This window comes from Pseudomonas sp. SK3(2021) (assembly GCF_016772375.1).
GTDB lineage: Bacteria > Pseudomonadota > Gammaproteobacteria > Pseudomonadales > Pseudomonadaceae > Aquipseudomonas > Aquipseudomonas chlororaphis_I.
In genome coordinates this window covers 6,246,272-6,357,939 of the sequence record NZ_CP061943.1, presented here as the reverse complement: position 1 = coordinate 6,357,939, position 111,668 = coordinate 6,246,272, and the positions used below count along the sequence as shown (strand labels likewise).

Here is a 111,668-nt window from a genome sequence, read left to right as displayed (position 1 = left end):
AAGCGTCCTCAATCGCGCAGGCTGATCACCGGCCAGCCACGCTGCTGGGCCAGGGCCCGCAGGTTCGGGTCCGGGTCCACGGCGATCGGGTTCGCCACCAGATCCAGCAGCGGCAAGTCATTCATCGAATCGCTATAGAAGTAGCTGTCTTCCAGGCTGTGGCCGGTTTCCTCGAGCCAGCGCGCCAGGCGGGTGACCTTGCCTTCGCGAAAGCACGGGACATCGGTGCTGCGCCCGGTGTAGCGGCCGTCCAACATCTCGCACTCGGTGGCGATCAGGGTTTCCACGCCCAGGCGTTCGGCGATCGGCGCGGTGACGAAGCGGTTGGTGGCGGTGATGATCACCAGCTTATCGCCGGCGGTCTTGTGCTTGGCCAGCAATTGTACAGCCTTGGGCAGCATCAGCGGCTCGATGCAGTCGCGCATGTAGTCGCGGTGCCATTGGTCGAGCACGTCCATCTCGGTGCGGCCGAGAACCTCCAGGCAGAAGTTCAGGTACGCGGCCTGGTCGAGCTTGCCGGCCAGGTAGTCCTGGTAGAACTCGTCGTTACGGGCCTTGTAGGTGACGGCGTCGAGGAAGCCTCGTTCGCACAGGTAATCGCCCCAGGCGTGGTCACTGTCGCCGCCCAGAAGGGTGTTGTCCAAGTCGAATAAAGCCAGGCGCATCACGGTTACTCGCTGATAAGTCTGAAAAAAGGCAACCAGAATACGGTCTTTTCACAAGAGTGCACATAAGGTAGGACGCCTCGTTGCTGCTTTCACAACCTTTGTGGAACAATGCGGCGACATGCGTTTGCGAGGTTGTTGCCGTGATCGACCCCGATGGTTTCCGCCCCAATGTCGGGATCATTCTGACGAATGATGCCGGCCAGGTGCTATGGGCTCGCCGTATCAATCAAGATGCCTGGCAGTTTCCGCAAGGGGGAATCAACCCCGAAGAGACGCCGGAAGACGCTCTTTACCGCGAGTTGAACGAAGAAGTAGGCCTGGAACGCGAAGATGTGCAAATTCTCGCCTGCACCCGGGGCTGGTTGCGCTATCGTTTGCCGCAACGCCTGGTCCGTACCCACAGCCAACCGCTGTGCATCGGCCAGAAACAGAAATGGTTTCTCCTGCGCCTGATCTCCAACGAGCAGCGGGTGCGGATGGATTTGACCGGTAAACCGGAATTCGATGGCTGGCGCTGGGTCAGTTATTGGTATCCGTTGGGCCAGGTGGTGACATTCAAGCGCGAGGTTTATCGCCGCGCTCTCAAAGAGCTTGCCCCGCGCCTTCTAGCGCGCGACTGACGACGGAGTTCGACCCCGAGCCATGCTCAATACGCTGCGCAAGATCGTCCAGGAAGTTAACTCCGCCAAGGATCTCAAGGCGGCGTTGGGGATTATTGTGTTGCGCGTCAAAGAGGCCATGGGCAGCCAGGTCTGCTCGGTCTATCTGCTGGATCCGGAGACCAACCGTTTTGTCCTGATGGCCACCGAGGGCTTGAACAAGCGCTCGATCGGCAAGGTCAGCATGGCACCCAACGAAGGTCTGGTCGGCCTGGTCGGTACGCGCGAAGAACCGCTGAACCTCGAAAACGCCGCCGATCACCCGCGTTACCGCTACTTCGCCGAAACCGGCGAGGAGCGTTATGCCTCCTTCCTTGGCGCGCCGATCATTCACCACCGCCGGGTCGTCGGCGTTCTGGTCATCCAGCAAAAGGAGCGTCGCCAGTTCGACGAGGGCGAAGAAGCCTTCCTGGTGACCATGAGCGCCCAGCTGGCGGGGGTTATCGCCCATGCCGAAGCCACCGGCTCGATCCGTGGCCTGGGGCGCCAGGGCAAGGGCATCCAGGAAGCCAAGTTCATCGGCGTGCCCGGTTCGCCCGGCGCGGCGGTCGGTACCGCGGTGGTCATGCTGCCGCCGGCCGACCTGGACGTGGTGCCTGACAAGAGCATTACCGACATCGACGCCGAGCTGGCGTTGTTCAAGACCGCCATCGAAGGCGTGCGTGCCGACATGCGCACCCTCTCGGAAAAACTCGCCACCCAGCTGCGCCCCGAAGAGCGGGCGCTGTTCGACGTCTACCTGATGATGCTCGACGATGCCTCCCTGGGCAGCGAAGTGACCAGCGTGATCAAGACCGGCCAGTGGGCCCAGGGCGCGTTGCGCCAGGTGGTCACCGATCACGTCAACCGTTTCGAACTGATGGACGATGCCTACCTGCGCGAGCGGGCGTCGGACGTCAAGGACCTGGGGCGGCGCCTGCTGGCCTACCTGCAGGAAGAGCGCCAGCAAACCCTGGTCTACCCCGACAACACCATCCTGGTCAGCGAAGAATTGACGCCGGCCATGCTCGGCGAGGTGCCGGAAGGCAAGCTGGTCGGCCTGGTCTCGGTATTGGGTTCGGGCAACTCTCACGTGGCGATCCTGGCCCGGGCCATGGGCATTCCGACGGTGATGGGCCTGGTCGACCTGCCGTACTCGAAAGTCGACGGCATCCAGATGATCGTCGACGGCTACCACGGCGAGGTCTATACCAACCCCAGCGACGTGCTGCGCAAGCAGTTCGCCGATGTGGTCGAGGAAGAACGGCAACTGGCCCAGGGCCTGGATGCGCTGCGCGACCAGCCGTGCGTGACGCTGGATGGCCACCGCATGCCGCTGTGGGTCAACACCGGCCTGCTGGCGGACGTGGCGCGGGCGCAGAAGCGTGGCGCCGAGGGCGTGGGTCTGTACCGCACCGAAGTGCCGTTCATGATCAACCAACGTTTCCCGAGCGAAAAGGAGCAGCTGGCGATCTATCGCGAGCAACTCGCGGCCTTCCACCCGCAACCGGTGACGATGCGCAGCCTGGACATCGGCGGCGACAAGTCACTGTCGTATTTCCCGATCAAGGAAGACAACCCCTTCCTCGGCTGGCGCGGCATTCGCGTCACCCTCGACCATCCCGAGATTTTCCTCGTCCAGACCCGCGCCATGCTCAAGGCCAGCGAAGGCCTGGACAACCTGCGCATTCTCCTGCCGATGATTTCCGGCACCCATGAGCTGGAAGAAGCACTGCACCTGATCCATCGCGCCTGGGGCGAAGTGCGCGACGAAGGCACCGACGTGCCGATGCCGCCGATCGGGGTGATGATCGAGATCCCGGCCGCGGTGTACCAGACCAAGGAACTGGCGCGCCAGGTGGACTTCCTGTCGGTTGGCTCCAACGACCTGACCCAGTACCTGCTGGCCGTGGACCGCAACAACCCACGGGTGGCGGATCTCTACGACTACCTGCATCCGGCGGTGCTGCAAGCCTTGCAGACCGTAGTGCGCGACGCCCATGCCGAAGGCAAGCCGGTGAGTATCTGCGGCGAGATGGCCGGCGACCCGGCGGCAGCGGTGCTGCTGATGGCGATGGGCTTCGACAGCCTGTCGATGAACGCCACCAACCTGCCGAAAGTGAAGTGGATGCTGCGTCAGATCAATCTCAGCAAGGCCAAGGAACTGCTGGCCGAGTTGATGACCATCGACAACCCGCAAGTTATCCACAGCTCGCTGCAACTGGCGCTGAAGAACCTGGGCCTGGCGCGGATGATCAATCCGGCGTCGGCCAAGACCCTTTAAGAGTTATCGCGAGCCAGCTCGCTTCTACAGAGACGCCGCCAAACCCTGTAGGAGCGAGCTGGCTCGCGATAACGTACTTTCAGACGCCGCTAAACCCTCAGTTCCACTTCCCCCAGATGTCCGCCATAGGGCCCGAAGCTGCGCTCGACTATGTGCCTGGAACCATCGGCCCGGACGATCAGCGCCGTGCTGGCCCGCGTGCCATAACTGGGGCTGGCGATAAACACGCTCGACAGCAGGCTCTCGGTGGCCAGGCCGACCCCGGTATCGGGAAGGTCGGCAAACGGCGCGGTCTGCGCATCGCTGAGCAGGGCGAGCAGAGCCTGGGGCTGCGGGTCGTGCAGTACTTCCTGCAGCGCCGCCTTGGCCTTGAGCAGCTTGGGCCAGGGCGTGTCGAGCCCGGCATTCGACAGACCGTACACGCCAGTGCCCAGTCGCTGCGGCTCCCGGGCCTGGGCGTTGTAGTGCCAGAGCTGGTCAGGCGTACCCACCAGCAGGTTGAAACCGGCATATTCCTGGGATCGGCCGACAACGTCGTTGAAATAGTCGTCTATCGATATCTTGCTGCTGAGAAAACGCGCCACCAGTTCGCCTCGGGAGCGGCGCGCGGGGGGCTGGTGGGGGTTGCGGATATTGGTCAGGGCGGCGAAGCGGCCGTCGGCGCCGAGGCCGAGCCAGGTACCGCCTGCCTCCAGGTCGCGCCCGGCGTAGATATCGGGAGCTTCGGGCCATTGCGCCAGCGGCAGGCTGGGGCGGGCGTAGAACTCGTCACGGTTGGCCGCGACGATCAGGGGCAGGGTGTGGCCTGGCCGCCAGGCGAATACGATCAAGCACATCAGGTCGTCCCTTTTGTGTTTTTTGCCCACTCTACGCACAGATCGACTGGGTATCCATCGCCATCCAGTGGAGCCAAGGGCCATGCATCCGTTACCATGCCGCTCTCTTTTCGGGATGCCTCCATGGAATTTCTGCTCTATCTGCTGCTGGGGGCCTGCGCGGGCATATTGGCCGGCCTGTTTGGCGTGGGTGGCGGCATCATCATCGTTCCCGTGCTGGTGTTCAGCTTCACCCTGCAAGGTTTCGATCCGTCGATCCTGACCCACCTGGCGGTCGGTACGTCGCTGGCGACCATCATCTTCACCTCGGTCAACGCGGTTCGCGAACACCAGCGCAAGGGCGCGGTGCGTTGGCCGATCTTTGCCTGGATGACCCTGGGCATCCTGCTCGGCGCCGGGGTCGGGGCGCTGACGGCCGAAGCGATCTCCGGGCCGAACCTGCAGAAAATCATCGGCGTCTTCGCCCTGGTGGTCGCCCTGCAGATGACCCTGGACCTGCGGCCCAAGGCCAGCCGCGATGTTCCCGGCAAGCTCGGGCTGACCCTAGCCGGCAGTGTGATCGGCTGGGCTTCGGCGATTTTCGGCATCGGCGGCGGCTCGCTGACCGTGCCGTTCCTGACCTGGCGCAGCGTGCCGATGCAGCAGGCGGTGGCCACGTCCTCGGCCTGCGGTTTGCCGATTGCCGTCGCCAGTGCAATAAGTTTCATGATTCTGGGCTGGCATGATCCGCTGCTGCCGGCTCATAGTCTGGGTTTTGTGTATCTGCCGGCGCTGCTGGGCATCGCCCTGACCAGCATGGTCTTTGCCCGGTTCGGCGCGCGGCTGGCCCATCGGCTGTCGCCGCGCCTGTTGAAGCGGCTGTTCGCCGGCCTGCTGTTTGTGGTCGGCCTGACGTTCCTGCTCTGACAGGTTTCGCAATCCTGGCTTAATCCGCGCGTGACATGGTCGCGGCGCAAATCGAGTTTCACTCTAACGAGGAGTCGCAATGCTGCCTTACCCGCAGATCGACCCGGTGGCCCTGGCCATCGGCCCGCTGAAAATTCACTGGTACGGCCTGATGTACCTGATCGGCATCGGTGGCGCCTGGCTGCTGGCGTCGCGCCGGTTGAACCGCTTCGACCCGACCTGGACCAAGGAAAAGCTCTCCGACATGGTGTTCTGGATGTCGATGGGGGTCATTGTCGGCGGGCGCCTGGGGTATGTGCTGTTCTACGACCTGAGTGCCTACCTGGCCAACCCGACGCTGATCTTCGAGGTCTGGAAAGGTGGCATGTCGTTCCACGGCGGTTTTATCGGGGTGATGCTGGCGGCCTTGTGGTTCGGCCAACGCAACAACAAGTCGTTCTTCCAGCTGATGGACTTCGTCGCGCCGATGGTGCCGATCGGCCTGGGCGCCGGGCGCATCGGCAACTTCATCAACGCCGAGCTGTGGGGCAAGCCGACCGACCTGCCGTGGGCGATGATCTTCCCGCCGTTCAGCGACCCGGCCCAGCTGCCGCGCCATCCTTCGCAGCTGTACCAGTTCGCCCTGGAAGGTGTGGCGCTGTTCCTCATCCTCTGGCTGTTCTCGCGCAAACCTCGCCCAACCATGGCGGTTTCCGGGATGTTCGCCCTGTTTTACGGTATTTTCCGTTTTATCGTCGAGTTCGTCCGGGTCCCGGATGCGCAACTGGGTTATCTGGCGTGGAACTGGCTGACCATGGGCCAGGTGCTGTGCCTGCCGATGATCGTCGGCGGCCTGTTCCTGATCTGGCTGGCCTACCACCGCGCTCCGGCGGCACCGGCGGCGAAAGACGCCGCGCTCTAATTCGGATCGCAGGGCGCGAGCCCTGCCTTCAAGGACACAGGTAATACATGAAGCAATATCTCGATCTGGTCGCCCACGTCATCAAGAACGGCACCAAGCAGGCCAACCGCACGGGCGTGAACACCATCAGCTTCCCTGGTGCGATGCTGCGTTACGACCTGAAAGAAGGTTTTCCGGCGATCACCACCCGCAAGATGGCCTTCAAGTCGGCCATCGGCGAGATGTGCGGTTTCCTCCGTGGGGTGAACAACGCCGCCGAATTCCGTGCCCTGGGCTGCAAGGTCTGGGACCAGAACGCCAACGAAAACGCCCAGTGGCTGGCCAACCCTTTCCGCCAGGGCGAGGACGACCTGGGTGAGATCTACGGCGTGCAATGGCGCAAGTGGCCGGCGTACAAGCAGATCCCCCTGAGCAACCCGGCCGCCATCGAGCAGACCCTGGGCCAGGGTTACCGGCAGATCGCCGAAGGCGAGGAAAACGGCCAGGCCTACGTGGTGCTGTACAAGGCCATCGATCAGGTGCGCCAGTGCGTGGACACCATCATCAAGGACCCGGGCAGCCGCCGTATCCTGTTCCACGGCTGGAACTGCGCCCAGCTGGATGAAATGGCCCTGCCGCCGTGCCACCTGCTGTACCAGTTCCACCCGAATGTCGAGACCCGGGAGATTTCCCTGACCCTCTACATCCGCTCCAACGACCTGGGCCTGGGCACGCCGTTCAACCTCACCGAAGGCGCCGCGTTGCTGAGCCTGATCGGCCGCCTGACCGGCTACACCCCGCGCTGGTTCACCTATTTCATCGGTGACGCCCACGTCTACGAAAACCACCTGGACATGCTCAACGAACAGCTCAAGCGCGAGCCGTTCCCGATGCCGAAGCTGGTGATTTCCGAGCGTGTACCGGAGTTCGCCAAGACCGGCGTGTACGCGCCGCAGTGGCTGGAAAAGGTCGAGCCGAGCGACTTCTCGCTGGAAGGCTACGAGCACCACGCGCCGATGACCGCGCCAATGGCGGTCTGATCCGTCCCCTGTAGGAGCGAGCTTGCTCGCGATCAGCCGTCAGGCTGAGACCTGCGGTGCTCCCCTTACCGCTATCGCGAGTTCGCTCCTACAAGGTTTGTTTAGTGGCCGTGACTACGGCCCACGTGAGAATCCTCGGCCTCGCTGGGGGCCACCGAGCCGCTGACTTCCAGGCGCTGCAAAATCCCGCACTGATCCAGGTCCGGCCCTTCGCTGCAGCGTTGGCGCAGGTCGAGCAGCTGTGTCTGCAGGGCCAGCAGCCCGTCGATCCGCGCCTTGACGTGGTGGATATGTTCGTCGATCAGCGCATTCACGTTCTGGCACTGGTCCTGCGGGCTGTCGCGCAGGTTCAGCAGGCTGCGGATTTCCTCGAGGGTCATGTCCAGGCTGCGGCAGTTGCGGATGAAGGTCAGGCGTTCGGTGTGGGCTTGGGTGTACAGGCGGTAATTGCCTTCGCTGCGGGCCGGTTCCGGCAACAGGCCTTCGCGCTCGTAGTAACGGATGGTTTCGACCTGACAGTCGGTCAGCTTTGCCAACTCGCCAATTTTCATCGCGACAATCTCCGAAAGGGTGCTTGACCCTATAGTGGCTACAGGGTGTTCACTTGGCAACAGGCACCTTTTCGGACGCGACCTTATGAGCGATTCCCTGCACACCCACGGCAAGCCCGGCGCTGATTCCAAGCATGCTGGCCACGATCACGATCACGACCCTGGCGCAACATTGCAGCCGGTGAAAAAACACGACCATGCTGGCCACGGCGGTTCCTGCTGTTCAGCGCCGTCGTTGATCCCGTTGAGCGAGCCCCAGGCCGCCAGCCATGGCGACGCCTGCTGTTCGTCGGCCGCCGCGCCGTCGCTGGTCAAGCTGGGCACGACGCCGAGCGCCAATGCGCGCCTGAGCAGCTTCCGCATCGACGCCATGGACTGCCCGACCGAGCAGACGCTGATCCAGAACAAGCTGGGCAAGCTGGCGGGTGTGCAGCAGTTGGAGTTCAACCTGATCAACCGGGTGTTGGGCGTGACCCACGACCTGCAGGACGACGCCCCGATCATCGCCGCCATCAAGTCCCTGGGCATGGCAGCCGAGCCCATCGGCCTGAATGGCGAGTCCGCTGCCCCGGCCGCGGCCCCGGTGAAAAAGCACTGGTGGCCGCTGGCGTTATCCGGCATCGGCGCGCTGGCCGCGGAAGTAATCCACTTCACCAGCGCCGCGCCGACCTGGGTGGTGGCGGTGATTGCCCTGGTATCGATCCTCAGCGGCGGCCTCGGCACCTACAAGAAGGGCTGGATCGCCCTGAAAAACCGCAACCTCAACATCAATGCGCTGATGAGCATCGCCGTGACCGGCGCCGTGCTGATCGGCCAGTGGCCGGAAGCGGCGATGGTGATGTTCCTGTTCACCGTGGCCGAGCTGATCGAGGCCCGGTCCCTGGACCGCGCGCGCAATGCCATCAGCGGCCTGATGCAGATGACCCCGGAGCGGGTCACGGTGCAGCAGGCGGACGGCAGCTGGATCGAGCGGGAAGCGAAAAGCATCGAGCTTGGTGCGCGGGTACGGGTGCGTCCGGGTGAGCGCATCGGCCTGGACGGTGAGGTGGTGGCCGGTACCTCGACCATCGATCAGGCGCCGATTACCGGCGAAAGCCTGCCGGTGGAAAAGACCTTGGGCGACAAGGTTTTCGCCGGCACAATCAACCAGGCCGGCTCCCTGGAGTACAGGGTGACCGCCGCGGCCAACAACTCGACCCTGGCGCGGATCATCCATGCCGTGGAGCTGGCCCAGGGCACGCGCGCGCCGACCCAGCGCTTCGTCGACAGGTTCTCGAAAATCTACACGCCCGCAGTGTTTGCCTTCGCCCTGGCCGTGGCGGTGATTGCGCCGCTGTTCATGGGGGCCGCCTGGTTCGACTGGATCTACCGCGCCCTGGTGCTGCTGGTGGTGGCGTGCCCTTGTGCCCTGGTGATTTCCACCCCGGTGACCATCGTCAGCGGCCTGGCCGCGGCGGCACGCAAAGGCATCCTGATCAAGGGCGGGGTTTATCTGGAGGGTGGTTACAAGCTCGACTACCTGGCGCTGGACAAGACCGGCACCATCACCCACGGCAAGCCGGTGCAGACCGATTTCCTGCCCCTCGACCCGCTGGCGGACCGCCGCGCGCCGGCCATCGCCGCCAGCCTGGCATCCCGTTCCGACCACCCAGTGTCCCTGGCCATCGCCAATGCGGCTGTGGATAAGCAACTGGGCCTGCACCTTGTGGATAACTTCGAGGCCCTGGCCGGCCGCGGTGTGCGCGGGGAAATCAACGGCCAGCTCTACCACCTGGGCAATCACCGCCTGGTGGAGGAGCTGGGGCTGTGCTCGCCGGAGCTGGAAGAGCAGCTGTTCGCCTTGGAGAAACAGGGCAAGAGCGTGGTGCTGTTGCTCGACAGCGTCGGCCCCCTGGCCCTGTTCGCCGTGGCGGACACGGTCAAGGAGTCCAGTCGCGAAGCGATCCAGCAGTTGCACGAGCTGGGCATCAAGACCCTGATGCTGACCGGTGACAACCCGCACACCGCCGAGGCCATCGCCGCCCAGGTGGGCATCGATCAGGCCCGCGGCGACCTGCTGCCCACCGACAAGCTGCAAGCCATCGAAGACCTGTACGCCCAGGGGCATCGGGTCGGCATGGTCGGCGACGGTATCAACGACGCCCCGGCCCTGGCCCGCGCGGAGATCGGTTTCGCCATGGCCGCGGCGGGTACCGACACCGCCATCGAGACCGCCGATGTCGCCCTGATGGACGACGATCTGCGCAAGATTCCAGCGTTTATCCGGCTGTCCCGCCAGACCTCGAACATCCTCGTACAAAATATCGCCCTGGCCCTGGTCATCAAGGCGATCTTTCTTGGGGTAACCTTCTTCGGATTGGCCACCATGTGGATGGCCGTGTTCGCCGACATGGGCGTCAGCCTGTTGGTGGTCTTCAACGGTTTGCGCCTGTTGCGCAAGTAAAGGGATAACGAGAGCGTGCAGTGCTGAGTGCCGAGCTGAAGGCGTTTTACATGGTGGCCCGCCTGGGCAGCATTACCCTGGCGGCGAAAAAGCTCGGCCTGAGCCAGCCCACGGTGACCACCCAGATCCGCCATCTGGAAAGCCAGTACGCGGTCGAGCTGTTCTACCGCGGCGGCCGCCGCCTCAGCGTCAGCGAGGAGGGCGCCCGGCTGCTGCCGATGGTCAAGGCACTGTTGCAGCAGGAAGCCGATATCGAGTTTTTCCTGCGCAACAGCGGCCAGCTGCAAGGCACCCTGCGGATCGCCGCCACGGCGCCGTATTACATCCTCGACCTGGTGAAGACTTTCCGGGAGCGCCTGCCCCAGGTGGAGGTGTCAGTGGAAATCGGCAATTCGCAGCAGGTCCTGGAATCGCTGGAGGAGTACCGGGTCGACATCGCCGCGTCCTCGCAGTTGCTGGAAGATTCGCGCTTGATCCGCCGAGTGCTCGGTAGCGACCCGCTGGTGCTGGCGGTGCATCGCAATCATCCGTTGGCGGCCCTCGATCACGTGCCCCTGAACGCCCTGGCCGGGCATACCCTGCTGATGCGCGAGCCGGGTTCCACCACCCGGCGCCTGACCGAGGAATTGCTCGACAGCGCCCGGGTCGGCTGCGGGCCGCTGCTGGAAATCGGCAGTCGCGAGTCGATCCGCGAGGCGGTGCTGCGCAATATCGGCATCAGCATCATTGCCCGCCAGGAAGTGCCCCACGATCCGCAGCTGCGGGTGCTGACCATCGAGAACGCGCCGCAGATCGCCGAGTACCTGTACTGCCTCAAGGAGCGCAAAGGCGCGCGCCTGCCGGCGGCCTTCCTCGGGCTGGCGCAGGAAATGGCGCCGGCCTGAACCCTGCTCCTTGTAGCCGCTGCCGAGCGCAGCGAGGCTGCGAACGGCTGCGCAGCAGCCGCAACCCTGGCAACGCCCCATGACCAGGTAATCGAGGGGCGCCTTTTTGCGGGCGCGGGCGCCCGTTCGCAGCCTCGCTGTGCTCGGCAGCGGCTACAGGGTTACGGGATTGCCGGCAGGGCCAACCCAAATCCACCAATACCACTATCGGCAACTTTTGCCTCATTGCCACAGTAACTACGCATTCGCTCCCTAGGATGGCCTGCATCTGCTTGATGAGGTCCGTCCATGAACAACCCGATCGCAACAGCCCCGAGCAACCCCGGCGCACCGATGAAGGTGCGCGGCATGCAGAAACGCTTTGGTGCTTTCACCGCGCTGGATAACGTTTCCCTGGACGTGGCGGCCGGCGAGCTGGTGTGCCTGCTTGGCCCGTCGGGCTGCGGCAAGACCACCCTGCTGCGCTGCATCGCCGGCCTCGAGCGCCAGGACCGGGGCGAGTTGTACCTGGGCTCCCGTGATGTCTCGCATCTGGCGCCCCAGGCCCGGGACTACGGCATTCTGTTCCAGTCCTATGCGCTGTTCCCCAACCTCAGCGTCGCAGCCAACATCGCCTACGGCCTGGCCGGCAGCGGCCGCGACGAAGTGCGCCGGCGCGTGGCGCAGATGCTGGAACTGGTGGGCCTGACCGGCAGCGAAAAGAAATACCCCAGCCAGCTGTCCGGCGGCCAGCAGCAGCGGGTGGCCCTGGCGCGTGCCCTGGCCCCAGCGCCTTCGTTGCTGCTGCTGGATGAACCGATGTCGGCGCTGGATGCCCGGGTGCGCGAGCATTTGTGCACCGAGCTGCGCCAGCTGCAGCGGCGCCTGGGCATCACCACCCTGATGGTGACCCACAACCAGGACGAGGCCATGTTGATGGCCGACCGTATCGCGGTAATGAACAACGGCAAGGTCGAGCAGTACGCCACGCCACAGGAAATCTACGATCGCCCGGCCACCCCGTTCGTCGCCGAATTCGTCGGCCAGGGCAACTGGCTGCCGTTCCGCCGCAGCAGCGACAGCCACGCCCAGGTCGGCGGGATGAACCTGCGGCTGGCGGCCGACGCCGGCAAGGCGGCCTCGGGCCGGTTGTTCTGCCGCCCGGAGGCGATCAGCGTCAATCCGCCGGTGGACGAGGAAAACCTGTTCCCGGCCAAGGTCCGGGAGATCACCTTCCTCGGCAACCGCTGCCGCATGAGCTTCGAACTCAACGAATTGCCCGGCCATCCGCTGCTGGCCGAGCTGGCCCCGGAAGCCATGCCGCGCCTCGGCGCCCAGGACATCTGGGTCGCCTTGCCACCGCGCAGCCTGCAGGTGTTTACCTGAAATGGCCGTTGACCTGACCCTGCCGCTACCCGCGAAACGGGCGCGCCAGGCCCGTGCGGAAATCGGCGACTGCATCTTCGTGTTCGGCGGCAAGCTGGTGCTGCTGTTGCTGCTGGGCCTGGCGGTGCTGCTGCCGTTGCTGGCGATCTTCTGGCGCGGCTTCAGCGGCGAAGCCGGGCAGGGCGGTGGCCTGGTCGCCGCCCGTGAGCTGGTGAGCAGCGCCAACTTCCACTGGTTGCTGGGCAACAGCCTGAAAGTCTCCCTCAGCGTCGCCGCCATCGTGGTGCCGCTGGCCTACCTGTTCGCCTATGCCCTGCAACGCACGCTGATTCCCGGCAAGGCGATCTGGCGTGGCCTGTCGCTGCTGCCGTTGATGGCGCCGTCGATGCTGCCGGGGATCGCCCTGGTCTACCTGTTCGGCAACCAGGGCCTGCTGCGCGGGCTGCTCTCGGACAATATCTACGGCTTCTGGGGCATTGTCCTCGGCGAGGTGATCTACACCTTTCCCCACGCCCTGATGATCTTGTTGTCGGCCCTGTCCCTGGCCGATGCGCGGCTGTTCGACGCCGCGTCGAGCATGGGCGCCAGCCCGGCCAAGGCTTTTCGCAGCATCACCTGGCCGGCCACCCGGCAGGCGGTGTTCGCCGCGTTCTGCCTGGTGTTCACCCTGACCATCACCGATTTCGGCGTGCCGGTGGTGGTCGGTGGCGACTATCAGGTGCTGGCGCTGGAAGCCTACAAGGCCGTGGTCGGCCAGCAACAGTTCGGCCGTGGCGCCTTGATCGGCATGGTGCTGTTGCTGCCGGCGCTGTTCAGCTTCGGCGTCGATGCCTGGCTGCGCCGTCGTCATGGCGACGCCATGAGCGGCCGGGCCCAGGTGTTCCAGCCGGCGCCTTCCCGGCTGCGGGATGGCTGCTACCTGGCGATCGTCCTGCTGATCTGCGCGGCGCTGCTGCTGGTGTTCGGCATGGCGGTGTTCTCGTCGCTGGTGAAGTTCTGGCCCTATAACCTGTCGCTGTCACTCAATCACTATCAGTTCAACGACACCGCCGGCGGCGGCTGGCTGGCCTACCGCAACAGCCTGAGCATGGCCCTGTGCACGGCGCTGATCGGCAGCGTGCTGATCTTCACCGGCGCCTACCTGATGGAGAAGACCCACGCCCAGCGCGGCCTCAACCTGGCGCTGCGCATGCTCAGCTTCGTGCCGATGGCGGTGCCGGGCCTGGTACTGGGCCTGGGCTATGTCTTCTTCTTCAACCTCAGCGGCAACCCGCTGCATGTGTTCTACGGCAGCATGACCCTGCTGGTGGTGTGCACCATCGCCCACTACCTGACCACCGCGCAGATGACCGCCACCACCGCGCTGCGCCAGCTCGACGCCGAGTTCGAGGCCGCCGCGCTGTCGCTCAAGGCGCCGCTGTACCGCCATTACCTGCGGGTCACCGTGCCGATCTGCCTGCCGGCGTTGCTGGACATCCTGCGCTACCTGTTCGTCTCGGCCATGACCACTGTCTCGGCGGCGATCTTCCTCTACAGCCCCGACACCATCCTCGCGGCGGTGGCGGTGCTGAACATGGATGACGCCGGCAACGTCGGCGGCGCGGCCGCCATGTCGACCCTGATCCTCTTGACCTCGGCGGGCGTGTCCCTGTTCCTGGCCTGGGCTTCGCGCGGCTTGCTGCGCCGCTCCCAGGCCTGGCGGCAGACCGCGCCCAGCCACTGAATCTGTCCAACCCCACTACCACAGAAAGGAACCGCACCATGTTCAAGCCCTTGGCTGTTGCCGCTGCTGTCCTCACTGCTGTCAGCATGAACGCCTTTGCCGCGAAGACTGAACTGACCGTCTATACCGCCCTCGAGGCCGAGCAACTGAAGAGCTACAAGCAGGCCTTCGAAGCCGCCAACCCGGACGTGGAAATCAAATGGGTGCGCGATTCCACCGGGATCATCACCGCCAAGCTGCTGGCGGAAAAAGCCCGGCCGCAGGCGGACGCGGTGTGGGGCCTGGCGGCCTCCAGCCTGGCGATCCTCGATCAGCAGGGCATGCTGCAAGGCTATGCGCCGAAGGACCTGGGCAAGATCGGCGGCAACTACCGCGACGCCGCCAACCCACCGGCCTGGGTCGGCATGGACGTCTGGGCCGCGACCATCTGCTTCAACACCGTCGAGGCCGAAAAGCAGGGCCTGGCCAAGCCGGTAAGCTGGCAGGACCTGACCAAGCCTGAGTACAGGGGCAAGATCGTCATGCCCAACCCGGCTTCGTCCGGCACCGGCTTCCTCGACGTCAGCGCCTGGTTGCAGACCTTCGGCGAGAAGCAGGGCTGGCAGTACATGGACGAGCTGCACCAGAACATCGGCCAGTACGTCCACTCCGGTTCCAAGCCGTGCAAGCTGGCGGCGGCCGGTGAATTCCCGATCGGCATCTCTTTCGAATACCCGGCCGTGCAGCTCAAGCGCCAGGGCGCGCCGCTGGACATCGTGCTGCCGAAGGAAGGCCTGGGCTGGGAAATCGAAGCCACCGCGGTGATCAAGGGCACCCCTCATGAAGACGCCGCGAAGAAGCTCGCCGACTTCTCCGCCAGCCCCGCGGCCATGGAGCTGTACAAGGAAAACTTCGCCGTCCTGGCCCAGCCGGGGATCGCCAAGCCGCAGACCGAACTGCCGGCCGACTACGAGCAGCGCCTGATCAAGAACGACTTCGCCTGGGCCTCGAAGAACCGCGACCAGATCCTCGCCGAATGGCGCAAACGGTATGACGGCAAGTCCGAGAAGGTCGCCGCCCAGTAACCGACAGACCCTGTCGCGGGCCAGCCTCTTTTCTGTAGGCGCGAGGCTGGCCCGCGATTCGACCTCGCCGAGGTCATTGCCCAAGGACCATACACATGAGCAACCACAACGACCTGCTGATCGTCGGCGCCGGCATCCTCGGGCTGTCCCATGCCTATGCCGCGGCCAAGCGCGGTTTGCGGGTCAGGGTTTTCGAGCGCAGCGCCACGCCCCTGGGCGCGTCGGTGCGCAATTTCGGCCAGGCCCTGGTGACCGGCCAGCCGCCTGGGGTGATGCTCGAGCTGGCCAAGGCCAGTCGCGGCATCTGGGGTGACTGGGCCGGACTGGCCGGCCTGCCGCTCAAGCGCAACGGCTCTTACCTGTTCGCCCGCACCGAGGCCGAAGAGCAATTGCTGCAGGCCTTCTGCGCCGGACGCGCCCGGGAACACGGCTACCGCGTCGAACTGCTGCGCGGCGCGGCCTTGAACGATCTGTACGGCGGCCGCTTCCGTCATCATCGCGCGGCGCTGCACGGCCTGGACGACCAGCAGCTGTACTCCCGGGAAGCCATCCCGATGCTGATCGACTACCTGCGCCGCGACCTTAAGGTGGAGTTTCATTTCTCCACCCTGGTGCGCGACATCGAGCCCGGCCAATTGCACAGCACCGCCGGCAGCTTTCGCGCGGCGCAGATCCTGGTCTGTTCCGGGCATGACTACCAGACCCTGTTGGCTGAGCCGATTGCCGCGCTGGCGCCGCAGGTCTGTCGCCTGCAAATGCTCCGCGCCCGGCCCGAGGTGCAACTGGACCTGCAACACGCGCTGCTCACCGGCCTGAGCTGCGTGCATTACGGCGCCTTTGCCGACCTGCCCGAGGCGGCGGCGGTGCGGGCGCAGATCCTGCGGGACGCGCCGCACCTGCACGAAAACGGCATCCACCTGCTGATCAGCCCGACGCCCTATGGCGAGCTGATCATCGGCGACTCCCACCATTACGGCAGCGACCCGTCGCCGTTCAATGCCGAACAGGTGGACAACTGGATGCTCGAACTGGTCGAGCACACCCTGGGCTGCAAGGTGCAGGTGATCGAGCGCTGGCAGGGTGTCTATGGCGCCCGCGGCCCGGCGCCGTTCTCGTTCCTGCGCCCGGCCGCCGGGGTCAGCGCGGCCCTGATGCACAGCGGCGTGGGCATGAGCGTCGGCCCGGCCATGGCCGAGGGCAATATCGCCCGTTTGCTGGAGGAAGCCTGATGCGGCCTGAGCAGCGGATCGCCGAGGTGTTCGGCCTGTACGAGCGTTTTGGCGACAGCGACTACATCGGCGAGCCGGTGTCGCAGATCGAACACATGTCCCAGGCCGCGCAACTGGCCATGGCCGAGGGTTTCGACGACGAAGTGGTGCTGGCGGCGTTCTTCCACGATATCGGGCATATCTGTGCGCAGGATGGCGAGAACATGGGCGGTTTCGGCGTGGTCAGCCATGAACGGCTGGGCGCCGACTACCTGCGCCGCGCCGGTTTCAGTGAGCGCCTGGCGCGGCTGGTGGAATACCACGTGCAGGCCAAGCGTTACCTGACCTTCAAGGAGCCGGGCTACTACGAGCGGCTCAGCCAAGCCAGCCGGCGCACCCTGCAATACCAGGGCGGAGTGATGAGCGCCGAGGAGGCCCGGGCCTTCGAACAGGACCCGCTGTGCGCGGTCAGCCTGCGCCTGCGCCATTGGGACGAACAGGCCAAGGAGCTGTGGGTGCCGGTGATGGATTTGCAGGTGCTCAAGGACAAGGCGGCGCGTTTGCTGAACGCATAATCTGTAGCCGCTGCCGCAGGCTGCGATCGACCGGAACGGTCGCAGGTTTCTCACTGACGCAGGAAGGCCTGACGGCCTTATCGCAGCCTGCGGCAGCGGCTACAGATGGATGACCTAATCCCCGACCACCAGCTTCTGCGCCAACACCTCGATCTGCTCCTGGCGCTCGGCCTGGCTCAGGCGCGGCGCCGGGTTCAGTGACGACCACTGCGGGTGGGCGCGGGCCTTGTTCAGCGCCTCCGGCAGCTTGCCCTCGCGCCAGCTCTGGTCCTGGGGCGTGGCCAGCTGGATGCTGCCCAACGCCGCATGACCGCGTACATTCAGCGCCTGCACCAGTTGCCGCTGGCGCAGGGCCAACAGGCGCAGCACGCTGTCGTCCACGGTCAGCTCGCGCTGGCCCTTGAGCTTGCCCAGCAAGCGGCCGCCGTAGCTGCGGGCGGTTTGCAGCGCGCCACCGGCAATTGCCCCGGCCAGGGCCGCCGCGCCCAGGGTCAGGCCGCCCACCAGCAGGTCGACGCCAGCCCCGGCCGCCGCGCCGGCGGCGATCCCGCCACCGACCCGCACCCCCAATTGCTTGAGGGTTTCCGGGTTGAACAGGTCATCGCCCCAACGCCCGTCGAGCAGCGGCACATCGCTGGCGGCGGCATCCTGCGGGCGGAAGGCGTAGAGCTTGAGCAGCGCCTCGACGCAACGCTGTTCGCGCTGGCGCACGGCCTTGCGCAGTTCGCCGATGGCCTGCTGTTCCTGCTCGGCCTCGCTGACCACGCTGCGCCGGCAGGCGGCGCAATCGATCAGCAGTTCGGCGATCAGCCGCGCGGCGCTCTGCTGGCGGGCCAGGCGTTGCGCCTGCTGGTCGGCGATCAGGCGTTCCAGCTGCGGCCGCGAGCTTTCCAGGAGCAACGCCAGGCTTTCATACAGCCGCCGCTCGCCGTCTTCCGGCGGCGCCACGCTGTCGAACCGCACCAGCGCGTGCAGGCCCAGGCGGGCCAGGGCTTCGCGCCAGTGCGGCTCGCGATGGTCGGCGCTACTGACGAAATTCAGCACCGGCAGCAGCGGCTTGCCGCAGCTGGCGAGGACTGCCAGTTCGTCGCGGTACTTGGCCAGTACCGGCTCGCGGGCGTCGATCACATACAGCCCGGCGTCGGAGTCCAGCAGCTGGCGCAGCACCTTGGCTTCCTGTTCGAAACGCTGGCGCGCCTCGCTGCCTTCGAGAAACCGCGCCAGGCGGGCCGGGCCATCCAGGCGCTCGCCGGGGTGTTCCAGGCGTTCCAGGTAATCGAGCAGGGCGATGGCGTCTTCCAGGCCGGGGGTGTCGTACAGGTCGAGCAGCGGCTCGCCGTCCACCGACAGCCGCGCGCCCTCGACATGGCGGGTGGTGCTGGGGCGATGGGAGACCTCGCCGAAGCCGACGTCCCGGGTCAGGGTGCGCAACAGGGAGGTCTTGCCGACGTTGGTGTGGCCGACCACCGCCAGCTTCAACGGCGGTTTGCGAGGATCAGTCATGCCCGGTCTCCAGCCAGTTCAGCGGCGCGCAGTCGGCGAACGGCAGTTCCAGTTGTTGCAGGGCTACATGCCAGTCACCCAGGCGTTCGGCATCCAGCGCCTGGCCCGGCGGCGCCTGCAATAGCCAGACCCGGGTGGCAGTGGCGCTGCGGGCCAGCTCGGCGATCAGCGCCAGGCTGCCACGGTCCGGCGAGCGCCGTGGATCGCAGGCGATGGCCAGGCGCGCCGGCGGAAAGCGGCTCATCTGTTCCAGCAGCTTGTGCCGGGATTCGCGACTGTCGAGGATGCCGGCGTCTTTCACCGTGGCCGGCAATGGCGGTGGCCAGGGGCGCTGGTCGTCCAGTTCGATGGCCACCAGCAGGGCGCCATCGCTGTCCTGCGCGCTGACGCCGCCTTCGACGCGGTGCAGCAAGTCGGGGGCGGCATCGTTGATCCCCAGGCGTTCGCTGCTGGGCATCAGTGCTTCGCGCAGTTGGCTGTAGCCGGGGAGGTTGAGGTCCAGTTGCAGGCGCGCCTGCCCATGCTTCCAGCGCCAGCGACAGAGCAGCATCAACACCAGGCGCGGCAGCACGCCGTAAATGATCAGCGAACCCACCAGCCAGACGGCCCACATCTGGCGCACCTGTTCAGTGTTGTAAACGTCCCGGGTGCTGGCGTGAATCATCTCTACGGTCGGTACCCCGAAACCGATGGCCCGAGGCAAGGCGCTGAGGGCATTGGTGATGGCCACGAAGGCATCCGCGCCAAGCAGGGTGCTTTCCCAATAGAACCCGTAGCGCCGGGTGATCAGCAGCATCAGCAGGATCGTCACGGCGCTGAGCAGGGCCAGCAGCCACAGGCCGTTGACCAGGGTGCCGATGGCCCAGCGATTGAGTTTGCGCCGTTGCAGCAACAGCAGCAGGGCGGGTGCCAACTGCGCGGCCTTGGCGTCGCGGGCGAGCCTGGCGCTGAGCCACAGCCACAGGCGGCCGAGGCTGGCGCCGTGTTCGCCGGCGAACAGCAGGCCCAGGGCCCAGCTCAGCAGCAGGATCAGGTTGAGGCCGAGCAGGCTGCCCAGGGCCCAGAACACATTGACCGGCGCCTGCCCGTTGCCCAGGGCGGCGAAGGCCAGGCCGGCGCCGCTGACGACGGCCAGCAGCGCCAGCAGCATCAACGCCAGGCGCGCGCCCTGGACCCAGTGGCGCAGCGCGGCGGCCAGGCCGTCGCGTTCGGCCAGCCACAACGCGCGGTATTGGAGGCGGCTCGCCAGGTCGCCGCCAGCGGTGCGCGCCAGGCGATTGGCTTCCTGGTCCTCCAGGGCGCCGGCGTGTTCTTCACGCAGGCGTATGGCTTCGGTGAGCCAGAGTTTTTCCAGTGGGGTCAGTGCTGTCACACGTCATTCCGTTGCTCAAATGAGGGGTGAGCATAACCGCTGTCACGCTGATCGGGGTACGTTGCGGGGCACCGAGCCTCTGGTATCCTCGCCGGCATGAAAAAATCTCTCCCTCTCAGCCTGATCGCGGCCCTCGGTGAAAACCGCGTGATCGGCGTCGACAACAGCATGCCCTGGCACTTGCCGGGGGATTTCAAATACTTCAAGGCCACCACCCTGGGCAAGCCGATCATCATGGGGCGCAAGACCTGGGATTCGCTGGGGCGTCCGCTGCCGGGGCGGCTGAATATAGTGGTCAGTCGCCAGGCCGACCTGCGGCTCGAAGGCGCCGAGGTGTACCCGTCGCTGGAAGCCGCAGTGGCGCGTGCCGAGGAATGGGCACTGGACCAGGGCGTTACCGAGCTGATGCTGATCGGCGGTGCGCAGCTCTATGCCCAGGGCCTGGAGCAGGCCGATCGCCTGTACCTGACACGTGTGGCGTTGAGCCCGGAGGGCGATGCGTGGTTCCCGGAGTTCGATCAGCAGCAGTGGAAACTGGTGTCTGACGTGCCGAACCCGGCGGAAGGCGACAAGCCGGCCTACAGCTTCGAGGTGTGGGAGCGGGTTTAGCCCCGTAGCCCTGTAGCCGCTGCCGAGCTTGCGAGGCTGCGATCGAGGACGAAGTCCTCGCAAAACCCGAACACGCAGTGTTTCAGGAAGAACAGGTTGTCTGGTTTTACGACTGCTTCGCAGTCGATCGCAGCCTCGCGAGCTCGGCAGCGGCTACAGGTCGCAGCCCCGTTCCGGGCGTGAACCCGGAACGGGGCAGGAATCAGGCCTGTGCCAGCTCCGCATGCTCATCGGCCTCGAGCTTTTCTTTATCGGTCTGCTGCATGATCTGGCTGGTGATCGCACCGGCAGTCATCGAACCGCTGACGTTCAGTGCGGTACGGCCCATGTCGATCAGTGGCTCCACGGAAATCAGCAGCGCCACCAGGGACACCGGCAAGCCCATGGCCGGCAGCACGATCAGCGCGGCGAACGTCGCGCCACCGCCCACCCCGGCCACACCGGCCGAACTCAAGGTCACTATCGCCACCAGGGTCGCGATCCACAGCGGGTCCAGCGGGTCGATGCCCACGGTCGGGGCCACCATGACCGCCAGCATCGCCGGGTACAGGCCGGCGCAGCCGTTCTGGCCGATGGTCGCGCCGAACGAGGCGGCGAAGCTGGCGATGGACTGCGGAATGCCCAGGCGGCTGGTCTGTGCCTCGATGCTCAGCGGGATGGTCGCGGCGCTGGAGCGGCTGGTGAAGGCGAAGGTCAGCACCGGCCAGACCTTGCGGAAGAAGCGCAGCGGGTTGATCCCGGCCAGCGACACCAAAAGGCCGTGGACCACGAACATCAGGCCCAGGCCGATGTACGACACCACCACGAAACTGCCGAGCTTGATGATGTCCTGCAAGTTGGAGCTGGCGACCACCTTGGTCATCAGCGCCAGCACGCCGTAGGGGGTCAGCTTCATTACCAGGCGCACCAGGCGGGTGACCCAGGCTTGCAGGGTGTCGATGGCGTTGACCACTTTCTGGCCCTTGTCGGCGTCGTCCTTGAGCAGTTGCAGGGCGGCAATACCGAGGAAGGCGGCGAAGATCACCACGCTGATGATCGAGGTCGGCTTGGCCCGGGCCAGGTCGGCGAAAGGGTTCTGCGGAATGAACGACAGCAGCAGCTGCGGGATATTCAGGTCGGCGACCTTGCCTGCGTAATCGCTCTGGATCACCTGCAGGCGAGCCATTTCCTGGGTGCCGGCCACCAATCCTTCGGCGGTCAGGCCGAACAGGTTGGTCAGGGCGATGCCGATCACCGCGGCGATGGCGGTGGTGAAGAGCAGGGTGCCGATGGTCAGGAAGCTGATCTTGCCCAGGGACGAGGCGTTGTGCAGGCGTGCCACGGCGCTGAGGATCGAGGCGAACACCAGCGGGATCACGATCATCTGCAGCAGCTGCACGTAACCGTTGCCCACCAGGTCGAACCAGCCGATGGAGGTTTTCAGGATGGGGTTGCCGGCACCGTAGAGGCTGTGCAGGGCAACACCGAAGACCACGCCCAGCACCAGCGCCAGCAGGACCTTCTTGGCCAGGCTCCAGGTGGTGTGACGGGTTTGTGCCAGGCCCAGCAGCAAGGCGAGGAATACCAGCAGATTGAGGATCAGCGGCAGGTTCATTGAGGCTCCATAAGACTTGTGCCAATCGCTTGTGGCTGCGATTGCGAACCGGCAAGCCTAACAGCTTGATATCTAATGAATTAATATCAAAAACGCATTGAGACTGTCGTTTTTGGAATAAGCAACTGACGCTCAGACACATGCCGGTGGCGGAATCAGGACGCGGGCGGTCGCCCACAGGCGAGGATTGTCACAACGATTTGTTAGCGTCGATCTCTTTAAATCAGGGAGAAACGCCGATGAAACTCGCTCCGAAATTTCTGGTTGCCGCACTCTGCCTGGGCCTTGCCGGCCAGGTTCTCGCCACCGACTTGAAGCACTGGCCCGCGGACCAGGCCAAGCAACTGGACGCGATGATCGCGGCCAACGCCAACAAGGGTAACTACGCGGTGTTCGACATGGACAACACCAGTTACCGCTACGACCTGGAAGAGTCGCTGCTGCCGTTCATGGAGAACAAGGGCCTGATCACCCGTGAGACCCTCGACCCGTCCCTGAAACTGATGCCGTTCAAGGACACCGCCGAGCACAAGGAAAGCCTGTTCAGCTACTACTATCGCCTCTGTGAAATCGACGACATGGTCTGCTACCCCTGGGTGGCGCAGGTGTTCTCCGGCTTCACCCTCAAGGAGCTCAAGGGCTACGTCGACGAGCTGATGGCCTCCGGCAAACCGGTGCCGGCCACTTATTTCGAAGGCGACGTGGTCAAGAACACCGAGATCAATCCGCCGAAAATCTTCACCGGCCAGAAGGAGCTGTACAACAAGCTGATGGAGAACGGCATCGAGGTCTACGTGATGACCGCCGCCTCCGAGGAACTGGTGCGCATGGTCGCGTCCGATCCGAAGTACGGCTACAACGTCAAGCCGCAGAACGTCATCGGCGTGACCATGCTGCTCAAGGACCGCAAGACTGGCGAGCTGACCACCGCGCGCAAGCAGATCAGCGCCGGCAAATATGACGAGAAGGCCAACCTCGGCCTGGAACTGACCCCTTACCTGTGGACCCCGGCGACCTGGATGGCCGGCAAGCACGCGGCGATCCTGACCTACATCGATGAGTGGAAAAAACCGGTGCTGGTGGGCGGCGACACCCCGACCAGCGACGGCTACATGCTGTTCCACGATGTCGACGTGGCCAAGGGCGGCATCCACCTGTGGGTCAACCGCAAGGACAAGTACATGGCCCAGATCAACGGCATGATGGCCAAGCACGCCGCGGCCCAGGCCAAGGAAGGGCTGCCGGTGACGGCGGACAAGAACTGGGTGATCGTCAAGCCGGAGGATATCCAGTAAGACCGGGTTGAACCTATCGCAGGCAAGCCTCGCCCCTACAGAATCACGCGAAGCCTGTAGGAGCGAGCTTGCTCGCGAAAGGCCTCGCAGAGGCCGCTCTCCCAGGCAAAAAATGCCCCGCTCAAGGCGGGGCATTTTCATTTCAGCAGCTGGCGATCACAGGCCTTCGAGCAGTGCCTTGTTGCGCACCGCGCCCTTGTCGGCGCTGGTGGCCAGCAGGGCGTAGGCTTTCAGGGCGGTGGTCACCTTGCGTGGGCGTTTTTCCACTGGCTTCCAGCCTTTCTTGTCCTGCTCGACCCGGCGCGCGGCCAGTTCTTCGTCGCTGACCAACAGGTTGATCGAGCGGTTCGGAATGTCGATCAGCACCTTGTCGCCGTCCTGGACCAGGCCGATGGCGCCGCCCGCGGCAGCTTCCGGCGAGGCGTGGCCGATGGACAGGCCCGAGGTGCCGCCGGAGAAGCGGCCGTCGGTCAGCAGGGCGCAGGCTTTGCCCAGGCCCTTGGACTTCAGGTAGGAGGTCGGGTAGAGCATTTCCTGCATGCCCGGGCCGCCTTTCGGACCTTCGTAGCGAATGATGACGATGTCGCCTTCCTTCACTTCGTCGGCGAGGATGCCGCGCACCGCGCTGTCCTGGCTTTCGAAGATCTTCGCGTTGCCTTCGAAGACGTGGATCGACTCGTCGACGCCGGCGGTCTTCACCACGCAGCCGTCCAAGGCGATGTTGCCGTACAGCACGGCCAGGCCGCCTTCTTTCGAGTAGGCGTGCTCGACGCTGCGGATGCAGCCGTTTTCACGGTCGTCGTCGAGGCTCGGCCAGCGGGTCGACTGGCTGAACGCGGTCTGGGTCGGGATGCCGGCCGGGCCTGCCTTGAAGAAGTGGTGCACCGCTTCATCCGTGGTCTGGGTGATGTCCCACTTGGCGATGGCTTCTTCCATGCTGCGGCTGTGCACGGTCGGCAGGTCGGTGTGCAGCAGGCCGCCACGGGCCAGCGAACCGAGGATGCTGAAGATGCCGCCGGCGCGGTGCACGTCTTCCATGTGGTACTTCTGGATGTTCGGCGCGACCTTGCACAGTTGCGGCACCTTGCGCGACAGGCGATCGATGTCACGCAGGTCGAAGTCGATCTCGGCTTCCTGGGCGGCGGCCAGCAAGTGCAGGATGGTGTTGGTCGAACCGCCCATGGCGATGTCGAGCATCATGGCGTTCTCGAACGCCTTGAAGTTGGCGATGTTGCGCGGCAGTACCGATTCGTCGTTCTCGCCGTAGTAGCGTTTGCACAGTTCGACGATGGTGCGGCCGGCTTGCAGGAACAGCTGTTCGCGGTCGCTGTGGGTGGCCAGGGTCGAACCGTTGCCCGGCAGGGCCAGCCCCAGGGCTTCGGTCAGGCAGTTCATCGAGTTGGCGGTGAACATGCCGGAGCAGGAACCGCAGGTCGGGCAGGCGCTGCGCTCGTACTCGGCGACCTTCTCGTCAGAAGCGCTGGAGTCGGCGGCGATCACCATGGCGTCGACCAGGTCGAGGCCGTGGGAGGCGAGCTTGGTCTTGCCGGCTTCCATCGGGCCGCCGGAGACGAAGATCACCGGGATGTTCAGGCGCAGGGCGGCCATCAGCATGCCGGGGGTGATCTTGTCGCAGTTGGAGATGCAGACGATGGCGTCGGCGCAGTGGGCGTTGACCATGTATTCCACGGAGTCGGCGATGATCTCGCGGCTCGGCAGCGAATACAGCATGCCGTCGTGGCCCATGGCGATGCCGTCATCCACGGCGATGGTGTTGAATTCCTTGGCCACGCCGCCGGCGCGTTCGATTTCGCGGGCGACCAGCTGGCCCAGGTCCTTGAGGTGCACATGGCCCGGTACGAACTGGGTGAAGGAGTTGGCAATGGCGATGATCGGCTTCTTGAAGTCGTCATCTTTCATCCCCGTGGCGCGCCACAGTGCGCGGGCGCCGGCCATGTTGCGGCCGTGGGTGGATGTTTTCGAGCGGTAATCAGGCATGGAGCACTCCGGGCGGCTAATCAGGTAACAAATGGGGAGTGAGCTTCTATTGACCTCTGGAACACTCAGAAATGGCCGTGTGTCCTGAAGCTGCCGACGACGCCGCGGGATCGCCGCGCGCCTCGGCCTGAGCTCATAAACCCGCCGGGGGATGACTGGCGATGAATCTCGCGATTCTACACCGCTGGCGCCAGGAAGGAATGGTGCGAAATGCTGTGGCAGGACGGGTGACCTGTAGCTGTAGGAGCGAGCTTGCTCGCGAAGGACGTCAACGATGAGGCAGGCAGGATATGTGCGGCGTCCTTGAGTTTTTTCGCGAGCAAGCTCGCTACAGGGGATTCGTGGCTCAGAGCCAGATGGCATCCCACAACGGATAGTCGCCGATGCGCCGGACCAGCCCCGCGCGCAGCGGGTTGGCGATGAGGTAGCGGGCCATGGCTTTCAGGTCTTCGTCGCGACGCAGTGCACGATCGAAATAGCCTTGCTGCCAGACGGGCTCCGAGCTTTCGCGGGTTCGGTTGACGGCTCTGGCGCTACGGGATTTGGTGGCTTGCATCAGTCGCGGCAGATCGCCGTTGTGCAGTTCGACCAGCCAGTGGAAATGGTCGGGCATCACCACCCAGGCCAGGGAGTTTGCCGTGCCCGATTGCTGGGCGCGCCTGAGCTCGTCGACCACCCGGCGGCCTAGATGCCAGTCATGGAAGATTGCCGAGCGGTTGCGGGTGACAGCGGTGAGCAGGTAGATACGACCCGACTCCGAATAACGACCGAGGCGCAGGCGATGGGCGTGGGGCGTGTTGGACATTCCGTTGTCCTCTTCGGTGGATGGAAGAGCAACGGTAGGTGCTGTGAAGAAGGCTGTCGCAGTGACAATGGGACTGGATGTATCTGTAGGAGCGAGCTTGCTCGCGAAAAACGTCAACGATAACGCGCCCGCCCTGCCGGATCGCGGTGCCTGATGTTTTTTCGCGAGCAAGCTCGCTCCTACAGTTTTTTGTGACGCCTTGTGTAGCGATTAGCTGTTAGGCAGCAGGCGGCAGGTGATGCTCTTGATGTAGCGGGTTTCCGGGATGGCCGGGTGTACTGGATGGTCCGGGCCCTGGCCGCCGCGTTCCAGCAGCTGGATATTGCGGTCCAGGTGGCGGGCGCTGGTGAGCAGGATGTTCTGCAGGTCGTCTTCCGGCAGGTGCATCGAGCACGAAGCGCTGACCAGGATGCCGTCCTTGCTCAGCAGGCGCATGGCCTGTTCGTTCAGGCGGCGGTAGGCGCCTTCGCCGTTCTTCAGGTCTTTCTTGCGTTTGATGAAGGCGGGCGGGTCGGCCACGATCACGTCGAAACGCTCTTCGGCGGCCTTGAGTTCTTTCAGGGCCTCGAACACGTCGCCTTCGATGCAGGTGACTTTCTCGGCGATGCCGTTCAATGCGGCATTGCGCTCAACACCATCGAGGGCGAAACCCGAGGCATCGACACAGAACACTTCGCTGGCACCGAAGGCGCCGGCCTGCACGCCCCAGCCGCCGATGTAGCTGAACAGGTCCAGCACGCGCTTGCCCTTGGCGTAAGGCGCCAGGCGGGCGCGGTTCATGCGGTGGTCGTAGAACCAGCCGGTTTTCTGGCCTTCCATCACCGGGGCCTCGAACTTCACGCCGTTCTCTTCCAGGGCGACCCACTCCGGCACCAGGCCGAACACGGTTTCCACGTAGCGGCCCAAGCCTTCGGCATCACGCGCGGCGGAGTCGTTCTTGAACAGGATGCCGCTGGGCTTGAGGACCTGGACCAGGGCGGCGATCACGTCGTCCTTGTGCTGTTCCATGGTTGCCGAAGCCAGTTGCACGACGAGGATGTCGCCGAAACGGTCGACCACCAGGCCCGGCAACAGGTCGGAGTCGCCGTAGACCAGGCGGTAGAACGGCTTGTCGAACAGACGCTCGCGCAGCGACAGGGCCACGTTCAGGCGGTGCACCAGCAGCGACTTGTCCAGCGCCAGCTTGGCGTCGCGCGACAGCAGGCGGGCGCAGATCAGGTTGTTCGGGCTCATGGCGACGACGCCCAGCGGCTTGCCGCCGGCGGCTTCCAGCACTGCCTGGTCGCCTGCCTTGAAGCCGTGGAGTGGGGTGGCGGCTACATCGATTTCGTTGCTGTAGACCCACAGGTGGCCGGCGCGCAGGCGGCGATCGGCGTTGGCTTTGAGGCGCAGGCTTGGCAGGGACATGACGTCGCTCCGGAAAAAAGAGCGGGAGTATAACGTGTTGCGCTCGCCGAGAGGCTGGCGAGTGGATATGCGGTGACAGGGCAGAGCAGCCGTGGATATCCCGCGCCTGGCCCGGCGTTGCCCTGAGGCGCCTGTTGTAAAGTTCCTTGCGGGTGGCCATGGGGGCTGTCTAAAGGGTTAGAATCGCCGCCTAGCCCAGAGTGCGTATCTATGTCCCAAGAGCTTTCCGCCGAACAGATTCAACAGGCCCTGCAAGGCATCAGCGTGCCGCCCCAACCGCAAATCATGGTGGATTTGCAGATGGAGCAGTACATGCCCGACCCTGACCTGGAAGTGATCGCGCGGCTGATCTCCCAGGACCCGGGCCTTTCCGGCGCCCTGCTGAAAATCGTCAACTCGCCGTATTACGGGCTGAGCAACAAGATCGCTTCGATCCAGCGTGCGGTGAACCTGCTGGGCAGCCGTTCGATCATCAACTTGATCAACGCGCAGTCGATCAAGGGCGAGATGAGCGACGAAACCATTGTCACCCTCAACCGCTTCTGGGACACCGCCCAGGATGTGGCGATGACCTGCCTGACCCTGGCCAAGCGCACCGGCTCGCAAGCGGTCGACGAGGCCTATGCCTTGGGGCTGTTCCACGATTGCGGCGTGCCGCTGATGCTCAAGCGCTTCCCCGACTACATGACGGTGCTGGAAGAGGCCTACGCCAGCGCGGACCCCGAGAACCGGGTGGTGGATACGGAAAACCGTGCGTTCAATACCAACCACGCCGTGGTCGGTTACTACACGGCCAAGTCCTGGCGCCTGCCGGAGCACGTGACCAACGCCATCGCCAATCACCACAACGCCCTGGCGATCTTCAGCGACGAGTCGTCGCGCAACAGCCAGCTGAAGAACCTGCTGGCGATCCTGAAAATGGCCGAGCATATCTGCGCGTCCTACCGGGTGCTGGGCAATCAGGTCGATGATCATGAATGGAACAGCATCGGCCATCTGATCCTCGATTACGTCGGCCTGTCCGACTACGACTTCGAGAACCTCAAGGAAACCGTGCGCGAACTGGGCGCGCACTGATTCCCGACCACGTTATAGAGCACACGAGGCGCACATGCCTGAATTACCGGAAGTCGAAACCACCCGGCGCGGTATCGCGCCGCACCTGGAAGGGCAGCGCGTCAGTCGCGTGATCGTGCGCGACCGGCGTCTGCGCTGGCCGATTCCGGAGGACCTCGATGTGCGCCTGTCCGGCCAGCAGATCGTCAAGGTCGAGCGCCGCGCCAAGTACCTGCTGATCAATGCCGAAGTCGGCACCCTGATCAGTCACCTGGGCATGTCGGGCAACTTGCGCCTGGTAGAGGTCGGCCTGCCGGCGGCCAAGCACGAGCACGTCGACATCGAACTGGAGTCCGGCCTGGCCCTGCGCTACACCGACCCGCGGCGCTTTGGCGCGATGCTCTGGAGCCTCGACCCGCTCAATCACGAGCTGCTGGTCCGCCTGGGGCCGGAGCCGCTGACCGACCTGTTCGACGGCGAGCGCTTGTATCAGCTGTCGCGGGGACGTTCGATGGCGGTCAAACCGTTCATCATGGACAACGCGGTGGTGGTGGGGGTGGGCAATATCTACGCGACCGAAGCGCTGTTCGCCGCCGGCATCGACCCACGCCGCGAAGCCAAGGGGATTTCCCGTGCGCGCTACCTGAAGCTGGCAATCGAGATCAAACGCATCCTGGCCGCGGCCATCGAGCGCGGCGGTACCACCTTGCGCGATTTTATCGGTGGCGACGGGCAACCCGGCTATTTCCAGCAGGAACTGTTCGTCTACGGGCGTGGTGGGGAACACTGCAAGGTCTGTGGCACGGGGCTGCGGGAGATCAAGCTGGGGCAACGTGCGAGCGTGTTCTGCCCTAAATGCCAGAGCTGATCGCCTGTAGCCGCTGCCGAAGGCTGCGATAGGTCCGCAGGACCTGTGGCGATCTTACTGGCGTCGCGGCCGTTTCGGTCGATCGCAGCCTTCGGCAGCGGCTACGGTCGCAAGTCTCGATGGCTGTGTTATGCCTTGCCGGTGATCTTCCGGTACTTGGCCATCAACTCTTCTTCGGTTTCCGGGTGGGCCTCGTCCAGCGGGATGCAATCCACCGGGCAGACCTGCTGGCATTGCGGCTCGTCATAGTGGCCGACACATTGGGTGCACAGGTTCGGGTCGATCACGTAGATCTCTTCGCCTTGAGAAATCGCGGCGTTCGGGCACTCGGGTTCGCAGACGTCGCAGTTGATGCAATCGTCGGTGATGATCAGGGACATGGGGCACTCCGGCCAGGGCGGCGGGCCCAGGCATTTGAAAAACCAATGGCGCAATTGTGCCGCATTGGCGAGCGCAGTGCACGCGGGGCTCGATGGGAGGGGCGTTTGCAGGTCGACTGCGCGGGAGCTGGCGCAGGCGGTGCCAGCTCCCGCGGGGTTATTTCTTGAAGCGCTGGGTCAGGGCGTCGGCCACGGCCGGGTGCACGAACTTGCTGATATCGCCACCCAATGCCGCGATTTCCCGGACCAGGGTCGAGGAAATGAACGAATAACGTTCAGACGGCGTGAGGAACAGGCTTTCCACGTCCGGCGCCAGTTGGCGGTTCATGTTGGCCAGCTGGAATTCGTATTCGAAGTCCGAAACCGCCCGCAGCCCCCGCAGGAAGACATTGGCGTTCTGCTCCTTGGCGAAATGCGCCAGCAGCGTGGAAAAACCGACGACTTCAACGTTCGGCAGATGCTTGGTGACCTCGCGAGCCAGCTCCACACGCTGTTCCAGGGGGAAAAGCGGGTTTTTCTTCGGGCTGGCGGCGACGGCGATGATCACATGATCGAACAGGCGCGAGGCGCGTTCGACCAGATCGCCATGGCCCTTGGTAATAGGGTCGAAGGTACCTGGGTACAACACTCGGTTCATCGCGTCGTCCTGGCGGGAGTCCGTTGGGGAGTCGGATGGTATCGCAGCCTTTCCGGTCGGCCAAGTCGCCTGTAACGGAAGAAAGCACTATAGACGACGAAAATAAGCGGCGTTTTCACCCGCTTTTCAGCCGTTCGGCCAGGGCCGTGGCCAGTTGCGCGGTCAGGCCGTAGACCGACAATTGCGGGTTGGCGCCGATGCTGGTGGGGAACAGCGAACCGTCGTGGATCGACAGATTGCTCAACTGGTGATGCCGGCCCAGGCTGTCGGCGACGGCGTTTTTCGGGTCTTCGCCCATGGCGCAACCGCCCATCACATGGGCGCTGCCCAGGCGAGTGCGGTACAGCGCAAGGTTCAGGCCGTCGATCAGCGTCCTGGCCTCGGCCAGGGTCGTCACGTAGCGGGCGTCGCTGTGCATCGGCATGACCGCCTTGGCGCCGCCGGCGAACTGGATCTCCGCCATGCTGTGAAAGGCCCGGCGCACGCCGTCCCAGGCGTAGTCCGAGACCTGGTAGTCGAGCACCGGCGAGCCGTCGCCGCGCAGTTCCACGCTGCCGCCGCTGCTGTCCGGGTGAAAGCCATCGCGCAGCAGCGCGAGCATGGCGTGGGTGTGGGGCAATTGCTGCATGTTCAGGGCGCTCTGCGGGCCGAAGCCGCCGAGCAGGGTGGCGGCCAGCGCCGGTTGCAGCGGCGGCACCTCAAGCTTGTAGGACATCTTGCCGGTGGCGCCGTCCTGCCACTGGAAGTGGTCGCAGTAGATTGATTGCGGCGCGCCGTAGAAGGGGTTGATCACCTGGTCGAACTGCCCGGCGGAGAAGTTCACCAGGTGCAGGAAGGTGCGTTTACCCAGGCGCTTGTGCGGGTCGGCTGCGTCGGAGCGCAGCAGCAGGGCCGGGCTGTTGATACCGCCACCGGCCAGCACGTAGTGCCGGGCCTTGACCTTGATGGTGCGCCCGGTGGGCGCCACGCAGCGCTCGTCCATGGCCAGGCAGAGCAGGCTTTCGACCTGGTCGCCCTTGATCTGCAGGCGCTCGGCGCGGGCCAGGTACAGCAGCTCGCCGCCTTTCTCCAGGGTCGCGGGAATGGTGGTGACCATCATCGACTGCTTGGCGTTGGTCGGGCAGCCCATGCCGCAATACCCAAGGTTCCAGCAGCCGCGCACGTTGCGTGGGATCACGTGCCAGCTGTAGCCGAGTTTCTCGCAGCCGAGCCTGATCACGTCGTTGTTGGCGTTGGGCGGCATGATCCACGGGGCGACCCCCAGGCGCTGCTCCATTTTTTCGAACCAGGGCGCCATCTCGGCCGGGCTGTGGCCCTTGACGCCGTGTTCCTTGGCCCAGTGCTCCAGGGTCGGCTCGGGTGTGCGGAAGCTGGAGGTCCAGTTGATCAAGGTGGTGCCGCCGACCGCGCGGCCCTGCAGGATGGTGATGGCGCCGTCCTTGTTCATGCGGCCGATGCCTTCCTGATAGAGAGTGGCGTAGGCCTGGTCCTCGAGCATCTTGAAGTCGTCGCTGGTCTTGAGCGGGCCTTCTTCGATCAGCAGCACCTTGTAGCCGGCGGCGCTGAGGATCTCGGCGCTGGTGCCGCCGCCCGCGCCGCTGCCGATGATGGCGACATCCGCTTCGAGGCTCAGGTCCTCCTGCAATTGCGAGCCATTGTAGGTTTTCCAGCCTCGGGCCAGGCCTTCGCGAAACAGATCGGGTACGGGCATATCAGGCGCTCTCTTGTTGTTCTGCATTTCTGCAGCCGCTGCCGCGGGCTGCCGATCGGCTGCAAAGCAAGCCCCTGTGGGGCTTATCGCAGCCTGCGGCAGCGGCTGTGGGTATCAGATCCTGGGCGGCCCGGGATAACCGCAATGGGCCCAGGACTCGGGGCGGCTGTACCAGGCCATCATCACCAGTTGCAGCAGGGACGCGTGGCTCATGCGCAGCAGGTTGAGGGAGCTGTTTTCCCAGCGCTTGAGAAAGTGCCGGATATCGTCGGCGCCGGCGTTTTCCCAACTGCCCCAGATGCCGGTCAGGGGGCCGCGGGTGATGCCCATGCCCAGCACGTCGAACAGCTGGCGGGTGAGCTTGAGCATTTCAGGCGACAGGTGGTCGAGGCTGTGATCCAGGCTTTTCAGGGTGGCGTCGAGCGCCGTCGGCAGCTTCTCGGCGGCCACGGCGCCGTCGAGCATGACCGGGATCAGCGCCCGCAGCACCGGCAGGTCGCTGCTGCGCAATGCGGCAAAACCGCTGGCCGCGGTGCCGGACGAGCAGCCGCTGAGGCTGGCACCGAGGCCGGCGGTGGTCAGGAACGCGCTGGCGCACAGGCCGATTCTCAACAGGCCACGGCGCGACAGTGTGGGGGCGGCAGGCAGGCTGGGGGTCATTATTGTTATTACCCGGCAATGGTCTGGTTAACGGATGAACAGCTTCTGGATCAGCTTCTGGATCGGTTTGCCATAGGGCGGGTAGATCAGCCGCGCGGCATTCAGGCGCTGTTTGCTCAGCACGCCCTTGGCCTTGCTGAAGGTCAGGAAGCCTTCGTGACCGTGGTAATGGCCCATGCCTGAGTGGCCGATACCGCCGAACGGCATGTCGTCCTGGGCGACGTGCAGCAAGGTGTCGTTGAGGCAGACTCCGCCCGAGTGGGTTTCGTTGAGCACCCGCTCCTGCTCGGCCTTGTCGTAGCCGAAGTAGTAGAGCGCCAGGGGGCGAGGGCGCTGGTTGATGTAGGCAAAGGCCTGGTCCAGGCCGGTGTAGGGCACGATCGGCAGGATCGGGCCGAAGATCTCGTCCTGCATCACCGTCATGTCGTCGCTGACATTGAGCATCAGGCTGTGGCCCATGCGCCGCTCCTGGTTCTCCTCGAACAGCGGGATCAGCAGCGCGCCCTTGCTGGTGGCGTCGCTGATGTAGCTGTTCAGGCGCGCCAGTTGCCGCGGGTTGATGATCGCGGTGTAGTCGGGGTTGTCGACCAGGGTCGGGAAGAAACCCCGGACCACCTGGCGATAGGCGTCGACAAAGGCGCCGACGCGGTGTTCCGGGACCAGCACGTAGTCCGGGGCAACGCAGGTCTGGCCGGCGTTCATGGTCTTGCCGAAGGCGATGCGTTCGGCGGCGTCCTTGAGCGGCACGTCGTCGGAAACGATGGCCGGGGACTTGCCGCCCAGTTCCAGGGTCACCGGGGTCAGGTTTTCCGCCGCGGCGCGCATCACGTACTTGCCGATGCTGGTGGCGCCGGTGAACAGCAGGTGATCGAAGGGCAGTCGGGAGAAGGCCACGCCGACGTCGGCCTCGCCCAGCACCACGGCGACCAGGTCCTCGGGGAACGCCTTGGCCAGCAGGCGCTTGAGCAGCAGGCCGGTGGCGGGGGTCGATTCGCTGAGCTTGAGCAATACCCGGTTGCCGGCGGCGAGCGCGCCGACCAGCGGCCCTATGGCCAGGAACAGCGGGTAGTTCCACGGCACGATCACCCCGACCACGCCCAGCGGCTGGTAGACGACCTTGGCCGAGGCCGGTTGGAAGGCCACGCCGACTTTGCGCCTGGAAGGTCTCATCCAGCCCTTGAGGTGTTTGCTGGCGTAGTGGATGCCCTGCAGGCTGGGCATGATTTCGGCGAGCAGGGTTTCGTCGGCGCTGCGGTGGCTGAAATCTTCGCTGATGGCCTCGATCAGGGCCTGGCGCTCGCTGTCGAGCAGCTCGCGCAGGCTCTTGAGCCATTGCTGGCGCTGGGCGGCGGGCGGCATGGGGTTGGCCGCGAAGGCCTGGCGCTGGGCGGCGAACAGGCGGTGGAGCTCATCCAGCTGCTGGTGGGCTTCCGGCAAGTAGGCGATTTTGGCAGGCATGGGCGGCTCCGGCTTTTGTGGGTGGGAAATTTTTAGAGCTTATACTCTAAAGTGTCAAATGATATCCCGGGCCAGCTTTGATTTATCCCGTTGGGGATAGGTCGTAAGATGCCGGGCAACGCCTTCTCGATTAAAGCCCACGCTCATGGCCCCACGCATAAAAACCCGCGAACGCATCGTCCAGAACAGCCTGGAACTGTTCAACCAGCAAGGCGAACGCAGTGTCAGCACCAATCACATTGCCGCCCACATGGAGATTTCGCCGGGCAACCTGTATTACCACTTCCCCAACAAGCAGGCGATCATCGCCGTGCTGTTCTGCGAGTACGAAGCCCTGGTCGACAGCTTCCTGCGCCTGCCCCAGGGCCGCAGCGTGACCGTGGAGGACAAGCGCTATTACCTGCAGGAGCTGCTGGCCGCCATGTGGCGCTATCGCTTCCTGCACCGCGACCTGGAACACCTGCTCGACAGCGACGCCGAACTGGCCGCCCGTTACCGGCGTTTCTCCCAGCGCTGCCTGATCCATGGTACGGCGATCTACGAAGGTTTCGTCGAAGCCGGCATCCTGCGGATGGACAAGGTGCAGATCGAGTCCCTGACCCTCAATGCCTGGATCATCCTTACCTCCTGGGTGCGTTTTTTGTGCACCACCCGGGAAAACTCCGCGCACCTGAGCGAAGAAGCCATCAAGCGCGGTGTGTACCAGGTGCTGGTGCTGGAGGCCGGATTCGTCACCGACCACGCCCGGGAGGCGGTCGACGCACTGTATGACGAGTTTTACGTGCCCCTGGCGCAAGCCCTGGAAGAAGTGCAGTAGGATCAGGATCAAGTCATCGTTCAATTACTGGAGCCCGTCATGCCCATCGCGCAACTGATCAGTCCACAGCAATTGGCCGCTCGCCTGGAGCAGCCCGGGCTGGTGATTCTCGATTGTCGTTTTGCCCTGGAAGACCCGGATTACGGCCAGCGCAGTTATGCCGGAGGGCATCTGGCCGGCGCGCATTTTGCCGACTTGGAGCGCGATCTCAGTGGCCGGGTGGTCAAGGGCGTGACCGGGCGCCATCCGCTGCCCGAACCGGCGACGCTGATCGCGCGCCTGCAGGCCTGGGGCATCGACGCCGACAGCGACATCGTGCTTTACGACGACGGCCCAGGTGCCTATGCCGCCCGGGCCTGGTGGCTGCTGGCCTGGCTGGGCAAGCGCGACGGTGTGTTCATTCTCGATGGCGGCTTGAAAGCCTGGCACGCCGCGGGCCTGCCGTTGAGCCTGGATCCGCCGCCCCATGTTCTTGGCCATTTCACGGGCCAGCCCGACAAAAACCTGCTGCTGAGTGCCGAGCAGCTGCAAAAACGCCTCGGCCAGCCGACCCTGACCCTGACCCTGCTCGACGCCCGCGCCCAGCCACGCTTTCGCGGCGAAGTGGAGCCGATCGACCCGGTGGCCGGGCATATCCCCGGCGCGCAATGCGCGGCTTTCACCGACAACCTGGACAGCGACGGTCGTTTCCTGCCGGCCGATCAGCTCAAGAAGCGTTTTGCCGCGAAGCTGGGCGAGCGTGCGCCAACCGAACTGGTGGCGTACTGCGGCTCGGGCGTGACCGCCTGTCACAACCTGTTCGCCCTGTGCCTGGCCGGTTATCCCCTGGGCAGGCTGTATGCCGGCTCTTGGAGCGAATGGATCACCGACCCGCAGCGTGCGGTCGCCACGGGCGACTGAGCCACCCTACCCACTGTAGCAACTGTGTTTCTCACGTGACTTGCGCAGAAGCCTGGAAGGCTTCGCGCATTCGCGCGTTCAGAATTGTGATGAGCTTGCGCATGGCAGCAACCAGCGCCAGCTTCTTTGGTTTGCCCCGACCAACCAGCCCCTCGTAAAACGTTTTGAGCACCGGGTCATAGCGAACCGCACTCAAAGCCGCCATGTAGATCATCGCTCGCGGATTGGCCCGACCACCCCAGGTAATCCGTCGCCCATGGGACCTGCCGCTATCTTTGGCAAGTGGCGCTACACCGTAGAGCTTGGCAATCGCCTTGCGATTCAAGTGGCCTAGCTCAGGCATGTCACAAACAAGAGTCGAGAGAACAACAGGGCCAACACCTTTGATCGCCGAGGCCACCTTGGCCTGTACCGACCCCTTGAGCTGCTCGCTAATGTGCATGTCCAGCTCGTCTCGGTCGGCTTCCAGGCGCTGGATATTGCGTTCAAGCATTAAACGCATGGCCGGTTGCTCAGTCAGACGTCGCCGCTGCTTTTCTGCCGCCAGCATTTGCACCACTTGCTGGCGGCGGCGATGACAAGCGTGCAGAAACTGAGTTTCTTCGTTTGGGGGCTGATAGCGATTGAGCTTGAGGACGCTTGCCATATGGGCAAGGACGCAAGCATCCAGGCGGTCGGTTTTCGCCAACTGGCCTGTTGAACGAGCAAAGTCCCGAGCCTGTCGAGGATTGACTCTGACCATGGGCAAGCCAGCGGCATAGAGCGCCTTCAACGCTTGCAGCTCATAGCCACCGGTTGCTTCCAGGACCACTTGCTGAGGAGCGAATGGCGTTAGCCAAGCAATCACCTGCTGCCATCCTGCCGAATCATTGGAGGTGTGTAGTTGTGGTCCATGTTTGTCCACCTTCACATCCAAAGTGTCCTTGCTCACATCGATACCGGCGCCTATGCAACCCATGATGATCTCCTCTAGTCTTGAGACGTCGAGAGTTCTCCTCGGCAGCCCAGCCTTATCTTCGAGTGTCGGCTCGAGCAACTGTACGGGCGTAGTTGAGGAGAGATCGGCATGGAGACCTTGCTACAGCACGATCGTTTGAATCTAGGAGCTAGCGATCGTCCATGCCGACTCTCGACACCCAATCTGGCAGATCTAGAACAGATAAGGAGCGAGCTTGCTCGCGATCCAGCCTTCCAGGCGCTGCGTTCTTTCTGTTGAAGCGCGTCGTCCGGGCCATTTTTCGCGAGCAAGCTCGCTCCTACAGGAAACAGGCGTTGTTTCAGAGGAACTGGCGGGCGCTGCGATAGGCTGCCGGTCCCACGCCATAGACCTGCTTGAACTGCCGGCTCAGATGGCTCTGGTCGGCGAACCCCAATTGCGTCGCCACCTCCAGCGGCAGGCAGCCGTCGCGCAGCAGCGCCCGGGCCTGGGCGATGCGCTGTTGCATCAGCCAGGTGTGCGGCGGCATGCCGGTGGCGCGACGGAATACCCGGGCGAAATGGAACGGCGAGAGATTGACCGCCGCGGCCAGTTCTTCCAGGGACGGCGGGGCGGCCAGCTGCGCTTGCAGCAACTCCTTGGCCTGGACGATCGCCCGGTGTTCCCGTCCGGGTTCGCCCGGCGCCTTGACCCCGGCGTGACGCCGCAGCAGCAAGAGCATCATTTCCCGCCACAGGGTCTGTTGTTGCAGGGCGGTGGCCGGGCTTTCCAGTAATTGATGCAACTGGCAGAAGCCACTGACCAGATCGGGGTCGCGATACAGCGTGGCGCCGAAGGCCGGCAGGCTGTCGGTGGGCAATTCCAGCTCGCCCAGCATGGCGAGGATCTGCGCGTTGTCCGGATAAAACGCCCGGTACAACCAGCCGTCCTCGGTGCCTTTGTGGCCGGTGTGCAACTCGTCCGGGTTGATCAGCACCAGGGTGCCGCGCCCCGCCAGGTGCTCGGCGCCGCGATAACGGTAGCGCTGGGCGCCGTCCATGATCATGCCGATCACATAGCCGTCATGCACATGGGGCACGAAGCGATGCTCGATATAACGCGCGGCCAGCAACTCCACGCCGGCCAGGGGCGCGGTTTGCCAGAAGCGGATCGACTCGCCCTGGCCGCTGTTCATCGCGGCTCGCTCCCCAGGCCGGACAGCCACTGGGGAATGCGTCGTTCCAGGTAATAACCCGGAGTCTTCAGCGAGCCCTCGACAAAGCCGACGTGCCCACCCTTGGCCTGCAGCTCGAAGTGGGTGCTGCCGGACAGCTCGCGGGCTTCCGGCAGGCTGTGGGGGAACACGAATGGATCGTCCGCGGCCTGGATGATCAGGGTTTGTGTGCGGATTTCCCCAAGGAAATACCGGCTGGAGGCACGCCGGTAATAGTCCTGGGCATCGGCAAAGCCATTCAGCGGCGCGGTGACCCGGCCGTCGAAGTCCCAGAAGGTGCGCATCTTTTCCAGCGGTCCGAGCCGCTCCAGCACGGCCAGGCCCTCATGGCGCCCGTCGTGCTGGAACTGGCGCTGCTTGTCCTTGATGTAGGCGAGCATCTCGCGCATGAAATGCGCCTGGTAGACCTTGGAAAAGCCCTGGCCGATGCGGTCGGCGCACTGGTCCAGGCGAAACGGCACCGACACCGCGACGGCGCCTTGCAGTTGGCTGGCGCTACCGCTTTCCCCCAGGTGCTTGAGCAATACATTGCCGCCCAGCGAGTAGCCCACCGCGAACAGCGGGGCCAGCGGGCGCTTGCTGCGCAGGTGGTCGATGGCGGCGGCCAGGTCTTCGCTGGCGCCCGAGTGGTAGCTGCGCGGCAGCAGGTTGGGCTCGCCCGAGCAGCCGCGCCAGTTCAGCGCCGCGCTGGCCCAGCCCTGGCTCGCCAGGGCCTTTTGCAGGCCAGCCACGTAAGGCGAGTTGGAAGAACCGGTCAGGCCGTGCAGCACCAGTACCAGGGGCGCGGTGGCGGTGTGCGGGCCGTGCCAGTCGAGATCGAGAAAGTCGCCGTCGTCGAGCCACAGGCGTTCGCGCTGGCGGTCGAGGTGAGTGGTCTTGCGCCACAGCGGGCCCCACAGGGTCTGCAGGTGCGGGTTGCCGAGGCCGAAGGCGGGAATGAAGCGATCTGACGGAGTAGGCACGGTGATTCTCGTAGCAGCGGTGCGCATCCCCGGCGGGGCTGCGCACCTTTTCAGGCCAGTGGTTTAACCGGCGATCTCTGCCATACGTTGCCACAAGGCGTAGTACACCTGCCCGGATTTTTGCTCGCGGTGCAGGCGCCAGTTCGCCGGGAGGCCGAGGGTCGACGGCGCGGTTTCACTTTCGGTATAGACCCAGGCGTCGTCGGCCAGCCAGTCGCGTTCTTCCAGCAGGGCACAGGCGGCCGGCAGCAGGTTCTGATGGAACGGCGGGTCGAGGAACACCAGGTCGAAACGGCTGGCCGGCTGGGTTTCCAGATAACGCAGGGCGTCGGCGGTCTGTACCTGACCAACGGTGCAGCGCAGGGTGCCCAGGTGTTCGCGCAGGCGCGACACGGCCAAATTACTGGCATCCAGCGCCTGCCCCATGGCGGCGCCACGGGACAGGGCTTCGAGAAACAGCGCGCCGCTGCCGGCGAACAGGTCGAGCACCTTGGCCCCGGGGACATAGGGCGCCAGCCAGTTGAACAGGGTCTCGCGCACCCGGTCCGGGGTCGGGCGCAGGCCCGGTACATCGGGGAAGCTCAGACGGCGGCTGCGCCACTCGCCGCCGATGATGCGCAGTTGGCCCACACCGTTGTGCTGGTTATGGACGGGTTTCTTGCTGGGACGCGATGGGCTGGCCATTAGTGCTCCGGAACCCCGAGCGGCTGCTCGGCGGGTTTGTCAGTAGGGGCCGGCAACGGCTTTTGCGGCACGGTCGGGCCGGCGGTGACGATGACCATCTTGTCCGCGCTCAGGTGCTTGTTCAGTACGTCCCGGACCTGCTCCACGGTCAGGCTCTGGGACTGCTGCATGAAGTCTTCAAGATAGCTCAGCGGCAGGTTGTAGAAGCCGATGGCGCCCAGTTGGCCGACAATGTCGGCGTTGCTGGCGGTGGACAGCGGGAAGCTGCCGGCCAGCTCGCGCTTGGCGTCGTCGAGTTCCTTCTGGGTCGGGCCGGTCTTGAGGTAGTCGGCGAGCACATCCTGCACCAGCTTGAGGGTGCCGTCGCTCATCTCGGCGCGGGTCTGCAGGTTGATCATGAACGGGCCACGGGCCTGCATCGGGCTGAAGCCGGAATAGACGCCGTAGGTCAGGCCGCGCTTCTCGCGCACTTCGCTCATCAGCCGGGTGCCAAAACCGCCGCCGCCAAGGATCTGGTTGCCCAGGGACAGTGCGGCGTAATCCGGATCGTCACGATCGATGCCCAGTTGCGCCAGCAGCAGGCTGGTCTGGCTGGATGGGTATTCGATATGGCCGATGCTCGCCTGTGGCTCGCTCGGTTGCGGGATTTTCGCCAGCGCCGGGCCTTTGGGCAGGGCGGCGGAGATCTGCGCGGCAATCGCCTCGGCATCGCTGCGCGACAGGTCGCCCACCAGGGCGATCACCACATTGCCGGCGGCATAGGCCTTGGCGTGGAACGCCCGCAGCTGGGCCAGGCTGATCGGCGGCACGCTCTGCGCGGTGCCATCGCTGGAATGGGCATACGGATGGCTGCCGTACAGGCGGTTCATCAGTTCCAGGCTCGCCAGCTTGCCGGGGTTCTGCTTCTGGTATTCGAAGCCGGCGAGCATCTGGTTCTTGATGCGCGCCAGGGAGTCGGCCGGGAAGGTTGGCTTGCCGACGACATCGGCGAACAGTTGCAGGGCTGGCGCGCGCTTGTCCGGCGCGCTCAGGCTGCGCAGGGAAGCGATGGCCATGTCCTTGTAGGCACCGTTGCCGAAATCGGCGCCCAGGCCTTCGAAACCTTCGGCGATCGCGCCGACATCCTTGCCGGCCACGCCTTCGTTGAGCATGGCGTTGGTCAGCATCGCCAGGCCTGGCGCGTCGCCGTCCTGGCTGCTGCCGGCGGCGAACGTCAGGCGCATGTCGAACATCGGCAGCTCATGGGCTTCGACGAACAGCACCTTGGCGCCTTCGGCGGTGCTCCAGGTCTTGATGTCGAGGCTGCGGCGGCTTGGGGCCTTGCCGTCGAGTTCGGCCAGGGATTGCAGCTTCTGGCTGCTCTTGGCCTTGTCCAGCGCCTGGCTGGCGTCGGACGGGGCTGCGCGCAGCAGATAAAGGCCGGCAGCGGCGATCAGGGCCACGAGTGCCAGGCCGAGCAGGACCGGGCTGGCGCTTTTGCGCTTACTCATGAGCGGACTCCTCAGGCAATACGTGGGCAACGCTCAGGCGTTCGCGGGTGAAATAGGTACGAGCGGCCTTCTGGATGTCTTCAGGGGTCACGCTTTGCAGTTCGGCGAGTTCGCTGTCCATGAGCTTCCAGGACAGGCCGACGGTTTCCAGCTGGCCGATGGCGGTGGCCTGGCTGGTGATGGAGTCACGCTCGTAGACCAGGCCGGCGATCACCTGGGCGCGCACGCGCTCCAGTTCTTCGGCGGTCGGCGGGGTGGTTTTCAGCTCTTCGAGCAAACGCCACAACCCGGCTTCGGCCTGGGCGATGGTTTTCTTCTTCTGGCTGTTGGGCATGGCCGAAAGCAGGAACAGGCTGTCGCCGCGGGTGTAGGCGTCGAAGCTCGACGAGCCGCCGGACACCAGCTCTTCGCCGCGCTCCAGGCGGGTCGGGATGCGGGCGCTGTAGCCGCCGTCGAGCAGTGCGGCGATCAGGCGCAGGGCGTGCACCGAATGCTTGTCCTCGGCGGTGGCGATGCTCGGCACGTTGAAGGCCAGCATCACGCTCGGCAGCTGGGTCTTCACCCGCAGGGTGAGCTGCCGCTCGCCGGGCTCGGCCAGTTCCAGGGGAATCTTCGCCGCGGGCACGGCCCGCTTGGGAATGGCGCCGAAATAACGTTGGGCCAGGGTTTTGACTTCGTCCGGGGTCACGTCGCCGACCACCACCAGGGTGGCGTTGTTCGGCACATACCAGGACTCGTACCAGTGGCGCAGTTCCTCGACCTTCATCCGATTGAGGTCGGCCATCCAGCCGATGGTCGGCGTGTGGTAGCCGCTGGCCGGGTAGGCCATCGCCTTGAAGCGTTCGAAGGCCTTGGACATCGGCTTGTCGTCGGTACGCAGGCGGCGCTCTTCCTTGATCACTTCGATCTCGCGGCTGAACTCGTCCGGCGGCAGGCGCAGGCTGGCCATGCGATCGGCTTCCAGCTCGAAGGCCACGCCCAGGCGGTCACGGGCCAGCACCTGGTAATAGGCGGTGAAATCGTCGCTGGTGAAGGCGTTCTCTTCGGCGCCCAGGTCACGCAGGATCAGCGAGGCCTCGCCGGGGCCAACCTTTTCGCTGCCCTTGAACATCATGTGTTCCAGGGCGTGGGACAAGCCGGTCTGACCCGGGGTTTCGTAGCTGGAGCCGACCTTGTACCAGACCTGGGAGACCACGACCGGAGCCCGATGGTCTTCCCGGACCACGACCTTGAGGCCGTTGTCGAGGGTGAATTCGTGGGTGGGTTGTGGATCGGCAGCCAAGGCTGAAAGGGGCAGACAAACCGTACTGAGCAGCAGGCCTGCGGCGCGGCGGGCTAGAGCATTCATTCGTTTTTTAAACCTGTTGGACTGCCCGCTTGGTCTTAGCCTACGGGCGAGAGGTTGGGGCGTGTCATCAATCATTACCAGTACCGCGCCGGAGCCTGCCAGTACGCAGGGCAAGGCGCGAGCAACGCAGCCCTGCACACTGGCAGGCCCGGCCCTCCGGGTGGCGCCTGAAAACGGGCCATGCTGCGTTGCAGTCCTTGGAAAGGAAAACACATTTCCGGCGGACTGCGCCTTGCCTGGCCCGTTTTCAGGCGGCCACGCGGTACTGGTAATGATTGATGACACGCCCTAGGATACTGATCCGTTTTACTGGCGGCCACGCCTATCAGGCCTTTGCAGATCAGAGTGTGCTTGAGCAGGTTGTATGGGTTTCCGGCATGAAGCGCTGTTTTATCGACTAGACTTCGACTTTTCGCCGATTTTGCCGTTTCAGTCCTTTAGTAAAATCGATCCTTGAGATGCCATTGGGTATCTCGACAAAATGTTGCGCGTGAACAAGCCGGCGGAAACGCAGTCTGTTCTGCATTGAATATTTATTTGCCGGTGCGCCTTGATAGCGCGTCGCTACCTTGAGATAGCCGTCCTCCATGTTTGGTTCCAACGACGACAAGAAGACCCCAGCCGCGGCTGGCGAGAAGAAAGGCCTGTTCGGATGGCTGCGCAAAAAACCGCAGGAAACCGTCGTCGAACAGCCACGAGTTCCTGTCGAGCCTGCCCCGGCTCCCGCTCCTGTTATAGATCAAGCCCCGGTTGCCGAAGTCGCCGCTCCTGCGGTGTTGCCGATCGCCGAGCCGATCCCGCAGCCTGCACAACCCGCGCCAGCACCCGAAACTGCTGCCGCGGTGGAGCTGCCGCTGACCCCCGATCCCGAGCACAAGCCCTGGCTGACCCTGCCGGTGGCGGAAGAGCCAGTGGCGCTGGTAGAAGACGAACAGGCGCCGCACATCACCCCGCCGATCCCGGCCGCGACCGATGTGCAGCAGGCCGCCGAACTGTTGGTGGCCGAATTGGCCCACAGCAGCAAGCCAACTGAGGCCCAGGCGCTGATCGAAGAAGAGGACGTGCCACAGCCGGTGATCGCGGCCTTCGTGCAGCCCGAGCCTGTTCGAGCGCCGGAGCCTGCACCTGCTGTCGTTGTTCCAGTTGCTCCAGTCGCGGCGGTCGAAGCGCCCGCTGTCGCCGAGCCGCCCCGTGCCGAGGAAAACAAGGTCGGCTTCTTCGCCCGCCTCAAGCAGGGCCTGTCCAAGACCAGCGCCAGCATCGGCGAAGGCATGGCCAGCCTGTTCCTGGGCAAGAAGACCATCGACGACGAGCTGCTGGAAGATATCGAGACCCGCCTGCTGACCGCCGACGTGGGCGTGGAGGCCACCGCGGTGATCATTCGGAACCTGACCCAGAAGGTCGCGCGCAAACAGCTGACCGACGTCGATGCACTGTACAAGTCGCTGCAGGCCGAGCTGGCGAGCATGCTCAAGCCGGTGGAACAGCCGCTGCGGATCGCTTCGCAAACCAAGCCCTTCGTGATTCTGGTGGTCGGCGTCAATGGCGCCGGCAAGACCACCACCATCGGCAAGCTGGCCAAGAAGCTCCAGCTCGAAGGCAAGAAAGTCATGCTCGCCGCGGGCGACACCTTCCGCGCCGCGGCCGTGGAACAGCTGCAGGTCTGGGGCGAACGCAACAAGATCCCGGTCATCGCCCAGCACACCGGCGCCGACTCGGCCTCGGTGATCTTCGACGCCGTGCAGGCCGCCAAGGCCCGTGGCATCGATGTGCTGATCGCCGACACCGCCGGTCGCCTGCACACCAAAGACAACCTGATGGAAGAGCTGAAGAAGGTTCGCCGGGTAATCGGCAAGCTCGACGCCGACGCGCCGCACGAAGTGCTGCTGGTGCTCGACGCCGGTACCGGCCAGAACGCCATCAACCAGGCCAAGCAATTCAACCAGACGGTCGAGCTGACCGGCCTGGCCCTGACCAAGCTCGATGGCACCGCCAAGGGCGGGGTGATCTTCGCCCTGGCCAAGCAGTTCGGCCTGCCGATCCGCTACATCGGCGTCGGTGAGGGCATCGACGACCTGCGCACCTTTGAAGCCGAACCCTTTGTCCAGGCACTGTTTGCCGAGCGGGAGCGTGCATGATTCGTTTCGAACAGGTCGGTAAGCGTTACTCGAATGGCCATGTCGGCCTGCACGAGCTGAGTTTCCGGGTTCGTCGGGGCGAGTTTCTGTTCGTCACCGGTCATTCTGGCGCCGGCAAGTCCACGCTGCTGCGGTTGCTGCTGGCCATGGAGCGTCCAACCAGTGGCAAGCTGCTGTTGGCCGGTCAGGACCTGAGCACCATCAGCAATGCGCAGATTCCGTTCCTGCGGCGGCAGATCGGCGTGGTGTTCCAGAACCACCAGCTGCTGTTCGATCGCACCGTCTTCAACAACGTCGCCTTGCCGCTGCAGATCCTCGGCCTGTCCAAGGCCGAAATCGCCAAGCGCGTGGACTCGGCCCTGGAGCGCGTGGCGCTCTCGGACAAGACCGATCTCTACCCCGGCGACCTGTCCACCGGTCAGCAGCAGCGTGTCGGCATTGCCCGCGCCATCGTGCACCGCCCGGCCTTGCTGTTGGCGGATGAACCTACAGGCAACCTCGACCCGCGTCTGGCGGCGGAAATCATGGGCGTATTCGAAGATATCAACCGTCTGGGCACCAGCGTGCTGATCGCCAGCCACGACCTGGCGCTGATTGCGCGCATGCGTCATCGCATGCTGACCCTGCAACGCGGCCGATTGATCGGCGACGGGGAGGCTGGCGTATGAGTGCGACCCGCAGCCCCAAAGTGGCCGAACGCGTGGCTCCGAAAGCCCCGGATCAACCGCCGCAGAAAAAAAAGCGCGACGAAGACGACGGCCCGGATTTCAGCACCCTGCTGCATGCGTGGATCGAAAGCCACCGCGCCAGCCTGCTGGACAGCCTGCGTCGCCTGGGCAAGCAGCCGATCGGCAGCTTCTTCACCTGCCTGGTGATGGCCGTGGCCCTGAGCCTGCCGATGGGCTTGTCGTTGTTGCTCAACAACGTCGAGCGCCTGGGCGGTTCCTGGCAGCGCGCGGCGCAGATTTCCCTGTACCTGGAGCTCAACGCCAGCGCCACCGAGGGCGAAAGCCTGAGCGAGCAGATCAAGGCCATGCCGGGCGTGGCGGATGCCGAGTTCATCAGCAAGGACAAGGCCCTGGACGAGTTCCAGCAGCAGTCCGGCCTGGGCGAGGCGCTCAAGGAGTTGCCACAGAACCCGCTGCCGGGCGTGGTCCTGGTCACGCCGAACGAAGTGGACAAGGCGACCCTGGAAGCCCTGCGTCAGCGCCTGGCGGAAATGCCCAAGGTGCAGCAGGCGCAACTGGACCTGGTGTGGGTCGAGCGCCTGGCGGCGATCCTCAAGCTGGGCGACCGGTTTGTCTTTGGCCTGACGGTGTTGTTGGTTTCTGCATTACTTTTGGTGATAGGCAATACCATTCGTCTTCATATTGAAAACCGCCGCACCGAGATAGAAGTGATTAAACTCGTCGGCGGCACGGACAGTTATGTGCGGCGTCCCTTTCTTTATATGGGCGCCTTGTATGGCTTCGGTGCGGGGGTTCTGTCCTGGGGTGTTCTGGCGTTCGGCCTCGACTGGCTGAACGATGCGGTAGTGGGGCTGGCCGGCTTGTACGGCAGTGATTTCGCCCTGGCTGGCGTGCCGGTCGCCGATGGTCTATCACTCTTGCTTGGCGCGGTGTTGTTGGGGTATATCGGTGCGTGGATTGCGGTCGCCCGCCACTTGCGGGAGCTGGCGCCGAAATAGTGTCTTTTTGCTTGTATTGACCTTTTAGTATTTTTGGGAACTTGTTTTGCGGTTCCCGGTCAATTTTCAGCAGTGCTGAATAAGCACGAGTTATGTGAGTCGGAGGTTTTTTCGTATGACCACTTCTTTGCAACCTGCTTATGCCTTGGTCCCGGGTGCGAACCTGGAGGCCTATGTGCACACGGTGAACAGCATTCCATTGCTGACGCCCGAGCAGGAGCGTGAACTGGCCGAGAGTCTCTACTATGAGCAGGATCTTGAGGCGGCTCGGCAGATGGTGCTCGCCCACCTGCGTTTTGTCGTACATATCGCCCGTAGCTATTCCGGCTACGGTCTGGCCCAGGCCGACCTGATTCAGGAAGGCAATGTCGGCCTGATGAAGGCTGTAAAACGCTTCAATCCGGAAATGGGTGTGCGTCTGGTTTCGTTCGCCGTGCATTGGATCAAGGCGGAAATCCACGAGTTCATCCTGCGCAACTGGCGCATTGTGAAAGTCGCGACCACCAAGGCCCAGCGCAAGCTGTTCTTCAACCTGCGCAGCCAGAAGAAGCGCCTGGCCTGGTTGAACAACGAAGAAGTCCATCGTGTGGCGGAAAGCCTCGGTGTGGAGCCGCGCGAAGTGCGTGAGATGGAAAGCCGCCTGACCGGCCATGACATGGCCTTCGACCCAGCCGCCGAAGCGGATGACGACAGCGCCTTCCAATCGCCGGCCAACTACCTGGAAGACCACCGGTACGATCCGGCCCGTCAGCTGGAAGACGCCGACTGGACCGACAACTCCACCAGCAACCTGCACGAGGCGCTGGAAGTGCTGGACGACCGCAGCCGCGACATCCTCTACCAGCGCTGGCTGGCGGAAGAGAAAGCCACGCTGCATGACCTGGCGCAGAAGTACAACGTCTCGGCCGAGCGTATCCGTCAGCTCGAGAAGAGCGCGATGAACAAGCTCAAGTTGTCGATTTCCGCGTAATACGCCACGCAATACAAAACGCCCCGATCCGATCGGGGCGTTTTTGTTTGTGGCGTTGGGGCGGCGGTGTCTGTAAGGGCGCTATCGCGAGCAAGCTTCGCTCCTACGGGGCCGCGCATTTTTCTGTAGGAGCGAAGCTTGCTCGCGATCAGATCTTGAACGTCACTGCGCCCACAGCGCCTTGCGCGAGTCGTTCAGGCCCAGCAGATAGCTGTCGCCGCCCAACTGGCTCATCTGCCGGCGGATCCAGCCGGCCCGTTGCGCCACATAGCTGCTCGGATGGCTGGCGCTCCATACCCGAGGGTTGGGCAGGACTGCGGCCAGCAGGCTGGCCTGTTGCCGCGACAGCGAGCCCGCGCTGACGCCGAAGTGATGCCGCGCCGCGGCCTCGGCGCCAAATACGCCTTCGTCCCACTCGACGCTGTTGAGGTAGACCTCGAGAATCCGTTGCTTGGGCCAGAAAATCTCGATCAGCCCGGTGAACCAAGCCTCTAGCCCTTTACGCAGCCAGCTGCGTCCGGACCACAGGAACAGGTTCTTCGCCACCTGCTGGCTCAGGGTGCTGGCGCCACGAATCGAACCGCCGCGCTCGTTATGGGCGAAGGCGGCCTGGATCGCGCCGAAGTCGAACCCCCAGTGTTCAGGGAATTTCTGGTCTTCGCCGGCGATCACCGCCACCTTCAGATCGTCGGAGATCTCGTCCCAGGGTTTCCAGCTGCGTTGCAGGTCGATGGGTTCGCCGTCGATCCAGGATTCGATCTTGCGTTCAACCATCAAGGCCGTGCCCGGAGGCGGCACGACACGGAACACCAGCACCAGCAAAACGCTGCCGACGGCGAACCAGAGCAAGGCTTTAGAGAAACGACGGAAAAATAAACGCAGCATAGAGATGGCTTGGCCGAACCCGTTGAGCGCGCCATTATACAGGCCCGACCGACGATTCTGACTGGAGTTCCTCATGCTGCGTGGCTTTCTGATGCTGGCCGCCTTTTTCGGCTTTACCGGCGTTGCCCTGGGCGCATTCGCTGCCCATGGCCTGAAAAATCGCCTGAGTGCGGAATACCTGGCGATTTTCCATACCGGCGTCACCTATCAGCTGGTGCACACCCTGGCGCTGCTGGGCGTGGCGCTGCTGGCCACGCAGATCCCCGGCCGCCTGGTGACCTGGGCCGGCGCTTCGTTCGCCATCGGCATCCTGCTGTTTTCCGGCAGCCTCTACCTGCTGACCCTCAGCGGTTTCAGCAAGCTGGGCATCGTCACCCCCTTCGGTGGCCTGGCGTTCCTGATCGGCTGGTTGTGCCTGGGTCTTGCCGCCTGGCGGTTGAGCTGACCGGCAGGTCCATTTCGAGACGAATGGCTTGGGTCGGCCAGACTGATCGGGCTAGAATGCTGGCCCCTAAAAACGATGGCGGCATTCGGCATGCGCATTCAGTTGAACGGCGAATCCTTTGAACTGCCCGACGGCGAAACCGTTGCGGCCCTGCTGACCCGTCTGGACCTGACCGGACGCCGGATCGCGGTCGAACTCAACCTGGATATCGTCCCGCGCAGCCAGCACGCCGAGACCACCCTCAACGAGGGCGATCAGGTCGAAGTGGTACACGCCATCGGCGGCGGCTAGCCAAACACCGTGAAAACTACTGCAGGCTTCGCGCGCAATACTGCGTTAAAAACAGGCTCGGAATGCTCATTTACAACCAGTAAAAGTCGGGTGCGACTCCAACCGTTCCTCGCCTGTTTTGCCTTCGCTCGCTACGTTTTCACGGCGTTTGGTCTAATAAAGAATTCTGCAAGAACCTCACCCCAACAGAGGATTTCCGATGAGCAACGTTCGCAGCGACAAGCCTTTCGTCCTGGCCGGTCGTACTTACCAGTCGCGTTTGCTGGTAGGTACCGGCAAGTACCGTGACATGGAAGAAACCCGCCAGGCCATCGAAGCCTCGGGTGCCGAGATCGTCACCGTCGCCGTGCGCCGGACCAATATCGGGCAGAACCCGGGCGAACCGAACCTGCTGGATATCCTGCCGCCGGATCGCTACACCATCCTGCCGAACACCGCCGGTTGTTATGACGCGGTCGAGGCCGTGCGCACCTGCCGCCTGGCCCGTGAGCTGCTCGACGGCCACAACCTGGTGAAGCTGGAAGTGCTGGCCGACCAGAAAACCCTGTTCCCCAACGTGCTGGAAACCCTCAAGGCCGCCGAAGTGCTGGTCAAGGAAGGTTTCGACGTGATGGTGTACACCAGCGATGACCCGATCATCGCCCGCCAGCTGGCGGAAATGGGCTGCATCGCGGTCATGCCGCTGGCTGGCCTGATCGGTACTGGCCTGGGGATCTGCAACCCGTACAACCTGCAGATCATCCTCGAAGAAGCCAAGGTCCCGGTGCTGGTGGATGCCGGTGTCGGCACTGCCTCCGACGCCACCATCGCCATGGAACTGGGCTGCGAAGCGGTGCTGATGAACTCGGCCATCGCCCATGCGCAACAACCGGTGCTGATGGCCGAAGCCATGAAGCACGCCATTGTGGCAGGCCGCCTGGCGTACCTCGCCGGCCGCATGCCGAAGAAACTCTATGCCAGCGCCTCCTCGCCGCTGGATGGTCTGATCAAGTAAGAGCCATTGATGACTGAATCAAACGACACGCCAATCCAGCCGGAAGCCGGCGACGAGCGCCAACACCGCCGCATCAAGAGTTTCGTGATGCGCGCCGGGCGCATGACCGAAGGCCAGCAGCGCGGCCTGGAGCAGGGCGCGCCGCTGTATGTGCTGCCGCTGGCCGACGCGCCGGTGGATTTCGATCAGGTGTTTGGCCGTTCGGCGCCACGCTCCCTGGAAATCGGCTTCGGCATGGGCCACTCGCTGCTGGAAATGGCCGCGGCCGCGCCGGAGCAGGATTTCATTGGTGTGGAAGTGCACCGTCCGGGTGTCGGTGCGCTGCTCAACGGCGTGCTGACCCAGGGCCTGACCAACTTGCGGGTCTACGATTGCGATGCGATCGAAGTGCTCAACCGCTGCATCGCCGATAACAGCCTGGATCGCCTGATGCTGTTTTTCCCCGATCCGTGGCACAAGAGCCGTCACCACAAGCGTCGTATCGTCCAGGCGTCCTTCGCCGAGCTGGTGCGCAGCAAGCTGAAGGTCGGCGGCATCCTGCATATGGCCACCGACTGGGAGCCTTATGCCGAGTACATGCTGGAAGTGATGAATGTCGCGCCGGGTTATCGCAACCTGGCCGAGGACGGCAAGTGCGTGCCGCGCCCGGCCGAGCGCCCGATCACCAAGTTCGAGCGCCGCGGCGAGCGCCTGGGCCATGGTGTGTGGGACCTGAAGTTCGAAAAGCTGGCCTGAGCCAGTCTGTAGGGGCGAAGCCTGCTCGCGATCGTTGCGCCGCGCTATGTCAGGCAGGCCGCGGCAAGACTGTCGCGGGCAAGTCGGATCGCTGCCCGCTCGCTCCTACAACAAGGCTTCGATAAATCCGACGGGAACCTGATCGGTCAGCCAGACCCCGTTCTCCGCCTGATAGAACTTGAAGCCCTGCGCCTGCATGTCCTGTGCTGCGATCTTGAGTATCACCACCTTCCCGTAACGCTGCCCCACCGCTTCGGCGGTCGCCAGGTCCTGCGACAGGTGCACGTGATGGCGTGCGCCCGGGATCAGGCCTTTCTCGTTGATCGAGTCCATGAACCGCGTGGCGGTACCGTGGTAAAGCACGGCCGGTGGTTGCTGTTCGGCCAGTTGCAGGCGCACGGTCTTGCTGGAGTGACCTTGCACGGCGCGGATGCGCTGGCCGTCCTCGGACAGGGCGAAGCGTTTCTTGTCGTTGCTGGCGACCACTTCGGCGATCAGTTCGGGCGTCAGCTCGCGTCCTTCCCTGGCGGCACCCTCGATCAAGGCATCGACCCCGGCCCAGCCTTCGCTGTCCAGTTGCAGGCCAATCGCCTGCGGCTCATGGCGCAGCACGTAGCTGAGGAACTTGCTGGCTTCTTCGGCGGCTTTTCTGCTCATATTCATCCTTGTGCATAAGTCATGTAGCCGCTGCCGCAGGCTGCGATCGGTTGCGAAGCGACCGCCAAGCCTGTTGATGCGATACGTCAGGTGTAATGCAGTGTCTGGGTTTATGGCTGCTGCGCAGCCAATCGCAGCCTGCGGCAGCGGCTACAGGTCAGCGGCGGTCTGCTACTACGCCGATCAGCACCAGCACCACCAGCAGCACCGGCGCCAGGCTGTAGTTATTGAACTGGCTCAGGCCGCGGACGATCCATGGCGTGGCGTAGATCAGCGCCGCGCCGCTGCCGATCATGCACAGCAGCGCCATCATCGGTACGCGCAGGGCGCCGGCGAGGCCGCCCAGGCGCGCTTCGACCCAGCCTTTGATATCGGCGCCGAACAGCACCAGCAGGCAGCCGACCAGGGCCAGGGAGATTTCTGAAAGGTTGCTGCGACTCCAGCGGGACACGGTAGCGAGCAGGTCGAGTATCAAATCCATTCGTTTTCCCTTAGGGCTGAAATCAGCTCAGAAATTTCTGCAGCAAGTCATTGAGGAAGAGTTGGCCGCGCGGGGTGGCCGCCAGGCGTGACGGTTCGACCTGCAACAGGCCGCTTCGTTCGGCATCACGGCGACCTTCGGCGAGGCTTTCCAGGGGCAGCCCGGTGCGCTCCGGGTACAGCCGGGCCTCGACGCCTTCGGTCAGGCGCAGGGCGTTCATCAGGAACTCGAACGGCAGCTCTTCGTTGCCCAGGTCCTTTTCGCCGGCCTTGAAGTTTTTCGCCGGGTTGAGGTAGTCCTTGGGCAGGCGGGTCTTCCAGGTACGCACGATGCGCCCGTCCGGATGGCTGAGCTTGCCGTGGGCGCCGGCGCCGATGCCGATGAAGTCGCCGAAGCTCCAGTAATTGAGGTTGTGCCGGGCCGCCCGGCCGGGCTGGGCATAGGCCGAGACTTCGTACTGGGCGTAGCCGTGTTCGGCCAGCAGCGCCTGGCCGGCTTCCTGGATGTCCCACAGGGTGTCGTCTTCCGGCAGCGTCGGCGGCTGGTTCCAGAACACCGTATTGGGCTCCAGGGTCAGCTGGTACCAGGACAGGTGGGTCGGCTTCATGGCGATGGCCTGGCGCAGGTCGCCCAGGGCGTCGTCCAGGGACTGGTCGGGCAGGCCGTGCATCAGGTCCAGGTTGAAGTTGTCGAACCCGGCCTGGCGCGCCATGCCGGCGGCACGGACCGCTTCGTCGCCATTGTGGATGCGGCCCAGGGCCTTGAGCTTGTCTTCCTGGAAGCTCTGGATGCCGATCGACAGGCGATTGATGCCCAGGGCGCGATAGGCGGTGAACTTCTCCTGTTCGAAGGTTCCGGGGTTGGCTTCCAGGGTGATCTCGATGTCGTGAGCGAACGGGATGCGTTGCTCCACGCCTTTGAGCAACCGGCCCAGGGCCCGGGCGCTGAACAGGCTCGGCGTGCCGCCGCCGAAGAAGATCGAACTCAGCTCGCGGCCATAGACGGCAGGCAGGTCCTGGTCGAGGTCGCCCAGCAGGGCGTCGACATACTCTTCTTCCGGCAGCACCGGGCTGGCGGCGTGGGAGTTGAAATCGCAGTAAGGGCATTTGCGTACACACCACGGGATGTGGATGTACAGCGCCAGGGGCGGCAACTGGGGCAGGGCCGCCCGGGGCGTTTGCGCACCGCCGAGAATCAGCGGTTGCGCGGACGAATCAATGGTCATTGCAGGCTCAGGCGTTGCCGCAGAAGGGCCATGGCGCGGGCGCGATGGCTGAGTTGGTTCTTTTGGACCGGGTCCAGTTCGGCGCTGGAGCAGTTGCGCTCCGGCACCCAGAACAGCGGGTCGTAGCCGAAGCCGTGCTCACCGCTGGCGGCCGTGAGGATGCGTCCGTGCCACAGGCCTTCGCAGAGGATCGGCAGCGGGTCCTCGGCATGCCGCACCAGCGCCAGCACGCAGACGAACTGCGCGCCGCGCTCGGCCTCGGGGACGTCCTTCAGGGCGTCCAGCAGCTTGGCGTTGTTCGCCGTGTCGCCCTGGCCGTCGGCGTAACGTGCCGAGTAGATGCCCGGCGCGCCGCCGAGGAAGTCCACCGCCAGGCCCGAATCGTCCGCCAGTGCCGGCAGGCCGGAAATGCGCGAGGCGTTGCGGGCCTTGAGGATGGCGTTCTCGACGAACGACAGGCCGGTTTCTTCCGGCTCGACGCTGCTGAACTCGCCGATCGAGCGCAGGCGTACCGAATCGCCGAGCATGGCCTGGAGTTCCTTGAGTTTGCCGGCGTTATGGCTGGCCAGTACGAGTTGGGTAAAAGTCATCATTCGCCGGGGAAAAGCTCTTGGTTGAAATTGATGGTGTTGATCGTGTCGCCGGTCTGCACCTTGATTTCGAAGGTGCGGGTTTCCTGCTGTTCCACCGGGTACTGGGCGATGTAGTAGATCGCACCCTGTTCGGTGACCTGCTTGAATTTCAGCGGCACCGATTGGCTGGTCAGGTCCTTGACGGTCCCGGTGACCTGGGCGACCAGCGGTTTGCCGGCCTTGAGCACCGAAACGTTGATCACGCCCTGGTTCTTGCTGCGCACCAGCTGCGCGGCCTTGGCGATATCCGGCTGCAAGAAGGTGGAGTTGAAGGTGTTGTAGTGCACGGTCACGTCACCGAACACTTCCTGGCGCTCGCCCTTGATGGGCTCGGCGGCCATCGCCGACGCGCCGAGGCACGCGGCCAATAGAAAAGTAACCAAGCGACCCATGATCGTTCTCCTTGCTTTGAAGCTGGTTTATACCGCGATCTGGTGATCCTGCAGGCCGGGGCTGCTGACGCGGTAGATGCCGATCTCACCTAACAGATTAGGCCATAGCTTACTGGCCCACCCGTGCCGGTGCTGTTGATCCACCGCAAGGCGATCGATGACCTTGGCTTCACGTTCGCGGCAAAGCTCTTCGAAGTCCTCGAACGTGCAGAAGTGGATGTTCGGCGTGTTGTACCAGGTGTACGGCAGGAATTCGGAGACCGGCATCCGCCCCTTGCTGGCCAGGTACCAGCGGCAGCGCCAGTGGCCGAAGTTGGGGAAGGTGATGATGCACTGGCGGCCGACCCGCAGCATTTCGTCGAGGATCCGGTCCGGGTAGTGCACGGCCTGCAGGGCCTGGGTCATGACCACGATATCGAAGCTGTTGCTGGCGAAGTTGCCCAGGCCCTTGTCCAGGTCCTGCTCGATGACGTTGATGCCCTTGGCCACGCACTCGGCGATGTTGTCCGGGTCGTTTTCCAGGCCATAGCCGGTGACTTGCTTGTGATCGCGCAGCCAGCTCAGCAGTTCGCCATTGCCGCAACCGAGGTCGAGCACGCGGCTGCCGGCGGGGATCCATTCCTGGATGATTTCCAGATCAGCTCTCATGGCTTGTTCACACCGTAATTCGGTTCATGTAATTACCGAACGCCTGCAAGTAGCGCGGGATCGGAATCAGGAAGGCGTCGTGGCCCTGTGGCGCATCGATTTCCAGGTAGCTGACGTCCTTGCGCGCGGCCATCAGGGCGTCCACCAGCTCCCGCGAGCGGGCCGGGGAGAAGCGCCAGTCGGTGGTGAAGGACATCACGCAGAACTTGGCCTTGGCGCCTTCGAAGGTTTTCGCCAGGTTATCGTCGAAGTTCGCCGCCGGATCGAAGTAATCCAGGGCCTTGGTCATCAGCAGGTAGGTGTTGGCGTCGAACCGCCCGGAGAACTCCTCGCCCTGATAACGCAGGTAGCTTTCGACCTGGAACTCGACGCTGTGGAAGTCGTAGTTGAGCTTTTCGCTCTTCAGGCCACGGCCGAATTTCTCGCCCATGGAGTCGTCGGACAGGTAGGTGATGTGCCCGACCATCCGCGCCAGCATCAGCCCGCGCTTGGGGATCACGCCTTGTTCCTGGAACGAACCGCCGTGGAATTCGGGGTCGGTGAGGATGGCCTGGCGTGCCACTTCGTTGAAGGCGATGTTCTGCGCCGACAGCTTGGGCGCCGAAGCGATGGCCAGGCAATGACGCACCCGGTCCGGGTAGGTGATGGTCCATTGCAGGGCCTGCATGCCGCCCAGGCTGCCACCGATCACGGCGGCCCACTGGTTGATGCCGATCCGGTCGGCCAGGCGCGCCTGGCTGTGCACCCAGTCTTCCACGGTCAGCACCGGGAAATCGGCGCCGAACGGCTTGCCGGTGTCCGGGTTGATGCTGCTCGGGCCGGTGGAGCCATTGCAGCCGCCGAGGTTGTTCAGGCTGACGACGAAGAACTTGTTGGTGTCGATCGGCTTGCCCGGGCCGATACAGCTGTCCCACCAACCCGGCTTGCGGTCGTCGGGGCTGTGGTAGCCGGCGGCGTGGTGGTGGCCGGACAGGGCGTGGCAGATCAGCACGGCGTTGCTCGCCGTGGCGTTCAACTGGCCGTAAGTCTCAAAGATCAGATCATAGGCTGGCAGGGAGCGGCCGCAGGCCAGGGCCAGGGGCTCGCTGAAATGCGCCACTTGCGGCGTCACCAGACCAACGGAATCGGCGGGAAAGGCAGTTGGCATCGACCCTGCTCTCGTTTAAATGAGGCGTAAGTCTAAAGACCGCTGCCCCCAGCGGCAAGCAAAGGCCGGGGCTGATTCTCCCGCGACTTGTGACGAACCTTGTAGCCGCTGCCGCAGGCTGCGATCGGCTCCGCAGGAGACGTGCTCTTGAGGGCCTCGAAGGGCCTTCGGCCCTTATCGCAGCCTTACGGCAGCGGCTACAGAGAGTGATCAGGACGGACGCTGTAATCCGGGCAGATCCGGCAGCTTCTTCGGCGCGTTGATCCGCACCCGTTTCTGCCGGTTCAGCTCGCCGCTGATCAGGCTGACCTGGCTCTTGGACACGCCGAACGCCTTGGCCAGGAACGCCATCAGGTAGGCGTTGGCCTTGCCTTCCACCGGCGGCGCGGTCAGGCGGATCTTCAGGCGCTCGCCATGCAGCCCGGCGAAGTCATCGCTACGGGCCGCAGGTTGCAGGTGACACTCCAGGATCAGGTCGTCGCCGTCCCAGCGAAAGTAGCTCATCACAGGGGCCGGGTCAGATCAGCAGGCGCAGGATTTCCGGCATCATGGTCATCGCCGCCAGGTTGTTGATCACCAGCATGTCGATCAGCTTGAGCACCATGAACGCCAGGATCGGCGAGATATCCAGGCCGCCCATGCTTGGCAGGATGCGGCGGAACGGCGCCAGGACCGGCTCGCAGATCTGGTTGACCAGCTCGGCACCCGGGTTGTGGCTGCCCGGGGCGACCCAGGAAAGGATCACGCTGATGATCAGGGCGAAGAAGAAAATCTTCATGAACAGCGCGGTCACGCCAATGATCGACCAGATCAGCAACTGCACCGGGTTGCCGGTGGTGCCGTAGGTCAGCAGCAGGGTCAGGGCCATCAGCAGCAGTTGCACGACGATCGCCAGGATCAGCGACGACATGTCCAGGCCGAACAGGCTCGGGATGACCCGGCGCATCGGCTTGAGCAGCGGCTGGGTGGCGCGCACGGCGAACTGGCACAGCGGGTTGTAGAAGTCGGCGCGTACCAGTTGCAGCACGAAGCGCAGCAGTACGATCAGCAGGTACAGGCTGCCCAGGGTTTGCAGCACGTACACCGCCGCAGTGTTCAATCCAATCATCATTGGCTCCTTATTGGCCCAGTTGTTCGGCCATCTCGGCCGAGCGGTGCGCGGCGGCACCCAATGCTTTTTCCACCAGGGCTTCGAAGCCGCTGGCCTGGAACGACTTGATCGCAGCTTCCGTGGTACCGGCCGGCGAGGTCACGCGGCGGCGCAGTTCGGCCGCGTCGACGTCGCTGGACACCGCCATGTGCGCCGCGCCCAGCGCGGTCTGCAGGGTCAGTTGCCGGGCGGTTTCCCGTGGCAGGCCGAGCTTTTCGCCGGCGGCGGTCATGGCTTCGATCAGCAGGAAGAAATACGCCGGGCCGCTGCCGGATACCGCGGTCACCGCGTCCAGTTGCTGCTCCTGCTCCAGCCACAGGACGATGCCTACGGCCGACAGCAGCTCTTGCGCCTGCTGGCGTTGCTCCGCGCTCACCGCGGCGGTGGCGTACAGGCCGCTGGCGCCCTGGCGCAGCAGGGCCGGGGTGTTGGGCATGCAACGCACGATCGGTTGCTCGCCGAGCCATTTGTTCATGCTGGCGCAGGTGATGCCGGCGGCGATGGAGACGATCAGCTGGTGCGGCTTCAGGCTGGGGCGCAGGGCTTCGCACACGGCCTTCATGGCCTGTGGCTTGACCGCCAGCACCACCACGTCGACGCCGTCGATGGCTTCGGCGTTGTCGGCGAACAGTTCAATGCCGTGCTCGGCCTGGACCTTGGCGCGGGTTTCGGCGCCCGGGTCGCTGGCGCGGATCTGGCTGGCGTCCAGGCCCTTGGCGCGCAGGCCGCCGATCAGGCTGGCAGCCATGTTGCCGGCGCCGATAAAGGCGATACGAGTCTTGCTCATGACAGGTCCTTATTCAGAGGTGGGGCCGCCACGGTCATGGCTGGCCATAATCGCGAGCGCCAAACAGGGCTGTACCGATACGTACCCAGGTGGCGCCTTGGGCGATGGCCGCTTCGAGGTCGTGGCTCATGCCCATGGAAAGTGTGTCGGTTGGCAGGTCCAGGCTTTCGCGCAGGTTTTCGTTCAGGCGGCGCACGGCCGCGAAGGCGGTGTCCTGGGCGGCACGATCGTCGGTCGGCTCGGGAATCGCCATCAGCCCGCGCAGTTTCAGGCGCGGCAAGGCGCTGATGGCGCTGGCCAGGGCGGGCAGGTCGGCCGGCGTGCAGCCAGACTTGCTGGCCTCGCCGCTGACATTGACTTGAATGCAGATGTTCAACGGCGGCAAGTCGGCCGGGCGTTGCTCGGACAGGCGTTGAGCGATTTTCAAGCGATCCACGGAATGCACCCAGGCGAAGTTCTCGGCGATAGCTCGCGTCTTGTTCGACTGAATGGGGCCGATGAAGTGCCAACTCAAGGGCAGGTCGCCGAGTTCCGCCTGTTTGCCGAGGGCTTCCTGCAGGTAGTTCTCGCCGAAGTCGCGCAGGCCGGCGGCATAGGCTTCACGCAGCGCCGCGGCAGGCTTGGTCTTGCTCACGGCCAGCAGGTGGATGCTGCTTGCGTCACGTTGCGAGGCCTGCGCCGCGGCACGGATCCGGGCGCTAACCAGGGCGATGTTGTCTGCTATCGTGGACATTCGATATACGCCAGCGGGTCTTGGGTTCGCGGCATTCTACTGGAATTGGGGAACGCTATGGATATCACTGAGTTGCTGGCCTTCAGCGTCAAACAGGGCGCTTCGGACCTGCACCTCTCGGCCGGGTTGCCGCCAATGATTCGCATCGACGGCGATATTCGCCGGATCAACCTGCCGGTACTGGAGGCGCAACAGGTGCACGAGCTGATCCTGGCCAGCATGACGGACCCGCAGCGGGCCGAGTTCAAGGCCGCGCTGGAGATCGACTTTTCCTTCGCGGTGTCGGGCCTGGCGCGCTTTCGGGTCAATGCCTTCAACCATCAGCGCGGCGCTGGCGCGGTCTTTCGCAGCATTCCGGCCAAGGTGCCGGGCATGGACGAACTGGGCATGGGCGAGGTGTTTCGCCGCATCAGCAAAGTGCCCCGCGGCCTGGTGCTGGTGACCGGGCCGACCGGTTCGGGCAAGTCGACCACCCTGGCGGCGATGATCGATCACCTGAACCAGAGCCGGCACCAGCACATCCTCACCATCGAGGATCCCATCGAGTTCATCCACGAATCGAAGAAGTGCCTGATCAACCAGCGCGAGGTGCATCGCGACACCCACAGCTTCTCCACGGCGCTGCGTTCGGCCCTGCGCGAAGACCCGGATGTGATCCTGGTCGGCGAGATGCGTGACCTGGAAACCATTCGCCTGGCGCTGACCGCCGCGGAGACCGGGCATCTGGTGTTCGGCACTCTGCACACTACTTCGGCAGCGAAAACCGTGGACCGGGTGGTGGATGTGTTTCCGGCCGAGGAGAAGGCGATGGTCCGCTCCATGCTCTCCGAATCGCTGCAGGCGGTGATTTCCCAGGCGCTGGTGAAGCGGGTCGGCGGAGGCCGGGTAGCGGCTCACGAGATCATGCTGGGCAGCGCGGCGATCCGTAACCTGATCCGCGAGGATAAGGTGGCGCAGATGTACTCGGCGATCCAGGCCGGCGGGGCGCTGGGGATGCAGACCCTGGACATGAGCCTGAAAGCGCTGGTGGATGCGGGGTTGGTCAGTCGGGAGCAGGCCCGGGAAAAGGCGCGGGCGCCGGAGAGTATTTGATCTTGGGCAGCCATGTTGAGGCGGCGGGCCCTATCGCGAGCAAGCTCGCTCCTACAAGAGATTGTGGGAGCGAGCTTGCTCGCGATAGGGATGGCGATCAGCGCTGAACGATGCGCAGGGTGTTCTGCTCTTTGGGCAAGACCCGCTTGGCTACGACGTAGTTCTTGTCCCAGTACGGCTTCTTCAGGGTATCGATGGTCACCGACTTGCCGCGGCGCGGCGCGTGGATGAAGCGATCGTTGCCCAGGTAGATGGCGACATGGTTGACCCGGCGGCTCTTGAGGTTGAAGAACAGCAGGTCGCCAGGCTTGAGGTCCTTGCGCTCGACTTTCTGCCCATGGCCGCTGGCCATGGCATTGGAGGTGCGCGGCAGATCGACGGCGGCGACGTCGTTGAAGGCGTATTTCACCAGGCCGCTGCAGTCGAAACCTTTGCTTGGGCTGCTGCCGCCCCAACGGTAAGGGGTACCCAGTACGTTGACGGCACGGCTGAGCACGGTGCTGCTCTGCTTGGCCGCCATCTGCGGCACCGGCTTGCTGCTGACGCTGCTCAGGTGAGTCGGGCGTTTGACCGACAGCTTGTTCTTGGCGCTGTTCTTGCTGACTTGGGTAACGTGGGCTTTTGGGGTGAAGCCGTTCACGTTGGGAAGACGTTGCTCACGATTGGTGGCGTGGGCGGCCAGTGGCATCAATAGGCAAATGGTTAGCCATGTCTTGAAAAATGGACGCATTAGGCAAGGCTCATATGGGTTGGCGCGCAACTTTATAACAGCTTTTTTGTCACTTCTCAGGCCGTTGGTCGATTCAACCTGGAGGTCAAATTCGCTGAAGAGGCGGCAAATTGACGCAATTGTCCGACAGAAGTCAGGCAGTACAAGGGTTTCACGGCAGCGACCTTAACGTTTGCCACACGTCGGCTGCCTGTAAAAAAGTCACAAAGAATTAAAGAAAATTTATCTATTGCGTGGAACGAGGTACTCAATGAACACCTATCGCCCGGACGGTTCGACCCATGACACCCACAGCAAGGTGATCGGTTACCTGTTGTGGATTTTCGGTTTTACCGGCTCTCACCGCTTCTATTACGGCAAGCCGATTACCGGGACTATCTGGTTTTTCACCCTGGGCTTGCTGGGGATCGGCTGGCTGATCGACCTGTTCCTGATCCCGGCCATGGACCGCGAGGCCGACCTGCGTTTTACCCCGGGACCCATCGAATACAGCGTCGCCTGGATCCTGCTGACCTTTCTCGGGATCTTTGGCGTGCACCGCATGTATCAGGGCAAATGGATCAGCGGCCTGCTGTACCTGCTGACTGGCGGGGTGTTCTTTCTGGGGGTCTTGTACGACTTCTGGACGCTGAACGACCAGGTGTCGTTGCGTAACGCGCAGCGGCGTTGAATGCAGGGGCGCCATCGCGAGCAAGCTCGCTCCTACAGGTACGGCGCAAACCCCATTGGCGCCGCACTTCTTCTGTAGGCGCGAACTTGCTCGCGATCATGGCCATCAGCCCTTGTGGCTGATCCGTCCATCCACCAGGGTGTAGCGTACCGCGCCTGGCAGGCTATGGCCGAGGAACGGGCAGTTCTCGCCTTTCGACAGCCAGTGTTCGCCGGCCACGGTGGACGTGCTCGGGTCGAACAGCACCAGGTCCGCTGGAGCGCCCACCGCCAGCTTGCCGACCGGCAGGCGCAGGGCGTCGGCCGGGCCGCTGCTCAGGCGTGCCAGCAGGGTCGGCAGGTCGAGCAGGCCGTCTTCCACCAGGGTCATGGCCAGCGGCAGCAGCAGCTCGACGCTGCTGATACCCGGCTCGGTAGCCCCGAAAGGCGCCAGCTTGGCATCGCGTTCATGGGGCTGGTGATGGCTGGAAATGGCCTGGACCACCCCGGACTTCACCGCTTCACGCAGGCCTTCGCGGTCGGCGCGCGAGCGCAGCGGTGGCTGTACGTGATAGAGGCTGGAGAAGTCGATCAGTGCGTCGTCGGTGAGGATCAGCTGGTACAGCGCCACATCGGCGGTCACCGGCAGGCCACGGGCCTGGGCCTGGGCGATCAGGGCCACGCCGCGGGCACTGGTCAGCTGGCTGAAGTGGGCGCGCACGCCGCTTTGCTCCACCAGCAGCAGGTCGCGGGCCAGGGCCACGGTTTCCGCGGTTTCCGGAATGCCCGGCAGGCCGAGGAAGCTGGCGGTGGCGCCTTCGTGGGCCAGGCCGCCTTCGGCCAGGTCGCGGTCCTGGGAGTGGAAAATCACCGTCAGGTCGAAGGTCGCCGCGTATTCCAGCGCCCGGCACAGGGTGCGGGCGCTGCGGAAACCCTCCAGGCCGTTGCCGAAGGCCACGCAGCCGGCGTCGCGCAGGGCGATCAGCTCGGCCAGCTGTTCGCCGTCCAGGCCTTTGCTCAGGGCGCCGATCGGGAACACCTTGGTATTGCCGGCTTCGCGGGCGCGATCGAGGATCAGCTCGGCCACCGCCGAGGTGTCCAGCACCGGCTTGGTGCGCGGTGGGCAGCACAGGCTGGTGACGCCACCGGCCGCGGCGGCGCGGGTTTCGCTGGCGATGGTGCCTTTGCGGCTGTAGCCCGGCTCGCGCAGGGAGACGTTCAGGTCCACCAGCCCGGGCGCGGCCACCAGGCCTTTGGCGTCGAGGCTTTCAACCGCGTTGAAAGTGGCGGGCGCGGCGCCGATGGCGACGATCTTGCCGGCTTCCAGATGGATATCGCTGACTTGATCCAGGCCGCTGCTTGGATCGATGACACGGGCGCCGAGAATGCTGAGCTTCACTGGGCGTTCTCCTGCTCGAATTGTCGCTGGGCGGTCTGCCCGCTCATGGCCATGGACAGTACGGCCATGCGTACCGCGATGCCGTAGGTCACCTGGTTGAGGATCACCGAGTGCGGACCGTCGGCCACCGCCGATTCGATCTCCACGCCGCGGTTGATCGGCCCCGGGTGCATGACGATGGCGTCCGGCTTGGCGCCGGCCAGGCGCGCGGTGGTCAGGCCGAACAGGCGGTAGAACTCGCCCTCGCTCGGCAGCAGGCCGCCCTGCATGCGCTCCCGCTGCAGGCGCAGCATGATCACCACGTCGACGTCCTTCAGGCCTTCGGCCATGTCGGTGTAGACCTTCACCCCGTATTGCTCGATGCCGATCGGCAGCAGGGTCTTGGGTGCGATCACGCGGATGTCCGGGCAACCCAGGGTTTTCAGGGCCAGCATGTTCGAGCGTGCGACCCGCGAGTGCAGGATGTCGCCGACGATGGCCACCGAGAGGTTTTCGAAACCGCCCTTGTGCCGACGGATGGTGAGCATGTCGAGCATGCCCTGGGTCGGGTGGGCGTGGCGGCCGTCGCCGCCGTTGATGATCGCCACCTGCGGGCACACATGTTCGGCGATGAAGTGCGCGGCGCCGGAGTCGCCGTGGCGCACGACGAACATGTCGGCGGCCATGGCTTCGAGGTTGCGCAGGGTGTCGAGCAGGGTTTCACCCTTGCTGGCCGAGGAGGTGGACACGTTGAGCGTGATCACGTCCGCCGACAGGCGCTGGGCCGCCAGTTCGAAGGTGGTGCGGGTACGGGTGGAGTTCTCGAAGAACACGTTGCACACGGTCTTGCCGCGCAGCAAAGGGACTTTCTTCACCGCCCGGGCGCCGACTTCGAGGAAGGAGTCGGCGGTGTCGAGGATTTCCGTCAGCAGCTCGCGACGCAGACCGTCGAGCGAGAGGAAGTGGCGCAGCTGGCCCTGATCGTTGAGCTGCAGCGGGCGCTTGGCGTCTAGAGGCGTCATCGCAATGGACTCTTTAGAGGGGCGAATTAAAGGGCGAGGTCTTGAAGCTCGAGTTGAAGCGGCGCAGGACCGGACAATTTTACCCGCTCGTGGGCGGCCAGCGACAGGGTGGCGCCGACCACGTTCGGGCGAATCGGCAGCTCGGCGGCGTCCAGGTCCAGCAGGCAGACCAGGGTCACGCTGGCCGGGCGGCCATAGTCGAACAACTCGTTGAGGGCGGCGCGGATGGTGCGGCCGCTCATCAGCACGTCGTCGATCAGGACCAGGTGCTGGCCCTCGATCTCGAACGGCAGCTCGGAAGGGCGCACCTGCGGGTGCAGGCCGTTCTGGCTGAAGTCGTCACGGTAGAAGGACACATCCAGGGTGCCCAGCGGCGCGTCGCTGCCCAGTTCGGCGAGCAGGGCCTGGGCGACCCAGACGCCGCCGGTACGGATGCCGATATAGCGGGGCTCGCTGATGGCGCGTTGTTCCAGGTGGGCGGTGAGACGCACGGCCATCTGGCTGATCAGTTCGGCGGGATTGGGCAGGCTCATGATTGCTCCTTCGTGGGCCCGCGCCTGGTTGCGTGCAGCAAGGCGCAGGGTCTTACGGCTGGTGTTGTGGCCGGGGGTTGACCACGCATCTTCAGGATTCGGCGTTTCAGTTGTTCAACAGCGCTGCGTTTTCGTCGAGCCAGCCTTGCAGCAGCAGGGCGGCGGCGATGGCGTCGACCGGGTTGTCGCGGTAACTGCCTTTCTGCCCGCCCCGGGCCAGGCGTTCGCCCTTGGCCTCGAAGGTGGTCAGGCGTTCATCATGGGTATAGAAGGGCAGGTTGTAGCGGCCATTGAGGCGCCGGGCGAATTTCTCGGCGCGCACGCACATCTCGCTCGGGGTGCCGTCCATGTTCAATGGCAGGCCGACCACCACCGCATCCGGCTTCCATTCCTTGATCAGGGCTTCGACCTGGTTCCAGTCCGGCACGCCGTTCTGCGCCTTCAGGGTGCACAGCTCGCGGGCCTGGCCGGTGATAGCCTGGCCAACCGCCACGCCAATCTGTTTGGTGCCGTAGTCGAATCCGAGGATCAGTCGCAGGGCCATCAGGCGTGGCCCGCCTGGCTGGTCAGCAGGGCGAGGTTGATGCCCAGGTGCCGGGCCGCCGCTTCCAGGCGCAGTTCGCTGCTGGTGTTGAACAGGATGTCGGCGTCGAACGGGCAGGTCAGCCAGGCATTGTCCGCCAGCTCGGCTTCCAGCTGCCCGGCTTCCCAGCCGGCATAACCGAGGGCGATCAGGCTCTTGGCCGGGCCGACACCGTCGGCGATGGCGAACAGCACGTCCTGGGACGTCGACAGCGACAGGCCGTCCAGCTCGACCGTGGCCTGGAAGGTCGGGCCGCTGGGGTGCAGGACAAAACCGCGATCGGTCTGCACCGGGCCGCCGATGAAGATCGGTACATGCTGGCACAGCGCTGGCGGGTCGATCTCGGGGCGCAGCTGTTCGAGGATGTCGGCGAGGTTCAGGTCTTGCGGACGGTTGACCACCAACCCCATGGCGCCATTGGCATTGTGCTCGACGATGTAGGTCAAGGTGTGCGCAAAGTTCGGGTCGGCCATGTGCGGCATGGCGATCAGGAAGTGATGCTTGAGATAGCTGGGGCTGACGTTTTTCATGAGCGCTAGTGTGGCGGTGGAGGGGCCGGCTGACAAGCTGGGGATGTTTTCATTCCCCGCGAAAAAAGGCAGGGGATCAGTTGCTGGACAACCTGTCGCCGCGGGCGAACTTCCAGGTGCGGATGATCTCCAGCCGGTCGATATCCGACAGGTCGCCGGTAAAGGGCGCGAACGGCGCCGCCAGGCGCACGATGCGCTGGGCCGCCTGGTCCAGCAGCGGCTGGCCGGAGGACTCCAGCACCAGCACCTCGTACAGCGAGCCGTCGCGGTTGATCGAGACCATCAGCCGCAGGTTGCCGTAGATCTGCTTGCGCCGGGCTTCTTCCGGGTAGTTGAGGTTGCCGATGCGCTCGACCTTCTTGCGCCACTCGTCCTTGTACCAGGCGCCCTTGTCGCGCATGGTCGAGGCCGCGCTCAGGCGGTGGATGCGCGGGCGCTTGGCGTACAACTGCCGCTCCTGGGCCAGTTCGGCCTCCAGGCTGGCGATATCGCTGGACAGCTGCTCGCTGTCGAACGTCGGCACGGGAACCTTGGGTTTGGCCTCGGTCTTGACCTCTTCACGCTGGGTGACGGTCTTTTTCGGCTTCGGCGCGGTGGTGGCGACCGCGGCCTTGGGCGCGGCTTCCTTGACTTCGGTCTTGGCCGGAGGCGGCGGGGTGACCTTGTTGACTTTGTTTTCCTGGAACGGCGCCACTTCGGTGGTCTTCGGGATCGCCTTCTTCTCCAGGGTGCCGCTGCCTTGCTGGTTTTCCTGGGCAAGGAAATCGGCCTTCTTCGGCTTGGTCTCGCTCTTGAAGGTGGCCAGGGTGATTTCCAGGGTCTTGCTGATCTGCTTGGGTTCGGCGAAGGAGAAACCCAGGCCGAGAATCAGCGCGATATGCAGCAGGGCGGCCAGGAACAGGGTAAATCCCAGGCGATCGGCCGGGCGCACGCCGCTGTGGGCCAGCTCGGGGGGCAGATCGGAAGGGAGGGCCATCAGCGGTTCACAACAGTCATCAGCGGTTCAACATCATCAAAAACATCACAAGACCAACATCGCGCGTTTCACAGGCGGCGCATGATAACGCAATGTTGGTTCGTGCTTGGCGGTTCTGGATCAACGAGCCTTGAGCTTCTGATCGATGGCATCCATCAGCATTGCGCCGATTTTGGTGCCGAAGGCGTTGTCGATCTCGCGGATGCAGGTCGGGCTGGTGACGTTGATTTCGGTCAGGTGCTCACCGATCACGTCGAGCCCCACGAACAGCAGGCCTTTTTCGCGCAGGGTCGGGCCGACCTGTGCGGCGATCCAGCGATCTTTCTCGGTCAGCGGCCGGGCTTCGCCACGGCCGCCGGCGGCAAGGTTGCCACGGGTTTCGCCATGGGCAGGAATCCGCGCCAGGCAATAATCCACAGGTTCGCCGTCGATCATCAGGATGCGCTTGTCGCCATCGACGATGGCCGGCAGATACTCCTGGATCATGATTTGCTGCTTGCCGTGCTGGGTCAGGGTCTCGAGGATCACCGAGAGGTTCGGGTGGCCGGCGGTGTGACGGAAGATCGACGAGCCGCCCATGCCGTCCAGCGGCTTGAGGATCACATCACCGTGATGGTCGGCGAATTCGCGCAGCACGTCCGGGCGACGGCTGACGATGGTCGGCGGCGTGCACTGCGGGAACAGGGTGGCGAACAGTTTTTCGTTGCAGTCGCGCAGGCTCTGCGGCTTGTTGACCACCAGCACGCCGTCGCGCTCGGCCTGCTCCAGCAGGTAGGTGGAGTAGACGAACTCCATGTCGAACGGCGGGTCCTTGCGCATCAGGATCACGTCCAGTTCGCTCAGGGCGCTGTCGGTCTCGGCCTCCAGTTCGAACCACTTGTGCGGGTCGGCGAACACCTTCAGCGGGCGCATCCGCGCCCGGGCCACGCCACCGGTCGCCTGGTACAGGTCCCGCTGTTCCATATAGAACAGGGTCCAGCCACGCTCCTGGGCGGCCAGCAGCATGGCCAGCGAGCTGTCCTTCTTGTAGGAGATGCTGGCGATAGGGTCCATGACAATCCCGACGCGAACGCTCATGGGCGGTTTCCTCGAAAATTAGTGGGCGCAATGGCTTGGAAAAGTGGCGTCAGAGTGGCGCCCGGGCGGTTCCCGGTCAAGGAAAAACCACCGCGCCGGCCGGCCGATAGATTGCATGGGGAGAGTATGCTAAAAAGGCTCGCATGCCATGCTCAGGCCTTGAACATCAAGGGCTTGAGGCACTGGCCAGCAGTACGGGCAGAAAATCGATTCGCTGTGGCGATGGTAGAGCAGATATGGAACAGCAATCCAGCGCCCTCAAGGTGATGGTGATCGATGATTCGAAGACGATTCGCCGCACGGCCGAAACGCTGTTGAAGAATGTGGGCTGTGAAGTCATCACCGCGGTCGACGGTTTCGAGGCCCTGGCCAAGATCGCCGACAACCACCCGGGCATCATTTTCGTCGACATCATGATGCCGCGGCTCGATGGCTATCAGACCTGCGCACTGATCAAGAACAACAGCGCGTTCAAGTCCACGCCGGTGATTATGCTGTCCTCCAAGGACGGCCTGTTCGACAAGGCCAAGGGTCGCATCGTCGGCTCTGACCAGTTTTTGACCAAGCCTTTCAGCAAGGAAGAGCTGCTGAGCGCGATCAAGGCCCATGTGCCGGGATTCGCCGCAGTAGAACAAGCATATTGAGGTTCGGCCAGCGGGCCGCACGCCTATTCGTATGGGGAAGACCATGGCTCGTATTCTGATCGTCGATGACTCGCCGACTGAAATGTACAAACTGACCGGCATGCTGGAAAAGCACGGTCATGAAGTCCTGAAGGCCGAAAACGGCGCCGACGGCGTGGCCCTGGCGCGCCAGGAAAAACCCGACGCGGTCTTGATGGACATCGTCATGCCCGGCCTCAATGGCTTCCAGGCCACCCGTCAGTTGACCAAGGACGCGGAAACCAGCCATATCCCGGTGATCATCATCACCACCAAGGATCAGGAAACCGACAAGGTCTGGGGCACTCGCCAGGGCGCCAAGGACTACCTGACCAAGCCGGTCGACGAAGACACCCTGATCAAGACCCTGAACAACGTCCTGGCCGGCTGACCGCCCGCGCCATGGCCGAGTCGCAAACCGCCTTCGAACTGCTGCTCGAGATCGACCAGCGCTGCCGCCTGCTGGCGGCCGACCTGCCCTCCCAGGAAACCCGCCAGCACGGCTGGAGCGGGATCGGCTTTCGCATCGGCGAGCATTGGTATGTGGCGCCGATGGGCGAAGTCAGCGAGGTCCTGCACGAACCCCGCTACACCCTGCTGCCTGGGGTCAAGCCCTGGGTCAAGGGCGTGGCCAACCTGCGCGGACGGCTGCTGCCGATCATGGACTTGTGCGGCTTCTTCGGCCATGAGCTGTCGGCACTGCGCAAGCAGCGGCGGGTGCTGGTGGTCGAGCACAAGGAAGTGTTCGCCGGCTTGATGGTGGACGAAGTGGCCGGCATGCAGCATTTCGAGCAGAGCAGCCTGAAGACGGCTGCCAGCGTTAGCGAACAGGGCGCCATCACGCCATACCTGCGCGGGTATTTCCCCTGCGAGCAGGTCTGGTGGGTATTCAGTCCCTTCGCCCTGGCGCAGTCGCCGGGGTTTCTGGATGTGGCGCCGTAGGCGCGAGGCTTGCTTGCGATGAATAGTGCGCGATGAACCTGCAGAGCCGCGCCGCCCATTGCGCGGGCAACAGAACAACCGGAATTCAGGTGTGCAGATGCTAAAAGCCAACCCAGGCAAGCCAATGGAAGGATCGCGCAGCCGCTCGCAGATCATCGTGCTGTTCATCGCCCTGATCGTCTTCATCATGCTGCTGTTCGCCAACTTCGCTTACCTCAACACCCAGGCCACTTACGACAAGCAGTACATCGGCCACGCCGGCGAGCTGCGGGTGCTGTCCCAGCGCATTGCCAAGAACGCCACGGAAGCCGCGGCGGGCAAGGCCGCGGCCTTCAAGCTGCTGGGCGAGGCGCGCAACGATTTCGCCCAGCGCTGGGGCTACCTGAAAAAAGGCGACCCGGCCACCGGGTTGCCCGCCGCGCCGGTGGCGGTGCGTAAGGAAATGCACGCGGTGCAGCAGGACTGGGACAAGCTGCTGCACAACGCCGACGCGATCCTGGCCAGCGAGCAGACCGTGCTGTCCCTGCACCAGGTGGCCGCAACCCTGGCGGAAACCGTGCCGCAGTTGCAGGTCGAGTATGAAAAGGTCGTGGAAATCCTCCTGCAGCGCGGCGCTCCGGCCGCCCAGGTGGCCATGGCGCAACGCCAGTCGCTGCTCGCCGAACGCATTCTCGGTGCGGTGAATACCGTGCTGGCCGGCGACGAGAACGCAGTGCAGGCCGCCGACGCCTTTGGCCGTGACGCGGCGCGCTTCGGCCAGGTGCTGGGCGGCATGCTCCAGGGCAACCCGACCCTGAAGATCAGCCAGGTCGAGGACCGCGATGCGCGGGCGCGCCTGACCGAGATCAGCGAGCTGTTCCAGTTCGTCTCCGGCTCGGTGGACGAAATCCTTGAGACTTCCCCCGAGCTGTTCCAGGTCCGCGAATCGGCGAGCAATATCTTCAGCCTGTCGCAGACCCTGCTCGACGAAGCCTCGCACCTGGCCATCGGCTTCGAGAACCTGGCCGGCGGCCGTACACTGGACACCATCGGCGGTTATGTCCTGGGCCTGGCGGCGCTGGCCTCGATCATCCTGATCGGCCTGGTGATGGTGCGGGAAACCAATCGCCAGCTGCACGAGACCGCCGAGAAGAACGAGCGCAACCAGAACGCGATCATGCGCCTGCTGGACGAGATCGAGGACCTGGCCGACGGCGACCTCACCGTGACCGCCTCGGTGACCGAGGACTTCACCGGCACCATCGCCGATTCGATCAACTACTCCGTGGACCAGCTGCGCGACCTGGTGGCGACCATCAACCTCACCGCCGGCCAGGTCGCCGGCGCGGTGCAGGAAACCCAGGCCACCGCCATGCGACTGGCCGAAGCCTCGGAGCATCAGGCCCAGCAGATTTCCGAAGCCTCCACCGCGATCAACGAAATGGCCCAGTCCATCGACCAGGTGTCGGCCAACGCCGCCGAGTCCTCGGCGGTGGCCGAGCGTTCGGTGGAGATCGCCAACAAGGGCAACGAAGTGGTGCACAACACCATCCACGGCATGGACAACATTCGCGAGCAGATCCAGGACACCGCCAAGCGTATCAAGCGCCTGGGCGAGTCTTCCCAGGAAATTGGCGATATTGTCAGCCTGATCGACGACATTGCCGACCAGACCAATATCCTCGCGCTCAACGCGGCGATCCAGGCCTCCATGGCCGGGGATGCCGGGCGCGGGTTCGCGGTGGTGGCCGATGAAGTGCAGCGACTGGCGGAGCGTTCTTCGGCGGCGACCCGGCAGATCGAGACCCTGGTGCGGGCGATCCAGACCGACACCAACGAGGCGGTGATCTCCATGGAGCAGACCACCTCGGAAGTGGTGCGCGGCGCCCGGCTGGCGCAGGATGCCGGGGTGGCCCTGGAAGAAATCGAAGGTGTCTCCAAGACCCTGGCGGCGCTGATCCAGAGCATCTCCAATGCCGCCCAGCAGCAGACGTCGTCGGCCGGACAGATATCCTTGACCATGAACGTGATCCAGCAGATTACTTCACAGACTTCGTCCGGCTCGACCGCGACGGCCGAAAGCATCGGCAACCTGGCGAAAATGGCCAGCCAGCTGCGGCGCTCGGTGTCCGGTTTCACCTTGCCGGCCAGTCGCGAGCAGACGCCGCGGGAAAACCGCTGAGGCCGGAGCACGACTTTGATGGGAAGGGTAATGGGTGATCGGCACGACTATGTGGCCCTGGAATGGGTCAAGGGCGAAATTGCCGAAACGTTGAAGCAGGCCCACCAGGCGCTCGATCACCTGGTCGACGAGCCGCAGGCGGTGGAGGCCCTCGACCAGTGCCTGGACTGCATCCATCAGGTCCACGGCAGCCTGCAGATGGTCGAGTTCTATGGCGCGGCGCTGCTCGCCGAAGAAATGGAAGCCCTGACCCTGGCCTTGCGCGAGTACCGCGTGGCCCAGCGCGACGAGGCGATCTACCTGCTGCGCCAAGCCATCAGCCAGTTGCCGCAGTACCTCGACCGGGTGCAAAGCGCGCGCCGCGACCTGCCGCTGGTGGTCTTGCCGCTGCTCAACGACCTGCGCAGCGCCCGGGGTGAAAGCCTGCTGAGCGAAACCAGCCTGTTCAGCCCGCAGCTGCCGGACCTGCCGGCGCTGGACGAGGCGACGCTGAACCGCCTGGCGCCCCCCGACCTGACCATCCTGCTGCGCAAGTTGCGGCACATGCTGCAAACCGCGCTGGTCGACCTGCTGCGCGAACAGGATGTGAAAAACAGCCTGGGCTACATGGCCAAGGTCTTCGAACGCCTCCAGGTGTTGTGCCAGAACGCCCCGCTGGGGCCTTTGTGGCAGATCGCCCTGGCCCTGGTGGAAGGCATGGGCAGCGGGGCGATCGCCAACAGCCCGGCGGTGCGCAGCCTGCTCAAGGATGCCGACCGCGAGCTCAAGCGCCTCTATGAACAGGGCATCGCCGGAATCAACCAGCCAGCCCCCGAAGAATTGCTTAAAAGCCTGCTGTTTTACATCGCCAAGGCCCGCTATCCCACCGCGCAGATGCAGACCATGAAAGACACTTACGGACTCGATGACGCTTTGCCCGACAATGCGCTGGTGGACCAGGAACGGGCCCGCATGGCCGGTCCGGACCGCGACGCCATGCGCTCGGTGCTGGCGGCCCTGTGCGAGGAGTTGGTGCGGGTCAAGGAACGCCTGGACCTGTTCGTGCGCAGCGACCGCCAGCACGCGTCGGACCTGGACAGCCTGCTGGCGCCCCTGCGGCAGATCGCCGACACCCTGGCGGTGCTGGGTTTCGGCCAGCCGCGCAAGGTCATCATCGACCAGCTGGCGGTGGTGCTGAGCCTGGCCCAGGGCCAGCGCGAGCCGAATGACGCGGTGCTGATGGATGTGGCCGGGGCCCTGCTGTATGTCGAGGCGACCCTGGCCGGCATGGTCGGCCCGGCCGAACCCGAGAGCCGCGAAGAGAGCCGCTTGCCGACCACCGACCTGACCCAGATCCACCAGCTGGTGATCAAGGAGGCGCGGATCTGCCTGCAGCAGGCCAAGGACCTGATCGTCGACTGCATCGACGCCGGCTGGGACCGCGAACACTTGCAGGCGCTGCCGGAGCTGCTGACCCAGGTGCGTGGCGCCCTGGCGATGATTCCCCTGAGCCGGGCGGCGGGCCTGCTGCAGGCCTGCATCGGCTTTGTGCGCGAGCACCTGCTGCTGGATCCGCGCCAGCCCGGCTGGCAGCAGCTGGACAATCTGGCCGATGTGATCACCAGCATCGAGTATTACCTGGAGCGCCTGAGCGACGATCACCAGGCGCCGGGGGAAAAGATTCTCGACGTGGCCGAGCAGGGCCTGGCCGCGCTGGGCTATGTGCCACAAAAGCAGGCACCGGACGAGTTGCTAGCGAGCGAACAGGTGCCGCTGCTCAGCGATGTGCTCAGCCCCAACGAGGCCCTGGTGATGCAGGACCTGCAGGAGCTGGACAGCCCGGAAGTGGCGCAGTCCCTGGCCGCTGTGCTGGCCAGCCCGGTCTCGGCGCTCAACCCGCCGGCGCTGGACACGCCCGGCAGCCTGTTGCCGCCGCCGGGCGATGAAGCGCCGGTGGACGACGAGCTGCGTGAAGTCTTCCTCGAAGAGACCGACGAAGTGCTCGATGTGCTGCGCGAGTACCTGCCGCGCTGGGCCGCCGACCCTCACGGCAAGGCGACGCTGGGCGAAATCCGCCGGGCCTTCCATACCCTCAAGGGCAGCGGGCGGATGGTCCGCGCGCTGGTGCTGGGCGAGCTGGCCTGGGCCGTGGAAAACCTGCTCAACCGTGTCCTGGAACACAGCGTGGAGCCAGGGCCACAGGTGCGGCAACTGCTCGAGGAGGTATTGCAGCTGCTGCCGGAGCTGGTCGCCGAGTTCGCCGCCCAGGCCCAGCGCCAGCGCGACGATGTCGACCGCCTGGCTGCCCGGGCGCATGCCCTGGCCAAGGGCGACACGGCGTCGGTGGACGGGCTGGAAGACGAGCTTGATCCGCAGTTGCTGGAGATCTTCCGCAACGAGGCCGAAACCCATCTGCAGAGCATCAAGCGTTTTCTCGATCAGGCTGCCGGGCACTTGCCCTTGCAGGCCAGCGACGAATTGCAGCGCGCCTTGCACACCCTCAAGGGCAGCGCCTACATGGCCGGCGTGTTGCCGATCGCCGAGCTGGCCGCGCCCCTGGACCTGCTGGCCCGGGAATACCGTGCGCACCTGATGGCCCTGGACCTGGACGAGGTCGAGCTGCTGCTGGAAGCCGAAGGCCTGTTTCGTCGCGGCCTGCAACAGCTGGGCAGCGATCCGCTGGCGCCCATCGAGGGTGCCGCCGACCTGATCGAGCGGGTCAAGGCGCTGACCGCCGAGCGCCTGGAAACCCTGCTCAACGCACCCAATACCAGGTTGCGGGTCAAGCGCGATGCGCAATTGATCAGCAGCTTCCTGGCCCAGGGCATGGACATCCTGCTGGACGCCGAAAACCTGCTGCGCCGCTGGCAGCAGCATCCGGGCGAGCGCCAGGAGCTCAGCGCCCTGCTGGACGAACTGACCACCCTTGGCGAAGGCGCGCACCTGGCGGACCTGCAGCCGATGGACGAGCTGTGCGAAGCGCTGCTGGACCTGTACGGCGCCGTGGAAGAAAGCAGCCTGGCGGTCGGCGAACGGTTTTTCCATGAGGCGGAAAACGCCCACGAAGCCCTGATCAACATGCTCGACGAACTGGCCGCCGGCCAGGAAATCAGCCCGCAACCGGCTATGGCCCGGGCCTTGCGCGAACTGCTCGAGGAAAGCCTCGACCCATCGGCCATGGGCCTGATCCGCAGCGACGGCAGCCGCACCCTGAGCATCACCGAGCTGGCCAGCGCCACCGCCGAGATGGCGCGGCAAGCGCAGGTCGAGGTGGACGGCCCGGACGATGAAATCGTGGCGATCTTCCTCGAAGAGGCGGTGGATATTCTCGAAAGCGCCGGCCAGGCCTTGCAGCGCTGGCTGGCCGACCCGGACAACGGCGCGCCGCTGTCTTCCCTGCAACGCGACCTGCACACCCTCAAGGGCGGCGCGCGCATGGCCGAAGTCGGCCCGGTGGGCGACCTGGCCCAGGAACTGGAAAGCCTCTACGAAGGCCTGGTGGATCGCCGCTATCAGCATGGCGTAGCCCTGGCCGACCTGCTGCAACGCAGCCATGAGCAACTGGCGCTGCTGTTGCAGCAGTTGCAGGCGCAGCAGGCTCTGAGCGATCCCAAGGCGCTGATCGAGGCGATCCGCGGTTTTCGCCAGCGCAGCGGGATCACCAGCGAGGCGCCGGAGGCCGCGGTGGCCGACGACTCGACGGTGCACGATCCGGAACTGCTGGAGATCTTCCTCGAAGAAGGTTTCGACATCCTCGACAGTTCGGGGGCGGCGCTGACCCGCTGGCAGGCCGAGCCGACGAACCGCCAGGAAGTGGAAACCCTGCTGCGCGACCTGCATACCCTCAAGGGCGGCGCGCGCATGGTGGAAATCGCGCCGATCGGAGACCTGGCCCATGAGCTGGAGTTTCTCTACGAGGGCCTGTCCGCGGGGCTGCTGCAATCCACGCCGGCGCTGTTCGGCCTGTTGCAGAAAAGCCATGACCGCCTGGCACAGATGCTCGACGCCGCCCGCGCCGAACAGCCGATCAAGCCGGCCGACAGCCTGATCGAGGCGATTCGCGGCTTCACCCATCCGACCCAGGCCGAAGCGCCGCCTCTATTGCTGCCCGACCTTGGCCCGCCGAGCAAACCCGAACCGTCAGTGGCACCGGCGGAAGCCGCGGTGGCCGGGGACATGGTCAAGGTCTCGGCCGAGTTGCTGGACGACCTGGTCAACCTGGCCGGGGAGACCTCGATCTTCCGTGGGCGCATCGAGCAGCAGGTCAACGATGCGCGGGTGGCCCTGAGCGAAATGGAAACCACCATCGAGCGTATTCGCGACCAGTTGCGCCGCCTGGACACCGAAACCCAGGGGCGGATTCTCAGTCGCCAGCAGGTCGAGGCCGAGCGCCTGGGCTACGAGGAGTTCGACCCGCTGGAGATGGATCGCCATTCGCAGTTGCAGCAACTGTCGCGGGCCTTGTTCGAGTCGGCGTCCGACCTGCTCGACCTCAAGGAGACCCTGGACCGGCGCAACCAGGACGCGGAAAACCTGTTGCAGCAGCAGGGCCGGGTCAATACCGAGCTGCAGGAAGGCCTGATGCGCACGCGCATGGTGCCGTTCGAACGCCTGGTACCGCGCCTCAAGCGCATCGTCCGCCAGGTGGCCGAGGAACTGGGCAAGGACGTGGCGTTCAGCGTCGGCAATGCCGAGGGCGAGATGGACCGCAACGTGCTGGAGCGCATGGTCGCGCCCCTGGAGCACATGCTGCGCAACGCCGTCGACCATGGCCTGGAGTCCGCCGAGGTGCGCCGCGCCGCGGGCAAGCCGGCGCAGGGGCGGATCACCCTGGACCTGTCCCACGAAGGCGGCGATATCGTCTTCGACATGCGCGACGACGGCGCCGGGGTGCCGCTGGAAGCGGTGCGGCGCAAGGCGATCAAGCGTGGCCTGCTCGCCCCCAATGCCGAGATCAGCGACCGCGACGTGCTGCAGTTCATCATGCAGCCGGGGTTTTCCACGGCGGAGAAGATCACCCAGATTTCCGGGCGCGGGGTCGGCATGGACGTGGTCCATGAAGAAGTGCGCCAGCTCGGCGGCTCGATGACCATCGACTCGATCCCGGGGCAGGGCGTGCATTTTCGCATTCGCCTGCCGTTCACCCTGTCGGTCAACCGCGCGCTGATGGTGCAGTGCCAGGACGAGCAGTACGCGATCCCGTTGAACACCATCGAAGGCATTGTCCGGGTACTGCCCCACGAACTGGAAAGCTACTACCAGCTTGACCCGCCCCATTACCAATACGCCGGCCAGCGTTATGAACTGTGCTACCTCGGCGAGCTGCTGCACACCGTGGCCCGGCCGAAACTGCTGGGGCAGAGCCTGCCGCTGCCGGTGCTGCTGGTGCACTACAACGAACACCGGATCGCCGTGCAGGTGGATGCCATGGCCGGCACCCGGGAGATCGTGGTCAAGAGCCTGGGGCCACAGTTCGCGGCGGTGCAGGGCCTTTCCGGCGCGACCATCCTCGGCGATGGCCGGGTGGTGCTGATTCTCGATCTGTTGGCGCATATCCGCGCCCTGCAAACGCGCTTGCCGCTGCCGCGCATGACGGTCGGCGATGAAGTGATTGCCGAGGTCGAACCACTGCGGCCGAGGCTGGTGCTGGTGGTCGACGACTCGGTGACAGTGCGCAAGGTCACCAGCCGCCTGCTGGAACGCCACGGCATGAACGTGCTGACCGCCAAGGACGGGGTCGACGCCATGGCGCTGCTGCAGGAGCACACCCCGGACCTGATGCTGCTGGACATCGAGATGCCGCGCATGGACGGCTTCGAGGTGGCGATGCAGGTGCGCGCCGACCCGCGCCTGCAACAACTGCCGATCATCATGATCACTTCGCGCACCGGCCAGAAACACCGCGACCGGGCGATGGCCATCGGCGTCAACGACTACCTCGGCAAGCCTTACCAGGAGTCGGTGCTGCTGGAGAGCATTGCCCAGTGGAGCAGACCCCATGCATGACTACCGCGCCAGCTTCCTCACCGGGTTGCTGCTGCCCCTGGCCGACCGCACCCTGATCCTGCCCAACGTCGCGGTGGCCGAGCTGATCGACTACCAGCGCGGAGAACCCGCCAGCGACGCGCCGCCCTGGTACCTGCGCTCCGTGGCCTGGCGCGACCGCCAGTTGCCGCTGATCAGCTTCGAGGCCGCCTGCGGCCAGCCCCTCGCCATCGGCGAACGTGCGCGCATCGTGGTGCTCAACACCCTGGGCGGCCGCGAGCGCCTGAAGTTCATCGCCCTGGTGATCCAGGGCATCCCGCGCTCTTGTCGGCTCGACAGTCAGCTCAGCTATGTCGACGTGCCGTTGGCGCCGCTGGAGAAAGCGGCGGTGCAGGTGGGGGAGCAGGTGGCGAAGGTGCCGGACCTGCTGGCCCTGGAGGAGTTGCTGGTGGGGGCGGGGTTGCGGTAACCCCGGTTTGTAGGAGCGAGGCTTGCCCGCGATGGCGGTGGTGGCTGCGCTGGGGATGTTGGACGGTGTACATATCCGTTGCTGCGGTCACGGCCGCTTGGTGCAGTTCATCCACATGGGTAACAAAATGGTTCAAGCACATGGGGGACAGTGACTGGCGCGGTCGTTGTAGGAGCGAAGCTTGCTCGCGATGGCGTCCGCTCTGACGCTGCACTTTTTGGACGGTGTACATATCCATTCCTGCGGTAACGGCGGCTTATGGTTCCGCCCTGACGGCGGGTCACTTTTTTCAAACGCCAAAAAAAGTAACCAAAAAACGCTTGCCCCTGCGTACGGCCTTCGCTCCGGTGTCCATCAGGGGGCATCGACTCCGGTCGGCTTCGCTTCGACCTCCATACGATGTCCTCGACTGCGTCGAGGGGCGCTGCGCGCCATCCCCCTGATGAACACCGGAACGAAGCCTCCCGATGGGGCGGGTGGATCAAGATCAAAAGCCAAACGCGACCTGCCGGTCGGCGCGAAACCCTGTAGCCGCTGCCGAGCCCGCGAGGCTGCGATCGACCGCGAAGCGGGCGCAGGGATCTCGAAACCGCTGGAGGACCTTCGGTCCTATCGCAGCCTCGCCAGGGCTCGGCAGCGGCTACACGGGGGCTGGGGTGTTAGCAGAGATTTCGGTTGTAGAAAGTGGCAACAGTTTGCCGATTGCCGGGGTGCGCATCAGGCGCCATAGTCCAGGCTGTCGCCGACGCATCGGTGGCCGATCTTAGCCGGTCGAATTTGTTCACGGACCTATAGACGTCTCCGAAGACGGGGCTGTCTTTTCTCACTTACGGTCGTGCACAGACAAGTATGGAACTGCTGTTTAACCTGTTTCTCGACCGGCCAAGGCGCTAGACCCATGACCGAGTTCATCCCGCTACACAGCAATCTCACTACCACCCCGGTGCTCTACCTCAACCCCAACGCCCCGGCATCCGACCTGCACGGCTGTGCCGTCCAGCGCTTCAAGGCCACCCGCGACCTGATGCACAGTCTCAATTGCTTGAGCCTCAAGGGCGTTCACGACCAGGACCTGCAGCACATCGTCAATGCGGCCCACCTGCTGTTGCAGGATGGCTGCGATGCGCTGGATGCGTTGCAGTGGCGGATCGGACACTAAAGGCAAAACCGGCTTCGGGCGCAGGCATCACGGCTTACGCCCGGAGGCGGCTTGGCTATCTTCGGTCGGCGTGATCATCAGGTTGTGTGGGAAGGGAACGAAACGATACCTGTCCCGCTGCCTAATCGACGTACTTCACATGCTTGGCCATCAGATTGGGGCGGCCGAAGGTGTCGATAGCGTCTATGCGTCCCAGCATTTCCTTGACCTTGGCTTTGAAAGTGTCGTCATCCATATCGATCCAGTAGCGCGGTTCGCGACCGGTTTTACGGTCGTGTTCGGCGGTCACCGGATCCAGATGGCGATGAGCTTCGTACATCGGTATGTCGGGTAGTGGGCGACTGATATCCATGAAGTTCTGCAAGAAGTCCCAGAGGGCGCAGGGCTTTTGTGTAGTGTTATCGGGCGTGATCAGGTCGTTGAGGTTGATGCGAATATCGCGATAGCGGTGGATCAGGAACAATCCGTTCATGGCCAGTCCCTGGCGGTCTGTGCTGGTGATGATATAGGCATCAAACTCATAGAAAGGCGCAGTGACTTTTTCAATCGCACCTTCTTTTTTGAAATTTTTGTAATCGAATAGGGTGACCAATCCGGTACGACGGTTGAGTTCCCATAGGGGGGCCTTCGGGGGGGCGAAACCAAAATCTGGGGAAATAGTTAATGATAATTCTGCTAAATATCCAAGGTGCGAGTAATGTTTTAAGTACTAAGATTGTAGTTGAGTAACTTATGAGTTCTTTGATATCAAAATTGCTGGAGTCTAATTCGAAGATTATGTCTGATAGTATTGAAAGTGGGAGAAGAATAATTAACCCCCACTTGCAAAAAATTTTAAGCGATAGCCAAAATTGGGAGCGAAATGGTAGCTTTGCAAAGCGAAAACGCTCGTGGTCATACTTGTGATGCAGATCTATATGCTCAAGCGGACGAGGCACGTACGTGCCGTTTGCTTTCATCTCCGCTTTCTCTTTTTCACTCTGTTCCCAAAAGCGCATGCTCTCAGGTTTTGGGTCTTCCATGATGCTGTCCGGCGCCACCTCCTGGGTGTCACCCCACGGCAAGCGAGTACCTGAGAACTTGCTCAGCCAACCACGCTCCGTAGAAGCAGTTTGCTCGGGAATCCGATCCAAGCGATAGGCCTCGGAGCCGTAATAAGGCTGCACCGGAATGCTCATCAGTCGACGTACTTCACATGCTTGGCCATCAGGTTGGGACGCCCGAAGGTGTCGATAGCGTCAATGCGTCCCAGCATTTCCTTGACCTTGGTTTTGAAAGTGTCGTCATCCATATCGATCCAGTAGCGCGGTTCGCGACCGGTTTTACGGTCGTGTTCGGCGGTCACTGGATCCAGATGGCGATGAACTTCGTACATTGGTATGTCGGGTAGTGGGCGACTGATATCCATGAAGTTTTGCAGGAAGTCCCAGAGGGCGCAGGGCTTTTGTGTGGTGTTATCGGGTGTGATCAGATTGTTGAAGTTGATACGAATGTTGCGATAGCGATGGGCTAAAAGAAGTCCATTCATGGCCAGGCCCTGTCGATCTGGACTGGTGACGATATAGGCATCGAACTCGTAGAAAGGGGCAGAAACCTCATCGATTACACCGTCTTTTTTAAAATGCTTGTAATCGAAAAAAGTGACCAGTCCGGTACGACGATTGAGTTCCCAGAGAGGGCCTTTGGGAGGGCGGAACCAGAATTTTGGAAAATAATTAACGATAATATGACCAATCACTCCGCAAAGGAGTGGAATTCCCAGCATCCACGAGTAGAGGTTAACTAAGAGATCATAGGTAAAATCCCATGGTGTTTCTACTGATGTAGGCATCACTGTAAGATGAGCTAGAGTCGTAATGGGCGCCAAGATAATAAAAGCCCATTTACCTACCCCCTTCATATACAGCCAAAACTGCGAGCGAAAAGGTAGTTGGGCAAAGCGAAAACGCTCGTGGTCATACTTGTAATGCAGATCTATATGTTCAAGCGGACGAGGCACGTACGTACCGTTCGCTTTCATCTCCGCTTTCTCTTTTTCACTCTGTTCCCAAAAGCGCATACTCTTAGGTTTTGGGTCTTCCATGATGTTATCTGGAGTCACATCTTGTGTGTTGCCCCACGGTAACCGGGTTCCAGAAAATTTATGCAATAAGTTGCGTTCCGTAGATGCATTTTGCTCAGGAATCCGATCTGGATGATAGGACTCAATTGCGTAATAAGATGGTGGCTCGACTGCTTTACTCATCATTGGACCTTATGGGTCTGTTCGTCGGCCCAGAACGGTTGATTGGTCTTATTGAAGTCTGCCTTGGCATACGCAGGACCATAGCGGGTAGGGTCTTTTACCCCAGGTGCTGGAAAATAACGTGATTCAGACTGGTTTTTTAGAACGAACTGGGCACGAACTGCCCACAGAAAACCATGGCCGGTTGTTCCGCGGACCACCATCCTGGGCGTGTTCACATACAACTCCAATGCATCAGGGTGTAGGCGCTGGGCCTGAAAGTCGGAGGAAGTATTGGGGACCTTTCTTTCGCCGGGTAAGGGCAGGCCTCTGAAATAGGTAGTCACGACCTCACACAACCGGCAGTCAGCCTGTATACCGAGACTACCGATGCTTCCCAAAAGCCCGGGCAATCTGCTTTCTATTCGAATCACCGTATTGGCAGTGCGTACCGGGAAAGGATATTTGCCGTTAGGGTCCAGTTTTGCGTCGGCTTGGTACAGCGGATTCTTATCAATTTTTATACCTATTCCGGCAAGCAGGCCGATCAGACGATAGAGGGCTTCCTGAGGGTCTAGTAGATGCTGGGCGGCAGAACCACCTTCTGAACCGAAGGGGCCATTCGCGAGCCAATCCTCTAATGGAGTACTACTAAGCCAGAGCACCAGACCGGCGCCTGCACCGATCAGCAGAAGTGCCAGCCAACCCAACGGATGTAAGCCGAGCACCGGTGTTGCCGTGATGAGCCCGGAAGCGACGCCGACCAGCGCACCGCCAGCCATAAGCAGATAGCCATACATCGCATTATCGTTCCACTGCCAGGCATACCAAGCGTCGTAAAGGCTCAGGCCTGCGAAAACGATACCCGAAATAGATTGGGCTATTAGACGGGCTGTAACTGCTTTGGTTATTCGTTCGGCTATTGTTTTGCCCAACCATTTTTCTGCGTTTCTCTCAGAAATTTCAAAGAGTGTTTTTCTTGTCGAGGCGAGTACAGATTGAGTGCCAGCTAGTTTTACCGTAAGGGCCTCCATCGCAATAATCAGATCTATGTATGAGCCTGTTACGCCCACTACTGTCCTAAGGCTTCCTTTTTCTCGAGTGTTCTGTTCTACGCTTTGCGCCTCAGCATTCACATTCCACAACTCCAGCATCAATACCCCCACAGAAAAGGGGCGTGAATTCAAAATTCGGAAGGCGAGGGCATTGCTTCGAGTGCTGTGCTGGTCGAGGGCATCGGCCAAAGCGGTATTGGCTTCGGTCAGTCGGATATTTGCAGCGCTGGCGCCAACTGCCGACTGCTGAGCTGCAGTCAGTTGCTTGTTCATGTTACTGACCAGTTGCGCAGTGCTGTGATTACGCGGAATGACCAAAACCAAATGCTCTGCGGTCTCTACTCCAGTCGCAGGCATACGTGCGCGGTCGGTACTGCCGAGCAGCTGACCACGGCGGTCGAGGAATTCGCCGTAGAAGGTTCTCGGTACCGCCTCGCGTGAAGGGAGGTCCTCCAGGCCAAACAGGTAATAGTTCTGCGTGACCTGGCTACGGCGCATGAAGTAGGCCGGGCCAAAAGTGTTGGGCAGCATGCTGCGTAGCTGTTCGACGCCTTGGGCATGCAACCGCACATTGACGGGACGTGCGCGGGTACCCAGGTTGGCGCGGGATCTTTCTAGACGTTCGCTGGCTTGGGTGCTGGCGTCATTGCTGGTTCTGGCGTCAGTCGCGGCCTGTGCGGCTGCTGTACGCGGTGTGTCGATGGCCGCCAGAGCAGTATCCACTGCACCTTGCAGGGTGTCGTAGATACTGAGGAGCGCGCCGTTGAGGTTTTTGCCGCTGGTGATCAGGAAACTGTTGAAGCTGGCTCCGGCCAGCAGATTGGCAACAATACTGGCGTCCAGGGTGGTCTGTTTTTCGGCAGTGGGCGCCGGTTTGTTTTCACTCTTGGCCAGTTCGGTGGCGCGGAATTGACCATCGCCCTGATTTTCTGCTGCTTTGGTTGGCACCTTGTACGGCGTACAAACGCGTTCCATGTCGCACTCTGGCCAGAGCATGACATGCAGTGGTGCGTTGGCGTCGTTGGCGAGCGAGGCGAGGTACGTCTGTCCGGGACTGGCCTTGGGGCTATACAAACTGACACCGCTGACCGCATCCACCACGTCGCCGCTTGGCGCCAGTGGGTCCAGGCGTGATGGAGGGGCCGCGAGCGCGGCCACGGTCTGGCTGATGACGAAGAGGGCCGAGACATAATCGAAGCCATCCAGGCTCAGGTGATCGGCCAGGGCCTGCTGGGTCATGGTTTGTTGAAAACTCTCGGCCAGCAGGTTCTGGGCGCTGTTCATGTGCTGCCAGACCATGGCCCGTTCCACCGTCGCCGTGCAGCGGTTGATGTCCTGTTTGCCTTTGGTGCCGAGCTTTTCCAGGCTGGCATGCAGGGGGTTGGGTTTGCCCTGAAGGTTGCGTGGCACCACCAACTGTTGCACCAGTAACGCGCTGGCATGGTTGACCTGCTGGGTCGCATGGCGGGCGCAGAGTTTCAGCAGTTCATGGTGGGTTTCCAGGCGCTGTTTCAAGTGCCGCAAGCGATAGCGTGGGTCTTCCAGCAAAATGCCGCAGATTTGCCGTTGCCTGGCTTTGGCCAAGGCGTCGGGAACACTGGCCTGGGCTTGCCACAGGTCGACTTTCTCGGCTGCTGGTTCGGGTTTGCTACCTGGCTCGGCCTTGGGTACAGGGGGGGCAGGCAATGAAGCTTCCAGCGCATCGGCGACGGCGCTTAGCTCCAGCAGCTCGGTGCGTTCTGGCGAGTTGCCTTGGGCGCACTGGGCAAGAAACGCCTTGGCTTGCTGGCTGGCGGTGACAGGAAACTGTCCTGCGAGGTCACACAGGTAACGGCCGGGATGATCGAGCAGCCATTCATAACCGGGCACGCGCGAGCGTTGGGGCGCTGCCACGCTGACTGGAAACGCTCCTAGGTCGAGGTTGCGCCTGACGACGGTGGCTTGAGTCGCTGCGGTCTGGTTGGCGTAGTTGCGCACATCGAAGTTGGAAAAGGCCTGCAGCATGGCCTTGCCATCCGGCTTGTCTTTGTACCGCTCTTTGAAGCGGGCATTCGAGCAGCTCAGGTCGAAACTTTTGCAGCGTTGATCGCGCAGCTTGGCATCTTGCTCCAGGCGTTGCAGGCGAGGGGCGTTGAGTTGTATTTCGCTGAAGCACAGCCGCAGATCATGCACGCGCTGGTTGTTCCAGATGGCGGGCAGCCAGATATCCTCCAGCGGCTGACCGCTGGCCTTGCGTTCACCGGGTTTGAAGCTTTTACCCTGGCGATAATGAGCGACATCGACGTCGTGGTAAGTGGTCTTGCCCTCGGTAATGCGCACTTCCAGCTCGCGCCATAACTTGTTCTGGTAGAACACATAGACATAACCGGCGCGGGCCAGCACCGGAGTGCTGAGGTCATAGGCGCTTTTCGATCCGGGGAGCGCGACGAAGGGCAGGACCGGAACCAGCTGGTTCCATTGGGCATCCGCTTGACGCGGGGTGGTGCGAACGTTGTCGAGCAGCGGCAGGCGGATCGGCTTGCCCTGGGTCGAGGCGATTTCCAGCCAGAGCTGACGCTTGGCTTGGCCTGCGCAATCCCACACATGCAGTACGCTGCTGCACAGGTCTTTCTCCTGCGGTTCAGGTTTGCCTTTCAGCGCTTGGCTGGTGTCGTCGGATAACACGACTTTCTGGCTGGCAGGGTGATCCTTGCCGATCACCTGGACGATCAGCTTTCCGGCTTCGCAAGCCGGGCCAGAGCTCAGGCTCCCAACGGGTGCGCTCATGTCAGGGACTCCTTGTCTTGGTGGTCGTGTTCCAGGTGCTGGCGCAGAAGCGCCAGGCGCTGTTCGCTGTCGCCCTCCAACGGAATGGCTGGCGCGGTGGTGGTCGGGTATTGGGCGCGCAGCGACAGGTAATCGTTCAGCGTTTGGGCGTCGAGGAATCCATCGTCCATGCCTTCATCCAGATACCGGGAGGCGTCGCTGAATGAGACAGCGTTCTGCTTTCGCCACCACTGGTAAATAAAGTGGTCTTTCTGTTGGCGTTGCAGGGCTTGCTCATGCAACGCGTCCAAATGCAGAGATTTCTGTTCGGCAGGGCATTTCCACTGTTGGGCCAGTGGGTTGTCTGCGTTGAACCAGCGCTGGTTGCCGTCTGCCAGGTCCTTCCAGGTGCCGCCATGCCACGTCAGCCGCGATAGGGGCCCCATCCATGCAGCGGCTGACTGGGGATCGTCGACGGTGAAAAAGTAACTGGCTGTCGTGGGGCTCGAATAACGCAAGACACCCCTGCGCTCTTGATCGAAGCGGATAAACAGAATGTGCCGCAGGTGGCTCAGCAGCGTTGGGGTGGGCGCCTGGCTTTCAATGATCAGGCCTGGCCAGTGTTCAGGCTCTTCACGCATCAGCTCAAGCAAGGACGCATTACTGGTTGCTTCCAGCCAGATCGGGCTTTGCTCCGTATAGTCAGCCAGCTCAGTGCCGTCGAACAGGAAGGTTGGATTGGGATCGGGTGAAAGCTGATAGAGCCTTGCCAGCAGATCGTCTGTGCGCTCGAGCAATATCGAAGTTGTCACGCCTGTGCTCCTGCCAGTAAAGCTTTCCTGCATGGGCAATCCGTCAAAGGGCACTGCATCGGGGTACCGCCTTTAGGCTTTTGGCAGAGTTCGACGATTGGAATGTTTTCGCGAAGTCGTTGCTGCAGCAGCAAGCCCGGTTTATCCGCATCTGCCTGCTGCAACAGCCCCGGCAGCAGTGGTGCCGCTCCGCTGCCGCTGCCGGGTGCGCCGCCGGAGTTTACGTTCACCACCGGGCCACTCATGGTCACGCCACCGGCATCGATCTTGACGAAGCTGCCACCGCCCTTGAGGGTCAGTTCACTGCCGGCTTCGAGGACGATTTTCAGCCCGCTGTCGAAATGGATCTCCTGCCCGGCCTCGATGAACTGCCCGGTGCCGATCTTGATGTGCTGGTTGGCGCCGACGGTGAGGTGGTCGCTGGCGCGGGCTTCGACCTTGCGGTCGGCGTGCACGGTGTGGTGTTCCTCGGCCTTGAACTCGCTGTAGCTGTTGGCCTCGACCGTATCGTGGCGTTCGTTGCCGACGCGGATCTTCTGGTCGTGCTCGACGTTCTCGTCCCAGTCGCGCTGGGCGTGCAGGAAGATCTGTTCCTGGCCCTTCTTGTCCTCGATGCGCAGCTCGTTGTAGCCGCCGCCACCCGGGGAGCTGAGGGTCTTGAAGGTGCTGCGGGTCTTGTTCGCCGGCAACTCGTAGGGGACGACGTTTTCCTTGTGGTACAGGCAGCCGCTGATCAGCGGCTGGTCGGGGTCGCCTTCGAGGAAGGTCACCAGCACTTCCATGCCGATCCGCGGGATGGCAATGCCGCCGTACTGCGCGCCGGCCCAGGCCGAGGACACGCGCAGCCAGCAGCTGGTCTTGTCGTCCGACTGGCCTTCGCGGTCCCAGTGGAACTGCACCTTGACCCGGCCGTACGGGTCGCAGTGGATCTCTTCGCCCTTGGGCCCGGTGACCACCGCGCTCTGGCTGCCGAGGATGCGCGGCTTCGGATGCAGCAGCGGCGGGCGGTTGGGCACGTCCCAGGGCGTGGCCTGGAAGCGGTTGCGGTAGCCCTGGTGGAAGTCGTCCTTCAGGGCGGTGGTGTCGCTGGTCACCGACTCTTCCAGCACCTGCGGCTGCTTGCCTTCGTGGACGATCTCGGTGAGCAGCCAGAGGTCGTTCCATTTGGCCTTGGGGTGTGCGGTCAGGGCCAGGAAATGCCCGCTGACCAGCAGCGGCTGGTCGCTCTTGCCTTCGGCCAACTGGTAGTCGCTGCGATGGCGTTCCAGGGCGCGCTTGGCCAGGTGCTTGCCGCGTTCGCGATCGACGAAGCGGCCGGGGTAGTCGTAGTCCTCGAGGTCCGGCTTGAACTCGCTCTTGGCGTCGCTCTCCAGGGTCAGGCGCGGTTTCTCGAAGTCATAGTCGCGGCGCGTGGTGCGGCTGGTGCGGGCTTCCAGGCGCAGGTCGAAGCGCTTGATCACCGGGTCGCTGGCGACCATGCCGGAGTCTTGCTGATAGGCCACCGGCGCCAGTTTCGGGAACACCGTCTGGTCGTCGCCGAAGACGATGGTGTGGCTGTCGGCGCTGTGCTGGAAGTGGTAGTGGATCCCTTCTTCCTCGCACAGGCGCTGGATGAAATGCAGGTCCGATTCGTCGTACTGCACGCAGTAGTTGCGCTCGGGATAGATCGAACCCAGCTGGAATTGGTAGGCGTTACTTTGGATGCCGTGTTCTTCGAGGACCTGGCCGATGATTTTCGGCACCGTGAGGTTCTGGAAGATGCGTTGGTTGATGCGGTGCGCGAGGTAGGCCAGGTGCGGGCGCACGGTCACCGAGTAGCGGGTCAGGCGCTTGCCGGAATCGCCCTGGGCGACGCGGTAGATCTGCCCATGGATGCCGGTGCCGTTCGCTGCCAGCTGCAGGAAGGCCGGCTTGTGCAGCAGGCTTTCCAGGTCCAGGGCGGCCTGGGCGCTGACCAGCTCGACCTCGAAGGCAAAGGGCTGGCTGATGGCTTCCCGTCCGGTGAAGGACAGGACCTGGAGGTCGTTCGAAAGCCCCTCGATGGTCAGGCTGAAGTGAGTCTGATTGGCCGGCGCGAACATCCCTTGTTCCTCGTGCAGTACTGCCGCGTGGGTCGAGCCCGGGGCCGGGCGCCGACGAACGCAAGAAATCCCTTATGGCGTAAACAACATCGACCAGCAGAGCTGGCCGATGTGGGTGTAACGGTCGGCCGGACTTAGCCCGCGACCGGGGAACGCCAGTCGTCGGAACCGGAAGTACCGGAGACTTCGTGGGTCCAGGTGATTTTGCGGTAGGTGAAGTGCACGTCTTCCAGGTGGGTGAAGTGCGAGTTCGATGGGTCCTGGCAGTTGTGCATGTAGTCTTTGATGTCGACGATGATCGCGTCTTCCAGGGTGGTGGTGTAGTAGTGCTCCTGGGTGCCGGCAGCGGAGGTGCGGTACCACTGGATTTCGATCTTGGTCAGGCGCTCACCGGAGGTCAGGGCCGCCAGCAGCAGTGGCGAAGCCTTGTCGAATACTTTGGTGATGACCACAGGTTTGTGCACGCGCTGGCCGGTTGGCTGGCCGGACTGCGGGTCACGCGGGATGATCACTTCGTGCTGGAAGCCCTGAACCATGACCTGGTCTTCGTGGCCTTCCTGGTAGGTGTTGCCAACGGAATCAGCGGTGAAGGCACCGGCGGTGATCAGGCCTTGTTTGGTGCCGGTGATGGACATATACGCTGGTGTAGCCATGGATGCTCTCCTTGCTAAAAAATAAAGGTGCCCGGTGGGACGGATCGCCCGGTGGGTGCCTGAACAGTTATCAAGGTTCGTGCCATAAGCATTTTTAGCTATATATTCCGGTAGTTTAAGAACTTTATGAAATATTTGCTTACAGGTGGTCGGACAAAAGTGCGCAAGAAGTTGCGCACTTTGAGCTGAGGACTGCGCAAGTTCTTGCGCACTTGTCCAAGCGTCTTGGATGACCTGGTCTACAGCGTTGTATCCACAGGCTTATCCACATTTGAGTGCGCAACTTCTTGCGCATAGAGGCTATGAGCTATCACTCGCAAGAGAAGGAGGACTCGATGTCTCCAGGAGCGGTCGCATAATCATTACCCTCACCGTAACGATCCACCACTCTGCTTGATTGATGCCCTGCATCTCCCGCTCCTAAGGTAGCGGCCACGACAGCGAACCCGTGGAGTGAGCATGACAACAACACTATCCCCCGACTCGCGCTGGACGCGGCGGCGCGCGGAAAAGCAGCGGCGTCTCGAGCAGGTGCGGGGTCTCGCCGACGGTGTGGTGTTGCCCACCGACCAGATAGTCGCGGCGCTGGAGGCGTTGATCCTGCCCGGCGACCGGGTGGTGCTGGAGGGCAACAACCAGAAGCAGGCGGACTTCCTGTCCCGCGCCCTGGCCAAGGCCGACCCGGGCCGCTTGCATGACTTGCACATGATCATGCCCAGCGTCGGCCGCTCGGAGCACCTGGACCTGTTCGAGCGCGGCATCGCCCGCAAGCTCGACTTCTCCTTCGCCGGCACCCAGAGCCTGCGCATCAGCCAGCTGCTGGAAGACGGGCTGCTGGAGATCGGCGCGATCCACACCTACATCGAACTCTATGCGCGGCTGGTGGTGGACCTGATCCCCAACGTGGTGCTTTCGGCCGGCTTTATGGCCGACCGCGCGGGCAATATCTACACCGGGCCGAGCACCGAGGACACCCCGGCGCTGATCGAGCCGGCGGCGTTCAGCGATGGCATCGTCATCGTCCAGGTCAACCAGTTGGTGGACGACGTCAGCGAGCTGCCGCGGGTGGATATCCCGGCGTCCTGGGTCGATTTCGTGGTGGTGGCCGACAAGCCGTTCTATATCGAGCCGCTGTTCACCCGCGACCCGCGCCACATCAAGCCGGTGCACGTGCTGATGGCAATGATGGCGATCCGCGGCATCTACGAGAAACACAAGGTCCAGTCGCTGAACCACGGCATCGGTTTCAACACCGCGGCCATCGAGCTGATCCTGCCGACCTACGGCGAATCCCTGGGCCTCAAAGGCAAGATCTGCCGCAACTGGACCCTCAACCCCCATCCGACCCTGATCCCGGCCATCGAAAGCGGTTGGGTGGAAAGCGTGCATTGCTTCGGCACCGAACTGGGCATGGAGAACTACATCGCCGCGCGGCCGGATGTGTTCTTCACCGGGCGCGACGGTTCGTTGCGCTCCAACCGGATGTTCTGCCAGCTGGCCGGGCAATACGCGGTGGACCTGTTTATCGGCGCCACCCTGCAGGTCGATGGCGACGGCCATTCTTCCACCGTGACCCGCGGCCGCCTGGCCGGCTTCGGCGGTGCGCCGAACATGGGCCACGATCCTCGTGGCCGGCGCCACGGCACCCCGGCCTGGCTGGATATGCGCCAGGACCAGAGCGACGCGCCGGCGGCCATGCTCGAACGCGGCAAGAAGCTGGTGGTGCAGATGGTCGAGACCTTCCAGGAAGGCGGCAAACCGACCTTCGTCGAAACCCTCGACGCCGTGGACGTGGCGCGCAAGAGCGGCATGCCCCTGGCGCCGATCATGATCTACGGCGACGACGTCACCCACCTGCTGACCGAGGAGGGCATCGCCTACCTGTACAAGGCCCGTTCCCTGGAAGAGCGCCAGGCGATGATCGCGGCGGTGGCCGGGGTGACCGCCATCGGCCTGCGCCATAACCCGAAAGACACCGCGCGGATGCGCCGCGAAGGCCTGATCGCCTTGCCCGAAGACCTCGGCATCCGCCGCACCGACGCCAGCCGCGAGCTGCTGGCGGCGAAAAGCGTCGCCGATCTGGTGGAGTGGTCGGGTGGCCTGTACAACCCGCCCGCCAAGTTCAGGAGTTGGTAAATGCACGCCTTCAACCTGCAAAGCAAACCCCTGAGCCTGGCCGAGCACCTGGCGGACCTGGCGGTGGACGCGCTGATCGACGAAGCCGACCTGTCGCCGAAACCGGCCCTGGTCGACCGCCGTGGCAACGGTGCCCACCGCGACCTGCACCTGGGGCTGATGCATGCCTCGGCGCTGTCGCTGTGGCCGGCCTTCAAGGAAATGGCCGAAGCCGCCCGCCAGTTCGGCACGGTCGGCCTGCCCCTGCGCGAAGCCCTGGGCCGCGTCGGCCGTGAAGGCGAAGCGGCGATGCTCGCCACTACCCACGGGGTGAATACCCACCGTGGCGCGATCTGGGCCCTGGGCCTGTTGGTGGCCGCCGCCGCGCTGGAACCGCAAGCCAGCACGGCAGGCGCCCTGTGCCTGCGGGCCGCGCGCCTGGCGCTGCTGGACGACCGTTACGCGCCGCGCCCCCTCAGCCACGGCGCGCAAGTGGCGCTGCGCTATGGCGTGCGTGGCGCCCGCGAAGAGGCGCAGTTGGGCTTTCCGGCCGTGCTGCAACGGGGCCTGCCGCAACTCGAACGCAGCCGTGCCCAGGGCCATGGCGAACAGAACGCCCGGCTCGATGCGCTGCTGGCGATCATGACCGGCCTGGCCGACACCTGCGTGCTCTATCGCGCTGGCGAGGCGGGCCTGCAGGCCATGCAACAGGGCGCCCAGGCCGTACTCGACGCCGGCGGTAGCGCCAGCCTGGCCGGGCGTCGCCGCCTGCATGAGCTGGACCAGGGCCTGCTGGCCTTGAATGCCTCGCCCGGTGGCGCCGCGGACTTGCTCGCGGCCTGCCTGCTGATCGACCGGATCGCCTCCGGCGCCGCCTTCATCCAGGGAGCAGTGTGATGGAAACCTTGTCTTTCGAATTTCCCGCCGGGCAACCCGCCCAGGGCCGGGCGCTGGTGGGCTGTGTCGGCTCCGGCGACCTGGAGGTGCTGCTCGAACCCGGGCAGCCCGGCAAGCTGAGCATCCAGGTGCAGACCTCGGTCAATGGCAGCGCGTCGCGCTGGCAGCATCTGTTCGAGCGCATGTTCGACGGCCAGACACTGCCGGCGCTGAGCATCGACATCCATGATTTCGGCGCTACCCCGGGGGTGGTGCGTTTGCGTCTGGAGCAGGGCTTCGAGGAGATCGGCCATGACTGACAGCGCCCGTTTGCTCGACAAACACAGCTTCGTCGAACTCGGTGCCCGGCAGCGCGCCAAGGCCTTGCTCGACGCCGGCAGCTTTCGCGAATTGCTCGACCCGTTCCAGCGCGTCATGTCGCCCTGGCTGGCCCGCCAGGGCGTGGTGCCCCAGGCCGACGACGGGGTGGTAATCGCCAAGGGCCGCATCGACGGCCTGCCGGTGGTGATCGCCGCCATCGAAGGCGCGTTCCAGGGCGGCAGCCTGGGCGAGGTCGGTGGGGCGAAGATTGCCGGTGCCCTGGAGCTGGCGGCCGAAGACAACCGCAAGGGCGTGCCTACCCGCGCCGTGCTGCTGCTGGAAACCGGCGGCGTGCGCCTGCAAGAAGCCAACCTCGGGCTGGCGGCGATTGCCGACATTCACGCGGCCATCGTCGACCTGCGCCAGTACCAGCCGGTGATAGGCGTGGTGGCCGGCAGCGTCGGCTGTTTTGGCGGCATGTCGATTGCCGCCGGGCTGTGCAGTTACCTGCTGGTGACCCAGGAGGCGCGGCTGGGCCTCAACGGCCCACAGGTGATCGAGCAGGAGGCCGGCCTCGAGGAATACGACTCCCGCGACCGGCCCTTTATCTGGAGCCTGACCGGCGGCGAGCAGCGCTTCGCCAGCGGCCTGGCGGATCGTTATGTGGCCGACGACGTCGCGCAGATCCGCCAACAGGTTGGCGAACTGCTGGCCCAAGGCCTGCCCGACGAGCAACGCAGCCGTCAGGCCGAGCTGTACCTGCAACGCCTGGCCCGGCTGGACGCCCATCCACAGATCGACCCGGCGACGGTTCGCCAGCTGTATCGAGGAGACCACTGATGAGTGCCTATTCCCTGCGGGGCCTGCATTGGTTCACGGCCCTGAGCGCGGGCGCTGCCCCGGTCGCGGGTTTGCCGGCCTCGCTGAAAGTGGCGGACGCCAGGCTGGAGCTGGAGTTGGAACAGCAGCCGGTGCGCTTTATCGCCGTGGTCGCCGACCCGGCCAACCCTTTTGTGCGCGCCCGCAACGGTGAGGTCGGCCTGCTGGAAGGCTGGGGCCTGGCCAAGGCGGTGGACGAGGCGATCGAGGCCGACCGCGAGCAGAGCGTCAAGCGTGCGCTGATCGCCATAGTCGACGTGCCGAGCCAGGCCTATGGGCGCCGCGAAGAAGCCTTGGGCATCCATCAGGCCCTGGCCGCGGCCGCCGACAGTTATGCTCGGGCCCGGCTGGCCGGGCATCCGGTGATCGGCCTGCTGGTGGGCAAGGCCATGTCCGGGGCTTTCCTGGCCCACGGTTACCAGGCCAACCGCCTGATCGCCCTGCGCGATCCGGGGGTGATGGTGCACGCCATGGGCAAGGTGTCGGCGGCGCGGGTCACCCTGCGCAGCGTCGAGGAGCTGGAGGCCCTGGCCGCCAGCGTGCCGCCCATGGCCTATGACATCGACAGCTATGCCAGCCTCGGCCTGCTCTGGGAGACCCTCTCGGTCAGCCAGATCGAGCAGCCGACCGCCGCCGACCTGGCCCAGGTGCGGCAATGCCTGAGCCAGGCGATTGCCGATGTACGGACCCATGGCCGCGATCTGTCCGGGCGCCTGGGGGCCAGCAACCGCGGCGCTTCCAGCCGGGTCCGCCAGCTGTTGCGCGAGCAATGGTGAGCGCCATGACCTGCGCCTTGCTGCCCCATGACCTGCTGTGGGGCCTGACCCCGCAACAGTTGCCCGCCGATGCCCCGGCCTGGGCGGTGGCGGCCATGGCCGCCGGGCAGCCGGTGGTGGTGCGCCGTGCCTTGACCGCGGCCGGGCAGGTGGCGGTGGGCGTGCGTGGGCCGCTGAGGGAGCAGCGCTACGGGACGCTGATGGCGGTGGCGGCCATCGAGCGTCGGGTGCGGCCGGAAGAGCTGTGTTATGTGGAGTCGGATCGGGGCTGGCCAGCGCTCCAGGCACTGGCCCGGTTGCGTGAACCTTTGGATGCCCTTGGCCTGGCTTGGGGTGTCAGCGGTAGCGCCGGTTTTGAACTGGCCAGCGGCGTGCCGGCGTTGCATCGGCAGAGCGACCTGGACCTGATCCTGCGCACTGCGCAGCCCATGGACCGGGCCGAGGCCCGGGCGTTGCTGGCGCGGCTCGATGCCGCCGTTTGCCCGGTGGACCTGCAATTGCAGACGCCCAACGGCGCCGTGGCCCTGCGCGAGTGGGCCGGGACTTCGGCGCGGGTGCTGCTGAAAGGCGCCAGTGGCGCGCGTCTGGTCAGCGATCCGTGGCAGGCCCTGGAGCAGGTGGCGTGAGCAGCCTGCTGGTGTTTCCAGGGCAGGGCGCGCAGCAGCCGGGGATGTTGCATCGCCTGCCGCCCAGCGCCCTGGCGGACGCCTGCCTGCGACAGGCCAGCGAAGTCCTGGGCGAGGATGCCCTGGCCCTGGATTCGTCCCTGGCCCTGGCGAGCACCCGGGCGGTGCAGCTGTGCCTGCTGATCGCCGGCGTGGCCAATGCCCGGGTGTTGCTGGAGCACGGGCCGGGCGCGGATTACGTGGCGGGCTTGTCGATTGGCGCCTATCCCGCCGCAGTGGTGGCCGGAGCCCTGGATTTTGCCGATGCACTGCGTCTGGTCAGCCTGCGCGGCGAGCTGATGCAGCAGGCCTATCCGCAGGGGTATGGCATGACCGCGATCATCGGCCTGGAACTGGCGACGGTGGAGGCCTTGCTGGCCCGGGTGCACCGCCCGGACAACCCGGTGTACCTGGCCAATATCAATGCCGATAGCCAGGTGGTGATCGCCGGCAGCGATGCCGCCATGGCCCAGGTCGCCGAGCTGGCCCGGGGTTGCGGTGTCGGGGTGGCCAAGCGCCTGGCGGTCAGCGTGCCGTCCCATTGCCCGTTGCTGGAGCCGCCGGCCCGGGTCCTGGCCGAGGCCTTCGCCAGGGTGACGCTGCAGCCGCCGCGCCTGGGTTACCTGAGCGGCAGCCGCGCGCGGCCGCTGCGCACGCCAGAGCAGTTGCGCGACGACCTGGCCTTCAACATGTGCCGGCTGGTGGATTGGCGCGGCACCGTGCAAAGCGCCTACGAGCGCGGCGTGCGGCTACAGATCGAACTGCCGCCCGGTGCGGTGTTGACCGCTCTGGCGCGCCGGGTGTTCGAGCAAGGCACCGTGATGGCCTGCGACGGTGCCCGGCTCGACACCCTGCACGCGCTGTTGCGTGAGGAGGGAAACCGCCAACCCTAGACACCGACTCAAGCTGGCGAAGCACAAGAACAACAACTTCGACGATGCACTTTGAGGACTACAACAATGATTATTTACGGTGTGGCGCTGCTGGCGATCTGTACGCTGGCAGGGGTGATTATCGGTGACATGCTCGGCGTCCTGCTGGGAGTGAAATCCAACGTCGGCGGTGTGGGCATCGCCATGATCCTGCTGATCTGTGCACGGCTGTGGATGCACAGGCACGGCGGCATGACCAAGGATTGCGAGATGGGCGTCGGCTTCTGGGGCGCCATGTACATCCCGGTGGTGGTGGCCATGGCCGCGCAACAGAATGTGGTGACCGCCCTGCACGGCGGCCCGGTGGCGGTACTGGCGGCCATCGGTTCGGTGCTGCTCTGTGGTTGCACCATCGCCCTGATCAGCCGCACCCACAAAGGCGAACCGTTGCCGGACGAACCGGACAGTGTCGCCCCTGGCGCCGCTCCGGCAGGGGGGCGCTGATATGTGGGACCTGATCGAGAAAGGCCTGGAACACAACGGCCTGGTCACCGCCTTTGCCTTCGTCGGCGTGATCATGTGGGTCTCGGTGCTGCTGTCCAGGCGCCTGACGTTCGGCCGGGTACACGGCTCGGCCATCGCCATCGTCATCGGCCTGGTGCTGGCCTGGATCGGCGGCACCCTCACCGGTGGGCAAAAGGGCCTCGCGGACCTGGCGCTGTTTTCCGGCATCGGCCTGATGGGCGGCGCCATGCTGCGGGACTTTGCGATTGTCGCCACGGCCTTCGAAGTGCAGGCCACCGAGGCGCGCAAGGCCGGGATGATCGGCGCCATCGCGCTGTTTCTCGGCACGGTGCTGCCGTTCATTGTCGGCGCGAGCATCGCCTGGGCCTTCGGCTATCGCGATGCGGTGAGCATGACCACCATCGGCGCCGGCGCGGTGACCTATATTGTCGGCCCGGTCACCGGGGCGGCGATCGGCGCCAGTTCCGATGTGGTGGCGCTGTCCATCGCCACGGGGCTGATCAAGGCGATCCTGGTGATGGTCGGCACGCCCATGGCGGCGCGCTGGATGGGCCTGGACAACCCGCGTTCGGCGATGGTCTTCGGCGGCCTGGCCGGCACCGTCAGCGGGGTGACCGCGGGCCTGGCGGCGACCGACCGGCGCCTGGTGCCTTACGGGGCGCTGACCGCGACCTTCCACACTGGGTTGGGTTGCCTGCTGGGGCCGTCGTTGCTGTTCTTCATCGTGCGCGGGTTGGTGGGGTAGAGCGGCTGGCTTCATCGCGAGCAAGCTCGCTCCTACAGGTACGGTGTTATCCCCTGTAGGAGCGAGCTTGCTCGCGATGGTGTCCTGGCAAACGCTACCCTCTCTAACCTTGCCGGTTGGCATACATCCGGCATTCCGCCAGCAACGCCAGCAGGTTCGGGTCGCGCTCCTTGGCCTTGAGGAACACCACGCCGATATGCTGTTGCAGCCGGTAGCGCGCCTGCAGCGGAATCAGTTTCACGCGGTTTTCGTACACCGCGGCAATCCTTCCCGGCAGCAGGGCATAACCCACCCCCGAGCTGACCATGCTCAGCAGGGTGAAGATGTCGTTGACCTGCATCGCCACCTTCGGCTCGAAACCCGCCTGCTTGAACACCCGCACGCCGTCCTGGTGGGTGGCGAAGCCCTGGGTCAGGGTGATGAAGGTCGCGTCGCGCACATCGTTGAGGTCGACTTCCGCTTGCTGGGCGAACGGTGAGTCGGCCGGCGTGGCGAGGAAGATGTCGTCGGAAAACAGCGGGATCTGCGCGCAGTCCGGGTCGCTGACGCTGTCGTCCAGGGACACCAGAATGGCGTCGACTTCCATGTTCTTCAGCTTGTACAGCAGGTCGATATTGGAACCGAGGATCAGGTCGATATTCAGCTCGCTGCGGCGCAGCTTCAGGCCCATGATCAGCTGCGGCACGGTCTTCACCGTCAATGAATACAGGGAACCGAGCTTGAAGCGTTCCGCCGAGAACCCGGCGGCTTCGCGGGTCAGGCGCACGCTTTCGACCACGTCCTGGATCAGCTTCTGTGCCCGTTCTTCGAGGACGAAGGCGCTTTCCAGCGGGGTCAGGTTGCGCCCTTCGTGCTTGAACAGCGGGCAGCGCAGGGCATTTTCCAGGGAGTGAATGGCCCGGTGCACGCTGACATTGCTGGTCTGCAACTCGGCGGCGGCCCGGGCCAGGTTGCCGGTGCGCATGAAGGCGAGAAACACCTCGAGCTTTTTCAGGGTCAACTCTTCATCGATCAGCATGATGGGCACTCTTATTCGAATGCTCCGATTGTGCCTGCCGGGTCATGACTTGGCTGGAGGTTTTTTCGTCCCCACCTTTATTCGGAAACAATGTGCTTGCAGGCTACAGGCCTGAGCCTTGCGCAGATTCTCCGCCATGGGAGGTGACTGACACATGTATCACGGGGAAAGACTCAACGCCTGGACGCATCTTGTCGGCGCGGTGGCGGCACTGGTCGGGGGGATCTGGCTGGTGGTGCTGGCCAGCTTCGACGGCAGCCCGTGGAAAATCGTCAGCGTCGCGGTCTACGGTTTCACCCTGCTGGTGTTGTACAGCGTCTCGACCCTGTACCACAGCATGCGTGGCCGCAAGAAAAGCATCATGCAGAAGCTCGACCACTTCTCCATCTACCTGCTGATCGCCGGCAGCTATACGCCGTTCTGCCTGGTGACCCTGCGCGGGCCCTGGGGCTGGACGCTGTTCGGCATCGTCTGGGGGTTGGCGCTGATCGGCATCCTCCAGGAGATCAAGCCGCGTTCCGAGGCGCGCATCCTGTCCATTGTGATCTACGCGGTGATGGGCTGGATCGTGCTGGTGGCGGTCAAGCCGCTGCTGGCGGCCCTGGGCCCCGCCGGCTTCGCCTGGCTGGCCTCGGGCGGGGTGCTCTACACCGTCGGCATCATCTTCTTCGCCCTCGACAGCCGTTTGCGCCATGCCCACGGGATCTGGCACCTGTTCGTGATCGCCGGCAGCCTGCTGCACTTCGTGGCGATCTTGTTCTACGTGCTGTGATCGGCGAGCGCGTTATCGTTCATCGCGAGCAAGCTCGCTCCTACAGATACCGTCTACCTTGCTCGCGATAAGGCCCGGCAGGGCCGCCTCAATCCCCGGTCATCAACCGATCCAACTGCTCCTGCGCCCGCCCACCAAAGATCTCCAGCAGGCTGCTCAAGGTATGGGGCAGCGCCTCCGCCGCGCGGGTCACGGCATACAGGGTGATGGGCAGCGCCGGCGTCAGCGGGCGGATCGCGGTACAGGCGGGGGAGGCGCCGAGGGCGGTGAAGGGGTCGATCACCGCCAGCCCGGCCCCGGACTCGACCATGGCCCGGGCCAGGGAGTAAGTCTGCACGGCGATGCTGACCCGGGGCGCCGGCTCCACGGCTTTCAGGTAACCGTCGAGTTTCGCCGCCAGCGGGTCGGCGCTGGACAGGCCGATCAAAGGCGCGCCCGCCAGTTCCATCAACGGCAGCGGCGTGCCCCTGGCCGCCTGGGGCCAGTACTCCAGCGGCGCGAGCGCCACCAGAACGCCGCTGGCCAGGGCCTGGGCGGTCAGCCCCGGATGATCCGGGCGTTGCAGGGTCAGGGCCACGTCGATTTCGCGCATCAGCAGGTTCTGCACCAGCTCCCGGCTGTGGGCGCTGGACAGCTCGCAGACGATGTCCGGGTAGCGCCGGGTCCACTGGTTGATGGCCGGCGGCAACAAGGACAGGGCCAACGCCGGCGTGGCGCCGATCCGCAGGCTGTGACCCGGCTCGCGGCGCAGGCTCTGGGCCAGGCGTCGCACCCCTTGCAGGCTTTCGCTGACCTTGTCGACTTCGCGCTCCAGTTCCAGGGCTTCCGGGGTGGCCTGCAACTTGCCCTTGACCCGCAGGAACAGCGGGAACCCCAGTTGCTGCTCGGCGTGCTGCAGGACCTTGGTCACCGCCGGCTGGGAGACGTGCAGCAGTTGCGCGGCGCCGCTGATCGAACCGGTCTGGCGGATGGCCTGGAAAATCTCGATATGACGCAGTCGCATGATGAGTCCATAACCTTTGTTTATGGGTGGTCCATCTTTATTCATTGTCCCGGGCCTGTCACCTGGTCCTAACCTGAAGCCCGCTCAACAAGGTTTAAGGACTGACATGGCACAGCGGGTTTGCATCATCGGCGGCGGGGTCATCGGCCTGGCCAGCGCCTACGCCCTGGTTCGCGAGGGGTTCGACGTCAGCCTGGTGGAGGCGCGCGAATCCTTCGCCAGCCAGACCAGCTTCGCCAACGGCGGCCAGCTGTCGTACCGCTACGTGGCGCCGCTGGCCGATGCCGGCGTGCCCTGGCAGGCCCTGGGCTGGATGCTGCGGGGCGATTCGCCGCTGAAGCTGCGCCCGCGCCTGGACCCGGCGCAGTGGCGCTGGATGGCCGGGTTCCTGGCGGCCTGCCGTGGCTCGGTCAACCGGCGCAACGGTGCCCACCTGCTGCGCCTGGCGCTGCTGAGCCAGGCCACCTTGCAGCGCTGGCGCGAGGAGGACCGGCTCGAGGGGTTTCACTGGCGGCGCAACGGCAAGCTGGTGACCTTTCGCGAAACCGCCAGTTTCGAGCATGCCCGCCATGGCCTGGCCGATCCGCGCCAGCAGCAGGTACTGTCCGCTGGCGAATGCGCGCAACTGGAGCCGACCCTCGGCGGCGCGCCCTTTGTCGGCGGCATCTTCACTCCGGACGAAGAGGTGGCCGACTGTCACGCCTTCTGCCAGCAACTGGTGGCGCGGCTGCAGGCTTCCGGCCGCTGCCAGCTGCTGACGGGGCGCCCGGTCACCGGTATTCGTCAGGCGGGCGGGCAGGTGCAGGCCATCGAGCTGGGTGACGAGGTGCTGGCGGTGGATCAACTGATACTCGCTGCCGGTCATCGCAGTGGCGAACTGGCGTTGCCCGGGCTGAAGCTGCCGCTGTATCCGCTCAAGGGCTACAGCCTCAGCGTACCGATCGGCGCGGGGCACCGTGCACCGGAGATCAGCATCACCGACTACAACCGCAAGATCGTCTACGCGCGGATCGGCCAGCAGCTGCGGGTAGCGGCCATGGTCGATATCGTCGGTTTCGACCCGTCTCCGGACCCCAAGCGCCTGGCCCTGATGCAGCGCCAGGCCCGGGAAACCTTCGCCAACGCCGGCGACTATGATGCCGCCATCGAGTGGGCCGGCATGCGCCCGGCGACCCCCAGCGGCGTACCGCTGATTGGCGCCACCGGCTACCGCAACCTGTGGCTCAACCTCGGCCACGGCGCCCTGGGGTTCACCCTGGCCTGTGGCAGCGGGCGCCTGCTGGCCGAGCTGATCGGCCAGCGCCGTCCTTCTATCGACATGCAGGGCCTCGCGCCCCATGCCGCCTGATTTCTTCCGCGTACCAGGAGCTGTCCCATGACCATCCAGCGTCTCCACAGCAATGACCGCCTCAGCGCTGTCGTGAGCTTCGCCGATCTGCTGTTCCTGTCCGGCCAAGTGCCGGGCCCGGCCACCGATGCCGCCGGCCAGACCCGCGAAGTGCTGGCGAAGATCGACGCCTTGCTGGCCGAGGCCGGCAGCGACAAGGATCATCTGCTCAGTGCGACCCTCTACCTGAAAGACATCCAGCAGGACTTTGCCGCGATGAACGAGGTCTGGTCGGCCTGGCTGTCCCCTGGCCAGGCGCCAAGCCGCACCACGGTGCAGGCCGCCCTGGCGCGTCCGGACATCCTGGTGGAAATCACCGTCATCGCGGTTCGCCGCTAACGCCTTCACCCACAACGGAGAATAACAATGCAAAAAATCACGTTGCTCGGCTGCACCCTGGGCCTGTTGCTCGGCTCCCCGCTGTACGCCAGCGAGGCGCCGTTGACCGGGACCCTGGGCAAGATCGCCAATGCCGGCAGTATTACCCTGGGTTATCGCGATGCGTCGGTGCCGTTTTCCTACGTGGGTGACAACAGCGGCAAACCCATGGGCTACTCGGTGGACCTGGCGAGCAAGGTCGTCGAGCGCATCCGCGACAAACTGGCATTGCCGCAACTGGCGGTGAAGTACAACCTGGTGACGTCGCAGACGCGCATCCCGCTGGTGCAGAACGGCACCGTGGACCTGGAATGCGGCTCCACCGGAGTGACCGCCGAACGGCAGAAGCAGGTGGCGTTTTCCTACGGCTTCATCTACGTCAAGGGCCAGTTGCTGACCGCCAGGGACAGCGGGATCAAGCGTTTCGCCGACCTGCGCGGCAAGAACGTGGTGACCACCGCCGGCACTACCAACGAGCGCTTCCTCAAGAGCTACAACGTCGAGCACAAGATCGACATGTTCGTGATCAGCGCCAAGGACCACGGCGAAGCCTTCCAGATGCTGCAATCGGGTCGCGCCGCGGCGTTCTACATGGACGACGCGCTGCTCTACGGCGAACGGGCCAAGGCCCGCGATCCGCACAACTGGGTGGTGGTCGGCGAGGAGCAGTCGCGGGAAATCTACAGCTGCATGGTGCGCAAGGACGATCCACAGTTCCTGGAATTGGTGAACAGCACCCTGGCGGACTTGTACCGCTCAGGGGAAATCAACGGGATCTACCAGCGCTGGTTCGAGCAGCCGATTCCGCCCAAGGGCCTGAACCTGGAATTCCCGATGACCAGCGAGCTGAAGGCGATCATCGCCAAGCCGGTGAGCGACCCGGTGGAGTGATCGGCCCCTTTGTAGGAGCGAGCTTGCTCGCGATCGGATCATCCGGACGTGGAAATTGCGTTGGCTGAGCCGGTTTTTCGCGAGCAAGCTCGCTCCTGCAGAGGCGGGAGCGGGTTAGAAGTCGCCCCACAGCTGCTGGGCTACCGCCAGCGCCACCACCGGCGCGGTTTCGGTGCGCAGCACCCGCGGGCCGAGGCGCGCCGGCAGGAAGCCCGCGTCCTGGGCCTGGTCCACTTCGGCATCGGACAAACCGCCTTCCGGGCCGATCAGGAATGCCAGGGTCGCCGGTTTGGCGTGGCTTATCAGCGGCTCGGCCACCGGATGCAGCACCAGCTTGAGGTCGGCCTGGGTCTGCTTGATCCAGTCGGCCAGCAGCACCGGCGGATGAATCACCGGCACCCGTGAGCGCCCGCATTGTTCGCAGGCGCTGACGGCCACCTGGCGCCAGTGGGTCAGGCGCTTGTCGGCGCGTTCGTCCTTGAGCCGCACTTCGCAGCGCTCGCTGAAGATCGGGGTGATTTCACTCACCCCCAGTTCGGTGGCTTTCTGAATCGCCCAGTCCATGCGCTCGCCCCGGGACAGGCCCTGGCCGAGGTGGATCTGCAGTGGCGACTCGACCTGCCCGGCGAAGCTTTCATCGAGCCGGACCACCACGCGTTTCTTGCCGACTTCCAGCAGCGTGCCGCGAAACTCGTTGCCCGAACCGTCGAACAGCTGCAGCGCGTCGCCCTCGGCCATGCGCAGTACGCGCCCGATGTAGTGGGCCTGGGCTTCCGGTAGCTCGTGCTCGCCGAGGCTCAGGGGGGCGTCGATAAAGAAGCGGGACAGTCTCATGGTGGTTCTCTGGGGAAAATTCTGGATCGGTGTCAGTCAGTCGGAGCTTTTCGCGAGCAAGCTCGCCCCTGCGGCGGGCGGGCTTGCTCGCGCGGTTATCAGCCCGGATCGCGGAAGCCTGGGTGGAAGTCCTTGGGCACCGCCACGCTGACCTTGTCGCTAGTGGCGATATCGATACCTTCGCTGGCCACCTCGGCGAGGAAGTCGATCTGCTCCGGGGTGATCACGTAGGGCGGCAGGAAATACACCACGCTGCCCAGCGGACGCAGCAGGGCGCCGCGCTCCAGGGCATGCTGGAAGACTTTCAGGCCACGGCGTTCCTGCCACGGGTAGGCGGTCTTGCTGGCCTTGTCCTGGACCATCTCGATAGCCAGCACCATGCCGGTCTGGCGAACTTCCGCAACGTGCGGGTGATCCGCCAGGTGCGCGGTCGAGCTGGCCATGCGCTGGGCCAGCGCCCGGTTGTTCTCGATGACGTTGTCCTGCTCGAAGATATCCAGGGTCGCCAGTGCCGCGGCACAGGCCAGCGGGTTGCCGGTGTAGCTGTGGGAGTGGAGGAAGGCGCGCAGGGTCGGGTAGTCGTCGTAGAAGGCGCTGTAGACTTCATCGGTGGTCAGGCACGCGGCCAGCGGCAGGTAGCCGCCGGTCAGGGCCTTGGACAGGCAGAGGAAGTCCGGGCGGATGCCGGCCTGTTCGCAGGCGAACATCGTGCCGGTACGGCCGAAGCCGACGGCGATCTCATCAAAGATCAGGTGCACGCCGTAGCGGTCGCAGGCCTCGCGCAGCAGCTTGAGGTACACCGGGTGGTACATGCGCATGCCGCCGGCGCCCTGGATCAGCGGCTCGACTATCACCGCGGCGAGGGTGGCGTGATGTTCCGCCAGGGTCTGCTCCATGGCCGCGAACATGTTGCGCGAGTGTTCTTCCCAGCTCATGCCTTCGGGGCGCAGGTAGCAGTCCGGGCTCGGCACCTTGATGGTGTCCAGCAGCAGGGCCTTGTAGGTCTCGGTGAACAGCGGCACATCGCCCACCGACATCGCGGCGATGGTTTCGCCGTGGTAGCTGTTGGTCAGGGTGACGAAGCGCTTCTTGTCCTTCTGGCCGCGGTTGAACCAGTAGTGGAAGCTCATCTTCATCGCCACTTCGATGCACGACGAGCCGTTGTCGGCATAGAAGCAGCGGGTCAGGCCCTCAGGGGTCATTTTCACCAGGCGCTCGGACAGCTCGATCACCGGCTGATGGCTGAAGCCGGCGAGAATCACGTGCTCCAGTTGATCGACCTGATCCTTGATGCGCTGGTTGATGCGCGGGTTGGCGTGGCCGAATACGTTGACCCACCAGGAGCTGACCGCATCGAGGTAGCGCTTGCCTTCGAAGTCCTCCAGCCACACGCCTTCGCCGCGCTTGATCGGGATCAGCGGCAGCTGCTCGTGGTCTTTCATCTGGGTGCAGGGATGCCATAACACCGCGAGATCGCGTTGCATCCACTGGTTGTTGAGGCCCATGTTCAGTCTCCTGGAGGCGGCTCTACAGTACGCGAGCAAACAATCGCGCAAGCCTATGCAATGCCAGGCCGCGTCACAACCCATTGCATGCCTGGAAGGGTGAATTGATCGCGGTTGCAGGACGCTCTGTCACGTTTTCCCCACATAGACCTTAATGCCTGGTTAATTTAGTGTTCGTAGGGTCAACATCGTATTTCTCGATATTTCAAAGCGAAAATTTCCGCTTTAATTCGATAGTTAAATCGATAGTCTTGGGCAGCAGTTCTTACAGGATTTAAGTGATGCAGCTACGTAACTCTTCTTCCCGCTACGGCTGGGTAAGCATTTTCCTGCACTGGAGTGTGGCGCTGGCAGTCTTTGGACTGTTCGCCCTGGGCCTGTGGATGGTCGGCCTGGATTACTACAGTGCCTGGCGCAAAGATGCGCCGGACCTGCACAAGAGCATTGGCTTGACGCTGTTCGCGGTCATGCTGCTGCGGCTGCTGTGGCGCTTTGTCAGCCCGCCGCCACCGGCACCGGCCAACCACGGTCGCCTGACGCGCCTGGGCGCCACCTTCGGCCATGCCTTCCTGTATCTCAGTCTGTTCGCTGTGATGATTGCCGGTTACCTGATTTCCACCGCAGACGGTGTCGGGATCCCGGTGTTTGGCCTGTTTGAAATTCCCGCCCTGGTTTCCGGACTGCCGGACCAGGCGGATGTGGCCGGCGAGGTGCACCTGTACCTGGCCTGGGCCCTGGTGATCTTTGCCGGAGTGCATGCTCTGGCTGCCCTGAAACACCACTTTATCGATCGTGACGCGACCCTGGCTCGAATGCTGGGGCGCAAAGCCTGATGTTCAACCTCGACTCAAAAGGAATAGAAAGCATGTTGAAAAAGACTCTCGCCGCTCTGGCAATCGGTTCTGCCCTGTTGTCTGCCGGTCAGGCGATGGCCGCTGATTACGTGATCGACAAGGAAGGCCAGCACGCCTTCGTCGACTTCAAGATCAGCCACCTGGGCTACAGCTTCATCACCGGTACCTTCAAGGACCTGGACGGCAAATTCAGCTTCGACGCGGCCAAGCCTGAAGACGCCAAGATCGAAGTCAATGTGCGCACCGCCAGCGTGTTCACCAACCACGCCGAGCGTGACAAGCACATCGCCAGCAAAGACTTCCTGGACGTGGGCAAGTTCGCTGACGCCAAGTTCGTTTCCACCAGCGTCAAGCCAACCGGCAAGAACGCCGATGGCAAGCAGACGGCCGACGTGACCGGCGACCTGACCCTGCACGGTGTGACCAAGCCGGTCGTGGTCAAGGCGACCTTCCTGGGTGAAGGCAAGGACCCATGGGGCGGCTACCGTGCCGGCTTCGAAGGTACCACCAGCATCAATCGCCAGGATTTCGGCAAGATGATGGACCTGGGCCCGGCCTCCAACAATGTCGACCTGTACATCACCTTCGAAGGTGTGAAAGCGAAGTAATGCTTCGTCTGTAGCCGCTGCCGAGCCTGCGAGGCTGCGACAAGGTCCGCAGGACCTTCAGGGCCCTTGGGGCCTGCGACCGGTTTCCGGTCGATCACAGCCTTCGACAGCGGTTACAGAGCCATAAAAAATCTATGGTCACCCCCGTTTTTGCAATACTGATCAATGGGTGAAGTGGTTGGCTTGCTTAAATCTATCCGGCGTCTGTTTGGGGGCATGCCCCGCGCCACGATGAGAGTCGCGCCTGACGATCCTGAAAAATGCCTCGGCTTCTGAAGCCGATTTTTGTGCCAGGTTCTTCGTCAGGCCGGTGGGCCGTTCACGTCATCCGTTGTTCAGCTATCGCAAAACCTGAAGGGTGCTTCGTGGTGCTGCAACAACCGCAGGGTCAGGCGCTCAGCGCGCCTGGCCCTGCTTCATACTGCGTATGGTGGGCCGCTAGCGCCCACGCGATCCGCGCCAGCTTGTTAGCCAAAGCACAGGCCACCACGTTCGAGTGGCGTCGCGTCAGCATTGAGCGTACCCAGTCGGCCAAACGGCCGCGCTGGTAGTCCAGCCTTTGCAGGTAGACCCGCGCACACTGCACCAGTAATTGCCGCAGGTGCTTGTCACCGCGCTTGCTGATGCCGAGCAAATTCGCCTTGCCACCGGTGCTGTACTGTCTGGGCACCAGACCCACAGATGCTGCGAAGTCGCGACTGCACTTGTACTGCTGGCCGTCGCCCATTTCCACCGCCAGCAGGCTGGCGGTGATCGGCCCGACACACGGCAGGCTCAGCAGGCGACTGCCCAGATCATCGGCGGCCAGCTGGCCTGCCAGCTCTTTATCCAGTTCCTTGACCTGCTCATCCAGGTAAGCGAAGTGATCGTGCAGGCGTTGCAACTGCCCGGTGAGCCGAACCGGCAACTCATGCTCGGCCAAGATACTCGCCAAACGTTTCATGATCGCCAGACCTTTGGGCAGGCTGATACCAAACTCCAGCAGGAAACCGTGCATCTGATTGGCGGCTTTGGTGCGGTCGTGCACCAGCGATTCGCGCAGGCGGTGCAGAACGGAAAGGGTCTGCTGCGCCTCGGTTTTAGGCGTAACAAAGCGCATCGATGGGCGCGAGGCCGCTTCGCAAATGGCCTCGGCGTCGACGAAGTCGTTTTTGTTGCCCTTGACGAAGGGCCGGACGAACTGCGGAGAAATCAGTTTGGCCTGATGCCCCATGGCGATCAGCTGACGAGCGACAAAATGCGCGCCGGCACATGCCTCCATCACCACGGTGCAAGCCGGCAGATTGCCGAAGAACTGCATCATCTGTGGACGCGAGAGCTTCTTGTGAAACACCTCTCGGCCCGCAGTGTCCTGGCCGTGCAGGTGGAAACTGTGCTTGCCGAGATCGATTCCGATCAGCGCTGACTCGCTCATGAGGATGGCCTCCGAAAACAAAACACCCTGCGAAAGCGTAGCCCTCGCAGGGTGTGGGGGTGACCATCTCATTAACGCCCCTGATCTTGCGATCAGGGGCGTTTTTTATTGCCGCGCAAACTTCAGCGGTTGCGGGTCAGCAAGGCTGGTTTCTCGCCGCGTGGACGGCTTGGCAGTTGATCGAGCTGCTCGGGTGTCGGGAAGCGGTCGGCTTTCGACTCCTTGTGCATGATCTTTGGCTGGTTGCCGCGCGGGTTCTGCACCGCCGGTTCCTGACGCGCCTGGTCGTCACGGGCCGGACGACGATTGCGCGACTCTTCGCGACGGGCCTGGCCGTCACGTGGCGCACCGCTGCGTGGGCCGTTGCGCTTGGCAGGCGGGGTGCCGGTGCTGGCGCCGCTGCTGTTGCGCGGACCGCCGGAGCGACCCTGGCCGCCGCCGCGTGGCGCATTGCTGTTGGCTGCGCCCTGGCCTGGCGCGCCTGGACGGCGGCCGCGGCCCGGTTGGTTGTTCTTGTTCTGGTACGGGCTGACGTAGTCGGCGCGGTTGCCGAAGTTGTCCACATCGTCGTCCAGGAATTCGTCCGGGGCACGGTCGGCACGTGGTGTCGGCTGGCGCTGTTCGCGGGCCGGGGTGCCTTCGCGAGGCTTCTGCTCACGGGCTGGACGGTCGCCGCGAGCGGCGGGTTTTTCCTTGCCCTTGTCCTTGCCTTTGTCTTTACGTCCGCCGCCACCGCCATTCGGGCCGTCGCCACGCGGGCCGCGGGAATTGCGCGGGTTACGCACGTCCGGACGCTCGCGCACTTCCGGTTTCTCGGCTTCCACGGCGCTGGCGTCGAAGCCCATCAGATCGCCGTCGGGGATCTTCTGCTTGGTCATGCGCTCGATGCTCTTGAGCAGCTTCTCTTCGTCCGGCGCGACCAGCGAGATCGCTTCGCCCGAGCGACCGGCACGGCCGGTACGGCCAATGCGGTGCACGTAGTCTTCGTCGACGTTCGGCAGCTCGAAGTTGACCACGTGCGGCAGCTGGTCGATGTCCAGGCCACGGGCGGCGATGTCGGTGGCGACCAGGATCCGCACTTCACCGGCCTTGAAGTCGGCCAGGGCCTTGGTGCGGGCGTTCTGGCTCTTGTTGCCGTGGATGGCGACGGCGGTCAGGCCGTGCTTGTCCAGGTACTCGGCCAGGCGGTTGGCGCCGTGCTTGGTACGGGTGAAGACCAGCACCTGTTCCCAGGCGCCGGCGGTGATCAGGTGGGCCAGCAAGGCACGCTTGTGGCTGGCGGCCAGGCGGAATACCCGTTGCTCGATACGCTCGACCGTGGTGTTCGGCGGCGTGACTTCGATGCGCTCGGGGTTGTGCAGCAGCTTGCCGGCCAGGTCCGTGATGTCCTTGGAGAAGGTCGCGGAGAACAGCAGGTTCTGGCGCTTGGCGGGCAGGCGCGCGAGGACTTTCTTCACGTCATGGACGAAGCCCATGTCGAGCATGCGGTCGGCTTCGTCGAGCACGAGGATTTCCACATGGGACAGGTCGACGCTGCCCTGGCCGGCCAGGTCGAGCAGGCGGCCGGGGCAGGCCACCAGCACATCGACGCCACGGGCCATGGCCTGAACCTGTGGGTTCATGCCGACGCCGCCAAAGATGCAGGCACTGACGAACTTCAGGTCGCGGGCATAGACCTTGAAGCTCTCGTGCACTTGCGCGGCCAGTTCGCGGGTCGGGGTCAGGACCAGTACGCGCGGTTGGCGCGGGCCGTGACGCTGGGATTTGTCCGGGTGACCGTTGGGAAACAACCGCTCCAGGATCGGAAGGGCGAAACCGCCGGTTTTACCAGTACCTGTCTGTGCCGCGACCATCAGGTCGCGACCTTGCAACACGGCGGGAATGGCCCGCTGTTGCACCGGAGTAGGCTGGGTGTAGCCGGCGGCTTCGATGGCGCCGACTAAAGCCTCGGAGAGACCGAGGGAAGCAAAGGACATGAGTAATCCTGTTTTAGTGAGGGCTTGGCCCAGAGGGATAGTCTTGCCTGGCGCGAATGGCGTTTAAGAGGACGCAATCCCGTCCGGTCCTGCTTGGCTCCTGAAGGCTCATCGGCGAGGGCTCGCGCGGGCCTTGCGGCGGCGCTGTAGCGGTATCGAGATGCCTTGAACAGGATCGAGCGTCCGGGCGTGAGCCTGGCGGGAAGGCCGGAGTATAACAGAGCAATCAGCGTGCGCTGCGTTCCTGCTGCTCAACGGTTTTCAGCGGTGTGCCGGGCGGCATTGCGTTTGAGTCGGCGACGGCCGGGGCCGCGCCGTAGCGGGCGCTCAGTTCGGCGTAGGCCGGCTCGCGCTTGAAACGCTTGAGTTCGGCACCGAAACGCTGCACCAGCAAGTCCATGCCGGCATTGCGCCGTACCGCCAGGAACTGGCTCTGGCGACTGATGACCACCGGGTTCTCGGTGATCTGCTGGCGAATATCCAGTTGGTCGAGCAGATGCTGGCCGACCCGCCGATCGGTGATCAGCAGATCGATGCGGCCGCGCAGCAGCTTGCCGAAGTTGGCTTCGTGGGTCGGCGCCGGTTCATGCTTGAACAGCGTGGATTCCCTGAAGTCCTGGCTGTACAGGTAGCCCGGGGAGGTGCCCACGGTCAGCCCGCGCAAGTCTTCCAGGGTGCGGAACGGAAAAGGCCGGGCGTTGGCATAGAACATCACGAACTCGACGTTCGACAGCGGCTCGCTGGGGTAGAGCAGGCTGCTTTCGCGTTCGGCGCTGTGAAAGATATCCAGGGCGCCGTCGGCCTGGCCCTGTTCGAGCATGGCCAGGCAACGTTTCCAGGGCAGGAACTGCCATTCGACTTCGATCCCCAGGCGCTGGAAGACAATGGCCGTGGTTTCGTAATCCAGCCCCTGGGCCTTGCCCTGTTCCTCATAGACATAAGGGGCCCAGGGTTCGGTGACAATGCGCAGCTTCTCGCCATGGGCGGTGAGGCTCAGGCAAGCGCAGATAAAGGCTGTCAGCAACTGGGCGATGACGGACATCGCTGGAGATTACGACGAGAGGTCGTCCAATACCAGAGGCTGTCTAGCTCAAGCCTCAGTTGCCTTTGTCTCGATCAGATGCAGGTAGATAGCCTTGCGCCGCTGGCCCAGTACCAGGCGAATCACCGGGTGGTTGAACCAGCGCTCGAGTTGATGACTGTTGAGCGGTTTTTTCAGGCGGCCTTCGGCGTTTTCCCGGGCTTTCTCCCACCAGACCGGGGCGCAGGCCTGATCGAATTCGTTGGTGTGGCGGTAGCAGCCGTAGAGGATTTCGCGCATGAACTGTCGCTGGTACCCGGGCAGGGCCAGGGTCACGATTTTGTAGGCCAGGCGTTGCAACGCCGGCGGGCGTGGCAGGGTCGCGGTGACCAGGCGGGTTTCGTCCAGCGCGACGCTGCTGGTGGGCGCTGCGCCGTGCTTGTCCAGCCAGGCCTTGGTCTTGGCGCGAAACAACTGCTTGCGGCTCCAGTAGTGGTGGATCAGGTCGGGGCATTCGCGGACTTGTTTGGTGCGATAGGCCGCCACTGCCAGGCAGAACTCTTCGAGGGTATAGGCGCCCGGTGCCCGCGGGTACAGCTCGTCCATCAGGGCGATGGAGCGGTCCAGCACATCGGCGTCCGCGCGGTGCAGGCCGATCACGCCGGAGTTCAGCAGCGGCATCTGATCGTCGGCGAGTTTGCGCTCCTGCAGCAAGCCGGCCAGGGACTGATAGAGGCCGGATTCCTTGTTGGCGCCGTAGCACATGCCGAAGGCGTTACACAGCAGGGTGCCGGGCTGGATGCGGCGAAACAGTTCCAGCGGCGAGCAGTGGAAAAAGGTATCGGTGTCGATCAGCAGCGCCAGTTCGGACTCTTGCAGCACTTGCTGCATCACCACGTGCTTGGCGCGAAAGTGGTAGCCGTGTGGGGCGATCCAGGCCTGGCGGGTGTTTTCGTCCAAGGGGCGCACGCGCACAGGCAGGTCGCGGTAAGGCGCGGCATTGTCGGTGAAGACCTGGATGTCGAGGGTTTCGCCCGGTGTTTCGCGCAGCCCGGCCAGGGCACTGGCAATGCTGAAGGCGGCTTCCTGGTGATAGGTCGTGGCGCCGTAAACCAGATAGATCAATTGTGGGCGTGCTGCGGTGCTGCCTGTGGACATCTACGGCGATCCTTCGGATGTATGGGGGTTAAAAAAAAGGCCCTGGATTTCGCCAAGGCCTTTTCTGATGCTGTCGGGCGGTTAACGTGGCAGCTTCAGGTTGTTCCAGACGGCCAGGCTCGGCTCGGCTTGGTTCAGGGTATAGAAATGCAGCCCTGGCGCCCCGCCTTGCAACAAACGTTCACACATTTCGGTGATGACCTGTTCGCCGAACGTCTGAATGCTTTGGCTGTCGTCGCCGTAGGCTTCCAGTTGCTTGCGGATCCAGCGCGGGATTTCCGCGCCGCAGGCGTCGGAGAAACGCGCCAGCTTGCTGTAGTTGGTGATCGGCATGATGCCGGGCACGATCGGGATGTTCACACCCATTTGTTGCACGCGTTCGACGAAGTAGAAATAACTGTCGGCGTTGAAGAAGTACTGGGTGATCGCACTGTTGGCGCCGGCGTTGGCCTTGCGTACGAAGTTGTTGAGGTCGTCTTCGAAATTGCGCGCCTGCGGGTGCATTTCCGGATACGCCGCCACTTCGATGTGGAAGTGATCGCCAGTCTCCTCACGAATGAAACTCACCAGGTCGTTGGCGTGACGCAGCTCGCCGCTGGCCATGCCCATGCCCGAAGGCAGGTCGCCGCGCAGGGCAACGATACGGTTGATGCCGGCGGCCTTGTACCGGGTCAGCAGGCCGCGCAGGTCGGCCTTGCTGTCGCCCACGCAGGACAGGTGCGGCGCGGCCGGGATCTTCACCTCGCTTTCGAGCTGCAGCACGGTGTTCATCGTGCGGTCGCGGGTCGAGCCACCGGCACCGTAGGTGCAGGA

General features: G+C 64.0%; 105 protein-coding genes and 1 pseudogene (1 of these 106 cut by a window edge). 50 read left to right on the top strand and 56 right to left on the bottom strand.

Annotated elements, in window-relative coordinates; genetic code table 11:
* Positions 1-8: 8 nt before the first annotated feature.
* Positions 9-665: a histidinol-phosphatase gene (locus IF690_RS28320; RefSeq protein WP_202698286.1), complete on the bottom strand. Its 657-nt coding sequence runs from the start codon at positions 663-665 to the stop codon at positions 9-11.
* Positions 666-808: 143 nt separating this feature from the next.
* Here IF690_RS28320 and IF690_RS28315 point away from each other — a divergent pair, with 143 nt between their 5' ends.
* Both IF690_RS28315 and ptsP read left to right on the top strand, forming a co-directional pair.
* Positions 809-1,288 (top strand): RNA pyrophosphohydrolase, encoded by a 480-nt coding sequence (locus IF690_RS28315; RefSeq protein WP_007927344.1) that lies wholly within the window; start codon positions 809-811, stop codon positions 1,286-1,288.
* Positions 1,289-1,310: 22 nt separating this feature from the next.
* Positions 1,311-3,590, top strand: coding sequence for a phosphoenolpyruvate--protein phosphotransferase (gene ptsP, locus IF690_RS28310; protein WP_202698285.1), 2,280 nt, complete (start codon positions 1,311-1,313; stop codon positions 3,588-3,590).
* Positions 3,591-3,679: 89 nt separating this feature from the next.
* On the opposite strand, the gene IF690_RS28305 is transcribed toward ptsP, so the two are convergent.
* Positions 3,680-4,426, bottom strand: a complete 747-nt coding sequence (locus tag IF690_RS28305; RefSeq protein ID WP_202698284.1) for an NRDE family protein — start codon at positions 4,424-4,426, stop codon at positions 3,680-3,682.
* A 123-nt stretch (positions 4,427-4,549) separates the two neighbouring features.
* On the opposite strand from IF690_RS28305, the gene IF690_RS28300 reads away from it, so the two are divergent.
* The 3 genes from IF690_RS28300 to IF690_RS28290 all read left to right on the top strand — a co-directional run bounded on the left by IF690_RS28300 (position 4,550) and on the right by IF690_RS28290 (position 7,252).
* Positions 4,550-5,332: a sulfite exporter TauE/SafE family protein gene (locus IF690_RS28300; protein WP_202698283.1), complete on the top strand. Its 783-nt coding sequence runs from the start codon at positions 4,550-4,552 to the stop codon at positions 5,330-5,332.
* Between the two features lie 79 nt (positions 5,333-5,411).
* Entirely contained in the window at positions 5,412-6,233 is an 822-nt protein-coding gene (lgt, locus tag IF690_RS28295; RefSeq protein WP_202698282.1) for a prolipoprotein diacylglyceryl transferase, read from the top strand.
* 47 nt (positions 6,234-6,280) lie between these two features.
* Positions 6,281-7,252 carry a thymidylate synthase gene (locus IF690_RS28290; protein ID WP_023967952.1) on the top strand — a complete coding sequence of 324 codons (972 nt, stop codon included), beginning with the start codon at positions 6,281-6,283 and terminating at the stop codon, positions 7,250-7,252.
* Positions 7,253-7,353: 101 nt separating this feature from the next.
* On the opposite strand, the gene cadR is transcribed toward IF690_RS28290, so the two are convergent.
* Complete coding sequence (gene cadR, locus IF690_RS28285) at positions 7,354-7,803, bottom strand: Cd(II)/Pb(II)-responsive transcriptional regulator (protein ID WP_007930346.1); 450 nt, start codon at positions 7,801-7,803, stop codon at positions 7,354-7,356.
* An 85-nt stretch (positions 7,804-7,888) separates the two neighbouring features.
* On the opposite strand from cadR, the gene IF690_RS28280 reads away from it, so the two are divergent.
* From IF690_RS28280 to IF690_RS28250, 7 genes are all read left to right on the top strand, one after another.
* Positions 7,889-10,246 carry a heavy metal translocating P-type ATPase gene (locus IF690_RS28280; RefSeq protein WP_202698281.1) on the top strand — a complete coding sequence of 786 codons (2,358 nt, stop codon included), beginning with the start codon at positions 7,889-7,891 and terminating at the stop codon, positions 10,244-10,246.
* A gap of 20 nt (positions 10,247-10,266) precedes the next feature.
* Positions 10,267-11,130 (top strand): LysR family transcriptional regulator, encoded by an 864-nt coding sequence (locus IF690_RS28275; RefSeq protein WP_202698280.1) that lies wholly within the window; start codon positions 10,267-10,269, stop codon positions 11,128-11,130.
* Positions 11,131-11,418: 288 nt separating this feature from the next.
* Positions 11,419-12,495: a putative 2-aminoethylphosphonate ABC transporter ATP-binding protein gene (locus tag IF690_RS28270; RefSeq protein WP_202698279.1), complete on the top strand. Its 1,077-nt coding sequence runs from the start codon at positions 11,419-11,421 to the stop codon at positions 12,493-12,495.
* A 1-nt stretch (position 12,496) separates the two neighbouring features.
* Positions 12,497-14,218, top strand: coding sequence for a putative 2-aminoethylphosphonate ABC transporter permease subunit (locus IF690_RS28265; protein ID WP_202698278.1), 1,722 nt, complete (start codon positions 12,497-12,499; stop codon positions 14,216-14,218).
* A 38-nt stretch (positions 14,219-14,256) separates the two neighbouring features.
* Entirely contained in the window at positions 14,257-15,282 is a 1,026-nt protein-coding gene (locus IF690_RS28260; protein ID WP_202698277.1) for a putative 2-aminoethylphosphonate ABC transporter substrate-binding protein, read from the top strand.
* A 95-nt stretch (positions 15,283-15,377) separates the two neighbouring features.
* The gene (locus IF690_RS28255) at positions 15,378-16,511 is read left to right on the top strand and encodes a TIGR03364 family FAD-dependent oxidoreductase (protein ID WP_202698276.1); all 1,134 of its coding nucleotides are present in this window, start codon (positions 15,378-15,380) and stop codon (positions 16,509-16,511) included.
* Positions 16,511-17,065, top strand: a complete 555-nt coding sequence (locus IF690_RS28250; protein ID WP_202698275.1) for a phosphonate degradation HD-domain oxygenase — start codon at positions 16,511-16,513, stop codon at positions 17,063-17,065. The genes IF690_RS28255 and IF690_RS28250 overlap by 1 nt, the downstream gene beginning before the upstream one ends.
* Before the next feature lie 114 nt (positions 17,066-17,179).
* On the opposite strand, the gene IF690_RS28245 is transcribed toward IF690_RS28250, so the two are convergent.
* Together IF690_RS28245 and IF690_RS28240 are read right to left on the bottom strand one after the other, a co-directional pair.
* Positions 17,180-18,568, bottom strand: coding sequence for a GTPase/DUF3482 domain-containing protein (locus IF690_RS28245; protein WP_202698274.1), 1,389 nt, complete (start codon positions 18,566-18,568; stop codon positions 17,180-17,182).
* Positions 18,561-19,940, bottom strand: a complete 1,380-nt coding sequence (locus IF690_RS28240) for a DUF2868 domain-containing protein (RefSeq protein WP_202698273.1) — start codon at positions 19,938-19,940, stop codon at positions 18,561-18,563. Before IF690_RS28240 ends, IF690_RS28245 begins: the two co-directional genes overlap by 8 nt.
* 96 nt (positions 19,941-20,036) lie before the next feature.
* Here IF690_RS28240 and IF690_RS28235 point away from each other — a divergent pair, with 96 nt between their 5' ends.
* Complete coding sequence (locus IF690_RS28235; protein WP_202698272.1) at positions 20,037-20,549, top strand: dihydrofolate reductase; 513 nt, start codon at positions 20,037-20,039, stop codon at positions 20,547-20,549.
* A gap of 202 nt (positions 20,550-20,751) precedes the next feature.
* Here the strand turns inward: IF690_RS28235 and IF690_RS28230 are convergent, their stop codons facing one another.
* A complete protein-coding gene (locus tag IF690_RS28230; RefSeq protein ID WP_202698271.1) occupies positions 20,752-22,143 on the bottom strand; it encodes an L-cystine transporter in 1,392 nt (463 codons plus the stop codon).
* Positions 22,144-22,382: 239 nt separating this feature from the next.
* Here IF690_RS28230 and IF690_RS28225 point away from each other — a divergent pair, with 239 nt between their 5' ends.
* Entirely contained in the window at positions 22,383-23,438 is a 1,056-nt protein-coding gene (locus tag IF690_RS28225) for an HAD family hydrolase (protein WP_202698270.1), read from the top strand.
* 156 nt (positions 23,439-23,594) lie between these two features.
* Here IF690_RS28225 and ilvD read toward each other — a convergent pair whose 3' ends face one another.
* The 3 genes from ilvD to IF690_RS28210 form a co-directional block, all read right to left on the bottom strand.
* Positions 23,595-25,436, bottom strand: a complete 1,842-nt coding sequence (gene ilvD, locus IF690_RS28220; RefSeq protein ID WP_202698269.1) for a dihydroxy-acid dehydratase — start codon at positions 25,434-25,436, stop codon at positions 23,595-23,597.
* Between the two features lie 346 nt (positions 25,437-25,782).
* Entirely contained in the window at positions 25,783-26,241 is a 459-nt protein-coding gene (locus IF690_RS28215) for an REP-associated tyrosine transposase (RefSeq protein ID WP_202698268.1), read from the bottom strand.
* Between the two features lie 210 nt (positions 26,242-26,451).
* Positions 26,452-27,648 carry a class I SAM-dependent rRNA methyltransferase gene (locus IF690_RS28210; RefSeq protein WP_023967968.1) on the bottom strand — a complete coding sequence of 399 codons (1,197 nt, stop codon included), beginning with the start codon at positions 27,646-27,648 and terminating at the stop codon, positions 26,452-26,454.
* Between the two features lie 264 nt (positions 27,649-27,912).
* On the opposite strand from IF690_RS28210, the gene IF690_RS28205 reads away from it, so the two are divergent.
* Together IF690_RS28205 and mutM are read left to right on the top strand one after the other, a co-directional pair.
* On the top strand, positions 27,913-28,725 hold the full coding sequence (locus IF690_RS28205) for an HDOD domain-containing protein (protein ID WP_202701761.1): 813 nt from the start codon (positions 27,913-27,915) through the stop codon (positions 28,723-28,725).
* A gap of 34 nt (positions 28,726-28,759) precedes the next feature.
* A complete protein-coding gene (gene mutM, locus IF690_RS28200) occupies positions 28,760-29,572 on the top strand; it encodes a bifunctional DNA-formamidopyrimidine glycosylase/DNA-(apurinic or apyrimidinic site) lyase (protein ID WP_202698267.1) in 813 nt (270 codons plus the stop codon).
* A 128-nt stretch (positions 29,573-29,700) separates the two neighbouring features.
* Here mutM and IF690_RS28195 read toward each other — a convergent pair whose 3' ends face one another.
* The 5 genes from IF690_RS28195 to IF690_RS28175 form a co-directional block, all read right to left on the bottom strand.
* Positions 29,701-29,952, bottom strand: coding sequence for a YfhL family 4Fe-4S dicluster ferredoxin (locus IF690_RS28195; protein WP_007921257.1), 252 nt, complete (start codon positions 29,950-29,952; stop codon positions 29,701-29,703).
* A 157-nt stretch (positions 29,953-30,109) separates the two neighbouring features.
* Entirely contained in the window at positions 30,110-30,589 is a 480-nt protein-coding gene (gene coaD, locus IF690_RS28190) for a pantetheine-phosphate adenylyltransferase (RefSeq protein ID WP_202698266.1), read from the bottom strand.
* A 115-nt stretch (positions 30,590-30,704) separates the two neighbouring features.
* Positions 30,705-32,300, bottom strand: a complete 1,596-nt coding sequence (locus IF690_RS28185) for a GMC family oxidoreductase (protein WP_202698265.1) — start codon at positions 32,298-32,300, stop codon at positions 30,705-30,707.
* Between the two features lie 114 nt (positions 32,301-32,414).
* Positions 32,415-32,960, bottom strand: coding sequence for a twin-arginine translocation pathway signal protein (locus IF690_RS28180; protein ID WP_202698264.1), 546 nt, complete (start codon positions 32,958-32,960; stop codon positions 32,415-32,417).
* Between the two features lie 27 nt (positions 32,961-32,987).
* Positions 32,988-34,418, bottom strand: a complete 1,431-nt coding sequence (locus IF690_RS28175) for a coniferyl aldehyde dehydrogenase (RefSeq protein WP_202698263.1) — start codon at positions 34,416-34,418, stop codon at positions 32,988-32,990.
* Between the two features lie 145 nt (positions 34,419-34,563).
* On the opposite strand from IF690_RS28175, the gene IF690_RS28170 reads away from it, so the two are divergent.
* Positions 34,564-35,235: a TetR/AcrR family transcriptional regulator gene (locus tag IF690_RS28170; RefSeq protein ID WP_038575050.1), complete on the top strand. Its 672-nt coding sequence runs from the start codon at positions 34,564-34,566 to the stop codon at positions 35,233-35,235.
* A gap of 39 nt (positions 35,236-35,274) precedes the next feature.
* Positions 35,275-36,135: a sulfurtransferase gene (locus IF690_RS28165; RefSeq protein WP_202698262.1), complete on the top strand. Its 861-nt coding sequence runs from the start codon at positions 35,275-35,277 to the stop codon at positions 36,133-36,135.
* Positions 36,136-36,166: 31 nt separating this feature from the next.
* Here the strand turns inward: IF690_RS28165 and IF690_RS28160 are convergent, their stop codons facing one another.
* From IF690_RS28160 to IF690_RS28135, 6 genes are all read right to left on the bottom strand, one after another.
* Entirely contained in the window at positions 36,167-37,093 is a 927-nt protein-coding gene (locus IF690_RS28160; protein WP_202698261.1) for an IS110 family RNA-guided transposase, read from the bottom strand.
* A gap of 319 nt (positions 37,094-37,412) precedes the next feature.
* Entirely contained in the window at positions 37,413-38,246 is an 834-nt protein-coding gene (locus IF690_RS28155) for an AraC family transcriptional regulator (RefSeq protein WP_025807163.1), read from the bottom strand.
* Positions 38,243-39,247: a hydrolase gene (locus IF690_RS28150; RefSeq protein ID WP_202698260.1), complete on the bottom strand. Its 1,005-nt coding sequence runs from the start codon at positions 39,245-39,247 to the stop codon at positions 38,243-38,245. Before IF690_RS28150 ends, IF690_RS28155 begins: the two co-directional genes overlap by 4 nt.
* A gap of 63 nt (positions 39,248-39,310) precedes the next feature.
* The gene (gene rsmD / locus IF690_RS28145) at positions 39,311-39,931 is read right to left on the bottom strand and encodes a 16S rRNA (guanine(966)-N(2))-methyltransferase RsmD (protein ID WP_023967979.1); all 621 of its coding nucleotides are present in this window, start codon (positions 39,929-39,931) and stop codon (positions 39,311-39,313) included.
* The gene (locus tag IF690_RS28140) at positions 39,931-41,421 is read right to left on the bottom strand and encodes a M16 family metallopeptidase (RefSeq protein WP_202698259.1); all 1,491 of its coding nucleotides are present in this window, start codon (positions 41,419-41,421) and stop codon (positions 39,931-39,933) included. Before IF690_RS28140 ends, rsmD begins: the two co-directional genes overlap by 1 nt.
* Positions 41,414-42,769 carry a M16 family metallopeptidase gene (locus IF690_RS28135; RefSeq protein WP_202698258.1) on the bottom strand — a complete coding sequence of 452 codons (1,356 nt, stop codon included), beginning with the start codon at positions 42,767-42,769 and terminating at the stop codon, positions 41,414-41,416. Before IF690_RS28135 ends, IF690_RS28140 begins: the two co-directional genes overlap by 8 nt.
* Positions 42,770-43,356: 587 nt before the next feature.
* Here IF690_RS28135 and ftsY point away from each other — a divergent pair.
* The 4 genes from ftsY to rpoH all read left to right on the top strand — a co-directional run bounded on the left by ftsY (position 43,357) and on the right by rpoH (position 47,564).
* Positions 43,357-44,907 carry a signal recognition particle-docking protein FtsY gene (ftsY, locus tag IF690_RS28130; protein WP_202698257.1) on the top strand — a complete coding sequence of 517 codons (1,551 nt, stop codon included), beginning with the start codon at positions 43,357-43,359 and terminating at the stop codon, positions 44,905-44,907.
* Entirely contained in the window at positions 44,904-45,575 is a 672-nt protein-coding gene (ftsE, locus tag IF690_RS28125; RefSeq protein ID WP_007921216.1) for a cell division ATP-binding protein FtsE, read from the top strand. Before ftsY ends, ftsE begins: the two co-directional genes overlap by 4 nt.
* Positions 45,572-46,594 (top strand): permease-like cell division protein FtsX, encoded by a 1,023-nt coding sequence (gene ftsX, locus IF690_RS28120; protein ID WP_202698256.1) that lies wholly within the window; start codon positions 45,572-45,574, stop codon positions 46,592-46,594. Before ftsE ends, ftsX begins: the two co-directional genes overlap by 4 nt.
* A gap of 115 nt (positions 46,595-46,709) precedes the next feature.
* Positions 46,710-47,564, top strand: a complete 855-nt coding sequence (gene rpoH / locus IF690_RS28115; protein ID WP_025807175.1) for an RNA polymerase sigma factor RpoH — start codon at positions 46,710-46,712, stop codon at positions 47,562-47,564.
* A 162-nt stretch (positions 47,565-47,726) separates the two neighbouring features.
* Here rpoH and mtgA read toward each other — a convergent pair whose 3' ends face one another.
* Positions 47,727-48,449 carry a monofunctional biosynthetic peptidoglycan transglycosylase gene (gene mtgA / locus IF690_RS28110; protein WP_202698255.1) on the bottom strand — a complete coding sequence of 241 codons (723 nt, stop codon included), beginning with the start codon at positions 48,447-48,449 and terminating at the stop codon, positions 47,727-47,729.
* Between the two features lie 73 nt (positions 48,450-48,522).
* Between mtgA and IF690_RS28105 the strand changes: the two genes are divergently transcribed.
* The 4 genes from IF690_RS28105 to trmB all read left to right on the top strand — a co-directional run bounded on the left by IF690_RS28105 (position 48,523) and on the right by trmB (position 50,914).
* Positions 48,523-48,894, top strand: coding sequence for a DUF423 domain-containing protein (locus IF690_RS28105; protein ID WP_202698254.1), 372 nt, complete (start codon positions 48,523-48,525; stop codon positions 48,892-48,894).
* Between the two features lie 90 nt (positions 48,895-48,984).
* On the top strand, positions 48,985-49,185 hold the full coding sequence (gene thiS / locus IF690_RS28100) for a sulfur carrier protein ThiS (protein ID WP_007921206.1): 201 nt from the start codon (positions 48,985-48,987) through the stop codon (positions 49,183-49,185).
* Positions 49,186-49,384: 199 nt separating this feature from the next.
* Positions 49,385-50,179, top strand: coding sequence for a thiazole synthase (locus IF690_RS28095; protein ID WP_202698253.1), 795 nt, complete (start codon positions 49,385-49,387; stop codon positions 50,177-50,179).
* 9 nt (positions 50,180-50,188) lie between these two features.
* On the top strand, positions 50,189-50,914 hold the full coding sequence (gene trmB / locus IF690_RS28090) for a tRNA (guanosine(46)-N7)-methyltransferase TrmB (RefSeq protein ID WP_016704842.1): 726 nt from the start codon (positions 50,189-50,191) through the stop codon (positions 50,912-50,914).
* A gap of 105 nt (positions 50,915-51,019) precedes the next feature.
* On the opposite strand, the gene IF690_RS28085 is transcribed toward trmB, so the two are convergent.
* The 11 genes from IF690_RS28085 to IF690_RS28035 form a co-directional block, all read right to left on the bottom strand.
* Positions 51,020-51,571 carry an RNA 2'-phosphotransferase gene (locus IF690_RS28085; RefSeq protein ID WP_202698252.1) on the bottom strand — a complete coding sequence of 184 codons (552 nt, stop codon included), beginning with the start codon at positions 51,569-51,571 and terminating at the stop codon, positions 51,020-51,022.
* Positions 51,572-51,728: 157 nt separating this feature from the next.
* Positions 51,729-52,052: a DUF3392 domain-containing protein gene (locus IF690_RS28080; protein ID WP_007921199.1), complete on the bottom strand. Its 324-nt coding sequence runs from the start codon at positions 52,050-52,052 to the stop codon at positions 51,729-51,731.
* Positions 52,053-52,074: 22 nt separating this feature from the next.
* Positions 52,075-53,277: a radical SAM family heme chaperone HemW gene (gene hemW / locus IF690_RS28075; protein WP_252189522.1), complete on the bottom strand. Its 1,203-nt coding sequence runs from the start codon at positions 53,275-53,277 to the stop codon at positions 52,075-52,077.
* Positions 53,274-53,870: an RdgB/HAM1 family non-canonical purine NTP pyrophosphatase gene (rdgB, locus tag IF690_RS28070; RefSeq protein WP_202698251.1), complete on the bottom strand. Its 597-nt coding sequence runs from the start codon at positions 53,868-53,870 to the stop codon at positions 53,274-53,276. The genes hemW and rdgB overlap by 4 nt, the downstream gene beginning before the upstream one ends.
* The gene (locus tag IF690_RS28065) at positions 53,867-54,301 is read right to left on the bottom strand and encodes a DUF4426 domain-containing protein (RefSeq protein ID WP_202698250.1); all 435 of its coding nucleotides are present in this window, start codon (positions 54,299-54,301) and stop codon (positions 53,867-53,869) included. The genes rdgB and IF690_RS28065 overlap by 4 nt, the downstream gene beginning before the upstream one ends.
* A 27-nt stretch (positions 54,302-54,328) precedes the next feature.
* Positions 54,329-54,949: a methionine biosynthesis protein MetW gene (gene metW, locus IF690_RS28060; RefSeq protein WP_007921185.1), complete on the bottom strand. Its 621-nt coding sequence runs from the start codon at positions 54,947-54,949 to the stop codon at positions 54,329-54,331.
* Positions 54,950-54,956: 7 nt separating this feature from the next.
* Positions 54,957-56,096 carry a homoserine O-succinyltransferase MetX gene (gene metX, locus IF690_RS28055; RefSeq protein ID WP_023967993.1) on the bottom strand — a complete coding sequence of 380 codons (1,140 nt, stop codon included), beginning with the start codon at positions 56,094-56,096 and terminating at the stop codon, positions 54,957-54,959.
* 210 nt (positions 56,097-56,306) lie between these two features.
* Positions 56,307-56,600: a DUF167 domain-containing protein gene (locus IF690_RS28050; RefSeq protein ID WP_009046027.1), complete on the bottom strand. Its 294-nt coding sequence runs from the start codon at positions 56,598-56,600 to the stop codon at positions 56,307-56,309.
* Positions 56,601-56,613: 13 nt separating this feature from the next.
* Positions 56,614-57,204, bottom strand: a complete 591-nt coding sequence (locus IF690_RS28045; RefSeq protein WP_124352966.1) for a YggT family protein — start codon at positions 57,202-57,204, stop codon at positions 56,614-56,616.
* 10 nt (positions 57,205-57,214) lie between these two features.
* Positions 57,215-58,033 (bottom strand): pyrroline-5-carboxylate reductase, encoded by an 819-nt coding sequence (gene proC / locus IF690_RS28040; protein WP_016704849.1) that lies wholly within the window; start codon positions 58,031-58,033, stop codon positions 57,215-57,217.
* 34 nt (positions 58,034-58,067) lie between these two features.
* The gene (locus tag IF690_RS28035) at positions 58,068-58,766 is read right to left on the bottom strand and encodes a YggS family pyridoxal phosphate-dependent enzyme (RefSeq protein ID WP_202698249.1); all 699 of its coding nucleotides are present in this window, start codon (positions 58,764-58,766) and stop codon (positions 58,068-58,070) included.
* Positions 58,767-58,823: 57 nt separating this feature from the next.
* Between IF690_RS28035 and IF690_RS28030 the strand changes: the two genes are divergently transcribed.
* Positions 58,824-59,858: a type IV pilus twitching motility protein PilT gene (locus IF690_RS28030; RefSeq protein ID WP_202698248.1), complete on the top strand. Its 1,035-nt coding sequence runs from the start codon at positions 58,824-58,826 to the stop codon at positions 59,856-59,858.
* Positions 59,859-59,955: 97 nt separating this feature from the next.
* Here the strand turns inward: IF690_RS28030 and IF690_RS28025 are convergent, their stop codons facing one another.
* Positions 59,956-60,588 carry a C40 family peptidase gene (locus tag IF690_RS28025; protein ID WP_023967996.1) on the bottom strand — a complete coding sequence of 211 codons (633 nt, stop codon included), beginning with the start codon at positions 60,586-60,588 and terminating at the stop codon, positions 59,956-59,958.
* 250 nt (positions 60,589-60,838) lie between these two features.
* Here IF690_RS28025 and IF690_RS28020 point away from each other — a divergent pair, with 250 nt between their 5' ends.
* On the top strand, positions 60,839-61,258 hold the full coding sequence (locus tag IF690_RS28020; protein WP_009051311.1) for an NINE protein: 420 nt from the start codon (positions 60,839-60,841) through the stop codon (positions 61,256-61,258).
* Positions 61,259-61,363: 105 nt separating this feature from the next.
* On the opposite strand, the gene IF690_RS28015 is transcribed toward IF690_RS28020, so the two are convergent.
* The 7 genes from IF690_RS28015 to gshB form a co-directional block, all read right to left on the bottom strand.
* Entirely contained in the window at positions 61,364-62,635 is a 1,272-nt protein-coding gene (locus IF690_RS28015) for a dihydroorotase (protein ID WP_202698247.1), read from the bottom strand.
* The gene (locus IF690_RS28010; protein ID WP_007929978.1) at positions 62,632-63,636 is read right to left on the bottom strand and encodes an aspartate carbamoyltransferase catalytic subunit; all 1,005 of its coding nucleotides are present in this window, start codon (positions 63,634-63,636) and stop codon (positions 62,632-62,634) included. The genes IF690_RS28015 and IF690_RS28010 overlap by 4 nt, the downstream gene beginning before the upstream one ends.
* A gap of 26 nt (positions 63,637-63,662) precedes the next feature.
* A complete protein-coding gene (pyrR, locus tag IF690_RS28005; RefSeq protein WP_202698246.1) occupies positions 63,663-64,169 on the bottom strand; it encodes a bifunctional pyr operon transcriptional regulator/uracil phosphoribosyltransferase PyrR in 507 nt (168 codons plus the stop codon).
* Between the two features lie 106 nt (positions 64,170-64,275).
* On the bottom strand, positions 64,276-64,713 hold the full coding sequence (gene ruvX, locus IF690_RS28000) for a Holliday junction resolvase RuvX (RefSeq protein WP_009046019.1): 438 nt from the start codon (positions 64,711-64,713) through the stop codon (positions 64,276-64,278).
* A complete protein-coding gene (locus IF690_RS27995; RefSeq protein ID WP_053262979.1) occupies positions 64,713-65,282 on the bottom strand; it encodes a YqgE/AlgH family protein in 570 nt (189 codons plus the stop codon). Before IF690_RS27995 ends, ruvX begins: the two co-directional genes overlap by 1 nt.
* 76 nt (positions 65,283-65,358) lie before the next feature.
* A complete protein-coding gene (locus IF690_RS27990; protein ID WP_202698245.1) occupies positions 65,359-66,258 on the bottom strand; it encodes an energy transducer TonB in 900 nt (299 codons plus the stop codon).
* Between the two features lie 120 nt (positions 66,259-66,378).
* Positions 66,379-67,335, bottom strand: coding sequence for a glutathione synthase (gene gshB, locus IF690_RS27985; protein ID WP_202698244.1), 957 nt, complete (start codon positions 67,333-67,335; stop codon positions 66,379-66,381).
* A gap of 236 nt (positions 67,336-67,571) precedes the next feature.
* Here gshB and pilG point away from each other — a divergent pair, with 236 nt between their 5' ends.
* The 7 genes from pilG (at position 67,572) to IF690_RS27950 (ending at position 78,692) form a co-directional block, all read left to right on the top strand.
* Positions 67,572-67,979, top strand: coding sequence for a twitching motility response regulator PilG (gene pilG / locus IF690_RS27980; RefSeq protein ID WP_202701757.1), 408 nt, complete (start codon positions 67,572-67,574; stop codon positions 67,977-67,979).
* A gap of 43 nt (positions 67,980-68,022) precedes the next feature.
* Positions 68,023-68,388 carry a twitching motility response regulator PilH gene (gene pilH / locus IF690_RS27975; protein WP_007953328.1) on the top strand — a complete coding sequence of 122 codons (366 nt, stop codon included), beginning with the start codon at positions 68,023-68,025 and terminating at the stop codon, positions 68,386-68,388.
* An 11-nt stretch (positions 68,389-68,399) separates the two neighbouring features.
* Positions 68,400-68,939: a chemotaxis protein CheW gene (locus IF690_RS27970; protein WP_202698243.1), complete on the top strand. Its 540-nt coding sequence runs from the start codon at positions 68,400-68,402 to the stop codon at positions 68,937-68,939.
* A 97-nt stretch (positions 68,940-69,036) separates the two neighbouring features.
* The gene (locus IF690_RS27965; RefSeq protein WP_202698242.1) at positions 69,037-71,100 is read left to right on the top strand and encodes a methyl-accepting chemotaxis protein; all 2,064 of its coding nucleotides are present in this window, start codon (positions 69,037-69,039) and stop codon (positions 71,098-71,100) included.
* Between the two features lie 30 nt (positions 71,101-71,130).
* Positions 71,131-77,085: an Hpt domain-containing protein gene (locus tag IF690_RS27960; RefSeq protein ID WP_202698241.1), complete on the top strand. Its 5,955-nt coding sequence runs from the start codon at positions 71,131-71,133 to the stop codon at positions 77,083-77,085.
* Positions 77,078-77,533, top strand: a complete 456-nt coding sequence (locus tag IF690_RS27955; protein ID WP_202698240.1) for a chemotaxis protein CheW — start codon at positions 77,078-77,080, stop codon at positions 77,531-77,533. Before IF690_RS27960 ends, IF690_RS27955 begins: the two co-directional genes overlap by 8 nt.
* An 898-nt stretch (positions 77,534-78,431) precedes the next feature.
* On the top strand, positions 78,432-78,692 hold the full coding sequence (locus IF690_RS27950; RefSeq protein ID WP_053281267.1) for a hypothetical protein: 261 nt from the start codon (positions 78,432-78,434) through the stop codon (positions 78,690-78,692).
* A gap of 121 nt (positions 78,693-78,813) precedes the next feature.
* Here the strand turns inward: IF690_RS27950 and IF690_RS29195 are convergent, their stop codons facing one another.
* The 7 genes and pseudogenes from IF690_RS29195 to IF690_RS27920 form a co-directional block, all read right to left on the bottom strand.
* Positions 78,814-79,164, bottom strand: a complete 351-nt coding sequence (locus IF690_RS29195) for a hypothetical protein (protein WP_353844186.1) — start codon at positions 79,162-79,164, stop codon at positions 78,814-78,816.
* 70 nt (positions 79,165-79,234) lie between these two features.
* Positions 79,235-79,870, bottom strand: a complete 636-nt coding sequence (locus IF690_RS29190; protein WP_353844185.1) for a hypothetical protein — start codon at positions 79,868-79,870, stop codon at positions 79,235-79,237.
* The gene (locus tag IF690_RS27940; RefSeq protein ID WP_202701748.1) at positions 79,870-80,775 is read right to left on the bottom strand and encodes a hypothetical protein; all 906 of its coding nucleotides are present in this window, start codon (positions 80,773-80,775) and stop codon (positions 79,870-79,872) included. Before IF690_RS27940 ends, IF690_RS29190 begins: the two co-directional genes overlap by 1 nt.
* Before the next feature lie 161 nt (positions 80,776-80,936).
* Complete coding sequence (locus tag IF690_RS27935) at positions 80,937-84,737, bottom strand: toxin VasX (RefSeq protein WP_202698239.1); 3,801 nt, start codon at positions 84,735-84,737, stop codon at positions 80,937-80,939.
* A 245-nt stretch (positions 84,738-84,982) separates the two neighbouring features.
* Positions 84,983-85,561 (bottom strand): annotated as a pseudogene (locus IF690_RS27930) (DUF4123 domain-containing protein); the annotation flags it as partial.
* Entirely contained in the window at positions 85,525-87,609 is a 2,085-nt protein-coding gene (locus tag IF690_RS27925) for a type VI secretion system Vgr family protein (RefSeq protein WP_202698237.1), read from the bottom strand. The gene IF690_RS27925 and the pseudogene IF690_RS27930, both read right to left, overlap by 37 nt.
* Positions 87,610-87,743: 134 nt before the next feature.
* On the bottom strand, positions 87,744-88,262 hold the full coding sequence (locus IF690_RS27920; protein ID WP_007925756.1) for an Hcp family type VI secretion system effector: 519 nt from the start codon (positions 88,260-88,262) through the stop codon (positions 87,744-87,746).
* Positions 88,263-88,721: 459 nt separating this feature from the next.
* On the opposite strand from IF690_RS27920, the gene mdcA reads away from it, so the two are divergent.
* The 9 genes from mdcA (at position 88,722) to madM (ending at position 96,036) form a co-directional block, all read left to right on the top strand.
* Positions 88,722-90,398: a malonate decarboxylase subunit alpha gene (gene mdcA, locus IF690_RS27915; protein WP_202698236.1), complete on the top strand. Its 1,677-nt coding sequence runs from the start codon at positions 88,722-88,724 to the stop codon at positions 90,396-90,398.
* On the top strand, positions 90,399-91,274 hold the full coding sequence (locus IF690_RS27910; RefSeq protein ID WP_202698235.1) for a triphosphoribosyl-dephospho-CoA synthase: 876 nt from the start codon (positions 90,399-90,401) through the stop codon (positions 91,272-91,274).
* Complete coding sequence (locus IF690_RS27905; protein ID WP_202698234.1) at positions 91,274-91,573, top strand: malonate decarboxylase subunit delta; 300 nt, start codon at positions 91,274-91,276, stop codon at positions 91,571-91,573. The genes IF690_RS27910 and IF690_RS27905 overlap by 1 nt, the downstream gene beginning before the upstream one ends.
* Positions 91,566-92,414 (top strand): biotin-independent malonate decarboxylase subunit beta, encoded by an 849-nt coding sequence (locus IF690_RS27900; RefSeq protein WP_202698233.1) that lies wholly within the window; start codon positions 91,566-91,568, stop codon positions 92,412-92,414. Before IF690_RS27905 ends, IF690_RS27900 begins: the two co-directional genes overlap by 8 nt.
* Entirely contained in the window at positions 92,414-93,229 is an 816-nt protein-coding gene (gene mdcE, locus IF690_RS27895; RefSeq protein ID WP_502710158.1) for a biotin-independent malonate decarboxylase subunit gamma, read from the top strand. Before IF690_RS27900 ends, mdcE begins: the two co-directional genes overlap by 1 nt.
* A gap of 5 nt (positions 93,230-93,234) precedes the next feature.
* Positions 93,235-93,855, top strand: coding sequence for a malonate decarboxylase holo-ACP synthase (locus IF690_RS27890; protein WP_202698232.1), 621 nt, complete (start codon positions 93,235-93,237; stop codon positions 93,853-93,855).
* Entirely contained in the window at positions 93,852-94,787 is a 936-nt protein-coding gene (gene mdcH, locus IF690_RS27885; RefSeq protein WP_202698231.1) for a malonate decarboxylase subunit epsilon, read from the top strand. The genes IF690_RS27890 and mdcH overlap by 4 nt, the downstream gene beginning before the upstream one ends.
* 66 nt (positions 94,788-94,853) lie before the next feature.
* Positions 94,854-95,270 (top strand): malonate transporter subunit MadL, encoded by a 417-nt coding sequence (madL, locus tag IF690_RS27880; protein ID WP_202698230.1) that lies wholly within the window; start codon positions 94,854-94,856, stop codon positions 95,268-95,270.
* A 1-nt stretch (position 95,271) separates the two neighbouring features.
* Entirely contained in the window at positions 95,272-96,036 is a 765-nt protein-coding gene (gene madM, locus IF690_RS27875) for a malonate transporter subunit MadM (RefSeq protein WP_202698229.1), read from the top strand.
* A gap of 103 nt (positions 96,037-96,139) precedes the next feature.
* Here madM and IF690_RS27870 read toward each other — a convergent pair whose 3' ends face one another.
* Positions 96,140-97,054 carry a LysR family transcriptional regulator gene (locus IF690_RS27870; protein ID WP_202698228.1) on the bottom strand — a complete coding sequence of 305 codons (915 nt, stop codon included), beginning with the start codon at positions 97,052-97,054 and terminating at the stop codon, positions 96,140-96,142.
* A 154-nt stretch (positions 97,055-97,208) separates the two neighbouring features.
* Here IF690_RS27870 and trhA point away from each other — a divergent pair, with 154 nt between their 5' ends.
* Positions 97,209-97,826, top strand: a complete 618-nt coding sequence (gene trhA / locus IF690_RS27865; RefSeq protein ID WP_202698227.1) for a PAQR family membrane homeostasis protein TrhA — start codon at positions 97,209-97,211, stop codon at positions 97,824-97,826.
* 88 nt (positions 97,827-97,914) lie between these two features.
* On the opposite strand, the gene IF690_RS27860 is transcribed toward trhA, so the two are convergent.
* Positions 97,915-98,829 carry a LysR family transcriptional regulator gene (locus IF690_RS27860; protein ID WP_202698226.1) on the bottom strand — a complete coding sequence of 305 codons (915 nt, stop codon included), beginning with the start codon at positions 98,827-98,829 and terminating at the stop codon, positions 97,915-97,917.
* Between the two features lie 106 nt (positions 98,830-98,935).
* Between IF690_RS27860 and IF690_RS27855 the strand changes: the two genes are divergently transcribed.
* From IF690_RS27855 to IF690_RS27845, 3 genes are read left to right on the top strand one after another with little or no spacing between them, the layout of a single operon-like run.
* On the top strand, positions 98,936-100,177 hold the full coding sequence (locus IF690_RS27855) for a D-amino acid dehydrogenase (RefSeq protein ID WP_202698225.1): 1,242 nt from the start codon (positions 98,936-98,938) through the stop codon (positions 100,175-100,177).
* A 27-nt stretch (positions 100,178-100,204) separates the two neighbouring features.
* Positions 100,205-100,555 (top strand): RidA family protein, encoded by a 351-nt coding sequence (locus IF690_RS27850; protein ID WP_124322669.1) that lies wholly within the window; start codon positions 100,205-100,207, stop codon positions 100,553-100,555.
* A gap of 27 nt (positions 100,556-100,582) precedes the next feature.
* Entirely contained in the window at positions 100,583-101,485 is a 903-nt protein-coding gene (locus tag IF690_RS27845) for a transporter substrate-binding domain-containing protein (protein ID WP_009051290.1), read from the top strand.
* 114 nt (positions 101,486-101,599) lie between these two features.
* On the opposite strand, the gene IF690_RS27840 is transcribed toward IF690_RS27845, so the two are convergent.
* Both IF690_RS27840 and IF690_RS27835 read right to left on the bottom strand, forming a co-directional pair.
* Positions 101,600-102,319 (bottom strand): 16S rRNA (uracil(1498)-N(3))-methyltransferase, encoded by a 720-nt coding sequence (locus IF690_RS27840; protein WP_202698224.1) that lies wholly within the window; start codon positions 102,317-102,319, stop codon positions 101,600-101,602.
* Positions 102,320-102,417: 98 nt separating this feature from the next.
* Positions 102,418-103,824 (bottom strand): adenosylmethionine--8-amino-7-oxononanoate transaminase, encoded by a 1,407-nt coding sequence (locus IF690_RS27835; protein WP_202698223.1) that lies wholly within the window; start codon positions 103,822-103,824, stop codon positions 102,418-102,420.
* A 281-nt stretch (positions 103,825-104,105) separates the two neighbouring features.
* Here IF690_RS27835 and IF690_RS27830 point away from each other — a divergent pair, with 281 nt between their 5' ends.
* Positions 104,106-104,657 carry a cytochrome b gene (locus IF690_RS27830; RefSeq protein WP_202698222.1) on the top strand — a complete coding sequence of 184 codons (552 nt, stop codon included), beginning with the start codon at positions 104,106-104,108 and terminating at the stop codon, positions 104,655-104,657.
* A 32-nt stretch (positions 104,658-104,689) separates the two neighbouring features.
* Positions 104,690-105,286, top strand: a complete 597-nt coding sequence (locus tag IF690_RS27825; RefSeq protein ID WP_009051286.1) for a YceI family protein — start codon at positions 104,690-104,692, stop codon at positions 105,284-105,286.
* 388 nt (positions 105,287-105,674) lie between these two features.
* Here the strand turns inward: IF690_RS27825 and IF690_RS27820 are convergent, their stop codons facing one another.
* The 5 genes from IF690_RS27820 to metF all read right to left on the bottom strand — a co-directional run.
* The gene (locus IF690_RS27820) at positions 105,675-106,700 is read right to left on the bottom strand and encodes an IS110 family RNA-guided transposase (RefSeq protein WP_202696683.1); all 1,026 of its coding nucleotides are present in this window, start codon (positions 106,698-106,700) and stop codon (positions 105,675-105,677) included.
* A 122-nt stretch (positions 106,701-106,822) separates the two neighbouring features.
* Positions 106,823-108,676, bottom strand: a complete 1,854-nt coding sequence (rhlE2, locus tag IF690_RS27815; protein WP_202698221.1) for an RNA helicase RhlE2 — start codon at positions 108,674-108,676, stop codon at positions 106,823-106,825.
* A gap of 226 nt (positions 108,677-108,902) precedes the next feature.
* Positions 108,903-109,718, bottom strand: coding sequence for a substrate-binding periplasmic protein (locus tag IF690_RS27810; RefSeq protein ID WP_202698220.1), 816 nt, complete (start codon positions 109,716-109,718; stop codon positions 108,903-108,905).
* Between the two features lie 48 nt (positions 109,719-109,766).
* Positions 109,767-110,855, bottom strand: a complete 1,089-nt coding sequence (locus tag IF690_RS27805; RefSeq protein WP_202698219.1) for a hypothetical protein — start codon at positions 110,853-110,855, stop codon at positions 109,767-109,769.
* A gap of 81 nt (positions 110,856-110,936) precedes the next feature.
* Positions 110,937-111,668 carry the 3' portion of a methylenetetrahydrofolate reductase [NAD(P)H] gene (metF, locus tag IF690_RS27800; protein WP_202698218.1) on the bottom strand. It continues 114 nt past the right edge of the window, so the window shows 732 of its 846 coding nt (coding positions 115-846); its start codon lies off the right edge, out of view — the gene reads right to left on this strand; its stop codon occupies positions 110,937-110,939.

Bases quoted from the DNA above. Each gene is read 5' to 3' on its own strand.
- IF690_RS28320 (WP_202698286.1), bottom strand. From the start codon at position 665: ATGCGCCTGGCTTTATTCGACTTGGACAACACCCTTCTGGGCGGCGAC.
- ptsP (WP_202698285.1), top strand. From the start codon at position 1,311: ATGCTCAATACGCTGCGCAAGATCGTCCAGGAAGTTAACTCCGCCAAG.
- IF690_RS28305 (WP_202698284.1), bottom strand. From the start codon at position 4,426: ATGTGCTTGATCGTATTCGCCTGGCGGCCAGGCCACACCCTGCCCCTG.
- IF690_RS28300 (WP_202698283.1), top strand. From the start codon at position 4,550: ATGGAATTTCTGCTCTATCTGCTGCTGGGGGCCTGCGCGGGCATATTG.
- lgt (WP_202698282.1), top strand. From the start codon at position 5,412: ATGCTGCCTTACCCGCAGATCGACCCGGTGGCCCTGGCCATCGGCCCG.
- IF690_RS28290 (WP_023967952.1), top strand. From the start codon at position 6,281: ATGAAGCAATATCTCGATCTGGTCGCCCACGTCATCAAGAACGGCACC.
- cadR (WP_007930346.1), bottom strand. From the start codon at position 7,803: ATGAAAATTGGCGAGTTGGCAAAGCTGACCGACTGTCAGGTCGAAACC.
- IF690_RS28280 (WP_202698281.1), top strand. From the start codon at position 7,889: ATGAGCGATTCCCTGCACACCCACGGCAAGCCCGGCGCTGATTCCAAG.
- IF690_RS28270 (WP_202698279.1), top strand. From the start codon at position 11,419: ATGAACAACCCGATCGCAACAGCCCCGAGCAACCCCGGCGCACCGATG.
- IF690_RS28265 (WP_202698278.1), top strand. From the start codon at position 12,497: ATGGCCGTTGACCTGACCCTGCCGCTACCCGCGAAACGGGCGCGCCAG.
- IF690_RS28260 (WP_202698277.1), top strand. From the start codon at position 14,257: ATGTTCAAGCCCTTGGCTGTTGCCGCTGCTGTCCTCACTGCTGTCAGC.
- IF690_RS28255 (WP_202698276.1), top strand. From the start codon at position 15,378: ATGAGCAACCACAACGACCTGCTGATCGTCGGCGCCGGCATCCTCGGG.
- IF690_RS28250 (WP_202698275.1), top strand. From the start codon at position 16,511: ATGCGGCCTGAGCAGCGGATCGCCGAGGTGTTCGGCCTGTACGAGCGT.
- IF690_RS28245 (WP_202698274.1), bottom strand. From the start codon at position 18,568: ATGACTGATCCTCGCAAACCGCCGTTGAAGCTGGCGGTGGTCGGCCAC.
- IF690_RS28235 (WP_202698272.1), top strand. From the start codon at position 20,037: ATGAAAAAATCTCTCCCTCTCAGCCTGATCGCGGCCCTCGGTGAAAAC.
- IF690_RS28230 (WP_202698271.1), bottom strand. From the start codon at position 22,143: ATGAACCTGCCGCTGATCCTCAATCTGCTGGTATTCCTCGCCTTGCTG.
- IF690_RS28225 (WP_202698270.1), top strand. From the start codon at position 22,383: ATGAAACTCGCTCCGAAATTTCTGGTTGCCGCACTCTGCCTGGGCCTT.
- ilvD (WP_202698269.1), bottom strand. From the start codon at position 25,436: ATGCCTGATTACCGCTCGAAAACATCCACCCACGGCCGCAACATGGCC.
- IF690_RS28215 (WP_202698268.1), bottom strand. From the start codon at position 26,241: ATGTCCAACACGCCCCACGCCCATCGCCTGCGCCTCGGTCGTTATTCG.
- IF690_RS28210 (WP_023967968.1), bottom strand. From the start codon at position 27,648: ATGTCCCTGCCAAGCCTGCGCCTCAAAGCCAACGCCGATCGCCGCCTG.
- mutM (WP_202698267.1), top strand. From the start codon at position 28,760: ATGCCTGAATTACCGGAAGTCGAAACCACCCGGCGCGGTATCGCGCCG.
- IF690_RS28195 (WP_007921257.1), bottom strand. From the start codon at position 29,952: ATGTCCCTGATCATCACCGACGATTGCATCAACTGCGACGTCTGCGAA.
- coaD (WP_202698266.1), bottom strand. From the start codon at position 30,589: ATGAACCGAGTGTTGTACCCAGGTACCTTCGACCCTATTACCAAGGGC.
- IF690_RS28185 (WP_202698265.1), bottom strand. From the start codon at position 32,300: ATGCCCGTACCCGATCTGTTTCGCGAAGGCCTGGCCCGAGGCTGGAAA.
- IF690_RS28180 (WP_202698264.1), bottom strand. From the start codon at position 32,960: ATGACCCCCAGCCTGCCTGCCGCCCCCACACTGTCGCGCCGTGGCCTG.
- IF690_RS28175 (WP_202698263.1), bottom strand. From the start codon at position 34,418: ATGCCTGCCAAAATCGCCTACTTGCCGGAAGCCCACCAGCAGCTGGAT.
- IF690_RS28170 (WP_038575050.1), top strand. From the start codon at position 34,564: ATGGCCCCACGCATAAAAACCCGCGAACGCATCGTCCAGAACAGCCTG.
- IF690_RS28165 (WP_202698262.1), top strand. From the start codon at position 35,275: ATGCCCATCGCGCAACTGATCAGTCCACAGCAATTGGCCGCTCGCCTG.
- IF690_RS28160 (WP_202698261.1), bottom strand. From the start codon at position 37,093: ATGGGTTGCATAGGCGCCGGTATCGATGTGAGCAAGGACACTTTGGAT.
- IF690_RS28155 (WP_025807163.1), bottom strand. From the start codon at position 38,246: ATGAACAGCGGCCAGGGCGAGTCGATCCGCTTCTGGCAAACCGCGCCC.
- rsmD (WP_023967979.1), bottom strand. From the start codon at position 39,931: ATGGCCAGCCCATCGCGTCCCAGCAAGAAACCCGTCCATAACCAGCAC.
- IF690_RS28140 (WP_202698259.1), bottom strand. From the start codon at position 41,421: ATGAGTAAGCGCAAAAGCGCCAGCCCGGTCCTGCTCGGCCTGGCACTC.
- IF690_RS28135 (WP_202698258.1), bottom strand. From the start codon at position 42,769: ATGAATGCTCTAGCCCGCCGCGCCGCAGGCCTGCTGCTCAGTACGGTT.
- ftsY (WP_202698257.1), top strand. From the start codon at position 43,357: ATGTTTGGTTCCAACGACGACAAGAAGACCCCAGCCGCGGCTGGCGAG.
- ftsE (WP_007921216.1), top strand. From the start codon at position 44,904: ATGATTCGTTTCGAACAGGTCGGTAAGCGTTACTCGAATGGCCATGTC.
- ftsX (WP_202698256.1), top strand. From the start codon at position 45,572: ATGAGTGCGACCCGCAGCCCCAAAGTGGCCGAACGCGTGGCTCCGAAA.
- rpoH (WP_025807175.1), top strand. From the start codon at position 46,710: ATGACCACTTCTTTGCAACCTGCTTATGCCTTGGTCCCGGGTGCGAAC.
- mtgA (WP_202698255.1), bottom strand. From the start codon at position 48,449: ATGCTGCGTTTATTTTTCCGTCGTTTCTCTAAAGCCTTGCTCTGGTTC.
- IF690_RS28105 (WP_202698254.1), top strand. From the start codon at position 48,523: ATGCTGCGTGGCTTTCTGATGCTGGCCGCCTTTTTCGGCTTTACCGGC.
- thiS (WP_007921206.1), top strand. From the start codon at position 48,985: ATGCGCATTCAGTTGAACGGCGAATCCTTTGAACTGCCCGACGGCGAA.
- IF690_RS28095 (WP_202698253.1), top strand. From the start codon at position 49,385: ATGAGCAACGTTCGCAGCGACAAGCCTTTCGTCCTGGCCGGTCGTACT.
- trmB (WP_016704842.1), top strand. From the start codon at position 50,189: ATGACTGAATCAAACGACACGCCAATCCAGCCGGAAGCCGGCGACGAG.
- IF690_RS28085 (WP_202698252.1), bottom strand. From the start codon at position 51,571: ATGAGCAGAAAAGCCGCCGAAGAAGCCAGCAAGTTCCTCAGCTACGTG.
- IF690_RS28080 (WP_007921199.1), bottom strand. From the start codon at position 52,052: ATGGATTTGATACTCGACCTGCTCGCTACCGTGTCCCGCTGGAGTCGC.
- hemW (WP_252189522.1), bottom strand. From the start codon at position 53,277: ATGACCATTGATTCGTCCGCGCAACCGCTGATTCTCGGCGGTGCGCAA.
- rdgB (WP_202698251.1), bottom strand. From the start codon at position 53,870: ATGATGACTTTTACCCAACTCGTACTGGCCAGCCATAACGCCGGCAAA.
- IF690_RS28065 (WP_202698250.1), bottom strand. From the start codon at position 54,301: ATGGGTCGCTTGGTTACTTTTCTATTGGCCGCGTGCCTCGGCGCGTCG.
- metW (WP_007921185.1), bottom strand. From the start codon at position 54,949: ATGAGAGCTGATCTGGAAATCATCCAGGAATGGATCCCCGCCGGCAGC.
- metX (WP_023967993.1), bottom strand. From the start codon at position 56,096: ATGCCAACTGCCTTTCCCGCCGATTCCGTTGGTCTGGTGACGCCGCAA.
- IF690_RS28050 (WP_009046027.1), bottom strand. From the start codon at position 56,600: ATGAGCTACTTTCGCTGGGACGGCGACGACCTGATCCTGGAGTGTCAC.
- IF690_RS28045 (WP_124352966.1), bottom strand. From the start codon at position 57,204: ATGATTGGATTGAACACTGCGGCGGTGTACGTGCTGCAAACCCTGGGC.
- proC (WP_016704849.1), bottom strand. From the start codon at position 58,033: ATGAGCAAGACTCGTATCGCCTTTATCGGCGCCGGCAACATGGCTGCC.
- IF690_RS28035 (WP_202698249.1), bottom strand. From the start codon at position 58,766: ATGTCCACGATAGCAGACAACATCGCCCTGGTTAGCGCCCGGATCCGT.
- IF690_RS28030 (WP_202698248.1), top strand. From the start codon at position 58,824: ATGGATATCACTGAGTTGCTGGCCTTCAGCGTCAAACAGGGCGCTTCG.
- IF690_RS28025 (WP_023967996.1), bottom strand. From the start codon at position 60,588: ATGCGTCCATTTTTCAAGACATGGCTAACCATTTGCCTATTGATGCCA.
- IF690_RS28020 (WP_009051311.1), top strand. From the start codon at position 60,839: ATGAACACCTATCGCCCGGACGGTTCGACCCATGACACCCACAGCAAG.
- IF690_RS28010 (WP_007929978.1), bottom strand. From the start codon at position 63,636: ATGACGCCTCTAGACGCCAAGCGCCCGCTGCAGCTCAACGATCAGGGC.
- pyrR (WP_202698246.1), bottom strand. From the start codon at position 64,169: ATGAGCCTGCCCAATCCCGCCGAACTGATCAGCCAGATGGCCGTGCGT.
- ruvX (WP_009046019.1), bottom strand. From the start codon at position 64,713: ATGGCCCTGCGACTGATCCTCGGATTCGACTACGGCACCAAACAGATT.
- IF690_RS27995 (WP_053262979.1), bottom strand. From the start codon at position 65,282: ATGAAAAACGTCAGCCCCAGCTATCTCAAGCATCACTTCCTGATCGCC.
- IF690_RS27990 (WP_202698245.1), bottom strand. From the start codon at position 66,258: ATGGCCCTCCCTTCCGATCTGCCCCCCGAGCTGGCCCACAGCGGCGTG.
- gshB (WP_202698244.1), bottom strand. From the start codon at position 67,335: ATGAGCGTTCGCGTCGGGATTGTCATGGACCCTATCGCCAGCATCTCC.
- pilG (WP_202701757.1), top strand. From the start codon at position 67,572: ATGGAACAGCAATCCAGCGCCCTCAAGGTGATGGTGATCGATGATTCG.
- pilH (WP_007953328.1), top strand. From the start codon at position 68,023: ATGGCTCGTATTCTGATCGTCGATGACTCGCCGACTGAAATGTACAAA.
- IF690_RS27970 (WP_202698243.1), top strand. From the start codon at position 68,400: ATGGCCGAGTCGCAAACCGCCTTCGAACTGCTGCTCGAGATCGACCAG.
- IF690_RS27965 (WP_202698242.1), top strand. From the start codon at position 69,037: ATGCTAAAAGCCAACCCAGGCAAGCCAATGGAAGGATCGCGCAGCCGC.
- IF690_RS27960 (WP_202698241.1), top strand. From the start codon at position 71,131: ATGGGTGATCGGCACGACTATGTGGCCCTGGAATGGGTCAAGGGCGAA.
- IF690_RS27955 (WP_202698240.1), top strand. From the start codon at position 77,078: ATGCATGACTACCGCGCCAGCTTCCTCACCGGGTTGCTGCTGCCCCTG.
- IF690_RS27950 (WP_053281267.1), top strand. From the start codon at position 78,432: ATGACCGAGTTCATCCCGCTACACAGCAATCTCACTACCACCCCGGTG.
- IF690_RS29195 (WP_353844186.1), bottom strand. From the start codon at position 79,164: ATGAACGGATTGTTCCTGATCCACCGCTATCGCGATATTCGCATCAAC.
- IF690_RS29190 (WP_353844185.1), bottom strand. From the start codon at position 79,870: ATGAGCATTCCGGTGCAGCCTTATTACGGCTCCGAGGCCTATCGCTTG.
- IF690_RS27940 (WP_202701748.1), bottom strand. From the start codon at position 80,775: ATGGAAGACCCAAAACCTAAGAGTATGCGCTTTTGGGAACAGAGTGAA.
- IF690_RS27935 (WP_202698239.1), bottom strand. From the start codon at position 84,737: ATGAGCGCACCCGTTGGGAGCCTGAGCTCTGGCCCGGCTTGCGAAGCC.
- IF690_RS27925 (WP_202698237.1), bottom strand. From the start codon at position 87,609: ATGTTCGCGCCGGCCAATCAGACTCACTTCAGCCTGACCATCGAGGGG.
- IF690_RS27920 (WP_007925756.1), bottom strand. From the start codon at position 88,262: ATGGCTACACCAGCGTATATGTCCATCACCGGCACCAAACAAGGCCTG.
- mdcA (WP_202698236.1), top strand. From the start codon at position 88,722: ATGACAACAACACTATCCCCCGACTCGCGCTGGACGCGGCGGCGCGCG.
- IF690_RS27910 (WP_202698235.1), top strand. From the start codon at position 90,399: ATGCACGCCTTCAACCTGCAAAGCAAACCCCTGAGCCTGGCCGAGCAC.
- IF690_RS27905 (WP_202698234.1), top strand. From the start codon at position 91,274: ATGGAAACCTTGTCTTTCGAATTTCCCGCCGGGCAACCCGCCCAGGGC.
- IF690_RS27900 (WP_202698233.1), top strand. From the start codon at position 91,566: ATGACTGACAGCGCCCGTTTGCTCGACAAACACAGCTTCGTCGAACTC.
- mdcE (WP_502710158.1), top strand. From the start codon at position 92,414: ATGAGTGCCTATTCCCTGCGGGGCCTGCATTGGTTCACGGCCCTGAGC.
- IF690_RS27890 (WP_202698232.1), top strand. From the start codon at position 93,235: ATGACCTGCGCCTTGCTGCCCCATGACCTGCTGTGGGGCCTGACCCCG.
- madL (WP_202698230.1), top strand. From the start codon at position 94,854: ATGATTATTTACGGTGTGGCGCTGCTGGCGATCTGTACGCTGGCAGGG.
- madM (WP_202698229.1), top strand. From the start codon at position 95,272: ATGTGGGACCTGATCGAGAAAGGCCTGGAACACAACGGCCTGGTCACC.
- IF690_RS27870 (WP_202698228.1), bottom strand. From the start codon at position 97,054: ATGCTGATCGATGAAGAGTTGACCCTGAAAAAGCTCGAGGTGTTTCTC.
- trhA (WP_202698227.1), top strand. From the start codon at position 97,209: ATGTATCACGGGGAAAGACTCAACGCCTGGACGCATCTTGTCGGCGCG.
- IF690_RS27860 (WP_202698226.1), bottom strand. From the start codon at position 98,829: ATGCGACTGCGTCATATCGAGATTTTCCAGGCCATCCGCCAGACCGGT.
- IF690_RS27855 (WP_202698225.1), top strand. From the start codon at position 98,936: ATGGCACAGCGGGTTTGCATCATCGGCGGCGGGGTCATCGGCCTGGCC.
- IF690_RS27850 (WP_124322669.1), top strand. From the start codon at position 100,205: ATGACCATCCAGCGTCTCCACAGCAATGACCGCCTCAGCGCTGTCGTG.
- IF690_RS27845 (WP_009051290.1), top strand. From the start codon at position 100,583: ATGCAAAAAATCACGTTGCTCGGCTGCACCCTGGGCCTGTTGCTCGGC.
- IF690_RS27840 (WP_202698224.1), bottom strand. From the start codon at position 102,319: ATGAGACTGTCCCGCTTCTTTATCGACGCCCCCCTGAGCCTCGGCGAG.
- IF690_RS27835 (WP_202698223.1), bottom strand. From the start codon at position 103,824: ATGGGCCTCAACAACCAGTGGATGCAACGCGATCTCGCGGTGTTATGG.
- IF690_RS27830 (WP_202698222.1), top strand. From the start codon at position 104,106: ATGCAGCTACGTAACTCTTCTTCCCGCTACGGCTGGGTAAGCATTTTC.
- IF690_RS27825 (WP_009051286.1), top strand. From the start codon at position 104,690: ATGTTGAAAAAGACTCTCGCCGCTCTGGCAATCGGTTCTGCCCTGTTG.
- IF690_RS27820 (WP_202696683.1), bottom strand. From the start codon at position 106,700: ATGAGCGAGTCAGCGCTGATCGGAATCGATCTCGGCAAGCACAGTTTC.
- rhlE2 (WP_202698221.1), bottom strand. From the start codon at position 108,676: ATGTCCTTTGCTTCCCTCGGTCTCTCCGAGGCTTTAGTCGGCGCCATC.
- IF690_RS27810 (WP_202698220.1), bottom strand. From the start codon at position 109,718: ATGTCCGTCATCGCCCAGTTGCTGACAGCCTTTATCTGCGCTTGCCTG.
- IF690_RS27805 (WP_202698219.1), bottom strand. From the start codon at position 110,855: ATGTCCACAGGCAGCACCGCAGCACGCCCACAATTGATCTATCTGGTT.